General features: G+C 63.0%; 92 protein-coding genes, 1 tRNA gene and 1 riboswitch (1 of these 94 running past the window's edge). Of the genes, 46 read left to right on the top strand and 47 right to left on the bottom strand.

Going from position 1 to position 115,343, the window contains the following annotated elements:
- A protein-coding gene (gene uca, locus EV700_RS13790; RefSeq protein ID WP_130414800.1) for an urea carboxylase crosses the window boundary here: on the bottom strand, positions 1-700 show its 5' end (the start). The gene continues 2,951 nt to the left of window position 1, outside the view; the window shows 700 of its 3,651 coding nt (coding positions 1-700); the start codon lies at positions 698-700; the stop codon falls past the left edge of the window.
- A 13-nt stretch (positions 701-713) separates the two neighbouring features.
- Entirely contained in the window at positions 714-2,522 is a 1,809-nt protein-coding gene (gene atzF, locus EV700_RS13785) for an allophanate hydrolase (RefSeq protein ID WP_130414798.1), read from the bottom strand.
- Between the two features lie 300 nt (positions 2,523-2,822).
- Here atzF and EV700_RS13780 point away from each other — a divergent pair, with 300 nt between their 5' ends.
- On the top strand, positions 2,823-3,347 hold the full coding sequence (locus EV700_RS13780) for a chalcone isomerase family protein (RefSeq protein WP_130414796.1): 525 nt from the start codon (positions 2,823-2,825) through the stop codon (positions 3,345-3,347).
- Between the two features lie 40 nt (positions 3,348-3,387).
- Here the strand turns inward: EV700_RS13780 and EV700_RS13775 are convergent, their stop codons facing one another.
- The 5 genes from EV700_RS13775 to EV700_RS13755 all read right to left on the bottom strand — a co-directional run bounded on the left by EV700_RS13775 (position 3,388) and on the right by EV700_RS13755 (position 11,478).
- On the bottom strand, positions 3,388-6,453 hold the full coding sequence (locus tag EV700_RS13775) for an efflux RND transporter permease subunit (RefSeq protein ID WP_130414794.1): 3,066 nt from the start codon (positions 6,451-6,453) through the stop codon (positions 3,388-3,390).
- 12 nt (positions 6,454-6,465) lie between these two features.
- On the bottom strand, positions 6,466-7,551 hold the full coding sequence (locus tag EV700_RS13770) for an efflux RND transporter periplasmic adaptor subunit (protein ID WP_207224686.1): 1,086 nt from the start codon (positions 7,549-7,551) through the stop codon (positions 6,466-6,468).
- Between the two features lie 53 nt (positions 7,552-7,604).
- Complete coding sequence (locus EV700_RS13765) at positions 7,605-8,288, bottom strand: CerR family C-terminal domain-containing protein (protein WP_130414790.1); 684 nt, start codon at positions 8,286-8,288, stop codon at positions 7,605-7,607.
- A gap of 69 nt (positions 8,289-8,357) precedes the next feature.
- Positions 8,358-9,173 carry a hypothetical protein gene (locus tag EV700_RS13760; protein WP_130414787.1) on the bottom strand — a complete coding sequence of 272 codons (816 nt, stop codon included), beginning with the start codon at positions 9,171-9,173 and terminating at the stop codon, positions 8,358-8,360.
- Between the two features lie 49 nt (positions 9,174-9,222).
- Positions 9,223-11,478: a TonB-dependent receptor plug domain-containing protein gene (locus EV700_RS13755; RefSeq protein ID WP_165391485.1), complete on the bottom strand. Its 2,256-nt coding sequence runs from the start codon at positions 11,476-11,478 to the stop codon at positions 9,223-9,225.
- Between the two features lie 180 nt (positions 11,479-11,658).
- Between EV700_RS13755 and EV700_RS13750 the strand changes: the two genes are divergently transcribed.
- On the top strand, positions 11,659-12,366 hold the full coding sequence (locus tag EV700_RS13750) for a YebC/PmpR family DNA-binding transcriptional regulator (RefSeq protein ID WP_130414783.1): 708 nt from the start codon (positions 11,659-11,661) through the stop codon (positions 12,364-12,366).
- A gap of 52 nt (positions 12,367-12,418) precedes the next feature.
- On the opposite strand, the gene EV700_RS13745 is transcribed toward EV700_RS13750, so the two are convergent.
- From EV700_RS13745 to EV700_RS17100, 6 genes are all read right to left on the bottom strand, one after another.
- Positions 12,419-14,509 (bottom strand): ATP-binding protein, encoded by a 2,091-nt coding sequence (locus EV700_RS13745; protein ID WP_130414781.1) that lies wholly within the window; start codon positions 14,507-14,509, stop codon positions 12,419-12,421.
- Positions 14,506-15,642: an FIST signal transduction protein gene (locus EV700_RS13740; RefSeq protein WP_130414779.1), complete on the bottom strand. Its 1,137-nt coding sequence runs from the start codon at positions 15,640-15,642 to the stop codon at positions 14,506-14,508. The genes EV700_RS13745 and EV700_RS13740 overlap by 4 nt, the downstream gene beginning before the upstream one ends.
- Positions 15,643-15,776: 134 nt before the next feature.
- Positions 15,777-16,502: a 16S rRNA (uracil(1498)-N(3))-methyltransferase gene (locus tag EV700_RS13735; protein ID WP_130414777.1), complete on the bottom strand. Its 726-nt coding sequence runs from the start codon at positions 16,500-16,502 to the stop codon at positions 15,777-15,779.
- Entirely contained in the window at positions 16,499-17,878 is a 1,380-nt protein-coding gene (gene bioA, locus EV700_RS13730; RefSeq protein ID WP_130414775.1) for an adenosylmethionine--8-amino-7-oxononanoate transaminase, read from the bottom strand. The genes EV700_RS13735 and bioA overlap by 4 nt, the downstream gene beginning before the upstream one ends.
- A gap of 54 nt (positions 17,879-17,932) precedes the next feature.
- On the bottom strand, positions 17,933-19,042 hold the full coding sequence (locus EV700_RS13725; protein ID WP_130414773.1) for a 2OG-Fe(II) oxygenase: 1,110 nt from the start codon (positions 19,040-19,042) through the stop codon (positions 17,933-17,935).
- Complete coding sequence (locus tag EV700_RS17100) at positions 19,039-19,731, bottom strand: OmpA family protein (RefSeq protein ID WP_242610273.1); 693 nt, start codon at positions 19,729-19,731, stop codon at positions 19,039-19,041. The genes EV700_RS13725 and EV700_RS17100 overlap by 4 nt, the downstream gene beginning before the upstream one ends.
- A gap of 175 nt (positions 19,732-19,906) precedes the next feature.
- On the opposite strand from EV700_RS17100, the gene EV700_RS13715 reads away from it, so the two are divergent.
- Positions 19,907-21,319 carry an ATP-binding protein gene (locus EV700_RS13715; protein WP_130414771.1) on the top strand — a complete coding sequence of 471 codons (1,413 nt, stop codon included), beginning with the start codon at positions 19,907-19,909 and terminating at the stop codon, positions 21,317-21,319.
- Positions 21,316-22,017 carry a response regulator gene (locus EV700_RS13710; RefSeq protein WP_130414769.1) on the top strand — a complete coding sequence of 234 codons (702 nt, stop codon included), beginning with the start codon at positions 21,316-21,318 and terminating at the stop codon, positions 22,015-22,017. The genes EV700_RS13715 and EV700_RS13710 overlap by 4 nt, the downstream gene beginning before the upstream one ends.
- Here the strand turns inward: EV700_RS13710 and EV700_RS13705 are convergent.
- Positions 22,014-22,715 carry a hypothetical protein gene (locus EV700_RS13705; protein WP_130414767.1) on the bottom strand — a complete coding sequence of 234 codons (702 nt, stop codon included), beginning with the start codon at positions 22,713-22,715 and terminating at the stop codon, positions 22,014-22,016. The two genes, EV700_RS13710 and EV700_RS13705, sit on opposite strands and share 4 nt — an antisense overlap.
- A 12-nt stretch (positions 22,716-22,727) precedes the next feature.
- Positions 22,728-23,213 carry a YbjN domain-containing protein gene (locus EV700_RS13700; RefSeq protein WP_130414765.1) on the bottom strand — a complete coding sequence of 162 codons (486 nt, stop codon included), beginning with the start codon at positions 23,211-23,213 and terminating at the stop codon, positions 22,728-22,730.
- 123 nt (positions 23,214-23,336) lie between these two features.
- Between EV700_RS13700 and EV700_RS13695 the strand changes: the two genes are divergently transcribed.
- Positions 23,337-24,206, top strand: a complete 870-nt coding sequence (locus EV700_RS13695; RefSeq protein WP_130414763.1) for an energy transducer TonB — start codon at positions 23,337-23,339, stop codon at positions 24,204-24,206.
- Positions 24,207-24,257: 51 nt separating this feature from the next.
- On the opposite strand, the gene EV700_RS13690 is transcribed toward EV700_RS13695, so the two are convergent.
- The 5 genes from EV700_RS13690 to EV700_RS13670 all read right to left on the bottom strand — a co-directional run bounded on the left by EV700_RS13690 (position 24,258) and on the right by EV700_RS13670 (position 30,027).
- Complete coding sequence (locus EV700_RS13690; RefSeq protein WP_130414761.1) at positions 24,258-24,875, bottom strand: hypothetical protein; 618 nt, start codon at positions 24,873-24,875, stop codon at positions 24,258-24,260.
- A 36-nt stretch (positions 24,876-24,911) separates the two neighbouring features.
- Entirely contained in the window at positions 24,912-26,342 is a 1,431-nt protein-coding gene (locus tag EV700_RS13685) for a peptidylprolyl isomerase (RefSeq protein WP_130414759.1), read from the bottom strand.
- A 172-nt stretch (positions 26,343-26,514) separates the two neighbouring features.
- The gene (locus EV700_RS13680) at positions 26,515-27,537 is read right to left on the bottom strand and encodes a phospholipase C/P1 nuclease family protein (RefSeq protein WP_130414758.1); all 1,023 of its coding nucleotides are present in this window, start codon (positions 27,535-27,537) and stop codon (positions 26,515-26,517) included.
- A gap of 359 nt (positions 27,538-27,896) precedes the next feature.
- Positions 27,897-28,916: a phospholipase C/P1 nuclease family protein gene (locus EV700_RS13675; protein WP_130414756.1), complete on the bottom strand. Its 1,020-nt coding sequence runs from the start codon at positions 28,914-28,916 to the stop codon at positions 27,897-27,899.
- 337 nt (positions 28,917-29,253) lie between these two features.
- Positions 29,254-30,027 carry an SDR family NAD(P)-dependent oxidoreductase gene (locus EV700_RS13670; RefSeq protein WP_130414754.1) on the bottom strand — a complete coding sequence of 258 codons (774 nt, stop codon included), beginning with the start codon at positions 30,025-30,027 and terminating at the stop codon, positions 29,254-29,256.
- Positions 30,028-30,194: 167 nt separating this feature from the next.
- On the opposite strand from EV700_RS13670, the gene EV700_RS13665 reads away from it, so the two are divergent.
- On the top strand, positions 30,195-30,758 hold the full coding sequence (locus EV700_RS13665; protein ID WP_423201219.1) for a YqgE/AlgH family protein: 564 nt from the start codon (positions 30,195-30,197) through the stop codon (positions 30,756-30,758).
- On the top strand, positions 30,751-31,197 hold the full coding sequence (gene ruvX, locus EV700_RS13660; protein WP_130414750.1) for a Holliday junction resolvase RuvX: 447 nt from the start codon (positions 30,751-30,753) through the stop codon (positions 31,195-31,197). The genes EV700_RS13665 and ruvX overlap by 8 nt, the downstream gene beginning before the upstream one ends.
- 12 nt (positions 31,198-31,209) lie before the next feature.
- On the opposite strand, the gene EV700_RS13655 is transcribed toward ruvX, so the two are convergent.
- Positions 31,210-31,575: a hypothetical protein gene (locus EV700_RS13655; RefSeq protein ID WP_130414748.1), complete on the bottom strand. Its 366-nt coding sequence runs from the start codon at positions 31,573-31,575 to the stop codon at positions 31,210-31,212.
- 16 nt (positions 31,576-31,591) lie between these two features.
- Positions 31,592-32,086 carry a YajG family lipoprotein gene (locus EV700_RS13650; protein WP_130414746.1) on the bottom strand — a complete coding sequence of 165 codons (495 nt, stop codon included), beginning with the start codon at positions 32,084-32,086 and terminating at the stop codon, positions 31,592-31,594.
- Between the two features lie 167 nt (positions 32,087-32,253).
- On the opposite strand from EV700_RS13650, the gene EV700_RS13645 reads away from it, so the two are divergent.
- The 3 genes from EV700_RS13645 to EV700_RS13635 all read left to right on the top strand — a co-directional run bounded on the left by EV700_RS13645 (position 32,254) and on the right by EV700_RS13635 (position 34,888).
- Positions 32,254-33,246, top strand: coding sequence for an aspartate carbamoyltransferase catalytic subunit (locus EV700_RS13645; RefSeq protein WP_130414744.1), 993 nt, complete (start codon positions 32,254-32,256; stop codon positions 33,244-33,246).
- Positions 33,246-34,508 (top strand): dihydroorotase, encoded by a 1,263-nt coding sequence (locus EV700_RS13640; RefSeq protein WP_130414743.1) that lies wholly within the window; start codon positions 33,246-33,248, stop codon positions 34,506-34,508. The genes EV700_RS13645 and EV700_RS13640 overlap by 1 nt, the downstream gene beginning before the upstream one ends.
- A gap of 65 nt (positions 34,509-34,573) precedes the next feature.
- Entirely contained in the window at positions 34,574-34,888 is a 315-nt protein-coding gene (locus EV700_RS13635) for an HNH endonuclease family protein (RefSeq protein WP_130414741.1), read from the top strand.
- Between the two features lie 33 nt (positions 34,889-34,921).
- Here the strand turns inward: EV700_RS13635 and EV700_RS13630 are convergent, their stop codons facing one another.
- Together EV700_RS13630 and EV700_RS13625 are read right to left on the bottom strand one after the other, a co-directional pair.
- Positions 34,922-35,731, bottom strand: coding sequence for a BPSS1780 family membrane protein (locus EV700_RS13630; protein ID WP_130414739.1), 810 nt, complete (start codon positions 35,729-35,731; stop codon positions 34,922-34,924).
- Positions 35,732-35,811: 80 nt separating this feature from the next.
- Entirely contained in the window at positions 35,812-36,498 is a 687-nt protein-coding gene (locus EV700_RS13625; RefSeq protein ID WP_207224685.1) for a TetR/AcrR family transcriptional regulator, read from the bottom strand.
- 214 nt (positions 36,499-36,712) lie between these two features.
- On the opposite strand from EV700_RS13625, the gene EV700_RS13620 reads away from it, so the two are divergent.
- The 6 genes from EV700_RS13620 (at position 36,713) to EV700_RS13595 (ending at position 46,999) form a co-directional block, all read left to right on the top strand.
- A complete protein-coding gene (locus tag EV700_RS13620; RefSeq protein ID WP_130414737.1) occupies positions 36,713-37,888 on the top strand; it encodes an acyl-CoA dehydrogenase family protein in 1,176 nt (391 codons plus the stop codon).
- 255 nt (positions 37,889-38,143) lie between these two features.
- On the top strand, positions 38,144-41,137 hold the full coding sequence (locus EV700_RS13615; protein WP_130414735.1) for an SDR family NAD(P)-dependent oxidoreductase: 2,994 nt from the start codon (positions 38,144-38,146) through the stop codon (positions 41,135-41,137).
- Between the two features lie 222 nt (positions 41,138-41,359).
- Positions 41,360-42,541, top strand: coding sequence for a lipid-transfer protein (locus tag EV700_RS13610; RefSeq protein WP_130414733.1), 1,182 nt, complete (start codon positions 41,360-41,362; stop codon positions 42,539-42,541).
- Between the two features lie 339 nt (positions 42,542-42,880).
- Positions 42,881-44,056, top strand: coding sequence for an alpha/beta fold hydrolase (locus EV700_RS13605; RefSeq protein WP_130414731.1), 1,176 nt, complete (start codon positions 42,881-42,883; stop codon positions 44,054-44,056).
- 20 nt (positions 44,057-44,076) lie between these two features.
- Positions 44,077-45,768, top strand: coding sequence for an AMP-binding protein (locus EV700_RS13600; RefSeq protein WP_130414729.1), 1,692 nt, complete (start codon positions 44,077-44,079; stop codon positions 45,766-45,768).
- A gap of 76 nt (positions 45,769-45,844) precedes the next feature.
- Positions 45,845-46,999, top strand: a complete 1,155-nt coding sequence (locus EV700_RS13595; RefSeq protein ID WP_130414727.1) for an MFS transporter — start codon at positions 45,845-45,847, stop codon at positions 46,997-46,999.
- A gap of 39 nt (positions 47,000-47,038) precedes the next feature.
- On the opposite strand, the gene metF is transcribed toward EV700_RS13595, so the two are convergent.
- The 3 genes from metF to EV700_RS13580 all read right to left on the bottom strand — a co-directional run bounded on the left by metF (position 47,039) and on the right by EV700_RS13580 (position 50,071).
- Positions 47,039-47,878, bottom strand: a complete 840-nt coding sequence (gene metF, locus EV700_RS13590) for a methylenetetrahydrofolate reductase [NAD(P)H] (RefSeq protein WP_130414725.1) — start codon at positions 47,876-47,878, stop codon at positions 47,039-47,041.
- A gap of 56 nt (positions 47,879-47,934) precedes the next feature.
- Positions 47,935-49,335, bottom strand: a complete 1,401-nt coding sequence (gene ahcY, locus EV700_RS13585; RefSeq protein WP_242610272.1) for an adenosylhomocysteinase — start codon at positions 49,333-49,335, stop codon at positions 47,935-47,937.
- 18 nt (positions 49,336-49,353) lie between these two features.
- Positions 49,354-49,440, bottom strand: a riboswitch (S-adenosyl-L-homocysteine riboswitch).
- A gap of 91 nt (positions 49,441-49,531) precedes the next feature.
- On the bottom strand, positions 49,532-50,071 hold the full coding sequence (locus EV700_RS13580; RefSeq protein ID WP_165391484.1) for a YfaZ family outer membrane protein: 540 nt from the start codon (positions 50,069-50,071) through the stop codon (positions 49,532-49,534).
- A gap of 195 nt (positions 50,072-50,266) precedes the next feature.
- Here EV700_RS13580 and EV700_RS13575 point away from each other — a divergent pair, with 195 nt between their 5' ends.
- The 6 genes from EV700_RS13575 to EV700_RS13550 all read left to right on the top strand — a co-directional run bounded on the left by EV700_RS13575 (position 50,267) and on the right by EV700_RS13550 (position 57,470).
- Positions 50,267-50,809, top strand: a complete 543-nt coding sequence (locus tag EV700_RS13575; protein ID WP_130414721.1) for a TOL_0243 family YfiR-like periplasmic protein — start codon at positions 50,267-50,269, stop codon at positions 50,807-50,809.
- Positions 50,810-50,819: 10 nt separating this feature from the next.
- Positions 50,820-52,784: an ATP-binding protein gene (locus tag EV700_RS13570; RefSeq protein WP_130414719.1), complete on the top strand. Its 1,965-nt coding sequence runs from the start codon at positions 50,820-50,822 to the stop codon at positions 52,782-52,784.
- Complete coding sequence (locus tag EV700_RS13565; protein WP_130414717.1) at positions 52,781-54,934, top strand: TonB-dependent receptor plug domain-containing protein; 2,154 nt, start codon at positions 52,781-52,783, stop codon at positions 54,932-54,934. The genes EV700_RS13570 and EV700_RS13565 overlap by 4 nt, the downstream gene beginning before the upstream one ends.
- 56 nt (positions 54,935-54,990) lie before the next feature.
- The gene (locus EV700_RS13560; protein WP_130414715.1) at positions 54,991-55,644 is read left to right on the top strand and encodes a class I SAM-dependent methyltransferase; all 654 of its coding nucleotides are present in this window, start codon (positions 54,991-54,993) and stop codon (positions 55,642-55,644) included.
- A 161-nt stretch (positions 55,645-55,805) separates the two neighbouring features.
- Positions 55,806-56,144 carry a P-II family nitrogen regulator gene (gene glnK / locus EV700_RS13555; protein ID WP_130414713.1) on the top strand — a complete coding sequence of 113 codons (339 nt, stop codon included), beginning with the start codon at positions 55,806-55,808 and terminating at the stop codon, positions 56,142-56,144.
- Positions 56,145-56,159: 15 nt separating this feature from the next.
- Positions 56,160-57,470 carry an ammonium transporter gene (locus EV700_RS13550; protein WP_130414711.1) on the top strand — a complete coding sequence of 437 codons (1,311 nt, stop codon included), beginning with the start codon at positions 56,160-56,162 and terminating at the stop codon, positions 57,468-57,470.
- Between the two features lie 58 nt (positions 57,471-57,528).
- On the opposite strand, the gene EV700_RS13545 is transcribed toward EV700_RS13550, so the two are convergent.
- From EV700_RS13545 to EV700_RS13510, 8 genes are all read right to left on the bottom strand, one after another.
- Positions 57,529-60,048, bottom strand: coding sequence for an ATP-binding protein (locus EV700_RS13545; protein WP_130414709.1), 2,520 nt, complete (start codon positions 60,046-60,048; stop codon positions 57,529-57,531).
- Positions 60,049-60,138: 90 nt separating this feature from the next.
- A complete protein-coding gene (locus EV700_RS13540; protein ID WP_130414707.1) occupies positions 60,139-61,377 on the bottom strand; it encodes a hypothetical protein in 1,239 nt (412 codons plus the stop codon).
- A 110-nt stretch (positions 61,378-61,487) separates the two neighbouring features.
- Entirely contained in the window at positions 61,488-62,315 is an 828-nt protein-coding gene (locus EV700_RS13535; RefSeq protein ID WP_130414705.1) for a DUF2059 domain-containing protein, read from the bottom strand.
- 30 nt (positions 62,316-62,345) lie between these two features.
- Complete coding sequence (locus tag EV700_RS13530; protein ID WP_130414703.1) at positions 62,346-63,335, bottom strand: hypothetical protein; 990 nt, start codon at positions 63,333-63,335, stop codon at positions 62,346-62,348.
- A 12-nt stretch (positions 63,336-63,347) separates the two neighbouring features.
- Positions 63,348-64,337: an alpha/beta fold hydrolase gene (locus tag EV700_RS13525; RefSeq protein WP_130414701.1), complete on the bottom strand. Its 990-nt coding sequence runs from the start codon at positions 64,335-64,337 to the stop codon at positions 63,348-63,350.
- Between the two features lie 94 nt (positions 64,338-64,431).
- Positions 64,432-66,498 (bottom strand): putative bifunctional diguanylate cyclase/phosphodiesterase, encoded by a 2,067-nt coding sequence (locus EV700_RS13520; protein ID WP_130414699.1) that lies wholly within the window; start codon positions 66,496-66,498, stop codon positions 64,432-64,434.
- Positions 66,495-67,034, bottom strand: a complete 540-nt coding sequence (locus EV700_RS13515; RefSeq protein ID WP_165391483.1) for a YfiR family protein — start codon at positions 67,032-67,034, stop codon at positions 66,495-66,497. The genes EV700_RS13520 and EV700_RS13515 overlap by 4 nt, the downstream gene beginning before the upstream one ends.
- A complete protein-coding gene (locus EV700_RS13510) occupies positions 67,024-69,060 on the bottom strand; it encodes a TonB-dependent receptor plug domain-containing protein (RefSeq protein WP_130414695.1) in 2,037 nt (678 codons plus the stop codon). Before EV700_RS13510 ends, EV700_RS13515 begins: the two co-directional genes overlap by 11 nt.
- Before the next feature lie 189 nt (positions 69,061-69,249).
- On the opposite strand from EV700_RS13510, the gene tfpB reads away from it, so the two are divergent.
- From tfpB to EV700_RS13470, 8 genes are all read left to right on the top strand, one after another.
- On the top strand, positions 69,250-71,022 hold the full coding sequence (gene tfpB, locus EV700_RS13505) for a type IV pilus assembly ATPase TfpB (protein WP_130414693.1): 1,773 nt from the start codon (positions 69,250-69,252) through the stop codon (positions 71,020-71,022).
- A gap of 206 nt (positions 71,023-71,228) precedes the next feature.
- Positions 71,229-71,933, top strand: a complete 705-nt coding sequence (locus EV700_RS13500) for an START domain-containing protein (protein ID WP_130414691.1) — start codon at positions 71,229-71,231, stop codon at positions 71,931-71,933.
- Between the two features lie 235 nt (positions 71,934-72,168).
- Positions 72,169-72,870 (top strand): START domain-containing protein, encoded by a 702-nt coding sequence (locus tag EV700_RS13495; protein WP_130414689.1) that lies wholly within the window; start codon positions 72,169-72,171, stop codon positions 72,868-72,870.
- A gap of 177 nt (positions 72,871-73,047) precedes the next feature.
- Positions 73,048-73,755: an START domain-containing protein gene (locus EV700_RS13490; protein ID WP_130414687.1), complete on the top strand. Its 708-nt coding sequence runs from the start codon at positions 73,048-73,050 to the stop codon at positions 73,753-73,755.
- Positions 73,756-73,839: 84 nt separating this feature from the next.
- Positions 73,840-74,829, top strand: a complete 990-nt coding sequence (locus EV700_RS13485; RefSeq protein ID WP_242610271.1) for an SPFH domain-containing protein — start codon at positions 73,840-73,842, stop codon at positions 74,827-74,829.
- A gap of 4 nt (positions 74,830-74,833) precedes the next feature.
- Positions 74,834-75,274 carry an NfeD family protein gene (locus EV700_RS13480; RefSeq protein WP_130414685.1) on the top strand — a complete coding sequence of 147 codons (441 nt, stop codon included), beginning with the start codon at positions 74,834-74,836 and terminating at the stop codon, positions 75,272-75,274.
- 10 nt (positions 75,275-75,284) lie between these two features.
- Positions 75,285-75,719 carry an SRPBCC family protein gene (locus EV700_RS13475; protein WP_130414683.1) on the top strand — a complete coding sequence of 145 codons (435 nt, stop codon included), beginning with the start codon at positions 75,285-75,287 and terminating at the stop codon, positions 75,717-75,719.
- Positions 75,719-76,585, top strand: coding sequence for an alpha/beta fold hydrolase (locus EV700_RS13470; RefSeq protein ID WP_130414681.1), 867 nt, complete (start codon positions 75,719-75,721; stop codon positions 76,583-76,585). Before EV700_RS13475 ends, EV700_RS13470 begins: the two co-directional genes overlap by 1 nt.
- Here EV700_RS13470 and EV700_RS13465 read toward each other — a convergent pair.
- Positions 76,565-78,103, bottom strand: a complete 1,539-nt coding sequence (locus tag EV700_RS13465; protein ID WP_130414679.1) for a sigma 54-interacting transcriptional regulator — start codon at positions 78,101-78,103, stop codon at positions 76,565-76,567. The two genes, EV700_RS13470 and EV700_RS13465, sit on opposite strands and share 21 nt — an antisense overlap.
- 216 nt (positions 78,104-78,319) lie before the next feature.
- Between EV700_RS13465 and EV700_RS13460 the strand changes: the two genes are divergently transcribed.
- Entirely contained in the window at positions 78,320-78,607 is a 288-nt protein-coding gene (locus EV700_RS13460; protein ID WP_130414677.1) for a YiaA/YiaB family inner membrane protein, read from the top strand.
- Positions 78,608-78,646: 39 nt separating this feature from the next.
- Here the strand turns inward: EV700_RS13460 and rpoD are convergent, their stop codons facing one another.
- The 4 genes from rpoD to rpsU form a co-directional block, all read right to left on the bottom strand.
- Positions 78,647-80,527, bottom strand: a complete 1,881-nt coding sequence (gene rpoD / locus EV700_RS13455; RefSeq protein ID WP_130414675.1) for an RNA polymerase sigma factor RpoD — start codon at positions 80,525-80,527, stop codon at positions 78,647-78,649.
- 122 nt (positions 80,528-80,649) lie between these two features.
- Entirely contained in the window at positions 80,650-82,497 is a 1,848-nt protein-coding gene (gene dnaG, locus EV700_RS13450; RefSeq protein ID WP_130414673.1) for a DNA primase, read from the bottom strand.
- A 68-nt stretch (positions 82,498-82,565) separates the two neighbouring features.
- Positions 82,566-83,012: a GatB/YqeY domain-containing protein gene (locus EV700_RS13445; protein ID WP_130414671.1), complete on the bottom strand. Its 447-nt coding sequence runs from the start codon at positions 83,010-83,012 to the stop codon at positions 82,566-82,568.
- Positions 83,013-83,070: 58 nt separating this feature from the next.
- The gene (rpsU, locus tag EV700_RS13440; protein ID WP_130414669.1) at positions 83,071-83,286 is read right to left on the bottom strand and encodes a 30S ribosomal protein S21; all 216 of its coding nucleotides are present in this window, start codon (positions 83,284-83,286) and stop codon (positions 83,071-83,073) included.
- 133 nt (positions 83,287-83,419) lie between these two features.
- Here rpsU and tsaD point away from each other — a divergent pair, with 133 nt between their 5' ends.
- Positions 83,420-84,433 carry a tRNA (adenosine(37)-N6)-threonylcarbamoyltransferase complex transferase subunit TsaD gene (gene tsaD / locus EV700_RS13435; RefSeq protein ID WP_130414667.1) on the top strand — a complete coding sequence of 338 codons (1,014 nt, stop codon included), beginning with the start codon at positions 83,420-83,422 and terminating at the stop codon, positions 84,431-84,433.
- A 237-nt stretch (positions 84,434-84,670) separates the two neighbouring features.
- Here tsaD and plsY read toward each other — a convergent pair whose 3' ends face one another.
- A complete protein-coding gene (plsY, locus tag EV700_RS13425; RefSeq protein ID WP_130414663.1) occupies positions 84,671-85,294 on the bottom strand; it encodes a glycerol-3-phosphate 1-O-acyltransferase PlsY in 624 nt (207 codons plus the stop codon).
- 81 nt (positions 85,295-85,375) lie between these two features.
- On the opposite strand from plsY, the gene folB reads away from it, so the two are divergent.
- The 7 genes from folB to EV700_RS13390 all read left to right on the top strand — a co-directional run bounded on the left by folB (position 85,376) and on the right by EV700_RS13390 (position 90,936).
- Positions 85,376-85,759: a dihydroneopterin aldolase gene (gene folB, locus EV700_RS13420; protein ID WP_130414661.1), complete on the top strand. Its 384-nt coding sequence runs from the start codon at positions 85,376-85,378 to the stop codon at positions 85,757-85,759.
- Entirely contained in the window at positions 85,728-86,216 is a 489-nt protein-coding gene (folK, locus tag EV700_RS13415) for a 2-amino-4-hydroxy-6-hydroxymethyldihydropteridine diphosphokinase (protein WP_130414659.1), read from the top strand. Before folB ends, folK begins: the two co-directional genes overlap by 32 nt.
- Positions 86,209-87,372: a sensor histidine kinase gene (locus EV700_RS13410; RefSeq protein WP_130414657.1), complete on the top strand. Its 1,164-nt coding sequence runs from the start codon at positions 86,209-86,211 to the stop codon at positions 87,370-87,372. The genes folK and EV700_RS13410 overlap by 8 nt, the downstream gene beginning before the upstream one ends.
- Positions 87,369-87,956, top strand: coding sequence for a response regulator transcription factor (locus EV700_RS13405; RefSeq protein WP_130414655.1), 588 nt, complete (start codon positions 87,369-87,371; stop codon positions 87,954-87,956). The genes EV700_RS13410 and EV700_RS13405 overlap by 4 nt, the downstream gene beginning before the upstream one ends.
- A 125-nt stretch (positions 87,957-88,081) precedes the next feature.
- Complete coding sequence (locus EV700_RS13400; RefSeq protein ID WP_165391482.1) at positions 88,082-88,750, top strand: SRPBCC family protein; 669 nt, start codon at positions 88,082-88,084, stop codon at positions 88,748-88,750.
- Between the two features lie 127 nt (positions 88,751-88,877).
- Positions 88,878-90,080 carry a putative solute-binding protein gene (locus EV700_RS13395; RefSeq protein ID WP_130414651.1) on the top strand — a complete coding sequence of 401 codons (1,203 nt, stop codon included), beginning with the start codon at positions 88,878-88,880 and terminating at the stop codon, positions 90,078-90,080.
- 70 nt (positions 90,081-90,150) lie between these two features.
- A complete protein-coding gene (locus EV700_RS13390) occupies positions 90,151-90,936 on the top strand; it encodes a dienelactone hydrolase family protein (protein WP_130414649.1) in 786 nt (261 codons plus the stop codon).
- 37 nt (positions 90,937-90,973) lie between these two features.
- On the opposite strand, the gene pap is transcribed toward EV700_RS13390, so the two are convergent.
- The 5 genes from pap to EV700_RS13365 form a co-directional block, all read right to left on the bottom strand.
- Positions 90,974-92,488, bottom strand: coding sequence for a polyphosphate:AMP phosphotransferase (gene pap / locus EV700_RS13385; RefSeq protein WP_130414647.1), 1,515 nt, complete (start codon positions 92,486-92,488; stop codon positions 90,974-90,976).
- Positions 92,489-92,594: 106 nt separating this feature from the next.
- Complete coding sequence (locus EV700_RS13380; RefSeq protein WP_130414645.1) at positions 92,595-93,380, bottom strand: pteridine reductase; 786 nt, start codon at positions 93,378-93,380, stop codon at positions 92,595-92,597.
- Positions 93,349-94,605, bottom strand: a complete 1,257-nt coding sequence (locus EV700_RS13375) for a multifunctional CCA addition/repair protein (protein ID WP_130414643.1) — start codon at positions 94,603-94,605, stop codon at positions 93,349-93,351. Before EV700_RS13375 ends, EV700_RS13380 begins: the two co-directional genes overlap by 32 nt.
- 171 nt (positions 94,606-94,776) lie before the next feature.
- Positions 94,777-96,006: a patatin-like phospholipase family protein gene (locus tag EV700_RS13370; RefSeq protein ID WP_207224684.1), complete on the bottom strand. Its 1,230-nt coding sequence runs from the start codon at positions 96,004-96,006 to the stop codon at positions 94,777-94,779.
- Between the two features lie 152 nt (positions 96,007-96,158).
- Entirely contained in the window at positions 96,159-96,599 is a 441-nt protein-coding gene (locus tag EV700_RS13365) for a hypothetical protein (RefSeq protein WP_130414639.1), read from the bottom strand.
- Between the two features lie 308 nt (positions 96,600-96,907).
- Here EV700_RS13365 and EV700_RS13360 point away from each other — a divergent pair, with 308 nt between their 5' ends.
- The 4 genes from EV700_RS13360 to EV700_RS13345 all read left to right on the top strand — a co-directional run bounded on the left by EV700_RS13360 (position 96,908) and on the right by EV700_RS13345 (position 102,938).
- Positions 96,908-98,692 carry an acyl-CoA dehydrogenase C-terminal domain-containing protein gene (locus tag EV700_RS13360; protein WP_130414637.1) on the top strand — a complete coding sequence of 595 codons (1,785 nt, stop codon included), beginning with the start codon at positions 96,908-96,910 and terminating at the stop codon, positions 98,690-98,692.
- A 160-nt stretch (positions 98,693-98,852) separates the two neighbouring features.
- Entirely contained in the window at positions 98,853-100,631 is a 1,779-nt protein-coding gene (locus tag EV700_RS13355; RefSeq protein ID WP_130414635.1) for an acyl-CoA dehydrogenase C-terminal domain-containing protein, read from the top strand.
- A gap of 117 nt (positions 100,632-100,748) precedes the next feature.
- Positions 100,749-101,864, top strand: a complete 1,116-nt coding sequence (locus tag EV700_RS13350; RefSeq protein ID WP_130414633.1) for a hypothetical protein — start codon at positions 100,749-100,751, stop codon at positions 101,862-101,864.
- A gap of 39 nt (positions 101,865-101,903) precedes the next feature.
- Complete coding sequence (locus EV700_RS13345; protein ID WP_130414631.1) at positions 101,904-102,938, top strand: hypothetical protein; 1,035 nt, start codon at positions 101,904-101,906, stop codon at positions 102,936-102,938.
- Between the two features lie 3 nt (positions 102,939-102,941).
- Here EV700_RS13345 and EV700_RS13340 read toward each other — a convergent pair whose 3' ends face one another.
- Positions 102,942-105,122 (bottom strand): response regulator, encoded by a 2,181-nt coding sequence (locus tag EV700_RS13340; protein WP_130414629.1) that lies wholly within the window; start codon positions 105,120-105,122, stop codon positions 102,942-102,944.
- Between the two features lie 196 nt (positions 105,123-105,318).
- Here EV700_RS13340 and EV700_RS13335 point away from each other — a divergent pair, with 196 nt between their 5' ends.
- From EV700_RS13335 to EV700_RS13325, 3 genes are all read left to right on the top strand, one after another.
- Positions 105,319-107,550 carry a CHASE2 domain-containing protein gene (locus tag EV700_RS13335; protein ID WP_130414627.1) on the top strand — a complete coding sequence of 744 codons (2,232 nt, stop codon included), beginning with the start codon at positions 105,319-105,321 and terminating at the stop codon, positions 107,548-107,550.
- A 70-nt stretch (positions 107,551-107,620) separates the two neighbouring features.
- Positions 107,621-107,696, top strand: a tRNA-Ala gene (locus tag EV700_RS13330).
- Between the two features lie 253 nt (positions 107,697-107,949).
- Positions 107,950-115,343 (top strand): YDG domain-containing protein (locus EV700_RS13325; RefSeq protein WP_130414625.1); only part of this gene is annotated, 7,394 nt, incomplete at its 3' end.

Raw genomic sequence — 115,343 nt, 5'->3', positions numbered from 1 at the left:
TGCGGCGCTGCACCGAGCAGTCACGTTCGCCCAGCGCCACCACCTTGCCCAGCCCGTTGCCGAAAATCTGCACTTCGACATGGCGGGCTTCATCGACAAAACGCTCCAGGAACACCCCGGCGTCGTTGAAGAAGTTCTGGCCCAGACGCTGCACCGACTCATAGGCCGCAATCAGCTCGGCTTCGCTGTTGCAGCGCGACAGGCCGATGCCGCCGCCGCCCGCCGTGCTTTTCAGCATCACCGGATAGCCCAGTTTCGCGGCTTCGGTCTTGGCTTCCGCCAGGCTGCTCAGCAGGCCGGTGCCGGGTGTCAGCGGCACGCCCGCCTGTTCGGCCAGTTCGCGCGAGGTGTGCTTCAGGCCGAAACGGCGCAGCTGGTCGGGGCTGGGGCCGACAAAGACGATCCCGGCGGCGGCGCAGGCTTCGGCAAAGGCGGCGTTTTCCGAGAGGAAGCCGTAACCGGGAATGATCGCTTCCGCGCCGGTGGCCTTGGCCACTTCGATGATGGTGTCGCCGCGCAGGTAACTGTCGGACGGCGAAGGCCCGCCGATCAGCACCGCTTCATCGGCGGCGGTGACATGGGCGCTGTAGCGGTCGGCTTCGGAATAGACGGCGACGCTGCGCACGCCCATCTTCTTCAGCGTCTTGGCGATGCGGACGGCGATCTCGCCCCGGTTCGCGATCAGTACGGTCTTGAACATGGCGCTCTGCTCCTTAAACCCGGCTGGCCATGTAGGCGCGCCAGCCGCCGAAGGACGTGATGTCCACGGCGTCGTCCAGCGCCCACGGTTCGCAAATGAAGCCCTTCACCAGGCGGCCGTCCGCCAGTTCCAGCGTGCCGATGCCCAGCGGCGACGGAATCAGCGCCACAAAGGAGCCGAAGTGTTCCACCGGCATCGACCACAGCTCGACGATGATCGACGCGCCGCCCTCCGTGACCCGCTTCAGGCCGGGCTTGGGCGGGGTGGTGTTGGCCAGGGCATAGAGCTGGTAGGCCGGGGCGGTGACGGTGCTTTCCAGCAGGGTGGCGCCGCGTTCGGTCAGCTGGCTGTTCAGCGGCATGCCGGTCAGGTGCGCGCCAACCACGGCGACGGTGAGGGTTTCAGTCATGGGAGCGGTTTCAGTCCGGTTGGAAGGAAGGGGGAGGGCGCGGCCGGTGGCCCCGGCGGTCCAGGGACGGGCCAGCTGCCAGCGACGGCCGAGATCGGCGAGCAGGCCGTCCTGCCAGGCGCGGCCGATCAGGGTGATGCCGGCGGGCAGGCCGTCGGCGCGGAACCCGGCGGGCAGCGCCAGCGCGCACATATCCAGCAGGTTGACGAAATTGGTGTAGCGGCCGAGGCGGCTGTTCAGCGTCACCGGGTCGGCCAGCACGGCCTCGGTGCGGTAGATGGTGGGGGTGGTCGGCACCAGCAGGCCGTCCAGCCCGTTCAGCAAGGCTTGCGCCGCGCGCGCCAGCGCGGCGCGGCGGTATTCGCCCTTGAAGGCGTCGGCGGCGGTTTGGCCTTGCGCGCGCAGCACGATCTCGCGCACCACCGGATGCAGGTCCACCGGCGGTTGGTCCATCAGCGCTTCCAGCGCCACATAGCGTTCGGCCACCCACGGGCCGTCATACAGCAGCGCGGCGACGGCGAACAGCGGGCCGAAGTCGATGGCGCGCAGTTCCACGCCCAGGTTCTGCCAGTCGGCCAGCGCGCCTTCCCAGACGGCGGCGGCCAAGGCATCGCCATGCCATTCCGGGTCAGCGGGAATGCCCAGCACGATCCGCTCGGGCAGGGTGTCCGGAGTCGCCGGTTCCGGGCGGGAATAAGGATCGTCGGCATCGAAGCCACCGGCAATGCGCGCCACGGTCTCGGCGTCGTCAATGTCCAGCGCGAACACCGACACGCAGTCCAGCGTGCGGCAGGCGGGCACCAGGCCGGTGGTGCTCAGCCAGCCCTTGGTGGGTTTCAGGCCGACAATGTTATTGAACCCGGCGGGCACGCGGCCGGAACCGGCGGTATCCGTGCCCAGCGCGAACGGCACCAGCCCGCGCGCCACGACGCTGGCGGAGCCGGAACTGGAACCGCCGCTGATGTAGGCGGGATCAAAGGCGTTCGGCACCTCGCCATAGGGTGAGCGCGTGCCCACCAGACCGGTGGCGAACTGGTCGAGGTTGGTTTTGCCCACCACGACCGCGCCTGCTGCAACCAACTTTTCAACAACGACCGCGCTGTATTCCGGGATGTAGGCGAAAGAAGGACAGGCGCAGGTGGTGGGCAAAGGGGTAGCGTCAAGGTTGTCCTTGACCGCAAAGGGAATTCCGTAAAGCGGCAGACGGTCGAGGTTGCCGTCGACGGCGGCCAGACGCTCGGCCAGCGCCGTCAGAGCCCGTTCCAGTCCGGCGGGGTCCGGCAGGCTGATCCAGGCGGGATCGGCGGCGGACAGTCGCGCCAGCAGGGCCGTCAGCAGGGCATGGGGCGTCTGGCCTTGGCGGTAGGCCGCCTGCCAGTCTGCCAGTGTCCATGCGGTGGTGTTGACGGTCATCAGGGAGTCCTCGGTTGCCATAACTTGTATACAAGAATGTATTTGCAAGCGGCATGCCAATGACGCGGATTTCGTAAGAGCGACTGATTGACAAGGAATTTTTGCCGGAATGGCGGTCTTTAAGCGATGAAAGCAGGGCTTTTGCTCCGTTGCGGAGCGGTGACAGCACCACGGCGAGGCCTGCCGGGCGCGCCGGTGGTGCATGCTGCCGACTGGCGCAACCCGTCAAAAGGGTAGGCTCGCATTTGCGCGCGGCCGGGGTATCATGGCCCACTTCCCCAATCCCCGGAGCTTGTCCTCATGTCCACGCCGCAAACCACGGAAATCGCCGGTGTCCGTTTCAACCGCACCCTGGAGATGGATGGGCAAAGCCTGACCCTGAACGGCGCGGGCCTGCGTTCGCTGTTGATGGTGAAGGTCTATGTCGCGGCGCTTTACCTGCCGCAGCCCTCGCGTGATGCCGCCAATATCCTGAAGGCGGGCGGCCCGCTGGCGATTGAACTGGTGATGAAGCGGTCGGTCGGGGTGGACACCATCCTCGACAATTTCCACGGCACGCTTCGCGACAATGTCCCGGCGACGGAATGGACAGCCCTGGCTCCGGCCATTGCCGGGCTGGACGCCGCCATCCATGAGGTGAAGCAAACCCGCGAGGGCGACCGGCTGCGGCTGGAATTCACGGCTGGCGGCGACACCCGGATTGTCTTTAACGGGAATTTGTTGAAAACGGTGACGGGCGGCGGACTGGCGGCGGCGATGCCGCAGATCTGGCTGGGCCGGAAACCGGCGCAGGAAAGCGTAAAGAAGGGAATGCTGGGGGGGTGAAAAAAAGCCGGGGCGTTTTTATCCGCCCCGGCCCGTTGCTTCAGTGCGCCCGTTTCCGGAACACTTTCCCCAACTTCTGCACCCCGTCATCCACGAACGTGAACAACACCGGAATCACCAGCAGGCTGAGGAAGGTGGAGGTAATCAGGCCGCCGATCACCACGATCGCCATCGGCGCGCGGAAGCTGGGGTCGGTGCCCAGTCCCAGCGCGATCGGCATCATGCCCGCGCCCATCGCGATCGTCGTCATGATGATCGGCCGCGCCCGCTTGCGGCAGGCGTCCAGCAGCGCATCCCAACGGTTCAGGCCATGCTCGCGCTGCGCCAGGATCACGTAGTCGATCAGCAGGATCGAGTTCTTGGTCGCAATCCCCATCAGCATGATCAGGCCGATCATCGACGGCATCGAGAACGCCGTGTGCGTCAGGAACAGGGCCAGGAAGGCGCCCGGAATCGACAGCACCAGCGCGCCCAGAATCGTTACCGGCTGCATGAAGCTGCGGAACAGCAGCACCAGCACCACGTAGATACACATGACGCCGGTCAGCATCGCCAGGCCGAAACTGGCGAACAATTCGCCCATCGCCTCGGCGTCGCCGACGGTGGTCTGCCTGACTCCGGGCGGCAGGGCGTGCAGGCTGGGCAGCGCCAACGCCGCCTTTTCCACATCACCCAGCGGTTGCTGGTTCAGTTCGATCTCGATGTTGATGTTGCGCTGGCGGTCGTAGCGGTCAATCTGCGCCGGGCCGCTTTCCAGCGACAGGCTGGCGACATTGCCCAGCGGCACCGGGCCGTGCGCGCCGGGCACCGGCAGCCGTGACAGCAGCTCCAGGTCGGTGCGGGCCTCGGCGGGCAGGCGCACCACGATCGGCACCTGCCGCTGGCTGAGGTTCAGCTTGGCCAGTGACTGGTCATAGTCGCCCGCTGTCGCAATGCGCAGCGTGTCCGCAATCGCCGCCGAGGTGACGCCCAGATCGGCGGCGCGGGCGGAGTCCGGCCTCACCACCAGTTCCGGCCGCACCAGACTGGCGGTGGAGGTGACGTTGCCGATACCGGGAATGGTGCGCAGTTCGCGCTCCACCACCCGCGCATGGTCAGACAGCGCCTGACCATCTTCCCCCGCCAGCACCAGGATGTATTTCTCGGCCGAGCCGCCGAAGCCGACTTTCACCCGTGCGCCCGGCACGGCGACCAGCAATTCACGCAATTGCCGTTCAATGTCCTGCTTGGTGACGCCGGGGCGGTCCTGGCGCTTGGTCAGGTTCAGCGTCAGCGTTGCCTTGGTGACATCATTGCCGCCGTTGCCCATGAAGGGGTCGCTGCCGGTTGCGCCCGCGCCGACGGCAGTGTAGACCAGCTTCACATGCTTGTTCTGGTTGACAATCTTGCGAGCCTGTTCGGCCACGTCCAGCGTCTGCGTCAGCGTGCTGCCGGGCGGCAGCGTCAGCATCACCTGGGTGGTGTTGAGGTCGTCCGGTGGCACGAAACCGGTGGGCAGGTACTTGGCCAGCGAGAAGGAGCCGAAGAAGAAAACGGCCGTCACCAGCAAGGTCAGCAACCGGTGCTTGAGGCACCAGGCCGCCCATTGGCCATAGAGGGTCAGCCAACGCGGTTCATGATGTTCCTGCTTCGGCGCCTTGAGGATGTAGGCGGCCATCATCGGCGTCAGCATCCGCGCCACCACCAGCGAAATGAAGACGGCGATGGCGGCGGTCCAGCCGAATTGCACGAAGAACTTGCCCGGTACGCCCGCCATGAAGGCGGTGGGCAGGAAGACGGCGACCAGCGTAAAGGTGGTGGCGATCACCGCCATGCCGATTTCATCGGCGGCCTCCATGGCCGCCTGATAGGGCGTCTTGCCCATGCGCAGGTGGCGGATGATGTTCTCGATTTCGACAATGGCGTCGTCCACCAGCACCCCGACCACCAGCGACAGGCTGAGCAGGGTGACGATATTGATCGAGAAGTCAAAGACATAGTGCATCACCGCAAAGGCGGGAATCACCGACATCGGCAGCGCCGTGGCGGCCACCAGCGTTGCCCGCCAGTCGCGCAGGAACAGCAGCACCACCAGCACCGCCAGCGCCGCGCCTTCGTACAGCAGCGTCATCGAGCCGTGGTAGTTCTGCTCCACCGGCTCCACGAAATTGAAGGCTTCGGTAATGGTCAGGTCGGGGTTGGCGGCGCGGATGCGGTCCAGTTCGGCGCGGACGCCGTTCTGCACATCCACTTCGCCGGAACGCAGCGAGCGCACGATTTCGAAACCCACCACCGGCTTGCCGTCCAACAGCGCGGCGCTGCGTTTTTCGGTCACGGTGTCGCTGACGTTCGCTACCTGGTCCAGGCGGATGCGGCGGCCGTCGGCCAGCGGAATTTCCATGGCCGCCAGTTCTTCCGCCGACTGCACGGTGGCCAGCGTGCGGACGGATTGCTCCAGCCCGCCGATATCGGTCTTGCCGCCGGAGGCCTCCTGCTGCACCTGTCGCAACTGCCGGGAGACCTCGGCGGCGGTGGCGTTCAGCGCCAGCAGCCGCGCCGGGTCCAGCTCCACGCGCACTTCGCGGGTGACGCCGCCGACGCGCGACACCGAGCCGACGCCGCGCACGCTGAGCAGCGCCTTGCTGATGTCGTGGTCGACGTACCAGGACAGGGCTTCCTCGTCCATGCGGCTGGAGCCGATGGTGTAGGTCAGCACCGGCGTCCCGGCCAGGTTCATCTTGCTGATCACCGGGTCGCGCAGGTCGCCCGGCAGGTCGGCGCGGACGCGGGAGACGGCGTCGCGCACGTCATCCACGGCTTCCTGGGTCGGTTTCTCCAGCCGGAATTCGACGGTGACGGTGGCGGTGCCGCTCTGGGTCTTGGTGTAGATGTGCTTCACCCCTTGCAGGGTGGCGACGGAATTCTCGATCTTGCGCGCCACCTCGGTTTCCAGCTGTGAGGGCGAAGCCCCCGGCAGCGAGGCGGTGACGATGACGGTAGGGAGATCGATATCCGGGAAGTTCTGGATCTTCATGCGCTGGAAACCCATCACGCCGATGACGGTCAGCATCATGAACATCAGGATCGACGGGATGGGATTGCGGATGGACCACGCGGAAACGTTCATGCCGGGCTCCTGTCAGCGCGCCGGGGCAGGCATGACCCGCACCAGATCGCCGTCGCTGAGAAACCCGGCGCCGGCCGTCACGAAGCGGGCATTGGCGTCAAGCGGCGTGGTGATCTCGATGCGGTCGCCCAGACGGCGGCCGACGCTGACTTTCAGTTGCCGTACCTTGTTGTCCGGCTGCACCTGGAACACATAACTGTAGCCGTCGCGCAGCAGCACGGCGGTTTGCGGCAACGTCAGGCCGGTCTTGCCGCCCAACGCGAATTCACCGCGGGCGAACATGCCCGCTTTGGCCGCGCCGGGCTTGGGCAGGTCCACATAGACCAGTCCGTTGCGGGTGGCGGTATCGACCGTCGGGGCCACCATGCGCACCTTGCCGTCGATGGCGCTGCCGCCCGCCGGGGTCACGCGCACGGACTGGCCCGGGCGGATGGCGGCCAGATCGGCGGCGGCGACTTCGCCGCGCCATTCCAGACGTCCCTGCCGGATCAGCCGGAACAGCTCCTGACCGGCGGGCGTTACCGCGCCGACAGTGGCGTTGCGGGCGGAAATGATGCCGTCATCCGGGGCTTTCACCTGCGTCTGGTTCAGCCGGATCTGCAGGGCGTTGACGGCGGCCTTCTGCACATCCAGCCGGGCCTTGGCGGTCTTTTCGGCGGTCAGGTACTGGGTAATCTTCTGGGCGCTGAGCGCGCCGTTGCTTTGCAGGTCGCGGGCGCGCTGGGCGTCGGCGGAAGCCGCGGCGAGATTGGCCTCGGCCTCGGCAACGGCGGCCTTGCCCTGCAGCAGTTCGGCCTGCGCCATGTCGGCGGCGAATACGGCCAGCACCTGGCCTTTCTTCACCGGGTCGCCGACATTGACCCTGACCTCGGCCAGCCGGTAACCCTGCGCCTCGTTGCCGACGCTGGCTTCCTGCCAGGCGGCGATACTGCCGTTGGCGGCGGCCGACAGCGGGATATCCATGCGCTGCGGCTGGATCACGGTGACCGTCAGCGACGGTTTGGGGGCCAAAGCGGCGGCGGGCTTGTCGGCGGCGTTCGCGGCCGGGACCAGCAACGAAGCGGCCAGCAGCGGCAGGGCGGCGAGACGGGTCTTCATGGTCGGGGTTTTCCGGGTAAGTTGAACAAGGATTCGGGAGGTGATCGGGGAATTCATGACGCGGCCTCCGCGCGGCGGGCCTTTTCAGCGGCAATCATCGCCATGCCGTACATCACCAGGCGTTCGGACCAGCGGTCGACGGCATCGGGGGCGGCGTTCAGGCCGGGACTCAGGCGGTCGATCAGCTCATGGCCCACATGCAGGTGCACCGCCAGCCCGGCCAGACTGAAGGCCAGGCGGCTGATATCCTCGTCGGCGTCGGACAGCCCGAAATGGCGGCGGAGCACGGCGACCAGCGCTTCGTGCATCGGGCGGATGCCTTGGTCGATTTCTTCTTCCCACAGGCCAGTCGGCTCCAGCATCTCGCGGAAATGCAGCTTCATGCACAGCCGCACCAGATCGCCCTGACGCAAGGGCTCCAGAAACCCGGCATAGAAACCGCGCAGCGCATCGGCCAGTGGCAGGGCGGGGTCGGCGAAGCGGGCGATGTCGTCGCTGACCGGTCCCTTGGGCTCGAAAAAGACCGCGCGATACAGACCGGCCTTGTCACCGAAGTAATAACTGATGGCGGCGACATTGACGTTGGCGGCTTCGGCCAGTTCGCGTGTCGAGGTCTTGCTGAAGCCCTGATGGGCGAACAGCCGCAGTCCGGCCTGCAGCAGGCGTTCGCGGGATTCCTCGCCGTCCGAGCGGGTCGGCCGGTGCGGAGCGTGGCTGTCGGGAGGAGCGGTGGTCATGGATTGTCCGGCAAGTTAAACAAACGATTGTTTATCATGCCGGACGAAAACTGTAAATCAAACAAATGTTCAATTTGCGGAGGCGGCACCCAGGGGCATGCGCAGGCCAAGGCGTAGGCCGCAGCGGTGGAAGTGGATTTCGGGCTGGTAAATGATGTAGCCGATCGGCGCGCCGTTAACGGTCATCTGGGCGGCGGGGCTGGGATCGAATTCCTGATTCCGGCAGGCGGCGCTCAGCAGCCATTGACGGTCGGCGGCGGTTTTCCAGACATAGTCCGCCGAGGCTTCCCACCCCGAACCGTTGTCCAGCCGCAGGGTCAGGTCGTCGGTTCCGGTGCGGGAATAAACATTGACCACCGAGTATAACGGCTCCAGTCGTCCGGCCCGGACGGTCAGGCCGGTCCGCTCGCCGCGCCAGGCGTCCAGCGCCAGGCCCAGACCGCCGTTCAGGCGCTGGTAGAACTCCGTTGCTCCCGCCACGGCGCCCTTGTCATCCAGATAGCGGAAGTCCGCCTCGAATTCCATGCGGCCATAGGCGCGCAGGCGTGTTCGCGCCGGCCACTCCAGACCGACGCCGACCTCGGGCAGCAGATGCCAGCCGCGGGTAGTGTGGGGCAGACCGCTCTGCGTCTGCCCGTCGTAATGGACCGGTCCGCCGGCCAGCGCGGCGTCCAGGGTCATGATCAGGTGTTCACGCTGCTCGCGCCACGCCAGGCGCGCCCCCGGCAGGATCGCTTCCTCGCGCACCAGCCGGGCGCCGCCGGTGCCGAACTCCTTGAGCGTGTAATAGTCGGCGCCTGCTGTCAGGTCATACTGTTGGGTATCCGCCAGGGCGGGATGGCAAACGAGCGGCAGGCAGCATAGCGGCGGCAGGCGGAGACGCATGGGGTCCTTTCCGTTGGCGGGTAGAGGCCGTGATGGTAGCAGTATCGGCTCAGTAGGTCATGCCGAGGCTGAGATAGACGCTGCGCCCCGTTTGCGGCAGCAGCGAGTTGTAGTAACCGGTTGCGCGCTGCGAGGTGTCGGTTCCGGCGTCGGCGGAGGCAATGCCGGGGGTTTCATAGGCGGCGTCGCCCAGGTTGTTGATGGTCAACGCCAGGCGGTAAGCCGCCTGCCGGTACTCCAGGTTCAGGTCGGCGGTGACATACGGATCCAGCGTGTCGCCCAGCGCGCGCAAGGGATTGCCGGAGTAAAGCTCGCGGCGGCCGACATAGCGTCCGCGCAGGTTCAGGTTCCAGTGATCGGCCAGCGGTACGTCGATGCCAAGCTGCAGCTTGTGGCGGGCAATGTCGCCGATGGCGGCTTCGCCATCGGTCCAGACGCCGGTAGCGGCATCATAGTGCTGATCGTCGCGGGCCAGCGTCCAGGTGTAGTAGAGGTAACCGGACCAGGTGCGCGCCAGCCATTCCCGCTCGAATCGTCCCCGATACTCCGCGCCTTGCACATGGCGGCCGGAAGCGTTGACGGCGACTTCGCGGATGGCGTTGCTGTAACGGGCGTCGAACAACGACAACTCGTGCAGCCAGCCGCGTCGCGCGTGCATCAGCACCAATTCGGTATTGGCGGCCTTTTCCGGCTGCAAGCCGGGATTGGCGTTGCGGCCGTTCCAGCCGCCGTAAACCTGAATGGTCGGCGGCTCCTGCCAGGCCCGGCCATACAGCAGCTTCACCGTGGTGTCGGCCGAGAAGTCCCGGCCCAGCGACAGTCGGGGCGTCGTATGCGTCCCGTAGACCCCGTGATGGTCCAGCAACAGCCCCAGGCTGGCGCGCCAGCCGTTACGGCTCCACGCGCCTTGCAAGTGGGCGTTCCGGTTGGTGACGTAAACCCGGTTGTCCGGCGACATCACCGCCGGAACATCAGGCGCGTCGGGAATGGCGTTGGCGGTGCTGTGCACCACCCAGGGGCCGAAGCCTTCCGGTCCGACCGGGCTGACGTCCGGATCGGCCGGGCAGTATGCCTGCGGCTCCCAGTAGCCGCAGATGGAGTAAGCCTTGGCCAGCGTTCGCCGTTCCACTTTCCAGCCGCCCAGCCAGCGCCAGTCGCCGTCGGTCGGCAGATCCAGCTTCTGTTCCAGCGACCAGGCGTGGCTCTGGCTGTTCCAGTGCGAATTGGAAACATAGGAAAAGGCGGATTGGCCGGCATGCCAGTCCGGTTCCGCTTCGGCCCAGTCGCCCCATTCCCGGCTTTGACGCAATGTCAGGCGCGTGGTCAGGGCGCCGTCCTGCCGCACCGGATCGCGGTGTTCCAGATAGATATGGCTGCGCTCGCGGCTCCACGGCACGTTCACTTGGGCGTGATCGGTCGCGTACTCCTGGCCGTATCCTTCGGTGGCACGCCACCAGAACAACCCGGCCTTCCAGTCGCGCCAGTCCAGGTTGACCAGCCAGCTGCTGTCGGCGGCCGGATCATAATAGCCGCCGAGATTGCGGCCGTTATGGCTGAGCGCCAGCACCGGCCCCCAGGCGTCGGTATTGGCCAGCCAGTCGGCCGAGACAAAGCCGCGTCGGCCCTTCAGGTCGTCCAGGCCGGGATCATCGCTGCGGAAGAGACGGGCTCCCGCCGCAATTTTCAGGTCGCCGAACGCCTGCCGGTAGGCGCCTTCGGCGGTGCGGGTGTTGAAACTGCCGCCGCGCAGCTGCCATTGACCTTCCGCCTTGGCGGAGGCGGCGGAAGCGGGGCGGGTAATCAGGTTGACGACGCCGGCGAAGGCGTTGGCGCCATAGACGGCGCTGGCGGGACCATAGAGGATTTCAATGCGGTCCAGCATCTGCAAGGGATACTGCCGCGACAGGTCGGGCGCCTGGCTCCACAATTCGTTGTTGACCACCCCGTCCACCAGCAGCAGCGTGCGCTGGCCGAAAGGACTGCGGTAGCCGCGCTGCCAGGCGGTAGCGTAATTGGTGCCGCCCGCGATGGTGACGTCAAAACCGGGGACATCCTGCAACACCTCGACCAGGGAATCATAACCGCGACGACGGATGTCGTCGGCGGTGATGACAATCATGGCCGCCGGGGCATGGCGCAGCGACTCCGGGACTCCGGAGGCCGAGGAAACGGTCAGGTTCTGCAACTGGTCCAGGTCCATGGACAGCAACCGGTCGAAACGGCTTTCAGCGGCGGTTTCGGCGGCAGCGGCATTCATCACTAAAGCGGTCAGCAGCAGGAGCAGGGACTGGCGTGTTGCAGGCATGCCATGCATCCATCGAGTGGTTGTTGTTATGTGGCTAAGCATAGACGCTTTGCCGGAGATGGGTATTGATCAATGACGAACAGGCGCTGTCGTGCAATCTCCTGTCTTTCGTCTTTGCCTGACCGGCGCTCTCAGGCAGAATACGCCGCACATCCTGATTGCATATCCCGGAGAGACGCCATGGGCGCACAGTGGAAAGCCAAGCACAAAGAAGCCGCCGCCAATGCCAAGGGCCGCATTTTCGGCAAGCTGTCGAAGGAAATCATGGTCGCCGCGCGCGGCGGCGCCGACCCCGCCATGAACGCCAAGCTGCGCATGGTGGTGGAACAGGCCAAGAAGGCCTCGATGCCGCGTGACACGCTGGAGCGCGCCATCAAGAAGGGCGCGGGCCTCACCGGGGAAACCGTGCATTTCGAGCGTCTGACCTATGAAGGCTTCACCCCGCACCGCGTGCCGGTGATCGTCGAATGCCTGACCGACAACATCAACCGCACCGTCTCGGAAATCCGGGTGCTGTTCCGCAAGGGCCAGTTGGGCGTGTCCGGTTCGGTGGCCTGGGATTTTGACCATGTCGGCATGATTGAAGCCGTGCCGAAGTCGCCGGACGCCGATCCGGAACTGGCCGCCATTGAGGCCGGTGCGCAGGAATTCGAGCCGGGCGAGGAAGACGGAGAAACCCTGTTCATCACCGACATCGCCGATCTGGATGCCGTCAGCCACGCGCTGCCGGAGTTCGGCTTCACCGTGCACTCCGCCAAGCTGGGTTACCGGCCGAAGAATCCGGTCACCAGCCTCAGCGACGCCGAGCGCGAGGAAGTCGAAGCCTTCCTTGACGCCATCGACGGCCATGACGACGTGCAGAACGTCTACGTCGGCCTGGGCGGCTGACCCCTGAAAACCCGCCCGGACGGAATCTCATCCGTCCGGGCGTATCCCCCGGTCACGACAGCCGTTTCGGCATCCACTTGTGCAGCACCCGCTGCAACTCCTGCAACTCCACCGGCTTCGCCAGATAATCGTCCATGCCCGCCAGCAGGCAACGCTCGCTTTCGCCGCGCAAGGCGTTGGCGGTGAAGGCGATAATCGGCACCCGCTGTCCCTGTTCGCGCTCTTCGCTGCGGATGGCGGCGGTCAGGGCGAAGCCGTCCATTTCCGGCATGTGGCAGTCGCTCAGCACCAGGGCGATATCATGCGCTTTCCACTGCGCGAAAGCTTCCCGGCCATTGGCGGTCAGCAGGCTGGTGTAGCCCAGATGCGACAGCTGCCGCGAGATCACCATCTGGTTGACCGGATTGTCCTCGGCCACCAGGATCAGTTGTCCGGCGGCCTCCGCCTCCGCCGGACTCAGCGCCTGGCGCGGAGCGGGCAGGGCCGCCTTGCCTGACAAGCCCAGGGGCTGCGGGCTTTCCCGGCCGCAGGCCATTAGCAACGCCAGCCGCAGATCTTCGCGCCGCAACGGGGAAATCCACAACCGGATCATGTGCGCGGGCAGGCTGGAGGCGGTGCTGGCCTTGTCATGGCGGCGGGTCAGCAGCACCGTCGGCAGATGCGCCAGCCCCGCAGAAGGCTGCGGCCAGGCGGGGCCGAGCAACAGCACCGGCTGGCAGCCCTTCGCCAGGCTTTCCGCCTCCTCCAGCGAGGCGGCCAGTTTCAGGTCGGCGCGCCAGAATTCCAGATAGCGGATGATGGTGGCGCGCAGTTCGTCATTGGCAATGACGGCGATGATGGGCACGTCTTGCAGGGAAGGCTGGTCCAGCTCGGGTTGGCGGTCCGCCGGCGGCAGGCCCAGACGCACCCGGAAACGGCTGCCCTCGCCGGGGCGGCTGGTCACCTGGATGCGGCCGCCCATCAGGTCAACCAGACGCTTGCAGATCGACAGCCCCAGCCCGGTGCCGCCGTAATGGCGCGAAGTCGAGCTGTCGGCCTGGGTGAAGGGCGTGAACAACCGCTCCACCGCGTCCGGCGGCATGCCGATGCCGTCATCCTCAATGCAGAGATCGAGGGTGACGCGGTTCTTTTCCACCATGAAGGCTTCGGCGTGCAGCTTGACCAGTCCGCGCTTGCGGCCGGTGGACTCGGTGAACTTGATGGCGTTGCCGCACAGGTTGAACAACACTTGCCGCAGCCGCACCGGATCGCCGATCAGCCGGTCGGGAATGGACGGATCAACCCGGCAACTGAAAGCCAGATGCTTGCGCACGGCGTTCGGCATCAGGGTTTCGGCCACGCCTTCCACCAGATCCATCAGCGAGAAGGACACGCGCTCCAGTTCCAGCCGCCCGGCCTCGATCTTGGAAAAGTCGAGGATGTCGTCGATCAGGTTCAGCAGCACAAAGGACGAGTCGCGCACCGTGTCCAGCATCTTGTGCTGGTCGCTGTCGAGCGGGGTTTCCTTCAGCAGGTCCAGCATGCCGATGACGCCATTCATCGGCGTGCGGATTTCGTGGCTCATCATCGCCAGGAACAGGCTTTTCGCCTCGTTGGCGGCCTCGGCCATATCCTTGGCCTGACGCAGTTCGGTATTGAGGATTTCCAGCGCCACGGTGCGCTCGTTGACCCGTTCTTCCAGCACCTGGTTCAGGTGGCGGATCGAGGCCTCGGCCTCGGACAGGTGACGCACCTTGTCGAGCAGGGCGGAGGTGGCGCGCTGGTAGTCGTCCTGCAAGCGTTCCAGATCGCGCTCGCGCCGGTTCAGGCTGCGTTCCAGATCGCCGGTGCGGTCCTGGACATCGCACAGCCGGGTCAGGGTGGTCAGCAGCGGCGTGACGATATGGGTGAGTTGCGGCCAGGCCAGCGCCGGGACATGCATGATCCAGAATGACTCGCCCACCGCCGACAATTCACAGCCTTCGCCGGGAACCACCAGGATGCCCTTGACCTGGTCCAGCCGGTCCTCCAGCCGTTGCAGATAGGTTTGCGGCGCGTCGGTCACCAGCGCAAAGACACTGGTCAGCAACAGCTTGCGGCCGGGATCGCCGGGGGTGAAGCCGGGCGGCGGCGGGTCGAAGGTGCTGAGGAAGAGGGTATTCATGAGCCGATCAGCAACAGCACATAGGTCATGTTGTGGAACAGGTTGGGGCTGTAACCGCCGCTCCGGCGCAAGGGCGCGATTTCTCCCAGCGACGGAAAGCCCGCCAGCGGCAATCCCGGCAGGCAGCGCTTGACCGCCTCGACCTCCCGTTGCACCGCCGAGCCCAGCAACGACTTGCGTCCGGCGCAGCTGATGATCAGCGCGGCGACCGGTTGCAGTTCCCCGGCGGCCGCGGCTTCGGCGGCGACACGGTCCACCTCGCGCACGATCTGTTCGGGATTGGCCATGCAGACCTGCACCTGTTGCCCCTCGCGGATGCCGCCATACAGTTGCAGGCTCTGTTTGGACTGGCCGATGTCCTGGGCAATGGCGCGCAAGCGTTTCAACGGTTCCGGGCCGTGGTCGGTCAGCGTCAGCGAGGTAATGCCGCGATCGCTGCGCAGCACCGGCTTGCCGGTCTCGCGCTCGATGAACTGCATGGCGGGAATGCCGCTGATGGTGTCGATGCGGGTGCCGGACGCCGCCTCGACAATACCGGGTTGGCCGACCGGGCTGATGGTGTTTTCGACATGGATGCCAAAGCGGATCGGGCCATGCGCGCCCAGCGCCACCACGCAGTCGCTCAGCACCTCGCTGTTGGCGTAGAGCGCGCACTGGTGCCATTGCTGGTCGTCGGCGGCGAATCCGCCGATCACCGGGAAGTCCACCTCGTGCTCCAGCACCGACTCCACCAGCGAGGCGTCGGCATGAAAATCGGAGATCAGGAAAGCGAGGGAGGCTCCCTGCTGTGCGCGCATCGCTTCACGGGTGGCGGCCACCGGGTCGGTCGTGACGCGTCGGCCGACGGACAGTTGCCAGCGCACCGCGCCGCCGCTGTTCAGGCCCAGCGCCACCGCGCCGAATTCGCTGCAACCCTCAGGAGAATAGAGACCGTCGCCGCTGTTGCCGATGATCAGGCAATCGGGCAGTTCCAGCGCATCGCGCAGGCCTTCCAGCAGCAGCGGGCCGTTGGCCAGGTCAATGGTTGAAAACAGGAAAACCACTTCCGGCCGCAAGGCTTTCAGGGCGTCGCCCAAGTCCGCCCCGGCCCGGTAGGGGTCGGGAATCTGGGTGGCGGCGGACAAGGCTTTCATCGGTTCATACTCCGTCATGAGACCGGCAGCTGGCTGCGTGGGAATCGTCTCAGCTTACTCTGTAGCATGGGTCCGGGCAACTTGCCACCCGCTGCGGAATTGTGTCCCGCCGAATGTGACCGGGTTGCCGAATTTCAGTCCTGGAAATCGCCGTAAGTCCACTGCAGCACCGCCAGCGCCGCCACCGGCGCGGTCTCGGTGCGGAACACGCGCGGCCCCAGCCGCCAGTTGCGGAAACCGGCGCGGTTGGCGGCGGCGATCTCGGCGGCGGACAGTCCGCCCTCCGGCCCCACCAGCAACGCCACCGAGGCCGGACGTTCCGCCGCCAGCACGACCGGTTCCACGCCCGGCGCCAGTACAAAGCGCGCGGCGGCATCGGCGGCGGCCAGCCAGTCGGCCAGCGCCTGCGGGGGATGCACCAGCGGGACACGGTTCAGGCCGCACTGTTCGCAGGCGCTGATCACCACCCGTTGCCAGTGGCCCAGCTTCTTGTCCTGGCGCTCCTCGCCCAGCCGGACTTCGCAGCGTTCGCTGAAAAGCGGGGTTACGGCGGTCACCCCCAGCTCGGCGGCCTTTTGCAAGGCCCAGTCGAAGCGGTCGCCCTTGGAGATCACCAGCCCCAGATGCACCGGCAGCGGCGAAGCGCGGTCATCCGGCTCGAAGCGTTCCAGCGTCACCCCGGCCGACTTCTTGTCGACCCGGCTGAGCACGCCGTGATACTCGCCGCCTTCGCCGTTGAACAGGCGCACGCGGTCGCCGGTACGGGCGCGCAGCACCTTGATGAAATGGTGGGCGGCGTCTTCGGGCAGGTCGATCTCGACGCCCAGCGTCAGGGGAATCGGCGTATAGAGACGGGTCATGGCAGGCTGACTCCGTTGTCGTGGCCGTGGGCGGGCGCGGCGCAGGCCTCATCCACCGCCTCGGCGGCTGTGCGGATGACATGCCGCAGTTCGTCGGCGCTCATCACATAAGGCGGCATGAAATAAACGGTATTGCCGATCGGGCGCAACAGCACGCCGTTGCGCAGCGCGGCCTCGAAGACCCTCAGGCCGCGCCGCTCGCGCCAGTCAAAGGGCAGGCCGCCGGTCTGCACCATGTCGAACGCACCCATCAAACCGGTCTGGCGGACATGCCGGATATGGTCATGGCCTTGCAGCCCGGCCAGTTCATCCGTCATGACCTGCGCCAGCGCCGCCTGCTGCCGCCGTTGCGGATCCAGTGCGAACAGTTCCAGCGAGGCCAGAGCGGCGCGCGCCGCCAGCGGGTTGCCGGTGAAGCTGTGCGAGTGCAGGAAACCCTTCAGGCTTTCGTAGCGATGGTAGAACGTCTGGTAGATGTCCTCGGTGGTCAGCACCACCGACATCGGCAGATAGCCCGCCGTCAGCGCCTTCGACAGGCACAGGAAGTCCGGGGTGATGGCCGCCTGTTCGCAGGCGAAGAAGCTGCCGGTGCGTCCGAAACCGACGGCAATCTCGTCGGCAATCAGGTGCACACCGTAGCGGGTACAGGCCTCGCGCAGCAATTGCAGGTAGACCGGATGATACATCTTCATGCCGGCCGCCCCCTGCACCAGCGGCTCGACAATCACGGCGCTGATTTCGGCATGGCGGGCCTTCAGCAAATCTTCCAGCACGGCGAACTGTTGCCGGGCGAACTGTTCCGGCGTCACGCCTTCCGGGGCCTGCGTCCAGTCCGGGGAAGGCACGCGCAGCTGTGGCGTCAGCAGCGGCGCATAGGTATCCGAAAACAGCGGGATATCGGTGACCGACAGCGCGCCCAGCGTCTCGCCGTGATAGCTGCCCGACAGCGCCACGAAACGGGTCTTGGCGGTTTCGCCGCGATTGCGCCAGGCATGCATCGACATCTTCAGTGCCACCTCGATGGCGGCGGAGCCGTTGTCGGCGTAGAAGCAGCGGCTGAGGCCGGGCGGGGCCAGCGCCACCAGTTTTTCCGAGAGGCTGACAATCGGCTCGTGCGTGAAACCGGCCAGGATCACGTGCTCCAGCGTGTCCAGTTGCGCTTTGAGCGCAGTGTTGATGTGCGGATGGGCATGGCCCCAGATGTTCACCCACCAGGAACTGATGGCGTCGATGTAACGCTTGCCGTCATGGTCGGTCAGCCAGACGCCGGAAGCGCGGGCCACCGGAATCACCGGCAGGGTTTCGTGATCGTGCATCTGCGTGCAGGGATGCCAAAGCACGGCCAGGTCGCGCTGCATCAACCCGTGGTTGGACATGGGGAATTCGCCGTTTGTCAAAAAACGACACCATGCCTCCGCGGGCGGTAAAGGTCAAGACGGGGTAGGCGGCGCGATCGGGTCGGCAACGGCATCACGTCGCCGGGCGTCTTCTTCGTCATAGAAGAAGCAGAGCAGCACATAGCGTTGTCCCTGCGTGACCGGGGTGACTTCGTGCAGCAGGGCGCAGGAAAAGACCGTGGCCTCCCCGGTGGCGCCGCGATAGGCCTGACGTCCGAATTCAGGGAAATGCAGATCACCGCCCTCATATTCGCCCACGTTCAGGTGCAACGACATGGCGAAGCGGCGATGCGCGGTTCCGGGCGTGTTGTTGTCGCGGTGGGGCAGGAATCCGCCGTGGTCGCCGCTGTCATAACAGGCGATCAGATAGCGCTCAAACCGGGTGGGGCGGAAGCGGAAAGCGCGTTCGACATAGGGCAGCAACCGTTTTTCCAGACGGCGGTTGACCGGGGCCAGCAAATCGGGATGGTCTTCCAGGTTGATGTCGCGGCGGCGCTTGAAGTAATTGTCGAAAGCGCCGATGGTTTGCCCCTCGCGGGTCAGCATGATGCCGGAAGGGCCGCCGCCGGTTTGCCGGTAACGGTTGATCAGCACCCGGCATTCTTCCGGCGATAACACGTTGGGAATGCGCAGCACCGGCGCTTGCGGCAGCGCCACGATGTTCCGGGGGATGGGCGGCAACCGCGTACACCACGCCAGGACTTCGGCCGCGTGGGTCGCCGGGCGCGTCCAGGGGAAAATTCCCGCGATCTGCATCAAGGGGTTCAGGACAATCGTGGTGGGGAAAAACCGCTCTGTCCCGTCTTCGATGCTCAGGAGGCCGTACAACTTCGACACTTCACGGTCAAAGTCCCAAATGAATTTGACGTATTTGGGATGGCTGACGCGGTGAACCAGCGCTTGATCGGCGGGGGAGAGGCTGATGCCCAGGAAAACCAGGTCGTGCCTGGCCAGTTCGGGTTGCAGGCTCAGGAAGTGATCCAGAACCTTCTGTGACGCCGGCTCTCCGCTGTTCCCGAAAAAATTCAGGATGACATGGTAGCCGCCCAGCGAATCCAGATGGAACGCCGGGTTGACCGAGGAGGGGGCGACAAACCACTGGGCAGGTTCGCCGACCTTGAGCGGCTGTGGCTGATCATTCATGGCGTCTGTAAATGAATTTCTACCCGACGGTTATGAGCCCAGGCGCTTTCATCATGGCCGTCGGCTGCGGGCTTGGTTTCGCCATAGCTGATGACCTCCATGCGGTCAGCCTTGATGCCCAGCGCGCGCAGATAGGCTTCGACCGTCTGGCCGCGCCGTTCGCCCAGCGCCAGGTTGTAGTTCACCGTGCCGCGTTCATCGGTATGCCCCAGCAACTCGACGGAAATACCGGTGTTGCTTTTCATCCGGTCGGCGACGGCCTGCAACGCGCCTTGGTCGTCCTGGCTCAGGCTGAAGTCGTCAAAGGCGAAATAGATGGTGTCAGGCGTGCTGGTCAGTTGGCCGCCGGTGGCGGACCTGCCGGGACGTTGACTGCCGGACGCGGGGGAGTCCCCGGTGCCGTTGGAGGCCGTGCGGCCGCCAGTCATGCTGTTGCCTTTACTGCTGTTCTTGACGTTGGCGATAGTCTTGCCGCTGGTCGCTGCGCCGGAGGTTCCGGCGGCAGCTGCACTTGCACTGGCGGTGTCGTTAGCGTTAACCGGCGCAGCCACGGCAGTGGCGGAAGCGGTCGGCGGAGTGATTGCGCCGGGCTGCCCTGAAACAGGAGTATTCACCGTCTTGTGGGAACTGCAACCCGGGAGAGAGAAGGCCGCAATGGCGAGAAACAGCAGACCGTGCTTGAACGACATGAACCACTCCGAATCGGGAAAAACCGCCGTGGCGACAGCCGGCGCAATGCCCGCTATTGTTCAGGCTGCCGCCCGGACGCCTCAAGTAAACATCCCGTAAAATTATGCTGGCCGGAGTGTAAAGAGACTGTTCGTTTTGCTAGGCTCGCGCCAATTCGCAAGGCAGGAAAGGCACATGATCCGGTGGCGGCAATACCTGGCGGTTCCCCCCGTGCTGGCGGCGACGGTGCTGGTGTCATTGGGGCTGCAGACTTTCCAGGATGATGTCAGCGCCGTCATGGTCTACATGCTGGCCGTGGTGCTGTCGTCCTTTTTCCTCGGACAGGGGCCGTCGGTGCTGATCTGCCTGTTCAGCGTCGTGCTGTTTGATGTCTTCAATCTCCAGCCCTTCCTGGAATTTTCCCGCAGTCCGATGGAATACCTGTTCACCTTCGGAGTGATGCTGGCGACCGCAATGACCATCAGCATGCTGGCCGACCGGCTGCGTCGGCAGGTGCATGAAGCCGAGGAACGCGAAGCCCGGGCCGCGGCGCTTTACGCGCTGTCGGCCGATATGGCCTCGGCATCGGATAACCACGAGATCGCCGCGAAGGCGCTGCGCCATGTGGCGCAGGCGTTTGCCTGTCAGGTCACGGTGTTGGCGGAGCCGGTTGCGGCCGATGCCGGCGTGCCGCCCGCTGGATTGGACGGCCGGTTGCGGACCGGAGACGGCGACACCCTTCCCGTGCGGGTCACGCTTCCGGAGGGTGTGGGGGCGACCGCCTCGCGCCGGCTGCACCTGCAAGCCATGCTGGAGCAGGCCTCACTGGCGATGGAACGCGACGCCCTGCGGCGCAAGGTTCGGGCGGCTGAGCTGAAGTATCAGGAACAGGCGCTTCGCGGCCAGATTCTTAATGCGCTCTCGCACGACATGCGCACGCCGCTGGCCGCGATTATCGGCGCGGCCTCCAGCCTGCTGGACCGGGGCGACAGCTACAGCGTCGAAAGCCGCCAGACACTGCGCAAGATCATTCTGGAAGAGGCGCGGCACATGCAGGGCATGGTGGAAAACCTGCTGGACATGGTGCGTTTGCAGGATGGCAACTTCCGCCCGGGCCAGGACTGGCAGGCGATCGAGGAAATTGTCGCCGGCGCGGTGGCGATCTCCCGCCGCCGGTTTGTCCGCCATGACTTCCGGGTCTCCGTCCCCGACGACTTGCCGCTGCTGCGTTGCGACCCTTTCCTGCTGGAGCGGGTGCTGGTCAACCTGCTGGAGAACGCCGCCAAATATTCCCCTGACGGTTCTGAGATCCGGATCGAGGCTGGTCAGGAGGATCGCTGGCTGGTGTTGCAGGTCAGCGATCAGGGGCCCGGAATTCCGGAATCTGCCCTGCCGCAGGTGTTTGATCCCTTTTTTCGCGCCGACCCGGAAGGCTTGTCCGGCATGGGGCTGGGCCTGACGTTATGCCGCCTGATCGTGACGGCGCACGGCGGTGAAATTACGCTGGAGACGCTTGCGGAAGGCGGTTTGGGCGCCCGCGTCCGGCTGCCGCTGCCGCTGCCGGCATCCGGCGACGGTCCGGCCGCCTTGGCGGAGGAGGAAGGATGAGCGATAACATGGCACGCAAGCAGGTGCTGCTGATTGAGGATGACCCGCACATCCGCATCATGCTGACGACGACGCTGGCCGCGCATCATTACCTGGTAACAGCAGCAACGGATGGCGACAGCGGTTATCGCATTGCGGCCGAGTCGAGTGTGGATCTGGTGCTGCTGGATCTGGGCTTGCCGGACATGGACGGGCAGCAGTTGATCCCGCTGCTGCGGTCGGTCAGCGCCGCTCCGGTGCTGGTCATTTCCGCCCGCGATCAGGAGCAGCAGAAAGTCGCGGCGCTGGATGCCGGCGCGGATGATTACATCCAGAAGCCGTTCGGGGTGGGCGAATTGATGGCGCGGATGAACTTGGTGTTGCGGCGCAGCCGGGAACGCCCCGCCGAGCCGCCCGCGCGGTATCGGCGCGGTGAGCTTTCCATCGACTTGATGACGCATCGGGTGGAGTTGTCGGGGCAGGCGGTACACCTGACGCCCGTGGAGTACCGGCTGCTGGCGGCGCTGGCGCGCCACCCCGGCCGGGTGATTACCCACCGGCAGTTGCTGCGCGAGGTCTGGGGGCCGCTGCACGAGGAGGACGCGCACTACCTGCGCATCTACATGCGGCAGCTGCGCCGCAAGCTGGAGGCCAATCCGGCCGAGCCGCGCTACCTGCTCAACGAGCCGGGCGTCGGCTACCGCCTGGCGCAGGATTAATCGGGGTTGACCGACCGCAACGGCCGGGAATCAGACCGCGACAAGCCGTCGCGCACCTGGCTGACCGTGCCTGCCGCCACCTGGTACAGCCCGCGCAGGGTTTCCAGCGACTTCACGTTCGCCGCGCCGCGCACCAGCAAGCCGCCTTCGCGCAGCGTCGCCTGCCGGATATCCACCGCATACAGCGCGGCGATCAGCGCCGCCTTCTGCCGCACCCACAGCGACAGGTCGATGCGGTAGACGCCGTTGCTGATTTCCACGCCGTCGGTCTTGCGCAGCACATGGTGCAGCGGATGCTGGCGCAGGATGTTGCGGCAGGCCCAGACCTGCAGCAGCAGCCAGACCTTGTGCCAGGCGGACGGGAAATAGCGGAAGCTCAGCTCCGGCGGCTGCCGCTCGCGCAGCGCCACCGCCTGCTTGTGGCGGTTGATGGTCAGGCTTTGCAGCTCGAAGGTCAGCAGGATGTTGACTTCCGTGCCGTCGTGGTTGGCCAGGATATCCAGATCGGCAAAGCCGTCATGGCACTCCACCAGCACCGATTTCACCACACTGTCCTTGGGCAGCAGGGCGGTCACGGCGGTATTGATCATGCCGTCGGGAATGAAAATTTCCCGTTCCTGCGACAGGCTGTCCGTCCAGTCGCGAACGGCGTTGATCGCTTTTCCGGCCATGCCGGCCAGCTGTATCCAGTCAACCATGAGGCATCTCCGTTATTGCATCAGCGAACCCTGGCGGTCCAGGGCGGCGATGGCGGCTTCGGGGGCAACCGCGCTGAAGCAAACCTGCATGATGGCGGGCAGGTAATGATCCAGCGTGTGCGCGTTCAACAGGAAGGTGCCGTCAAACATCTCCGGGGTCAGCTCGGCGTCGACCAGATCGAAACCGCTCTTGCAGACGATTTCGCCGTCGCTCATGTCCATGGCGAAAAAGGCCATGGCCTTGCTGAAGTTGATGCGGTTGAGCAGTTCGGCGACTGCGCCGCGACGGGGGGCGGGCACATTGACCGGCACGAAGGAGACAATGATGATGCCGCGTTCGGTATCGCGCTCCACGACTTCAACCAGAAAGCGCCAGGTGCCGTTGTCGCCGCGCAGGCTGCCGGAGAGCATGCCGTTGTCATCGTCGAGGTGATAGTGCAGTTCGTGCTGGTCAAGTACGCCGGTGACGGTGTCAAGCAGGCTGTTGGGGGAGGTCATCAAGGGTCCTTTGCATTTTCTTACGATTGAACGGGGTTTGCCGCCCGGTCGTCAAGTCCCGGCTGCGGAACGGCTGTGCTATGCTGCGCCTCCAGAAGAACCTGATCAAGCCCGTTCCGGCCCATGTCCACACTTGCTTTTGATGCTGACACCCGTCGGCTGGGGATGTCCCTGGTCATCGCCTCGCTGTTGCATGCGCTGGTGATCTTCGGCATTACCTTTGTGGCCCCTCCATCCAATCCCGGGTCCATGATTGAAGTTACCCTGGCCTTGCACCGTGACGCCAAAGCGGACGAGCATGCCGATTTTCTGGCCGCCGCCAACCAGAAGGGCGGCGGGCAAAGCGCCAAGGCGCAGGAAATGACCTCGCCGCAGTCCGCCGACTTTACCGACGCCCGTATCGCCGAGGTCCGCCCCGAGGACAAGGCCTCGTTCACTCCCCCCCCCGAGCAGACCCGCCGCCAGTTGCTGATGACGCAGGGCGCCTCGCGCCGCCTGCCGCCGGAACAGCCGCAAAAGGAAATTCCGCTGCGCACGCCGGATGACGGCGTACTGGCAGCTTCCGCCCAGACGGCTGCGATCGCCAGCCTGGAGGCCCGGCTGGCCGAACAGCGCCAGGCGCTGGCGCGCAAGCAGCGCATCCACACCGTTTCCACCCTGTCCGCGCGCAGCGACATCTCGGCGGCGTGGATTGATGACTTCCGCCAGAAGGTGGAGCGCACCGGCAACCGTCATTATCCCGAGCAAGCCCGCGCCCGCCGGTTGCAAGGCGAGGTCCGGCTGCTGGTGGCGATCTCGGCGGGCGGGGAAATCCGGGAAATCCGCACCCTGAAGTCATCCGGCCAGGTCTTGCTGGATGAGGCGGCGCGGCGCTCGGTGCAGCTTTCCGCACCGTTCCGGCCCTTCAGCCGGGAGATGCGCAAGGAAATGGATGTCTTGCAGATTATCCGCACCTGGCGCTTCGCCGAGCGCATGACCAACCAGAACGGTTGAGTCGCTGTCGCCATGAAAAAGGCCGTCATCCGACGGCCTTTTTTATGGGGTTTATTGACGGGATATTTCCGGGTGATCACTCAGCAGCTGGTCGCGCATGGCCTGGATACGCCGCACCTTTTCCTCCCCTTTGGCGATTTCCTCAGCGGTCATCCCCATCTGTTTGGCTTTGGCCGGGTCGGATTGCAGCAGCGCCTTGGCTTTGGCCACATCCTGCTGCAGTTTCGGAATCTCGGTCTCGGCGGCATTGACGTAGCCCTTGTAGAGCCGCATGTTCTGGCGGGCTTCAAACTGGGCGTAAAGCTTCGGGTCGGCAATTTCTTCGGGTGTCGCCTGCTCCTGCGGCGTGGTGTCGTGCACGATCTTCGGCGCGTTGGGGTCGCCATGCAGGAAGGACTCGCGCATCGACGTGGCGGCATCCACATTCGACGGTTCGATCGGCAGCAGCGGGCTGTCTCCCCGGGGCGCATCCGCCGAGGGCGGGGCGTTCAGGTTTTGCGGTCGTTGCTCGCCGCTAAGCATGGTGCCCGGCTCGTGCGACGCTGGGCCGTTGGCGGGTGAGAACAGGGTCTGGCCGGGCTTGTCGTTGCCCATCCACATACCCAGCACAATGGCGGCTCCAGCCAGGATGGCAACAGCGACAACAAAGATGATCACGGGCTTTTTCATGAGTTTGGCTCCCGGTTTGTTGTTATGTAGCGGCGATCAGTGGCCGTGATCGTCGTGGTCATGCGCATGAGGCTTCGCCACGGGCACATCGCCGTTGCGCAGGTCCCAACTGGTATCGCCTTGCAGATCCGGCCGCAGGTGGATATCAGCTTTTTCCAGCAGACGGCTGCGGACAGCGCGATATTCATCAATGGCCTTCTGGCGGGCGATGATCTGGGAGGCCTCATAATGCACGGTCGAGCTCTTGGCGGGATGACGGCCTTCCTTTTTCTCGTCAATCATCACCAGTTCCCAGGAGGCCTTGCCGTTGATGACCGGCGTCCGGATCGGCCGGGAGACGACCCCGGGTGTTTGCAGGAACGCAAAGTCATTGATCCACATGCCGTTATTCTTCTTGTCGGCCTGAACCCAGCCCAGGTCGCCACCGTTCTTGCCGTCAGCGGCCAGTGAATATTTCGCCGCGAGGTCGATGAATTTTTCACCCTTCTGGATACGGTCATACAGGGCCTGGGCCGTTTTTTCGTCAGCCACGGCGATGTGGCGGGCGCGCACGCCTTCCACCCGCTTGAAATCGTTGGGATGCGAGTTGTAGTAATCCAGGACTTCCTTCTCGGTGACGGCCTTGGCCAGTGCTTTCAGGTGCTGGTTATCGTCGTGGATATCGGCGGCGATGCCGATCCAGGTGACATAGCCGTCCAGATAGCTCTTGTTGAGGATGGCCTGCTTCAACCCGGCGATTTCGGCGGCGCTGAGCCCCGAAGCGGTGGCGGCCCAGTACTCGACAAAGCGCGCGACGACCATCGATCGCGCCTGCTGCATCACGAAGTCGGTGTTTTTCCCCAGGATCTCGTTGCGACCCTGCACGTTCTGGATGTCGTAGACATCTTTCAGGGTGATGACGCCCTGTGCCTTGTCGTCAAAGCGATAGCGCAGGATGGGGCGCTTGGCGGCCAGCGCCACGCCCTGCTCGGTCATGCGGATTTCCAGCTGCATTTTGCCCGGTGGCGGCAGGTACTGCGCCCATTCGGTCGGCTTGATCGGATCGACGGCGGAGACGGTGGAGTCCAGCGAACCGCCCAGCTTTTGCAGCGCGGCCTTCAACTCGTCCTTGTAGGCGACCTGGATCATGTTGACGAATTCATTCCGCGCCACGTCAGCCGGGCGGAAGCCAACCTTGTTGTCTTCCACGAGCGCCTTCTTGCCGTATTTGGCGATGGCGTAGCTGCCCAGCAGGTGGCTTTCGATCACGGCCCGCATCACATCGGCCCGCGTCAGCTTTACCTTGCCTTGCGACGAGGACTTGTACATCACATCCAGCATTTTCTGGGTGAAGGGGGTCTTGTCCACCGTCGCCGCCAGCGCCGGATCCTTGAGATCATATTGCGGGGCCGCCTGAGCGGTGGCGGCAGCCAGCGTCAGGACCAGCGCCAGGGGAAGCAGGGAAGTGCGGAGCGAATGACGGAGCATGAATGCGGAGCCTCGGATTATTGGAAAAATTATGAGGTACTGGATCAAAAGAGTGGTACGACCACCGGATTCTGGCAAGAAAGCATTTGTAGTGTTGCGTAAAAGCCGCTCCAGCGCCTGAAAGGCGAACCCCCTCGCGGGGAGGGGGTCGGCCTTGCAGGAGCGCGGAGGATTACATCCGTTCGGCGGCGCGGTTCAACACGTTGACGATCATGGCGATGGCGTGCGGGATGACCTTGTTGGCCACCACGGTGCGGTCGCTGTCAGCAGTGCTGGAGAGCACGATGCCACCGTTGTTGTAGGCGTACATGGCACCCTGGGTCAGCAGCGGACGGATGTCGGTGGCGGTGGCGCTGAGCGGCGTGAAGTCATTCAGGGCGGTCGTCACCTTGGCGCTGTCGTTCAGGGCGAGGGTGTAGTAGTTGTCATTCACCCAGGTTTCCCAGCCGGCGTGGTTCAGGGCGGACGTGGTCCAGACGTGGTGCGGTTGCAGCAGGTCGGTGGTGTGCATCACGAAGCCCAGGTTCTGCACGGTCGGGGTGGCCAGGAACTTGGAGAACCAGTATTGGCCCAGGTTGTCGATCGGCTGGAACGGCATGGTTTCGAAGTCGGCGTACATGCTGTTGGTGGAATAGCCGCCCAGACGGTAGTTCTTTTCGGTGATGCCGTAGGTGTTGTACTTGGTGCTGTCGGAGGACCACCAGCCGGTCAGGCCGCCCTTGCCGTCATCGAGATAGTCGCCATACAGCCAGCTGGCGGCCATGTTGTCGATGTCGCCCCAGACGGTCAGCAGGTTGTAGTTGTAGCCGCCGTAGTCGTTACCGTGCACGTCCGGACCGCGGGTGGCGTTCATGAAGTGGAAGTAGGAAGTGTACTTGACGATGCCGGAGCCCGCGCCCCAGACCGGAGCGGTCTGGCAGTCGCCGGTGGTGGCGCCGCAAATGTAGGTATCCATGAAGTCATCAACGTCGTAAGCGCCCTGACCCATGGCGGCGGCGAACTGATCCATGGTCAGACCGGCGCGGGCCACACCGGCGGCCAACTTGGTGTAGTTGGTGGTGCCGGGGTTGTTCTTCATGTAATTGACGGCGTCCATGGCGATGCGCTTATGGGTTTCCTGGGAAAAGGCGCTGGCTTCCGTTGCCAAACCTGCGGTCACAGCAGCAATCAGGGCAAGTTTGGTGAAGTTGATCATGGTGTACCTCTGTGAGTTTTAGTCATTTTCAGGGGAGCAAGCAGGCCCCCCAAGTTGAATAAATACTAGCCGATCAACCGCTTGGTCGCGTTGCGAAAAGCCGTCATGTTTTGGCGGATTCCGTCCGGGCGATGAACGGTGGAAATTCGGCAATGAACGGCATTCAAATGGCGATGAACGGTGGTCAGTGGCGTGATTTCTCGGTCTGCTTGTGAATCGCGGCCAGGCAGGTGGCGTTTCAGGTCAAGTTTCGGCAGCGCTAGCGGGCGTTGCCATGCTGGCGGGTCCGCCCGCGCTGAAAAGCACCCAAAAAAAAAGCCCGCGCAAGGGTGCGCGGGCTGTAAAAGGGATGCGGCGGTTTACATGCGTTCAGCGGCGCGGTTCAGCACGTTGACGATCATGGCGATGGCGTGCGGGACAACCTTGTTGGCCACCACGGTGCGGTCGCTGTCAGCGGTGCTGGAGAGCACGATGCCGCCGTTGTTGTAGGCGTACATGGCGCCTTGGGTCAGCAGCGGACGGATGTCGGTGGCGGTGGCGCTGAGCGGCGTGAAATCGTTCAGGGCGGTTGTCACCTTGGCGCTGTCGTTCAGGCTCAGGGTGTAGTAGTGGTCGTTAACCCAGGTTTCCCAGCCGGAGTGGTTCAGGGCGGAAGTGGTCCAGACATGGTGCGGTTGCAGCAGGTCGGTGGTGTGCATCACGAAGCCCAGGTTCTGCACGGTCGGGGTGGACAGGAACTTGGAGAACCAGTACTGGCCCAGGTTGTCCACGGGCTGGAACGGCATCTTTTCAAAGTCGGCGTACATGCTGTTGGTGGAGTAGCCGCCCAGACGGTAGTTCTTCTCGGTGATGCCGTAGGTGTTGTACTTGGAGTTGTCGCTCCAGAACCAGCCGGTCAGGCCGCCCTTGCCGTCATCGAGGTAGTCGCCGTACAGCCAGGTGGCGGCCATGTTGTCGATGTCGCCCCAGACGGTCAGCAGGTTGTAGTTGTAACCGCCGTAGTCGTTACCGTGCACGTCCGGACCGCGGGTGGCGTTCATGAAGTGGAAGTACGAGGTGTACTTGACGATGCCCGCGCCCAAGCCCCAGACCGGAGCCAGCTGGCAGTCGCCGGTGGTGGCGCCGCAGATATAGGTGTCGGCGAAATCGTCCACATCATAGGCGCCCTGGCCCATGGCGGCAGCGAACTGGTCCATGGTCAGGCCGGCGCGGGCCACGCCGGCGGCCAGCTTGGTGTAATTGGTGGTGCCCGGATTGGCCTTCATGTAGTTGACGGCGTCGATGGCGATGCGCTTGTGGGTTTCCTGCGAGAACGCGCTGGCGTTCAGGGAAACAGTGGCGGCCAGGGCGGCGACAGCGAAAGTGGTCAGACGATTCATGATGTACCTCGGGACTGGTTTTTTCTGGTTTTTGGGAGCAGAAAACGTGCTCCTTGCGATGTACAAATATTAGTCGAGCATTGTTTAGCTTTCCTTGCGAAAAACTGACAGTTTTATGCTTTTGTAACCGTGGCGACGAGCGGTAAAAATTCAGGAATGAACGGTAGAAAATCGGGGATGAGCGGTAGGGATGGCGTATAAAGACGGGAGTTATGCGGGGCAATTCACAATGGCGTGGCGCGTAGGATCAAGTTTTCGGGAAATGGCTGCCGTTCGTCGGTGAAACCGGCTGTCCGGGACGGTTTTCACACGCCGGACAGCCGGGGGAGAGCCGTTTTCAGCGCCCCAGCACTTTCCCCACCGCCCAGGTCATGGCGCGGCGCGGCACCAGCCGGTTCAGCATCGGCACCGGCTTGTTCAGCCAGCCGGTCACCACCACGCGCTGACCGTTATTCAGGCCTTTATAGGCTTCCTCGGCCACCATCTTCGGCGAGTCGGCAATCTGTTCCAGCACGCTGCCCTTGGTGGCGGCGACGTCGTGGAAGCCGGTGTCGGTGGAGCCGGGGCACAGGCAGCTGACCAGCACGCCGCGCGAGCCGACTTCTTCCGCCAGCGCCTCCGAGAATGACAGCACGAAGGACTTGGTGGCGGCGTAGACAGCGAAGTAGGGGCAGGCCTGGAAGCCGACCAGCGAGGCGACATTGAGGATGCGGCCCTGGCCGCGCTCCAGCATGCCGGGCAGGGCGCGCTGGGTCAGTTCGGTCAGGGTGATCATGTTCAGCTGCATCATGGCCGAGGTCTTGACCGGGTCGGCATGGGCGAAGTTGCCGGCAAGGCCGAAACCGGCGTTGTTGACCAGCGTATCCACCTGCAGGTGGTGGGCGGCCAGATCGTCCATCAGGCCTTGCGCCGCGCCTGGCTCCTGCAGGTCGCGGCTGATGACGGTAACGCGCACGCCGTACTTGTGCTTCAGCGTTTCGGCCAGCGCCTCCATCGGCTCGCGGCGGCGGGCCACCAGCACCAGATGCTGGTGCTCGGGGGCGAAGAGGTGGGCCAGTTCGGCGCCGATGCCGCTGGAAGCGCCGGTAATGACAGTCGCGAGTTGGGTCATGATGCGTGGTCCGGGATTCGGTGGTTATCAGGGTGGGAACCGACAGTAATTCACTCGCCGATAGGCGTCAATCGCCGCAGGAGCAGGCTTTGTCCGGGCAAAAACACTTGCCTTCTCCGGAACCGGCCCCAATACTGCCTTTAATGAAGACAGGTGACGCCATGACCTTGCCCAACGCCAATTTTACCCATCAATGCCTGATCGCCATGCCGGAGATGCAGGACAGCCGCTTTGCGCATTCGGTGACCTATATCGTTCGCCATGACGAAGACGGCGCGGTGGGGCTGGTGGTGAACCGGCCGCTGGAGCTGACGGTCAGCGAACTGTTGTCGGAAGTGCGCCTGCCGGTCATCAACGGCCTGCCGCACCCGGAACAGCCGGTGCTGTATGGCGGCCCGGTCAGCACCGAGGCCGGATTCGTGTTGCACGAGGACAAGGGCCACTGGAACTCCTCGATGGAAGTGGATGACAACCTGTGCGTCACCAGTTCCCGCGATATTCTGGATGCCATATCACACGGCAAGGGGCCCGGCCGTTACCAGATCATGCTGGGGTATGCCGGGTGGGGCGCTGGCCAGCTGGAAAAGGAAATTGCCGAGAACGCCTGGCTGGTCTGTCCTGCCGATGTCTCGCTGCTGTTCGACCTGCCTTATGAAATGCGCTGGGAGGCGGCAGCCCGCCGCATCGGAGTGGATGTGCACCTGCTGTCGGCGCAGGTGGGGCATGCCTGAACTGAATGAAATCCGTACGGTGCTGGGCTTTGATTTCGGCACCCGCAAATTCGGCGTCGCCACGGGCCAGCGCATCACCGCCACCGCCAGTCCCTTGCCGCCCATGCCTTCCCGTGACGGCATTCCCGACTGGACCATCGTCGACAAGCTGATCGCCGAGTGGCAGCCGCAGGCGCTGCTGGTCGGCCTGCCGCTGAACATGGATGATACGGAATCAGAACTGTCACGCCTGTCCCGGAAGTTCGGACGCCGGCTGGAGGCGCGCTACCGTCTGCCGGTATGGATGGTGGACGAACGCCTGTCCAGTCGCGCCGCCCGCGAACTGCTGGGCGAGGCCGGAACCCGTCATAAGGGCAAGCTGGCGTCGGTGGATTCCACGGCGGCGGTGCTGATGACGGAAAGCTGGCTGGAAGCGCCGGAGATCGGCCTGAAGCCCTGAAAGTCCGTGAGCCTAAAGCGGTTCGGGATTGCGCCGGAAACGCCACAGCATCACGGCTGTTTGCACGGCCACCATCACCAGCACCTCATAGAGAATGGCGAAGCCTTCCGGGCGGTTGCCGATCCATTCGGCATAACTGATCAGTCCACCGGTCACGCCCAAGGTCAATACCGCGTAGCCCCAGACATATTTCGGTCGTAACCGTGCGCCAAACATCACTCCCAGCAAGGCGGGAAAGAGCAGGTTGATCCAGACCATGCCATCGTCAACGCCGTCGGCGGTCTGGTTGGCCAGCCACGATCCTGACGACGCCAGCAACGCCCAGGCGGCCAGACCAAGGGATATCTGGGGTAACCACGGCATTCGTTGTTGGGGCATGCGGATTTCCGGCAAATCAATGGGTGGTGGCGGGCGAAGGCTCGGGAATGGTTTCCATCAGCGCCTGCAGGGCTTCATGAATCAGCCGCCAGCGGGCGGCGTCACCCGTGGCCTCGGGCGGAGCCAACGTGCGGCTGATCCGGTGCATGGTAGCGGTGTCGCCCTGGTTCAGGATCAGGCTGATGCGGGCGGTCAGGGCACCGTCCGCTTTCTGGAACAAATCGAAGGCGTTGAGATCGACCGCCACCGCCGGGCTTTGCGCGGTCAATTGCAGTCGTTGCGCCAGCGCCTGCTGCACCAGCACCGTTTCCGGCGGTTGCAGCTTCAGTGTCAGGGGTGTTCCCAGCGCCGGATCCACCGCCGCCAGCCGCCGATTGCCGGCTCGCAGGTCGCGGATGCTGACCCGGTCGCTGAACACCGCCGCGGTTTTCTCGGCCATCAGTACCTGCGCGTGGTCAGGCGCGCAGCCCGAGAGGCAGACGGTGACGGTGAGGGCGGCCAGCGGGCGCATGGGGGAGGACCGGGTATAATTCTTGTTCATCTATCATAGGGAAACGCAGCGGGCTTGTCAGGCGATCTTACGCACCCGATCGTTAATCCGGCGTGCATTCGCGCGCGCTCAGCCGCGCGGCCTTTTCTGCTAGAATCGCCGCCAATTTCCACCAGCGAACCGCCATCATGCACGTGTCCCATGCGCATACGCCCAGCCGCCTGCAACTCAACCCGCAGGGCCGGTTGCGCCACTTCCTGACCACCGAAGGCCTCAGCCGCGAACAGCTCACCGAAATCCTCGATTTCGCCGAATCCTTCCTTGGTCCCGACGGCAGCATCCATAACCAGCCGCTGCTGGCCGGACGCACGGTGATGAACCTGTTCTTCGAGGCTTCCACCCGCACGCTGACCACCTTCGCCGTGGCCGCCAAGCGCCTGGGCGCTGACGTGCTCAACATCGACATCGCCAAGTCGTCCAACAGCAAGGGTGAAACCCTGCGCGACATGCTGTGGAACCTGGAAGCGATGACCGCCGACATCTTCGTGGTGCGTCATCCGCATTCCGGCGCGCCGCACTTCATTGCCAGCCAGGTGACGCCGAAGGTGGCGATCATCAACGCCGGTGACGGCCGTCATGCCCACCCGACCCAGGGCATGCTGGACATGCTGACCATCCGCCGCCATGCCGGGGATTTCACCAAGTTGACCGTCGCCATCATCGGCGACATCAAGCACTCGCGCGTTGCCCGTTCGGAAATCCACGCGCTGCAAACGCTGGGCGCGAAGGAAATCCGCATCATTGCCCCACGCACGTTGCAACCCCGTGATTATCAGGAGCTGGGCGTGAAGGTTTACGAACGTCTGGAAGAAGGTCTGGACGGTGCGGATGTGGTAATCGCGCTGCGCGTCCAGAACGAGCGGATGGAGTCGCCGCTGCTGGCCAGCCCGGAAGAGTTCTACGCCTTGTATGGCCTGACGCCGGAGAAACTGCGCCGCGCCGCACCGAACGCGCTGGTGATGCATCCCGGCCCCATCAACCGCGGCGTGGAAATCGCCTCGGAAGTGGCCGACGGACCGCAGTCGCTGATCCTGAAACAAGTGAATTACGGCATTGCCGTGCGCATGGCGGTGCTGACGCTGGCCATGCAGGGCCAACTGACCACGCGGGGAGATGCCTGATGAATGCTGTCACCAAGAATGCCCGCATTTTGCTGACCGGCGGCCGTGTGCTGGACGTAGCCGAAGACATGGATCGCCAGACCGATGTGCTGCTGGAAAACGGCCGCATGATCGCCTTTGGCGCGGAAGCGCGTAACCTGCCGTATGACCGGGTGGACGCCATTGACGGCTGCCTGGTGCTGCCCGCCTTTGTCGACCTGTGCGCCAACCTGCGCGAACCGGGCGAGAAACATCACGCCACCATCGCCAGCGAAACCCGCGCCGCCCTGGCTGGCGGCTTCGCCCACGTGGTCACGCCGCCGGACACGCTGCCGGTGGTGGACAGCGCCGCGATCGTCGCGCTGATCCAGGAAAAGGCGGAAGCCGCCGGAGCGGCGAAGGTCTACACCATCGGCGCGCTGACCAAGGGGCTGGAAGGCAAGCGTCCGGCGAACATGGCCGCCTTGCAGCAGGCCGGTTGCATCGCCATCAGCAATGCCCGCGCCGGTTTCGCCAACGATGAAACGCTGCTGCGTTGCCTGGAATACGCCGCCACGCTGGGGCTGACGGTCTTCTTCTATCCGGAAGAGCCCAGCCTGGCCAACGGCTGCGCCCACGACGGCTTCATGGCCGCGCGTCTGGGCTTGCCCGCCATTCCGGCGCTGGCAGAAACGGTGGCGCTGGCCAAGCAGTTGCTGATGGTGGAAGAAACCGGCGTGCGCGCGCACTTCAGCCAGCTGTCTTGCAAGAGCTCGGTGGAGCTGATCCGCATCGCCAAGGGCAAGGGCTTGCCGGTGACCGCCGACGTGGCCATGCACCAGCTGCACCTGACCGATGCTGCGATTGACGGCTTCAACAGCCTGGCGCACGTGCGGCCGCCGCTGCGCAGCGAGGCCGACCGGCTGGCGCTGTGCGCGGCGCTGCAGGACGGCACCATCGACGCCATCTGCTCGCATCACCAGCCGCTGAACGCGGCGGCCAAGCTGGCCCCGTTCCCGGCGACCGAGCCGGGCATTTCCGCGCTGGAAACGGTGCTACCGCTGGGCCTGAAGCTGGTGCGCGATGGCCTGCTGAACGAGCATCGCCTCTGGCAGGCGCTGACGGTGACGCCGGCAGCGATTGCCGGGATTGCGGCGGGCAGCCTGACCACCGGCGGCGGGGTGGTGGTGGTGGACCCGGAGGCGAACTGGTGCGTGGCGCCGGAGACGCTGAGCTCGGCGGGCTTGAATACGCCTTTCCTGGGGATGGCGGTGCAGGGCAGGGTGAAGGGGGTTTATCTCTGAGGGCCGGGCTTTCCATCGTCCGATCCATCCTGTAAAAACGGGGACATGCCTTCAGGTTGAACGCCATGTCTCCGTCCTGTCCTTTCTGTACGATTCCCTCCGACCGCACGTTTTCAGCAAGTGCGGATGATGATCCCCGTAATGACCTGGCCCTGACGCCGGATATGCATTGGGCGATGGACAAGCATCTGATCGCGCCGGGGCCGGACTTCAAGTGGCACGTTTCGAAAATGCTGGATGAGCGGATTCCCGACTTCCGGATACTGACCGGGTTGAAAGGCAGGAAGCTGTTCTTGCCGGATGAGCCGCGCTTTTATCCCAAGCAGGAGGTGCTGGCATGGCGTTTGGAAAACATGCAAAAGCGACAATCGGATGAATGAGGGTCAAGGGCGGCGACTGCCGCCCGATAGGCGCTATTCCACCCCGAACAAATCCTCAAACATCGGATACATTGACGCCATCAACACCGGGATCACTACCAGCAGCCCCAGACCGAAGGGGATTATCCCGGCGATAAAGATGAGCAGGGCGACCAGCGAGTACATGGTCAACGGCAGCCAATTGGTCAGGCAGGCGCTGCAGCTGGCCTTCATGGCATCCACCGGCGACAGGTTGGCGTAGTAAATCAGCCCGGGAGCGAACCAGTAGGCGCTGACAATCAGGAACATCACCAGCAGGAAAGCCAGAATACCCGCCAGGGCAATCAGGCCGCCCGTATTTTCCAGTGCGGACATGCCGTGGCCCGACGCCAGTTGGCCGATCGCGCCGACGCCGCCCAACGCGATGGCCAGCGCGACTAACAGCACGATAACCGAGACGACGATCGCCGCCGCATACAACAGCGCCATGATGACCAGCGAGCCGACCTTTTCGCCCTGAAAACCCGCAAACATGCGCCCGAGATCGGTGACGCCTTCGCGGGCATGTCCGCGTCCGAAGGCGAGGATGCCGACCGACAGCGACGGCGCGATCAGCATGCCGATAATGGTTCCCAGGCCGGGCACCAGGTTGGTGACCATGGACACGGCAAAGTACAGCAGCATCACGCAGATCCACATCAGCGGCGCATCCTTGAACATCTCCCAGCCGGCGCTGATCCAGCCGGAGCCGTTCCCCGCCGGCACCTTGTGGCCCGGGACTTCATATTCGATCTCTCCGCTCGGCGCGGCAAAGTCCACCACCGGGACGCCCGACGGGCGATACGGGTTTTCGTTGTCTGTCATGAAGGTCTTCCCTGCGGGTGTCCAGTAAGAGGAATGCCAGCGTATCCCGCTGCGGGCGGCAGCGTCAACGTGAGGTACGGTCACCCCGCAAACGTCATATCCCAAAACTCCGGACGCGGGGGCGGTGTCGTCACATCGCCCTTCGCCCGCAAATGCCCCGCCAGCAACTGGCACCACAACTTCAGGTAATGCTCCAGCACCTGCTCGTTGAACACCAGATGCTTGTCCGCCGCCATGCCGCGCAACAGCCACTGCGACAACACCATCAGGTGCCGCACATTATCCTTCTCGGTCTTGCCCACCAGATAATGATCCGCCGCTGTCCCCAGCGTATCAAACGCGGCTATCCACAAATGCTGCAACATGGATGACAGTTCCGAGTCCCGACGACTGGCCACCAGCAGCTCCAGCAAGATGGTGAACTCCGCCGCGCCGAACACTTCCTTCCAGGAGGTAAAGATCAAATCACTCAGCCGGTCATCCGAGGCATCCAGCTGGCTCACCGCCCGCCCCAGTTGCACATAGATGCGGCGCATCAGGTGTTCCGCCGCCGCCGCAATCAGCGCCGCCTTCGACGGGAAGTGATGCACCGGCGCGCCGCGCGAGACTTCGGCGGTCTCGACAATGCGGGTCACCGTGGTTCCGGCGTAGCCGTCGGTCTCCAGGCATTTCAACGTGGCTTCTATCAGGCGCACGCGCATGGCTTCGCTGCGCTCGGCCTGGGTGCGCCGCAGGGGTTTGGAGGTTGCTGGGGTTTCTGTGGTCATGGTGCCGGTGTCCGCAATTCAGGGTTGTAATTGTAATTATTCCCGCGTCATTTCCCCAGCGATTCCGGACGATTGTCCAGCAAAATCAGCCGTTTCCCGCCGGAATTATGCCGCTCGGGCCAGAAGCAACTGCTTGCTTGGGGCTTGACGCACGCGTTGTGACGCGGTATCAATAACATATTGTACGTCCGTATTGTAAGTGAAGGAGACCCCGATGAGCAACCTGCATATCCCCCAACCCGTCGCCCCGATGATCCCGCGCACCCTGTTCAACAGCGATCATGAGGCTTTCCGCACCACCGCCCGTCGCTTCTTCGAAGAGAAGATCGCGCCCTTCCATGAAAAGTGGGAAGAGCAGCAGCACCTCGACCGCAGCCTGTGGAACGAAGCCGGTGCGCTGGGACTGCTGTGCCCGACCATGCCGGAAGAGTACGGCGGATCGGGCGTGGATCGTCTGTACAGCGTGATCATGATGGAAGAGCAGGCCCGCGCCGGTGACTCCGCTTCCGGGTTCTCGCTGCACTCCGACATCGTCGCCAACTACGTCAACAACTTTGGTAACGAAGCCCAAAAGCAACAATGGCTGCCGAAGATGGCGTCCGGGGAAGTGGTCAGCGCCATCGCCATGACCGAACCGGGCACCGGTTCCGACCTGCAGGCCATCAAGACCCGCGCGGTGCTGGACGGCGACCACTACGTGCTGAACGGTTCCAAGATCTTCATCACCAACGGCTACCTGTGCGACATGGCCGTGGTCGTGGCCAAGACCGGCGACGTGTCTGCCGGCGCCGGTGCGGTGTCGCTGCTGATCGTCGACGCCAAGAGCGAAGGCTTCACCAAGGGCAAGCCGCTGAAGAAGGTGGGCATGCGCGGTCAGGATACCTGCGAGCTGTTCTTCGACAACGTGCGCGTGCCGAAGGAAAACCTGCTGGGCATGGAAGGCATGGGCTTCATCATGCTGATGAAGGAACTGGCCTGGGAACGCATGATGATCGCCATCATGTGCGCCGCCGGGGCGGAAGGCGCGCTGGCGACGACGGTGGAATACGTCAAGCAGCGCAAGGCTTTCGGCAAGCCGGTGTCCTCCTTCCAGAACACCCGTTTCAAGCTGGCGGAAATGCGTTCGGAAATCCAGATTGCCCGCGTCTTCACCGACCGCTGCATCGAGCAGGTGCTGAAGGGCGAGCTGAGCGTGGAAGCGGCCTGCGCCGCCAAGTACTGGGTGTCCGACCTGCTGAGCAAGGTGGTGGACGAGTGCGTGCAGCTGCACGGCGGCTACGGCTACATGCTGGAGTACCCGATCGCCCGCGCCTACATCGACACCCGCGCCAACCGGATCTACGGCGGCACCAACGAGATCATGAAGGAACTGATCTCACGATCGATCTGATGCGGTGACAATCAGGGCGACTTCGGTCGCCCTGATGCTATGTGGTGATTTTAGATAGCGGTTACTCCCTCCTGCAAGGCAGGGGGGACGGCCCGCCAGGGCCAGGGGGGTAACGGCGGTGCGTTGAACAGGATTTTTCTAACAGAGCTTTCTGTTTGGGCCGCTGTCCGCAACCCCCCACCCCTGCGGGGAGCCCCCCTGTTCCACAGGAGGGCGTAAAGCGGTTCTTCTCCCATTTACTACAGGAGTTTTCCCATGTCCCAGGAACTTCGATTTGATGGCCGCGTCGCCATTGTCACCGGCGCGGGTAACGGCCTTGGCCGCCAGCATGCCTTGCTGTTGGCGTCACGCGGTGCAAAAGTAGTGGTCAATGACCTCGGCGGCGGTCGTCACGGCGACGGCAAGTCCTCGGCGGCGGCGGATGCCGTGGTGGAAGAAATCCGGGCGGCGGGGGGCGAGGCAGTCGCGAATTATGATTCCGTGGAAAACGGCGCGGCGATTGTGCAGACGGCGCTGGACGCCTTCGGCACGGTTGATATCGTCATCAATAACGCCGGCATCCTGCGCGATGTCAGCTTCCAGAAGATGACACAGGACGACTGGGACCTGGTGTACCGCGTGCACCTGAAGGGATCAATGTCCGTCTCGCACGCCGCCTGGCCGATCATGCGCGAGAAGGGTTACGGCCGCATCATCATGACCACCTCGGCGGCGGGCATCTACGGCAACTTCGGGCAGGCCAACTACTGCGCGGCCAAGCTGGGCATCCTCGGGCTGGCGCATTGTCTGGCGGAAGAGGGCCGTAGCAAGAACATCCTCGTGAACACGATCGCCCCGCTGGCGGCGTCGCGCTTGACTGAAACCATCCTGCCGCCGGAAATGCTGGCGTTGCTGAAGCCTGAATACGTCAGTCCGCTGGTTGCATGGCTATGCCATGAGGATTGCGAAGACACCAAGGGCCTGTTTGAAGTCGGCGCGGGTTACATCGGCAAGCTGCGCTGGGAGCGCACGCAGGGCCACAGCTTCAACACCAGCCGCGCCATGACGATGGATGAAATCGCCGGCAAGTGGTCGAAGATCACCGACTTCACTGACAGCGAACACCCCAGCACCACGAACGAGTCCTTCGGCACCATCCTAGCCAACCTGAACAAGAAGAGTCTGGGCGGCAACGAATTCATCGACCTCGACGCGGCCAGCAAGGACCAGATTGTCACCACCAACGCCTACGATGAACGCGACCTCGCCCTGTACGCGCTGGGCGTGGGCGCGGCGGCCAATCCGCTGGACGAATCCGAACTGCATTTCACCTACGAACTGGGCGATGGCTTCCAGGCGCTGCCGACCTATGGCGTCATGCCCGCGCTCAACGCCTACCTGAACCTGGCGAAAGACGGCAAGAGCCTGCAAGGCCTGAATTACGGCCTTGACCGCGTGCTGCACGGCGAGCAGTTCACCGAAATCCTGCGGCCGCTGCCGCCGCACGCCAAGCTCACCCACACCTTCCGCTTCAAGGAAGCCTATGACAAGGCGCCGCACGCGGTGGTGGTGATGGCGGTGGATACCGTCGATGAAACCGGCGAGAAGCTGGCCTACAACGAAATCAGCACCTTCGTGCGCGGCGCGGGCGGCTGGGGCGGGGATCGCGGGCCGTCCGGCGATGTCAACGTCCCTCCCGCGCGCGAACCGGACGCGGTGATCGAGGAAAAGACCGCCGACAACCAGACGTTGCTGTACCGGCTGTCCGGCGACTGGAATCCGCTGCATGCCGACCCGAATTTCGCCCGCGCCTTTGGCTTCGAAAAGCCGATCCTGCACGGGCTGTGCACCTTCGGTTATGTCGGCCGCCACGTCATCAAGAGCTTCTGCGGCAACGACGGCCGCCGTTTCAAGAGCATCAAGGTGCGTTTCGCCGACAGCGTCTTCCCCGGTGAAACCCTGATCACCCGCATGTGGAAGGAAAGCGACACGCGCGTCATCGTCGAGACCAAGGTCAAGGAACGCGACTCGGTGGTGATCCGCAATGCTGCCGTCGAGCTCTACGCCGAGATCCCGCAGGTGAAGGCGAAGCCTGCTGCCGTGGCTGCGGCCGGGGCACCCGCGCCCGCCGCGACCGGAGCTTCCGCCGCACTGTTGCCGGAAGACGTGTTCAACGTGCTGGCCGCCCATGTCGCCGCGCATCCGGAACTGGTGGACAAGGTGAAGACCGTCTTCCAGTTCAACCTGAAGAACCCCGCCAGTAGCTGGACGCTGGACCTGAAGAACGGGCAGGGCGTCTGCCAGCCCGGTGTCGCCGACAAGGCCGACGTGACGCTGGACATGGACAGCGAGCATATCCAGACCGTGGTCACCAGTTCGCTCGCCGATGTGCAGAAGCTGTTCTTCAGCGGCAAGCTGAAGATCGGCGGCAATGTCATGGCTTCCAACAAGCTGATCGTGCTGCAGGAGATTCCGTCCACCGCCTATGAAGCAGAGCGCGCCAAGCGCGTGGCGGCGGGCGGCGGGGCGGCCGCTCCGGTCGCGGCGGCGGATGCACCGCTGGAACCGTCCGACGTATTCAGCGCCATCACCGATTATCTCGGCGGTCACCCCGAGCTGGTGGAAAAGACCAAGACCGTCTTCCAGTTCAACCTGAAGAACCCGGATTCGCAATGGTTCCTCGACCTGAAGAATGGCGGCGGCGCCTGCGGCCAGGGCGCGGCGGACAAGGCCGATGTGACGCTGGAAATCGACGCGGAACTGATGCCCGCCATCGTCACCAGCTCGCTGGCCGATGTGCAGAAGCTGTTCTTCAGCGGCAAGCTCAAGGTCACCGGCAACATCATGGCGTCCAACAAGCTGATCGCCTTGCAGGCGATTGATCGCAAGGCTTACGAGGCCGCGAAAGTGAAGCGGTTGGCCAGCGGTACAGCGTCCGGCGGCAATGCTCCGGCGGCTGTAGCGGCGAAGGCGGCGCATGCCCCGGCAATCCTGGAAGCCCTGGGCAAGAGGCTGGCCGGTCAGCCCATCAACGGCAGCCTGCTGATCAAGGTGCCGGAGGTCGGGTGCTGGTTGCTGGACGGCTCCAGCGTCGGTTCGGTGGCGGACAGCGTGCCCGCCCAGACGACCGTCACGCTGGCCGACGACGACCTGCTGCGGCTGGCGCAAGGCAAGGTTGACCTGCGCGACCTGTACCAGCATGGGCAGGTGCGCGTGGACGGGGAGGTGGCGCTGGCGCGGCAACTCAGCGTACTGGGTGGTTTGGTTTAAGAGAGTCCCCTCTCCCCTTGTGGGAGAGGGTTAGGGAGAGGGGTAGGGCGGTCGCGCTTGAGCTGACGGTGTGCTCAGGCCGCTTTCCGCACCCCTCTCCAGCCAGCGCGCTGCATCGCGCGGGCGCTTCGGCGGCAAGCAGCGGTGCTGCTTGAAACCCCGCCTACGCCCCCGGCCTTCTCCCACAAGGGGAGAGGGAGAAATGCCTCAGGAGAAAACATCATGAAACGTCGCGTCAATGTCATCGGTGTCGGGATGACCAAATTCGCCAAGCCCGGCTCCAGCCCGGAATACTTCGAGATGGCCCGCGAGGCCGGTCTCAACGCCCTCAAGGACGCCGGCATTGCCTATGCCGAAGTCCAGCAGGCCTACGCCGGTTATGTCTACGGCGACAGCACCTGCGGCCAGCGGGCCGTCTATGAACTGGGGCTCACCGGCATCCCGGTGGTCAACGTCAACAACAACTGCTCCACCGGCTCCAGCGCGCTGTACCTGGCGCGTCAGGCCATCGAAGGCGGGCTGGCCGAATGCGTGCTCGCCATCGGCTTCGAGAAGATGGAACGCGGCGCGCTGGGCAGCAAGTTCAACGACCGTATCCCGCCCATGGACCAGCATGTGCAGGTGATGATGGATGCCCAAGGCTTCAACTCCGCGCCGCCCGCCGCCCAGATGTTCGGCGGGGCAGGGCGCGAATACCGCTGGCAGTACGGCACCCGCCGCGAAACCTTCGCCAAGATCGCCGCCAAGGCCCGCGTCCACGCCAGCAACAACCCCTTCGCCCTGTTCAACCAGATACTCTCGGTGGAAGAAGTGCTGGCCTCGGAAGACGTCTTCGACCCGCTGACCCGCTTCCAGTGCTGCCCGCCGACTTGCGGCGCGGCCGCCGCCATCCTGTGTTCTGACGAATTCGCCGCCAAGCATGGCATCAAGAATGCGGTCTACATCGCCGCGCAAGCCATGACCACCGACTTCGCCAGCAGCTTCGAACCGCGCAGCATGATCAAGATGATCGGCTACGACATGACCAAGGATGCCGCCCGCCAGGTCTATGAAGCGGCGGGCATCGGCCCGGAAGATATTGATGTCGTCGAACTGCACGACTGCTTCACCGCCAACGAACTGCTGACCTATGAAGGTTTGGGCCTGTGCCCCGAAGGCGGCGCCGAACAATTCATCTGGGACGGCGACAACACCTACGGCGGCAAATACGTCACCAACCCCTCCGGCGGCCTGCTGTCCAAGGGCCACCCGCTGGGCGCCACCGGTCTTGCCCAATGCACCGAACTGGTCTGGCAACTGCGCGGCACCGCGGACAGGCGGCAGGTGGAAGGCGCGCGCATTGCCCTGCAACACAACCTGGGGCTGGGCGGCGCCTGCGTCATCACGATGTACCGCAAGGACTGACTGTCTGCATCTGCTGCGTAGGGTGGGTCGCGACCCGCCGGATGTCTCTGAAAAGAGGCCGGATGGTGGGTCCAGACCCACCCTACACATAGCTACACCCCCAAAAGGCGGTCCGCAGCCAACTGTCCGAGCCACATGTCCGCAAACGAAGGGATGGAAGCAAAGCCTCCAGACAACGAACCGCCCGTCCGCGAGTTGTTGGCGTAGGACGCGGTTTTGCCTCCTTTTGCCAAGACAAAAGGAGGGCCCGCGGCAGGCGGACACCCTGTAAACAAACATCATCGGTGGGTTTCGTACCTCAACCCACCCTACAACCCAAACGTGCAGCAGACCCTCAACATGCAACAATCAACCCATTGGTGGAACACCCTCCCCGACGACTACTACCGCCACACCGTCCCCACCCACCTCGACGCCAAATTCCCCCTCAAGGTCCACGGCTCCGCCGCCATGGACCGCGTCCTGCGCACCGGCCTCGCCGCCATGGTCAGCAGCGCCCTGACCCCGCTGCTGGCCTTCCCGGAAATCCGGCAGCGCGAACTGGACGCCGTCGCCTTCTACGGCGACCTCGCAGCCCTCGGCGACCCGTCCCGCGTATTCCTTGCGCCCCCCGACCATCCGGTCGTGCGCCAGGTCAGCGCCCCGTGGACGGGTTACCGCCCGGCCACCCCGCACCACCACGGCGTCTTCACCAGCGCCTACGAACCCCTGAACCCCGCCGTCCGCGACAGCTACCTTGGCCATGCCGCCAACCGCGAGGTCAGTTTCCAGCACTGGACGCATCCCGGCGGCCCGCGTCCGACCATGATCTTCATCCACGGCTATTTCGCTTCGCCGTACTGGCTGAACAGCCTGATGTTCTCGCTGAAATGGTTCTACGACCAGGGCTTGGATATCGTGCTGGTCACCCAGCCCTTCCACGGCGCGCGCCAGCCGTCGCCCTCGCCGTGGAGCGGCTTCCACTTCCTGGCGCACGGCCTCTGCCACGCCAACGAAGCCATGTTGCAAAGCGTCTTCGATGTCCGCACCCTGATGAATCACCTCTACCGCACCGGCGTGCCCGCCATCGGCGTCTCCGGCCTCAGCCTGGGCGGCTACATTACCGCGCTGTTGGCCAACGCCGACGAGCGGCTGGCCTTCGCCATCCCCAACTCGCCGATGGTGTCGCCGGTGGACATGCTGCTGGAATGGACGCCCAGCGGCGCGCTGCTGCGGAAGATGATTCCCGCCAGCGGTCTGGGCGTCGCCGACTTCCGCCGCCTGCTGGCCATCCACTCGCCGCTGACCTGGCAACCGGTCATTGACCCGCATCGCCTCCTGGTGATCGGCGGGGCAGGGGACCGTTTCACCGCTCCGCGCTATGTGCAGCTCCTGCACAAGCATTGGACAAGGAGCCGCATGCACTGGTTCCCGGGTAACCATGTGTTACATCTGCAGCAAAGACGCTATCTGCGCCTGATGCGGGACTTTATCGGGCAGTCGCTCGGTGATATGGTTGCCCAAAACCCAGAATAACCTGAACAGGATCACAATAAATGAGCAACGCCAACGAACGCGCGACGCAGGTCCATTGCCTGCTGCACTGGGAAAAGCATACCCCCGACAATGTTTACCTGACCCAGCCTTGCGGTAACGGGGTCGTCAAGACATACACGTGGAAGCAGGTTGGCGATGAAGTCCGCCGCATGGCCGCGTATCTGCAATCGCTGAACCTGCCGCCGAAAAGCAACATCGGCCTGCTGGGCCGTAATTCCGCGCACTGGATCATGGCCGACCTCGCCATCTGGATGGCGGGGCATGTCACCGTGCCGCTGTACCCGACCCTGAACGGCGAGACCTTCAGCTACATTCTGGAGCACAGCGACACCGCGCTACTGATGCTCGGCAAGATGGACGGCAAGGCCGACGGCTGGAAGGAGATCGCGCCGGTGCTGCCGGAAGGCTTGCCCATCATCGGCATGCCGCTGTCGCCGAAGCTGAACGTGCCGCAGTGGGATGACATCATCGCCCAGACCGCGCCGCTGACCAATCCCGAGCTGCCCGATCCCGACAGCCTGGCCACCATCGTCTACACGTCCGGCAGCACCGGCCGTCCCAAGGGCGTCATGCACAGCTTCCGCACCATGATCGTCATCATCAACGGCATGGAGTCGATCTGGGGCTTCAGCAACAAGGAACGCATGCTCTCTTACCTGCCGCTGGCGCATGTTGCCGAGCGCGCGGCGGTGGAAACCACCTCGCTCTATTTCGGCTTCCAGGTCTTCTTCTCCGAAGGACTGGATACCTTCCAGCAGGACTTGCAGCGCGCCCAGCCCACCATCTTCTTCTCGGTGCCGCGCCTGTGGACCAAGTTCTACCTGGGCGTGCATGAAAAGCTGCCCGCCAAGAAGCAGAAGATCCTTTTCAATATCCCCATCCTTGGCAGCCTGGTGAAAAAGAAAGTGCTGAAGCAGCTGGGCATGGACCAGGTTCGCGCGGCGCTGACCGGTTCCGCGCCGCTGCCGCCGAACATCATCGCCTGGTACCGCGATCTCGGCCTGGAACTGCTGGATGTCTACGGCATGTCCGAAAACTTCGCCTATTCCCATGCCAGCAAGCCGGGGGAAATGCGTGTCGGCTATGTCGGTTCGGTGAATCCCGGCGTTGAGCACCGTATTGCCGAGAACGGCGAGGTGCAGGTGAAGAGCCCCGGCCAGATGCTGGGCTACTACAAGATGCCGGGCAAGATGGACGAGGAAATGACCGCGGACGGCTACTTCATGACCGGAGATCGCGGCGAGATCGACGAGCGCGGCCGCCTGCGCATCACCGGCCGGGTGAAGGAACTGTTCAAGACCAGCAAGGGCAAGTACGTGGCGCCGGTGCCGATCGAGAACAAGCTCAACAACCATCCCAAGGTGGAAGTGGTGTGCGTCACCGGCCCCAGCGAACCGCAACCCTTCGGCCTGCTGATGCTGTCGCTGGACGCCATCAAGGAGCTGGAGCGTGGCGAAATCGACAAGGAAACCCTGACCCGCGAATTTCACAGCCTGCTGGAAGAAGTGAATCAGTCACTGGAAGATCATGAGGCCATGGATTACGTGGTGGTGGTGAAGGACCAGTGGACCATGGAGAACGGCTTCCTGACGCCGACCATGAAGATCAAGCGCAATGTCATCGAAGAGCGGTACATGCCCAATGCCGGTCACTGGGTGACACGCAAGCAAAAGGTGATCTGGGAGGATTGATACTCCGCCTCAAAAGGGACGACAGGGGTCCGGCATCTGCCATAATCCTGTCGTCCCCGTCCTTCCGAGACTGTCCTTGATTTCCCGCGATACGCGCGCCGCCCTCTGGGCCATTCCCTTCATCTACTTCCTGCTGGTTGCCGCCGAATTCGTGGCGATGACCCATGTCGCCTTCGTGCTCACCCGTCAGGGATTCAGCGCCACCGCCGTCGGTTTTGTCGCCACGCTGATGTGGCTGGGCATTTTCTGCGGCTCGCTGCTCGCCTCCCATGTCACGCCGCGCTTTGGCCGCGAGCGGGTATTCAGGCGGTCGGTGCAGGCGCTGGTGCTGTGCTTCGGGCTGATTGCGCTGGCGCAAGGGTACTGGCCGTGGGCCTTGCTGGGCTGGCTGCTGGGCGTGGTGGTGGGGGTCATCTGGGTGACGGGGGAGGCCTGGCTGGCCGAGATCGCACCGCCGGACCGGCGCGGTTTCTACGTCGGCCTGTTCGAGACTTGTGTCGGCATCGGCATGATGACCGGGCCGGTGCTGCTGGCGCTGATCGACCGTGTTGGCGGACCGCCATTCTGGGTAGCTTTCGGCATGGGCCTGGCGACGTTGGCCGCCGGTCGCTGGCTGCCGCACGTCGCCCCGGCGGGTGAGTGTTTGGAAACGACATCCGAAAACGCCTCCGACACCCCTTGGAAAGGCCTGGTGGCCGGCATCGCCGGGGTGTCGCTGATCAGCGGCCTGCTGGAAAGCGGCAGCGCCTCGATGCTGCCCGGCCTCAGCCTGCGCTTGGGTTTCTCCGTGCAGGAAGCCGCCTGGCTCGGAGCCGTGATCGGGGCGGGCAGCGCCTTGCTGCAAACCCCGGCGGGACATCTCAGCGACCGCTGGGGCCTGTTCCGCATCGAAACCGCCTGCTGGAGCCTGCTGACACTGGTATCGGCCGGGTTATGGGCCTGGGGCGCGCAGCTGTGGTGGATGCTGTGGCTGACCGGCTTTGTCTTTGGCGGCATGGGCGGGGTGATCTACACGCTGGCGATGGTCGAACTGGGGCACAAGCTGCAGGGCAAGGCGCTGGTGCGCGCGACCTCGGTGCTGGTGGTCTGCTATACGGCGGGCAGTGCGTCGGGGCCGGTCATGGGCGGCTGGTTGTTCGACCGGGGCGGTCTGGCCTGGCTGGCGGTTGGCTTGGGAACAACGGCCGTCATGGGGTTGGGCGTGAACGTGTGGCGCGGAGTCCGGGAGTAGGGGCGCAAGGCATGCACCCCTCCGGACAGCCGCTGCTTGTCAGGCCAAGCCGCTCAGTTTCACCAGGCGCGTCGTCGCCTCGCTCTGGTTCATGGTGTAGAAGTGGAAAGCCGGGGCGCCGCCCTGGATCAGCTCCTCGATCAGCCGCGCCACCACGGTTTCGCCCAATGCCTTGATGCTGGCGCTGTCGTCGCCGTAGGCCAGCAGCTGCTTGCGCAGCCAGCGCGGAATGTCCGCGCCGCAGCTGTCCGAGAACCGGATCAGGTTGGAGGCGTTGGTGATGGGCATGATGCCGGGAATGACCGGAATGGTCACCCCTGCACGCGCCAGCCGGTCCATGAAGTGCCAGTAGGCGTCGGCGTTGAAGAAGAACTGGGTGATGGCGCTGTCCGCCCCGGCCTGCGCCTTGGCGATGAAGTTGCGCAGGTCTGCTTCGTAACTGTCAGCCTGGGGATGCATCTCCGGATAGGCCGCCACTTCAATGTGGAAATGGTCGCCGCTGTGCTCGCGCACAAAGGCCACCAGATCGCGGGCATAGGGCAGTTCGCCCAGCGTCATCTGCCCGGAGGGCAGGTCGCCGCGCAAGGCCACCAGGCGGTTGATGCCCTTGGCCTTGTAACCGTCCAGCAGGCCGGCCAGTGCGGCCTTGGAGTCGCCGATGCAGGAGAGGTGGGGGGCGATCGGCGCGGGACCGATGGCCTGCAGGTCGAACACCGTGCTCAGCGTGCGTTCGCGGGTGGAGCCGCCCGCACCGTAGGTCACGGAAAAATACTGGGGGTTCAGCGCCGACAGTTGCTGGTGCACGGTCAGCAGTTTCTCCGCTCCTTCGGGCGTCTTCGGCGGGAAGAACTCGAAGGAAATGGGAATGTTTCTGGACATGATGGAATCCTGGGCAAGCGGGCCGCCGCGCTTGGCGGCCCGCTTCCGTCTGTAGCTTAGTACTTGTACGTATCCGGCTTGTACGGTCCGTCCACATTCACGCCGATGTACTCGGCCTGGGTCGGGGTCAGGCGCGTCAGCACGCCGCCGAAACCGGCGACCATGGCGGCGGCCACTTCCTCGTCCAGTTTCTTCGGCAGCACTTCCACCTTCAGCATCCCGGCCTTGACGGCGTCGGAGTGGTTGGCGAACTTCTGCTCGTAAAGGTACATCTGCGCCAGCACCTGGTTGGCGAAGGAGCCGTCCATGATGCGCGACGGGTGGCCGGTGGCGTTGCCCAGGTTGACCAGGCGGCCTTCGGACAGCAGCAGCAGGTAATTCGGGCTGGACGGGTCCAGCTTCGAATTCGGCGAAGTGCGGTAAACCTTGTGCACCTGCGGCTTCACTTCTTCCCACAGCCAGTTTTCACGCATGTAGGCGGTGTCGATTTCGGTGTCGAAGTGGCCGATGTTGCAGACCACCGCGCCGTTCTTCAACGCGCCCAGCATGGCGGCGTCGCAGACATTGGTGTTGCCGGTGGTGGTCACCAGCAGGTCGGTTTCACCCAGCAGGCGGGTGTCGATGTCGGCGGCCTTGCCGGTGTTGATGCCGTTCAGGTACGGCGACACCACTTCATAGCCGTCCATGCAGGCCTGCATGGCGCAGATCGGGTCGACTTCGGTAACGCGCACGATCATGCCTTCCTGACGCAACGACTGCGCGGAGCCCTTGCCCACGTCGCCATAGCCGATCACCAGCGCGCGGCGTCCGGCCATCAGCATGTCGGTGCCGCGCTTGATGGCGTCGTTCAGCGAGTGGCGGCAGCCGTACTTGTTGTCGTTCTTCGATTTGGTGACCGAGTCGTTGACGTTGATGGCCGGGACCTTCAGCGTGCCTTTCTTCCACATTTCGATCAGGCGGTGCACGCCGGTGGTGGTTTCCTCGGTGATGCCGTGGATGCGGTCCAGCATCTGCGGATACTTTTCGTGGACGATCCAGGTCACGTCGCCGCCGTCATCCAGGATCATGTTGGCGTCCCAAGGCTGGCCATCTTTCAGCACAGTCTGCTCGATGCACCACCAGAATTCTTCCTCGGTTTCCCCCTTCCAGGCGAACACGGGAATACCGGCGGCGGCAATGGCGGCGGCGGCCTGGTCCTGCGTGGAGAAGATGTTGCACGAAGACCAGCGCACTTCCGCGCCCAGTTCCACCAGCGTCTCGATCAGCACGGCGGTCTGGATGGTCATGTGGATGCAGCCGATGATCTTGGCGCCGGCCAGCGGCTTGGCGGCAGCATACTTGCGGCGCAAGCCCATCAGGGCGGGCATTTCGGCTTCGGCGAGGATGATTTCCTTGCGGCCCCAGTCGGCCAGGGCAATATCGGCAACCTTGTAGTCGCCAACGGTTGTCATAGTCATGACAAGACTCCATTGAGGTAGAGGCGGGTGTCGTTGGCAACTGTATGAAGTGATTCGCCGAGCCTGGCAGCCTTTGCAGCGGCTGTTGCAGCACCCCTCGGGAACGGTGGAGAGTTTAGCGTAGGGGGAAGGGGTGACGCAATGGCGGAAGGGTGGAAGCCCTCCCCGGGCGGGGAGGGCCGGATGCGGCCTGGGCTTAGAAGTGGAACTCGCCGCCGACCATCAATCCATCATACAGGTCGACATTCTTGCGCTTGTCATAGTCGGCCTGGTTGTTGCGGTAACCGGCATAACCGGTCAGCTGGTCGCTGAAGGCGTATTCGCCGCGCAGTTCGAATTCCTGGTAGTTCTTCATGTCACCGAAGGACAGGACATTCGGTGCAAAGTACAGCGACCCGGCGATGCTGACCTTGCGGTTGGCGGGCGGGGTGAAACGCAGTCCGCCGCCGACAGCGACGGCGGTGCCGTCTTCCAGAACGTCATGCTGCTGGAACACGGCCTTGCCGCCGATGATGGCGTCCAAATCGTTGCTCAGTTTTTGCGTCAGGTTGATGCCGCCGGTAAAGGTGTTGCCCAGATCCTTGACATGCACCCAGGCGAAATCCGCAGTGTAGTTCTTGGCAAAACCGTGGCTATAGTTCAGGCGCAGGGCGTCATTGTTCAAGTCGAGCGACAGCGAATCCGCAAAAACGGGGCTGGCGATCAGGGTGACGAGGGCAAGAAGCTTGGCTTTCATGCGGTTCTCCAGAAGTTTCAGAAAAGTTACCCTGCCTTTATAGCGGCTTCGGGGTCTCATGGCTGTAATGTTTGGTTACAGGTTTGTGCCTGCCGTGCAATAGTTCACGGAGCCGGGACGAGCGTTTGACAAGCCCGGAGGCTCCCGCCTAGTATGGCTTGCAAGAACTAGAAAAAGTCTCCTGAGAATCCCGATATGGAATATCGCCGCCCGCCGGTGATCAAGTCGTACCTGCTGGGCATCTGCCTGGCTTTCGGCGTTTCCGCATCGACGCTGGCCGGGCCGGACGAGTCCGAGATCAAGGCCGCCTTCATTTACAATTTCGCCAAATTTGTGGAGTGGCCCGCCGAGTCCTTCGAGCGGGCCGACTCTCCCATTGACCTTTGCCTGAGCGGCCATGACAGCGTCGAAGCGGAACTGCGGCAGCTGGAAGGCCGCGAGGCCCAGGGTCGCAAGCTGCATGTCCGGACACTGGCGGGCGGTGAGGACCGCAGCGGTTGCAAGATCCTGTATCTGGCCGGGCCCGATAATCCGCAGCAAAGCGCGCTGTTGCAGGCGCTGGGCAACGATGCCGTGCTGACCGTGGCTGACCGGCGCGATTTCGGGCGGCAAGGCGGCATCATCAGCCTTTTTGTCGAGGGCAGCCGGGTCCAGTTTGCCGTGAACCTGGCGCCGGCGCAGTCGCGGGGGCTGAAATTCAGCGCCCGTCTCCTTCAACTGGCCCGCGTGCCGCGATGAGGGAGGCTGCATGAACCGTCTGACCCAGCTCCCCCTTCACCAGAAGCTCCGTCGCATCCTGCTGTGGAGCGCCGGCTCGTCCTTGCTGCTGGCCTGGCTGGCCTTCGCCGTCATTTCCGTGGTCAAGCTGCACGGCGACACTCATCTGCGCCTGTCGACGCTGGCGCATATCACGACCTACAACACGCAGGCGGCGCTCACTTTCAACGACACCCAGGAAACCGCCAATGTGCTGGGCTCGCTGCAGAGCGACGCCAGCCTGGTCTATGCCTGTGTCCTGAAAACCGGCGGCATTCCCTTCGCCGAATGGTCGCGTCAGCCGGTCAAGACGCCCTTGTCCCGCTGTACCGACCGGCCGGACAACCGTAATGACTGGCTGGCCGGGCAGGTGCATCTGCGCGAGCCGATCCTGCTGGAAAACGAACAGATCGGCTACCTGCACCTGGATGCCGATATCCGGCCCGTCTGGCGCGAATTGGGCGTCTACATGACCATCCTGGCGCTGCTGGCCTTGCTGGCGCTGGTGTTGGCGGCGCTGCTGGGGTTGCGGCTGGGAGCGGTGGTGACGGGGCCGATCCTGGACCTGGCGCGCACGGCCGAGGAAGTGTCCAGTCAGAAGAATTACGCCCTGCGGGCCGTATTCAGCGGCAATGATGAGGTTGGCCATCTGGTCGATTGCTTCAACGAAATGCTGGAGCAGATCGAGGCGCGCGACCATGAACTGAAGTTGCACCGCGAGGGGCTGGAACAGCTGGTGGCGCAACGGACCGACGAATTGAAGCACGCCAAGGAAGCGGCCGAAACGGCCAGTCGCGCCAAATCGCAGTTCCTGGCGACCATGAGCCACGAAATCCGCACGCCGATGAACGGCATGCTGGGGATGTCCGAGTTGTTGCTGGGCACCCGGCTGGACAGCACCCAGCGCCGCTATGTCGAAACCATTTACGGCTGCGGCGAGGCGTTGCTGGCCATTCTCAACGACATTCTGGACTTCTCGAAGATCGAGGCCGGACATCTGGTGCTGGAGTCGCTGGATTTCGATCCGGTGCAGGTGGTGGACGATGTCGTCAGCCTGCTGGGCGAACCTGCGCACCGCAAGGGACTGGTGCTGGTGCGTGAAGTCATGCCCGACGTGCCGCACCGGTTGGCGGGAGATCCCAACCGTTTGCGGCAGATCCTGATCAACCTGGTCAGCAATGCCCTGAAGTTCACCGAGCACGGGCAGATCACCCTGTCGCTGACAGCTCCGGAAGGACGCCTGCCAACCCTGGAATTCCAGGTGCGCGATACCGGCATCGGGATCAACGAGAAAATGCAGGCGCAACTGTTCCAGCCCTTCGTTCAGGCCGACAGCTCGCACGCCCGCCGTTACGGCGGCACCGGTCTGGGGCTGGCGATCGTGCGGCAACTGGTGGAAATGATGGACGGCACCATCCGCCTCACCAGTCATGAAGGCGAGGGCAGCGTGTTCACCATCCGCGTCAGGCTGGCGCCGCCGCAATCGGATGCGCCGCTGATTGATCCGCACTCCAGCAGCGGCCGCTTCATTGCCTACGAGCCGGCGGAACAGTTCAAGGGCTACAAGCTGCTGCTGGCCGAGGATACGCCGACGAACCAGGAAGTGATGCGGGCCATGCTGGGCGGCATGGGTTGCGAGGTGGACGTGGTGTCCAACGGTCGCGAAGCGCTGCAGGCCATGCAGCGTCATCGCTACGATCTGGTGCTGATGGATTGCCAGATGCCGGAAATGGATGGTTTTGAAGCCACGCGCCTGTATCGCGCCTTCGAGCAGGATCGCGGCATGGCCCCGTTGCCCATTCTGGCGGTTACCGCCAGCGTCCTGGCTGAAGAGCGCATGGCCTGCCTGGAATCCGGCATGAATGACATCCTGGCCAAACCGTTCAAGCGCCATGAACTGCGCACGTTGCTGGATCAGTGGCTGCGTCCGCCTGCTGCCCGGAAGCTGCGGAAATGAAACGGTTAAAGGCGAGACGCGGGGTCTGCCGGGCCTCCGTCCTGTTGCTGGCCTTGTCAGCCGGTTCCGTGCGGGCTGAGGAGGTCTCCTCGCTATTCGATTTGTCACTGGAGTCCCTGATGGAACTTCAGGTGTCGGTGGCTTCCCCCTTTGAAAGCAATGTCGCCACGACGGCCGCCTCGGTCTCGGTCCTGCGTCCCGCCGATTGGGAGCGCCGGGGCGCCCGCACGGTTGAAGAGGCGCTGGAGCAGATTCCCTCCGTAGCGACGTACGCCTCGCTGAATTCCGCACGGATGGTGGCGGTGCGCGGCTACGCCAACGAGATATCCGTCCGCGGGCTGGCCACGCAGCTGGACGGTGTGCCGCTCAACAACTACAGCTACGCCACCAGCGCCTATGACCTGCCGTTCCTGTCGCCAGCCCTGTTGGGCGGCATCGAAATGATTCGCGGTCCGGGCAGTACGCTTTATGGTACTGATGCCTTTCACGGCGTTCTGGCGCTGACTACCGGACCGGATACCGGCCCCGGCGGTTTGGCGCGCCTCGCGGCCGGCAGTTATGGCGACGGCGTGGCGGCGGTGAATGGCTTTCACGCGGCGGGCGGAGCCACGCTTCGGGGCGGGGCGGCGCTGACCCGGCATGGCGATCGTTCACTGGACTACACCTACCACGACCCGGCCTCGGGGCAGCCCGCCACGGGTGAACGCCGGGATGCCGAAAACGATCATGCCGCCTATCTTCATGCGGATTTCGGCGATCGCGAGGAGAAGGGCGGTCTCCTGAAAATCAACCTGTTCGCCGATGACTATCAAAGCAGCCGCTTCCCGGGCGTGGGCAGGCAGTTTTATCCGCCGCTGCAGCAGAAGATGGCCTTGCAGAGCCTGAGCCTGGCGGCGGATCGCGATACCGGCGACCAGAAATCCTCGTTCGGCATGCTGGGCCTGTCCTGGCAGCGGCGGCTGGGTGAGTCCCTGGCGCTGGAGCTGGATGCCTGGCACTGGCAAGCCGAGCAGACCTGGCATTTTGATTTCACGGCCTACCCCACCAGCTTCATGACCACCGGCGGTACGGTCCAGGCGTGTCGCACCAGCCTGACCCAGGCGAATGTGCTGCCCACATTCTGTCCGCACGATATTTATCAGGGCACCCGCGACCAACGCACCGGGGTCAAGGTCATGCTGACCGAGGAGGACCGCCGGGCGATGACGGTATGGGCCGTCGGGGTCGGTAAGGACTGGCAGCGGGTGGACGATGCCTTCGTGCAACGCATCGGTGTCGGCGGTCAGCCCTATGTGGATATCCATACCCCGTTCAGCGGCACCGGACGTCAGATCAACTACCTGTTTGTCCATGCCCGCAGTGCGCTTGGCGAGCGCTTGAGCGCGGTTTACGGGGCCCGCGTCGATCAGTACTCCGATGCCGGTACAGCGACCTCGCCGCGGCTGGGGCTGGTTTGGCAGGGCGGCATCCATTGGGCGGGCAAGCTGCTCTACAACGAGGCGTTCCGGGCGCCCAGCGCGGCGGAGCGTTACGGCTCCGGTCCCGGTTCGCAGCAGATGGCGAATCTGGACATCCAGCCGGAGACCATCCGTACGCTGGAGTGGATCTGGCAGTATTACCGCACCGGCCAGGATACCGAACTGACGCTGTATCGCAGCCGCTGGGAAGACGGCATCGTCCTGAATCCGGTCACGCAGACGGTCAGCCAGTACCAGAATACCGGCGTGAATCAGGCCTGGGGCATCGAGCTGAGCCACAGCCGTCACTGGCGCGACTGGAACTTCGGCGGCAACGTGTCGTACACCCGCAGCCGGAACAACAATACCGGCCTGGAATACGCCGCCTTTCCCCGCTACCTGTTGAACCTGACCGCCGGCCGTGATTGGGAGCGCTGGCAATGCCAGCTGGTGCAGCGTATCCAGCTGGACCGGACGATGACGGACAGCCTGGCGAACCTGCCGGTACAGGATGCACCGGACTACTGGCGCACCGACCTGCATCTGGAGCGCCGTTTTGACCGCCACCGCGTTTGGCTGGATATTCGCAACCTGTTTGACCGCCAGAATATCGTGCCGTCGCTTTATAACGCCGAAGGCGGCATTCCCGATGAGGGGCTGAGCGCCCGTCTGGGCAGCGAATGGCAGTGGTAACGCCGCGCCGTTTCCGGTTTAGAATCCGCGCCTTTCCGCGTTGACGAGTCCGTCCGATGAATCACCCCCTGGAACTGGAACAAAGCCTGCGCCGGACCCTGATGTCCGCCCGGCTGGAAGCCCTGGATCTGCCCGGCCTGCCGGAAATCCGGTTATGGCTGCTGAATCCGGATTATCCCCGCACCCCGATGTCGCCGGAGGAAATGCAGGCGATCTGGCAAGAGCCCGCGTACTGGATATTCTGCTGGGCCTCGGGGCTGGCGATGGCGCGCTGGATTCTGGATCACCCGGAAACGGTGCGCGGCAAGCGCGTGCTGGATTTCGGCGCGGGTTCGGGCGTGGTTGGCGTGGCGGCGGCCATGGCCGGTGCGGCGGAAGTGATTGCCTGTGATATTGATCCGCTGGCGTTGTCGGCCTGTCAGGCGAATGCCGCGTTGAACGGCGTTTCCTTCACGCTGCTGGATGACTTCTTTGCCCTCGCCGAGCCTGTCGACGTGCTGTTGGCGGCGGATGTGCTCTACGACTTGTCCAACCGCTTTTTCCTGGATGAGTTTCTCGCCCGGGCCAGACAGGTGCTGGTCGCGGATTCGCGCGTGAAAAACTTCGACCATCCGGCCTATGAACCGCGGGGCGAAATAAGCGCCACCACGTGGCCGGACCTGGACGAATTCGATGAATTCCGTACCGTGCGCTTCTATGCCAGTCGCTAGTCTCCCAATGCTTCGCACCATACTGGTGCAAATTGGGATTTCCGGGTGCATTCTGTCACGAATGGCGCGACAGCCGCGCCGACTCGGTGTATAAATTCGCCTTTTGGCAAACCCCTCGCCATTTTGTCCCCCGATTCAAGCAACCATAGAGGTCTGGAACCATGAAAATGGTCACTGCGGTAATTAAGCCCTTCAAGCTGGATGATGTCCGTGAAGCCCTGTCCGAAATCGGCGTCACCGGCCTGACCGTCACCGAGGTCAAGGGTTTCGGCCGCCAGAAGGGTCACACCGAACTGTATCGCGGTGCGGAATACGTCGTTGATTTCGTGCCCAAAGTCCGTCTGGACCTGGCGGTGAAGGATGCGGATCTGGATCAGGTGATTGACGTGATCTGCCGCGTCGCCGGCACCGGCAAGATTGGCGATGGCAAGATTTTCGTGACCGCGCTGGAGCAGGTCGTCCGCATCCGGACGGGCGAAACCAACGAATCCGCGATCTGACCGGGAGAGTTGCCGATGCTTTCCCGTCGCTCGCTGGCCGCGACCCTGCTGATGCTGTCGCCGGCCGCCTTTGCGGATACCGCGCCCGCGCTTAACGGCGGCAATACCGCCTGGATTCTCACCGCGACCGCGCTGGTGCTGTTCATGACCCTGCCGGGTCTGGCGCTGTTCTATGGCGGCCTGGTGCGCACCAAGAACGTGCTCTCGATCCTGATGTCCTGTTTCGCCATTGCCTCGTCGGTCAGCCTGCTGTGGCTGATCGCCCTGTATTCCCTGACCTTCACCAGCGGCGGCGACGCCAATGACTGGATCGGCGGCGCTACCCGGCTGATGATGGCGGGCATGGGCAAGGAGTCGATGACCGGCGATATTCCGGAAGTGGTGTTCGCCGCCTTCCAGATGACCTTTGCGATCATTACTCCCGCCCTGATCATCGGTGCCTTCGCCGAGCGCATGAAGTTCTCGGCGATGCTGATCTTCAGCGTGCTGTGGACCATTGCGGTGTATGTGCCGGTGGCCCACTGGGTGTGGGGCGGGGGATATTTCTTCCGCAACGGCCTGATTGATTTTGCGGGCGGTACGGTGGTGCACATCACGGCGGGCGTCAGCGCGCTGGTAGCGGCGCTGGTGCTGGGTACGCGCAAGGGCTTCGGCAAGGTCGGCATGCCGCCGCACAACCTGACCATGACCGTCACTGGCGCGGGCATGCTCTGGGTGGGCTGGTACGGCTTCAACGCCGGCTCCGCGCTGGCAGCCAACGGTGCGGCGGGCATGGCGCTGATGGTGACGCATATCGCCGCCTCCGCCGGAGCGCTGACCTGGATGACCTGTGAGTGGGTGAAGTTCGGCAAGCCCTCAGTGCTGGGGATTGTGACCGGCATGGTGGCGGGTCTGGGCACCATCACCGGTGCGGCCGGAGTGACCGGTCCCGGCGGCGCGCTGGTGATCGGCGTGCTGGCGGGCGTCATCTGCTTCCTGATGACCAACCTGATCAAGAAGACGCTGAAGATCGACGATTCGCTGGATGTATTCCCGGTGCACGGCGTCGGCGGCATTCTCGGGACTTTCCTGGCGGGCATTTTTTGCAGCCCGAACCTGGGCGTGTTCTCCGGGCTCGGCTTCGCGGCCGGTCATGCCAGCATCGGCAGCCAGCTTGGCATCCAGGTGCTGGGTATTGTCGTGATCGGCGGTTATTCCGCCGTGCTGACCTGGGTGTTGCTGAAAGTGACCGGCGCCATGACCGGCGGCCTGCGCGTGACCTCGGATGAGGAACGGGAAGGTCTGGATCTGGTGTTGCACGAAGAGCGGGGTTACGACCTCAACTGAGGTCAGGCCCGGTTCAGGAAAACGCCGTCCTTGTGACGGCGTTTTTTATGGGCTGCGTTCAGACCGCCAGCCACCGGCTGAGCGCGGCGGTCAGCGCCGAGATGGTGATGGGCTTGCTGAGGTAGGCGTCCATGCCCGCGCTGAGGCAACGGTCGGCGTCGCCGCGCATGGCGTTGGCGGTCAGCGCCACGATCGGCAGCGGCGTCATGCCCCGCTCCCGTTCAATTTCCCGCCAACGCTTCGTGGCCTCGAAGCCATCCAGCACCGGCATCTGGCAATCCATCAGGATCAGATCCCAGCGGCTGTCCTCTTCCAGCCGGGCCAACGCCTCTTCCCCGTTGCGGCAGGTCCGGGCCTTGATACCCAGTTTTTTCAACATCGCCACCACCACCTGCTGGTTCACGGGATTGTCTTCCACCACCAGCACGCGGGCATCGGGGCGCAGGGCTTTGGCGCCCGCAGCGGCAGACTCTTCGGCGGAGGAGTTATGGCTTTGCGGCAGCGGGAAGTCCAGGTCGAACCAGAAGTGTGCGCCTTGCTCGGGCTCACTGTAGCAATGGATTTCCCCGCCCATCAGCGAAATCAGGTGACGGCAGATGGTCAGGCCGAGGCCGGTGCCCCCGTAGCGCCGGGTGGTGGAGTTGTCGGCCTGCATGAACGGCTTGAAGATGTTGGACTGCTGGTCGAGTGAAAGCCCGATGCCGGTATCAATGACGTGGAAATGCAGGCGAACGGATTCGGCGCACAGGTCGCTGACGGTAATGCTGAGGGTGACGCTGCCGATATCGGTGAACTTGATGGCGTTGCTGATCAGGTTCAGCAGTACCTGTTTGACCCGGTCCGCGTCACCGATAATGACCTCGGGCAGGTCGCTGGGCAGGCCGGAGTCCAGATCAATATCCTTCTGCGCCGCAATCGGTTGCAGCAATGACAGAATTTCGCCAATCAGGTCGCGGATGCGGAAGGGATGGTGCTCGATCGGGAATTTCCCGGCTTCAATCCGCGACAGGTCCAGGATGTCATTGAGGATTTTCAGCAGCGTCCCGGCTGAACTTTGCAGGGTGCGGGCGTATTCGGCCTGCTCGGGGTTAAGCGGGGTTTCCTGCAGCAGGTTGGCCATGCCCACCACGCCGTTCATCGGCGTGCGGATCTCGTGGCTCATCGTGGCGAGGAAGTCGCTCTTGGCGCGGCTGGCTTTTTCGGCTTCATCCTTGGCCAGTCGCAGCGCTTCTTCGGCGTTACGGCGGTCGGTGATGTCATCAATGGTGCCCGCCATGCCCGAGCCATGAGAGGCGTCCTCATGCACGCGGACCAACCGGATCTGCACCCAGCTGTCGCTGTCTTCGGCCAGCCGGAACTCGCCGCTGGCCGGGTTTTCATTGCGCAGCGCTTCTTGCCACAGTTTTTCCAGCGCTGGCCGGTCGGTTTCGGTCAGGATGGCCGACAGCCGGATGTCGAGTTTGCTGATGCCGGCAATATGCTGGAATGTCGGATTGGCCCAGACGATTTCGGCATTCTCGTCGCACAGGAATACGCCGGAGGGCACGGCGTCGCTGAGGGCGTTGCGCAGCGACAGGTTCCGGTTGAGCGCGGTGCGGATATTCCGGGTGCTGAACAGCCAGATGGCGTCGACCAGCGCGCCGGTCAGCCAGATCAGGACCAGCCAGAAGGCGATACGCTTGTTGAGGTCATGGGTTTCCCGGTAGAGCCAGGACTTGCGGCTGAGGATATGCACCTGCCAGCCGTAATCGAGCGGGGTCTGGTAGTCGGACCAGTTTTCAGCCGCGGGAAGCCGCTGGATCGGCGTGTTGGCGCTCAGGTCGAGCAGGCTTTTGACACCGTGCCGCCGCTCCTGTTCCGCCTGGACCAGCGATGCCGCGTCGGGGTGGGCCAGCATATGCGAGCCATAAGTCAGGTAAACGGTTTCCTGCTGGGGAGTGCTCAGGGACCGGACCAGGCTGTCGAGCTGCGGCAGCACCATGTCCACCGAAACCACGCCCAGCACCGGGTGGGGAGCGGGAGGGAAGGATTTGCCGCAGGACAGATAGACCAGGCCATTGTCCCAGTACGGCGGCGTACAGCGCAGCCGGCCGTTGCCGGTCATGAACAGCCGGTACCATTCCTGGTCGGTATATTGGTAGAGCGGCGTCATCCACTCCCGCGTAATCCGGGGAACGCCGGTTTCATCGTAATGGACATAAGGGCCGTAGCCGTCAGGAAATCCCGGCACCACACCGGGCCGATGCCACAGGCCCATGCCATAAACCTGTTGCGGCGGCGAGGCGCTCAGCAGCTTGACCAGCAAGCTTTCGGTTTGCGCCGGATCGCCCGGTTTTTCACCGGCCAGGGCCGCCAGGCTGTGCACCTGCTGGTGGACCAGCGCAAAGCGCACCGCCAGTTCGCCTTCAACTTGCCGGGCGATATCCTGGCGGTGACGGGCCACTTGCTGTTTCTGGCGTTCAATTTCAGGCTGGTAAGCGAGAATGACCGCGATGGTCGCCGAAAGGCAAAGACCCGCCAGCACCAGTCCGGTCGTACTTCGGGGGTATTGGTGCAGCAGGCGGGTGGTTAGCCTCACAATTGCATCCGGCAGTTAGGCGTAGATATGCGCATGCTAAGCGTAAATCCGCCGGCTGTCACTTGCAGGCCTGACAAAGTCAGTATTCGGTCAGCCAATCAGGCCCAGTTCCGCCAGGAACAGATAGATCGCGATCAGGGCCGCCTTGCGGGGGAAACGGTGATCCAGATTGGGTGAAGTCAGGCGTATGCCGCGCGGGAAGGGCGGATACGCGATATCCCAGTGGTGACCGTGCAGCATGGCCAGCTGGGTCGCCATCGGTATGTTCAGCCGCGCCTGTTCCTGCGTCACCTGCATGTCATTGTTGCCATCATAGCGGGACAGGTTGATGCAGTCGGCCATTTGGAACGTCGGCACCTCCAGCGGTGTGGTGGCGCCGGTGAATGAAATGACCGGGATATTCATGTCGTCGAGATGACGGCCCCAGGCCTTGAGGAACTCGCTGCGGACGGCGGTGGTCAGGCTGCCGATGCCGCCCTTGACGTCGTATTCGCCCAACCGCCGCAACGAGCCCTTGCGGGTGACGCCGGGCGCCAGCAATTGCAGCAGGTCATGCAGACGCTCGGTGACGGCGTCGGTGTCGAGGTTGCGGATCAGTTCGTGGAAGTTGTCGGCCATGTAGGAACCGCCGATGGCTCCCGCCCAGGTAACGACACAGCGCACCCGCGACCCCAGGATATCAGGCTTGTGTGCCAGCGCGGTCAGGATATCGGGGGCGCCCTTGCTGTACCCCATCAGGAAGACATCCTCGGGCGCGGGCCCGTGGCGCAGCCGGTCGCTGGCCGGGCCGGGATCGGACTGGAAGCCGCGACCCTCGGTAACCGCCCGCAGGATATCCGCGACATTGTCTTCACAGCTGCGCATCGGGTGGGCGTCGGCCTGCAGGATGTTCCAGCCGTATTCCGCCTCCAGCGCCGGAAACTCCTGGGCGAAGGCGTGGGCGGGCAGCATGCCGTTGATAAAGCCGGGACAGAAGACCAGGGTGGTGTCGATGCGGGTGTCGCATTGCGCCGGCGGCATCTCCAACGTCCATTCCTGGCCGAGGTCGCCCTTGAGGAATCGTTCGGCGATACGGCGCGCCGGCGGCCGCCGGTCCTTGCCCAGCCCGAGGGTGCGCGAGGCGGCCTTCAGCGCCTGCCGGTCCTTGACCGCTTCCTGCAGGAACAGATTGCGCCAGCGCCGCCCCATCCAGGCTTTTACCCACGGGTCGGTGACGGTGCGCGCATCCTCGCCGATGCGCTGGCGCAGGGCGGCAATGACGGTGGAATATTCGCCACGGTTTTCCAGGGATTGCAGTTCGCGGGCCAGGTCGCTCAGGGTGTGCGGCATCAGGGGAGTCTCGACGGGGAGGGGATGCCGGACAGCATAGACGCCGCCGCCGGACGCATCTTCAGAATAGGCGACAAGGCTTTGCGGGTTGATGACGACCTGCGTCCGGATCAGGGGGAGCCGAGCAGCAGCTGCCCGAAGGTGTCGCCGGATTCAGTCAGGGCCGATTGCAGCGACTTGACGACGGCGCGGTTGAATTTGCGACCCAGCGGGGATTCCAGGAAGACGACATATTGCTTCAGGTCGGCATCGCTGAGCGGAGCGTAGGTGGTCCGGAGTTCATCCATGGTTTCGGGCTTGACCTGCGCCAGCAATTCGGCGCGGCGATCCGACATTTCCTTGAGGATGGGCGCGATATCGACGTTGTTGCCGGACATGGCGGCGGTCGAAGCCATGCCCCGGAACATGGCGGTCATGACCTGGATCTGGACATCGACCAGCATCTCGGCGGCGTTGGTCGCCTTCATGACGCGGTCGAGCAGTTTCTGCCGGGCCGCGGAGACGACCGGCGGCGCGGCCGGGGGCAGGATGACCGTGGAAAGCCGGTCGCTGCTGGTGATTTCCAGCGCGGTGACGCGCGCACCCAGGGCGGTGTCATGCCAGGCGAGCAGGCGTCGGACATCGTCAGCCGACAGCCGGGCGGCCAGGTCATCCTTCACCGCCTGATCCAGGAATCCGGGGGCGAAGGCGATATCCACCTTGGCGGCCATGCGCCGGGCCAGTTCCGGGGATACTCCGGGCTGGTCGGGGTTGCGCAGTGACTGGCCGACATAGGCGGAAAAATTACGCAGCGCGGCGCGCAGTCCGGACTTGTCCATGAGCTGCGACACCTGCTCCTGTCCGGCGACGGTTGTCACCGGTGCGGCCGCCGCCTGCACCGGGGAGGGCAGGGGCGTCAGGCAGGCAAACAGCACGGTCAGGGCGAAAAGGCGGCGCATGGCGGGACTCCGGATCTTCGCCCTACGATATCAGCCCAGCAGGCCGCTGACTACGTCCGAGCCGTAGAAGGCGGCCAGTTGCTCGCACACCCGGGCTTCGAGGAAGCCGGAGGCGATCATCTCGCCGACGATGACGCGCGCGTGGACCTTGATTTCGGCCATCAGGATCTCGCGGCTGATGCCGATATCGGCCAGGACGGCGCCGGCGTTGCGGCTGCCGTTGCGGGCGAACCAGCCGTCAATGCCGGTCTTGACCTGGGCGCGCACGTAGTCGGTGCGGCGCACATGGTTCCAGGCTTCTTCAACGACATAGGCCATCTGGTCGATATCCTTGTCGCCGAAGTACTGGCGGACCGTCGACAGCGGCAGGACGCGCGCCTTGTGCCACAGCTGCTCGGCGACGCTGTGGATCTGCTTGCCGTCCAGGATGTTCTGGATGGTGCGCTCGCTGCGGCCGACGATGGCCTGGATGTTCTTCTGCAGGTAGCCCTTGACCGCCGAGCCGCCTGCGCCTTCCACCAGCCCCTTGCCCATCTTCATCAGCGAGGACATGCCGGGTACGTTCTTGGTCAGCGGGTTGTGCTGCATGTAGTCGCTGATGGCGTCATAGATCACGTCGGAGAGCAGGCGGCCGTAGACCGGGTTGCCGACGATGGTGTGGATGATGTCGTTGCGCAGCTTGTCGCGGCTGGCGATGTTTTCGACGATGGCGGTGTAGTGCTTGTGCTCGATGATCTGGTGAACGTAGGTGTTTTCGTTGACCGGGCTGTTCCAGATGTCCTTGATGATGGCAACGATTTCCGCGACCAGCGCTGGTGTCGGTTCGCTGTCGAGGACACGTTCCCGCGCCACGGTGAAGACGCGTTCCGCGTCAGTCAGGCTGTTCAGGGGGCGGGCGTCCAGCCAGTCGAGGAAGGCGGCGGCTTCGCGGTCGATGGTGACGTCTAGCGCGTCGCCGGAGAGCTGGGCAAGGATGTGGGCGGCGTGGGCGTCAAGCAGTTTGGCGGCGGTAGCGTGCATGGAGTTCTCCGATCAGGGCTTGGGAGCAAAGGGGTTGGGAGTGGCTTCGGCCTTCTCCAGGAATTTCAGGTACGCCGCCGAGACGATCTGGTCGGCTTCCAGGATCGGCGTGTGACCGATATTGGGCAGGATCAGCGATTCGGAGCGCTTCAGGTTTTTCTTCAGTTCATCGGCGGCGGCGACATCAATGATGGCGTCCTTGTCGCCCCAGACCACCAGGGTGGGGGCTTCAATGCTGCGCACGGCCAGCTGGAAGGTGTCCGGAGTGTACCACTTCATCTGTTCCAGCAAGGTGGCCATCAGCTTCTCGTGCCACTTGATGTGATCCATCTGCACCTTTTCCTGGGCCTCCAGCACTTCTTCCGGAATCAGGGGCGGATCGTACATGGCGTACTTGGTCAGCAGCACCTTCAGGTCGCCGGGCTTGCGCACCAGCAGGTTGGTCAGCTGCTTCGGGTCGCTCATCAACGATTTGCCGTTGTTGGCGTAGACCCCGGCGGAGTCCACCAGCAGCAGGCTGCGCACTTCCAGGAAGTACATGGCGGCATAGAGCGCGGCAATGGCGCCGCCCATGGAGTGTCCGGCCACATGCAGGTTCTTCTCGATGCCCAGGGTGGTGACGAACTTGCGGGTGAATTCCATCTGGTTGGCCAGCTGGAAGTCGAAGGTATCCGGCGCGGCGGTGTCGCCGTGGCCGGGCAGATCCAGCGCATAGACATGGTATTTGCGGGTCAGCTGGTGGGCGACGCGGTTCCAGTTGTCGCGTGAACCGGAGAAGCCGTGAATCAGCAATACCTTCGGTCCGTTGGCCGGACCGCCTTCGCTGTAGGCGGCATTGATGCCGTCCACCATGACCGTGCGGGTTTGCAGGCCCGCCCACGCGCGTTCCTGGGTCAGGATGGAATTGAGCAGGGGCAGGTTCGGGGCGGCCGTGGCGATAGCGGGAGTCGCCATCAGGGCCAGGGGCAGCAGGCAGGCTGCCAGGGTTTTTGTGATTCGCATCGTTGTTGTCTTCCGGGCCGGGTTGTCGCGCGATTGTAGTATCCCGGCGGCCGCGCTGCCTTGACTTTTCCGGCCGGGATTGAGGTCGTTTGGGTCAGGTGTGGCGGCGGGAGGACTCCTGACGGCTTTCCAGCAGCAGTCGGGCGCGGGTTTCGGCCAGATAGGCGGGAAAGCGGCTGGCGGGCAGCGGCCGGCTGAAATAATAACCCTGGCCGTAGCGGCATTGTCGGTCGGCGAGATAGGCCGCCTGTTCCAGGGTTTCAATGCCTTCCGCCACCACCTGCATGCCCAGGGTGTGCGCCAGACCGGCGATGGCTTCGGCGATGGCGGCGCTTTCCGCATCATCGGGCAGGTCGCTGACGAAGCTGCGGTCGATCTTCAGTTTGTTCAGCGGGAAGCGCTTCAGGTACGACAACGAGGAATAGCCGGTGCCGAAGTCGTCCAGCGACAGCTTGAAGCCGCAATCGACCAGCTCGTGCATGATGCGCACGGCTTCGGCAGTGTGGCCCATCACCATGGATTCGGTCAGTTCCAGTTCGATCTGGTCGCGGTTGAGGCCGCTGTCGCGGGCAATCTGGTCGGCGCGGGCGGTGAAGTTGGGGCTGCGGAACTGCCGCGCCGAAACGTTGACGGCAATGGACAACGGGCCGAAGTCGGCGCTCCAGGCGGCGACTTGCCGAAAGGCTTCCATCATCACCCATTCGCCGATTTGCAGGATCAGCCCGCTTTCCTCGGCGACCGGGATGAACACCATGGGCGAGACATAGCCTTGTATCGGATGCTTCCAGCGCAGCAGCGCTTCCATGCCCACCGGTTTCTGGCTGGCCAGATCGACGATCGGCTGGTAATGGATTTCCAGTTCGTTGCGGTCAATGGCGTGGCGCAGGTCAGCCTCCATCGAGAAACGCGCGGTGGACTGGTCGGACATGGTGGTTTCCCACAACCGCACGCCGTCCTTGCCGCCGGACTTGGCGTGATACATGGCGGCGTCGGCATTCTGCAGCAGCTCCTCTGCGCTGCGGCCGTGCAGCGGCGCTACCGCCACGCCGATGGAGCAGGTCACCACGAATTCCTGGTTGTTCAGCCGCAGCGGCCGGGTCAGTATTTCGCGCAGTTTTTCGGCCAGTTGCAGGGCCAGCGCCGTTTCGCGAACGTTCTGCAGCAGCACCACGAATTCGTCACCGCCGAACCGCACCACAATATCGTTGGAGCGCACGGCGCCTTGCAGCCGCATAGCCACTTCCGTCAACAACTGGTCGCCGCAGTCATGACCGAAGGTGTCGTTGACGTACTTGAAGTTGTCGAGGTCGATGAACAGCAGCGCCATGCCGTGGTCGGTCGAACCTTGCAGTTTCTCCAGGTCCTGGGTGCATTTGCGGAAAAAATGGCGGTTGGGCAGACCGGTGACCGGGTCGTGATGGGCGAGGTGCGCCAGTTGCTCTTCCGCGCGCAGCCGTTCGGAGAGCTCATGCCCCAGCGCGGTATCGCGCTGCTGGATCTGCTCGATCATGTGGTTGAAGCTGAGCCCGAGATCGCCCAGTTCATCCCGGGACGTCACCTCGGTGCGGTGGGTGTAGTCGTTGCGTTCGGAAACCTGCTTCATCAGTCGCGTCAGGTTGGCCAGCGGTACGGTGATGGAGCGTTGCAGGCGCAGGATCAGCAGGCTGCCCACCAGCAGCGACACCAGCATCGCCACGCCGATGGCCATGGTGTAGATGGTGGTTTCGCGGTAGACGCTGTTCATGTCGCGCACCAGCTCCACCGTGCCCAGCCGGTCCTTGCCGTCCATGATCGGAATGCTGGCCCGGATCAGGTCCTTGCTGCGCAAGCGCTTGGCCAGCCCCGGGCGCTCCGGCAGGTATTCGGCGAAGGTCTCGCCGTTGGCTTCGATGACTTTGGCGCGGAGGATGTCACGGTCGCGGCCCAGACCGGCAAGGATGTCGTGGGCGACGGCGTTATCGCGAAACTGCAGCGAAGGCAGGATGTTGTCGGCCATGATGGAGGCCTTGATCTGGACATCGGTATTGGCGTTGCCGCGAGCGATGGTCCACACCGTCAGGATCATGATCACACCGGCGACAATGCCTGAGGTGAGGGCGGTGACCAGATGGAACAGCCACAGTTTCTTGGGAATACCCAGGGATTCCAGCCAGCGTTTCATTGCGGATCACTCCCGGCGCCGATGGTCTGGTGCGCCAGCCGCAGCATCTTGGCGCTGAAAGTCAGTCCCGCCTTGCGCGCCAGTGCGGCATTGGCGTCAAACACGAGGATGCCGTTTTCCATACGCATGCGCAGCATGACCTGCCCGTTGGGATAGCTCCCGGCTTCGGCCACGGTCAGCACCGGGCTGGCGGCGAGGATGCCGGTGATTTCCGGGAGGTGTTCGTGTTCGGTGGCGGTGATATAGAGCAGGTTGCACTCGGCGGGCAGTCCCTTGCGCTCGACGCGCTGGATGACGATGGGACGGCCGGCGATGTCCTTGTGGGTCAGCGGCTCCAGCGCCTTGCCCAGCGTGTCCGGTCCCAGAATGCACAGGTGGAAGGTGTTTCCCAGCACGGGCCATTCGGTATAACGCGAGAAGTAATAGAGAAAGGCGGCCTTGAAGGCGGGTTCGGTCGCCTCGCCCGCCTGCAACGGCAGGGATGTCGTCATCAGCAGGGTCAACAGCGCCAGCGCGCGCGGCGGTTTACAGGGCATAACGAACCCCGATTTCAACCGAGCGCCGTTCACCGGGGACGGACGGCACCGGAATTTCTTCCGAAGCCGGTTGTTCATTACGACGGTTGAGCAGATTCCGCACGCCCAGGCTCCAGGACAGGCCGGGGGTGGCTTGCGCTGGGCTGAGGGTCAGGTTGACCTGCACCTGGGTTGGCAGGTGATAGCGCGTCCCTTGCCATAGATAGTCGCTGTCAGCCAGCAGCCGGGATTCAACGGCGGCCTGCCAGCGACCGTCGGCCAGGGGGTGGCTGCCGCGCAGCTTGAAAACCCAGGACGGGCTGAAACTGGCGAGGGCTCCGGCGTCGTCGATGCGGCTTTGCGCCAGGCTGGCGTTCAGCCGGAGGCCGCAATCCAGCCGTGTTTGCCAGGACACCTCCGCACCGGCGGTGCGGACAGGATTCTGGTTGCGATACTGGAGACTGCCGCCGGGCAGCGCCTCCTGCGTTATCAGGTTATCCAGCCGGTAGCGGAATAACGAAACCGTCAATCGGGAGCGGGAGGCCAGATCCCGCTCATAAATGGCCTCCAGCGTGCGGATGGTTTCCGGCTGCAACAGCGGATTACCCAGATAGTTGATACCGTTGCCGTAGTCCCGTTCATAGGCGTTCGCCGGGCGGTAAGCCTTGCCGGCCAGCAGCTTGACCGTGGTGTCGCTGTCGGCCAGCCAGATCAGGCCCAGACGCGGGCTGCTCTGGCTGCCGGAGCCGTCCAGATGATCCAGCCGCAACCCGGCGTTCAGCCGCCAGTCCGCAGCGAAGGTCCATTCATCCTGCAGGTATAGCCCGCGACGATCCGTGGGAGCCGAAATATCCACCGGCGGATTGATGGCGGCGTTGACATCATGGTTGCGCTGGCGGTTATCGCGGTCGTGCTGCAGATCGAACCCGGCAATCAGCTTGTGACCTTCATAAGCGGTGTAAAGCAGTCGCAGGTCGCCGGAAAGCCAGGTCCCGCGCGATTCGTCATGGTTCAGGTAGAGACTGCCGCCGCCATCGGGAAACGGCGTGTCCGATGAATAGGCGCTGCCGGACAAACCCAGCCGCCCCTCCAGATGCAGGCTGTCCGACATGGCGCTCTGGTAATGCGAGGTGAGGCTCCAGTTGGCGTCGACCACGTTTTGCAGTCGCGTATCGAACAGGCCGAGATAGAGCGCACTGGAGGGCTCGACGCGCCGGTCGCCATACAGACCGGTCAGGGTCAGGCCGCCGTCTTCGTAGCGCAGCATCACCCGCCGGGTTTCCAGGCGGTCCAGATCATGGGCGACGCCGTCGGGGGAGGGTTGCCCGTTGCCCAGTTGCAGGCCGCCGACCGGGTCGCGGTAGGTCGTATCACGGCCCGACCGGATACTGCCGCCGACCGCCGCCATCAAGGAGGCGCCGGTCGGCAGGCGGCGGCTGCCGGAAATCTGCACGGTCCCTGCCTCGGGGGCGCTCAGCCGGGCCGAGATTTCCAGCGGCGACTGTTCGCCGGGCCTGCGGGTAGTGACATTGATCACCCCGAAAATGGCGTTCCCGCCATATACGGAGGAGCCGGGCCCTGGCACATATTCGACCCGCTCGATCAGCGAGGTATCCAGCGGGAATTCTTCTCCCAGCAGGGCCTGCTGGTAGATATTGTCGTTGAGGCGCTGGCCGTCCACCAGCAACAGGAACCGGGTGTTGTAATCGCCGGGAATGAGGAAGCCGCGCGTCCCGGCGAAGTCATAAGCGCCGTCATGCGTGGAATAGAGTCCGGGCAGGCTGTTGAGGATATCCGCCAGTGTCCGCCAGCCGAAGCGACGGATGTCCTCGCGGGAGACCACTTCGACCGCCGAAGGCGCTTCTCGCGCGGATTGCACGAAACGGGAAGCCGTGCTGACCTGCATCCCGGTCAGGGATTCAAAGGGAATGTCGGTCAGGTCTGCCGTACCGGCCCCGGCCGCGCCGGCGGCCAGCATCAGGCCCATCGCCGTCCAGCATCGCGCGGACAGTGTGGCGGGGGGCTCCGGTAAGTGGGGTTTGTCCATAACGGGACATCCTCGGCGGCGGTCAGGTTGTTGTTGTTCTGGTTCCCGGATCGATGCGGCGGAGCAGCGGGGCGGGTTATTCTTTTTAGCGTAAAAACAAGAAAAACACAAAAAAGCCCGTGCGTATTCCGGCGGCTGTTCCGGGCGGCGGGTTATAGTCCTTGAAGAGTCATACGAGCTGCCATCATCATGAAAAAAAACGCATTCTCTTTCCGGATCGATACCCGCTGGTGTCTGGATGAATTGCTCAAGGACGGCCGTATCAGCCAGCGTGACGCAAACCTCGTCGCCACCACGCCGCGCAGCCGCGACAAACTGCACTGGCATCCGCTGGAAATGATCGCCCAGTTCGAGTTTGCCGATCCCAAGAGGAAGGACGGCAAGCTCGATCTGGACACGCTGACGGCGTGGCTGGCGGAGAAGGCGGGGCAACCGTTGTTCCATATCGATCCGTTGAAGATCAACGCCGCCGAAGTCACGGACGTCATGAGTTATGCCTTTGCCGAGCGGCATGGCATCCTGGCCGTGCAGGTTTACCGCGAGGAGGTCGTGATCGCCAGCGCCCAGCCGTTCCATAACGAATGGGAAGAAAACCTGCAGCATACCCTCAAGGGCAAGACCCTGAAGCGCGTGGTCGCCAACCCGGCCCAACTGCATCGCTATACCATCGAGTTCTACCGCCTGGCGCGCGCCATCGAGGGTGCAGGCAGCAGTGACGCCCCGGCCGCCGGCGCCGCCATCGGCAACTTCGAACAGTTGCTGGAACTGGGGAACATGCAGTCCCCCGACGCCAACGACCAGCATATCGTCAATATCGTGGACTGGCTGCTGCAATATGCCTTTGAGCAGCGCGCCAGCGATATTCACCTGGAGCCGCGTCGCGAGCGCGGTCGCGTCCGCTTCCGTATCGACGGGGTCTTGCACAATATTTATGAATTCCCCTCGCAAGTCATGAATGCGGTCGTGTCCCGAATCAAGATCCTGGGGCGGATGAATGTGGCGGAGAAGCGCAAGCCGCAGGACGGTCGCCTGAAAACCCGCAATCCCCGGGGCATGGAAATCGAACTGCGTCTGTCCACGTTGCCGACGGCTTTCGGTGAAAAGCTGGTCATGCGGATCTTCGACCCGGATGTGCTGGTGCGCGGGTTCAAGGAATTGGGGCTCACCGGCGGCGACTACGACAAGTGGCAGAAAATGGTCCAGGAACCCAACGGCATCATCCTGGTGACCGGGCCGACGGGTTCCGGCAAAACCACCACGCTGTATTCCACCCTGAAACAGCTCGCCACCGATGAGGTCAATGTCTGCACGATTGAAGACCCGATTGAAATGGTTGAACCCAGCTTCAACCAGATGCAGGTTCTGCATGGAATTGACCTGGGTTTTGCCGAAGGCATCCGCGCCCTGATGCGTCAGGACCCCGATATCATCATGGTCGGGGAAGTCCGTGACTTCGAGACGGCGGACATGGCCATCCAGGCGGCCCTGACCGGGCACCTGGTGTTGTCCACCCTGCACACCAATGACGCCCCCTCATCCATCACCCGCCTGATTGATCTTGGCGTGCCGCCGTTCCTGATTTCCGCGACCGTGCTGGGCGTCATGGCGCAGCGGCTGGTGCGGACGCTGTGTCCTCACTGCAAGGTGGAAACTGATTGCGATCCGGTGGTTTGGCAGGAGCTGACCGCTCCCTGGAAAGCGCCGATGCCGGCAAAGGTTTTCATACCCAAGGGGTGTCTGGAGTGTCGGGATACCGGCTATCTGGGGCGGCTCGGCCTCTATGAAATCATGCTGCTTTCCAACGATCTCAAGAAGAAGATCAGTGAAAATGTCCCGCTCAATGATCTGAAAAACCAGGCCTGGCGCGAAGGTTTGCTGCCGTTGCGGATCGCCGGTGCGCAAAAGGTCGCCGCCGGCCTGACGACGGTGGAAGAGGTGATGCGAGTGGCCCCCTTGAGCTGATTCTGGCGGCCACTTGCGCCGCTTGTCGCCAAATGAAGCACGCTGGTCATCACACGCGAAGAGTGTGATCGTGATCGCAGTTTACAGAACATCAACAGTTATGATGTCAACATCTGGCCAGTCCTCATTTTTCTGGCCGCTTTGCCGGTTGTCCGGCTTTTGGGGTGTTCTGTTTTGGACTGGCGCAATGTGCGCAGGGGGTTGTGATGAAGTTTTTGACTGGCTTGTGCCTGGTAATGGCGACAGCGGTAACCGCGCCGACAGTTTGGGCGGTGGATAATGATCTCAAGGAAATTCGTCCTGAGGCCACCCGCAACGAGTGGCAACTGGTGAAGAACGACGCGACCCGGAACATCAAAACCTACATCAAGCAGAATGAAGACGGCAAGCGCATCCATTTCAAGATTGATGCGGTGATCGAAGGCTCCATGGAAAAAGTGGCGCGCGTCCATTTCGACATTGACAATATCAAGCGCTGGTACTGGGAAACCACGGACTCGCGTCTGTTGAAGAAGGTTTCCGACCGCGAATACTACTACTACATGTCCTACAACGCCCCGGTGTCCACGCCGGACCGTGACGCCATCCTGCACGCCGTGGTCGAACCGTATTCCCCCAAGAAGGGATACATGGAAATCAAGGTCAACGCCGTGCCGGAGTTCATGCCGCCCAAGCCCAACCTGGTGCGCGTGCAGGCTCAGGACATCAATATTCGCTTCACGCCGGTGACGCGCGACAAGACGCATCTGGAAGCCGAGGGCTTTGTTGATCCGGGCGGCATGGTGCCGACCTGGGCCATGAATTTCATTCAGCGCAATGCGCCGTACACCACCATGCTCGGTTTGCAGCGCATGGTGGCGACCACGTCGTTCCGCGACGGTGATCCTTCACCCTTTGCGATTTCCGAATAATCCGCAGACGTGTTTCCACAAACAAAGCCGGGGCCCGAGGGTCCCGGCTTTGTTTTTCCGGCGGAATGACAATCGGGCTTGCTTTTAGCGAATATCCACATTAAATATCAGGCAACAACAGGGATTGGCTTTGGCGCGGCGAGACGCGTCAAAAGAGTCATGGACGGCAGCACGGGTTGCGTTGAATGTAGCGCCACCTGACTAATCCCAATCCTGACGAGAGGAATTCAATTTCATGAAAAAAATACTGGCGATGGCGGGCATTGCCGTGGCGCTGATCCAACCGGCCCTGGCGTCCGATGATGACCTCCGCGAGCTTCGCGCTTCCCGCGACAAAGGCGATTGGGAACTGATCCGGAACGACGCGATCCGCAATATCAAGACCTACGGCAAGCAGGAAGACGGCAAGCGTATCCGTTCCTTCAAGGGTGAGGCACAGTTTGACGCTTCGCTGGAAACCATGGCGCGTATCCACTTCGATGTCGAAAACTACAAGAAGTGGTTCTACGAAGCCAAGGACATGAAGCTGCTGAAAAAAGTCTCAAATACGGAATACTATTACTACGCGGTTTACAATGCGCCCGCGACCCTGCCGGATCGCGATGCGGTCTTGCACGCGGTTGTCGAGCCGTACACGGCGAAAAAGGGCTATATGCTGATTCGCGTCAATGCCGTCCCCGATTATCTGCCGCAAACCCCCGGTCTGGTGCGCATGACCGCACAGGAAATGACCGTGAAGCTGATTCCTCAGGGGCCGAACCGCACCCAGCTGGAGTTTGAAGGATATGTGGATCCGGGCGGGCTGGCCCCGGTCTGGGCGATCAACTTCGTGCAGCGCCGCGCGCCTTACGTGTCCATGCTGGGCTTGACCCGCATGGCGAATTCGCCAACCTACACCAATCCTTCCGGACCGTCGCCGTTCACCATCTCGCAGTAATCTCCGGGGCAGTCGCAAGACTGCCCTTTTTCTTTACTGGAACCGCTGTTTTCACCTGATACGCCTTCGACTTTTATTCGGGGCTTATGCTAGCCTTGGGAGATCGCGGCCTGAAAAGCCGGGTGGCCAATAACAAAGATTAAGGTGTGGCGTCCCAGTCGCACCGGTGGAGTTCCCATGCGAAAAAAGATACCGTTCATCATGCTGGCGCTGCTAAGCGTCGCCGGCCCGGTCGCGTACGCGGCCGATGACGACCTGAAGGACATGCGGGTCGAGAAATCCTACAAGGACTGGTATCTGGTCAGAAGCGACAACATCCGTAATATCAAGACCTGGGCCAAGCAGGAAGACGGCAAGCGTATCCGCTCGTTCAAGGTTGAAGCGCTTATTGACGGCTCCCTGGACGCCGTGGCGCGCGTCCATTACGACGTTGACAACATCAAGCGCTGGTTCTGGGAAACCAAGGAATCCCGGTTGCTGAAGAAGGTGTCATCCACCGAGTATTATTATTACCAGGTCTATAACGCGCCCCTGACAGTGCCGGATCGTGACTCGATCATTCATGTCAACATCGAGCCGTATACCGCCAAGAAGGGCTACATGATCCACCGTCTGCGTGCCGCGCCGGACTTCATGCCGCCGCAGCGCGGCCTGACGCGTGTGATGGCGCAGGACATGATCATCAAGTTCACGCCGGTCGGTAAGGAAAAGACCAAGCTGGAAGCCGAAGGCTACATTGATCCGGGCGGAACGATCCCGGCCTGGACCATCAACTTCGTGCAGCGCAGCGCGCCGTATGTGTCGATGGTCGGGCTGCAGCGCATGGTGCAGCTGCCGTACTACACCGAAGCTACCGACCCGGCGCCCTTCGCCATCTCCGAGTAAGTTCGTCATCTCCGGCAGGCCTCCGCGGTCTGCCGCATTCCCCCAAAAATCACTTGACCCTGTCCCGTATCCCGATTATTCAGGATGTGGTCTATTTCATTGCCGGTCACGGTATTCAGGGAGCAGCATATGGGCGGTATCGCGGTAATGATGTTGGTCGGCTTTGTTGTCGTGCTGGCCTGGAAGTCGGTGCAACAGGTGCCGCAAGGCTATGAATGTACCGTGGAATATTTCGGGCGCTATACCAAGACCTTGCCGCCCGGCCTGCATTTTCTGCTGCCGTTCTTCGAACAGGTCGGCCACAAGCTGAACATGATGGAGCAGGTGCTGGACGTGCCGCCGCAGCAGGTGATTTCGCGCGACAACGCCATGGTCACCATTGATGCCGTCTGTTTTTACCAGGTGATCAGCGCCGCCAAGGCGGCTTATGAAGTCAGCAATCTGGAATACGCCATCCGCAACCTGACCATGACCAACATCCGGACCGTGATCGGCTCGATGGAGCTGGACAGCATGCTGTCGCAGCGCGACCAGATCAACGCCCAACTGCTGACCACTATTGACCAGGCCACCAACCCCTGGGGCATCAAGATCACCCGCGTTGAAATCAAGGACATTACGCCGCCGCATGACCTGATCGAGGCCATGGCTTCGCAAATGAAGGCCGAGCGCACCAAGCGCGCCCAGATTCTGGAAGCGGAAGGTCGTCGCCAAGCGGAAATTCTCACTGCCGAGGGCGAGAAGCAGGCGCAGATCCTGAAGGCGGAAGGGCGGAAGGAAGCGGTATTCCTGGAGTCGCAGGCCCGTGAGCGTCAGGCGCAGGCGGAAGCCGAAGCCACCCGCGTGGTGTCCGAGGCGATTGCGCGCGGCGACCTGAATGCCGTGAACTATTTTGTGGCGCAGAAATATATCGACGCGCTCGGCGTCATCGGCGCCGCACCGAACAACAAGCTGGTGATGATGCCGCTGGAAGCCTCCGGCGTGATTGGCGCGCTGGGCGGCATCAACGACCTGCTGAAAGACCTGCAGACCCACAAGACGCAGGCAGCCTCCCGTCAGCCGGTCCGGGAGTAAGGTCATGTGGAATGAGCCCTGGGTGTGGTGGCTGGCGTTCGGCTTCGGCTTGCTGATGGTGGAAATGCTGACCGGCACCCTGTTTTTCCTGTGCCTGGCGCCGGCGGCGCTGGCGACCGCCGTAGTCGCCTGGCTGGTGGCCGATCCCTATGTGCAATGGGTGTGCTTCGCCAGCGGCGGCGCGGTTGCGCTGGCGGTGTGGAAACACATGCGCCGCAAGGTCAAGCCTTCGCCCAATGACGCCGCCAGCAGCCTGAACAACCGCACCCGGCATCTGGTTGGTCGCCAGTCGGTGCTGGTCGAGCCGGTCACCAACGGTCAGGGCCGGGTCAATATTGATGACAGCTGGTGGCAGGTGAACTGCGCCGAGGACCTGCCTGCCGGCACCCATGTCCGCGTCACCGGCGTCCATGAAATGATACTCACCATAGAAAAAATAGCCTGAGGAGGGCGCGATGAAATTACAGCACATTTCCATTGTCCAGGACTTCCCGCAACCGGTCGCGAAGATTTTCAACTGGCTGGGCGACCACAACAATCTCGGCGCGATTTTCTTCCCGTTCAAGGTCGAGCGCATCCGCGACGGCCAGGATTACCTGAACGGTGTCGGCTCGGTGCGCCGCCTGTCCTCGTTTCCGCTGCCGCCGGTGGAAGAGATGGTAACAGTCTATATTCCCGACGAGCACATCGAATACACCATCACCAGCGCCATGTCGCCGATCAGCGACCATCTGGGCGTGATGCGTTTCGAGCCGCATGAGGGCGGCACCCGCCTGCATTACACCATCGTCTTCCGGGGTGCGCTGCCGCTGATCGGGCCGGTGCTGAAGGTGGGTCTGGCGCAGGGTATCCGCCGCGGGTTGAAGAAGCTGGCGCGGATGTCGATCTGATGGCGCAGCCGGTCGAGCGCACGTTCGAGGTGCAGGGGCGGCGCATGGCGGCCCGTTGCTGGCATGATCCGTCGCTGCCGCCATTGCTGGCCCTGCATGGCTGGCTGGACAATGCCGCCACCTTTGACCGGCTGGCGCCGCTGCTGGACCGCTATCACATTGTCGCCCTCGATTTCGCCGGTCACGGCCTCAGCGATCACCGTCCGCCCGGCATCCGCTACCATTTCGTGGATCATGTCGATGACGTGCTGGCGGTGGCGGACCAACTGGGTTGGGAACAATTCACACTGATGGGGCACTCGATGGGAGCAGGGGTGTCGACGCTGTTCGCCGCCGCCCTGCCGGAACGCCTGCGCAAGCTGGTGCTGATCGAAGGCTTCGGACCGTTCACCGGTACGCCGGAAGCGGCTCCGGCCATCCTGCGCGGGGCGTTGTTGCAGAAAAAGACCTTTGACCAGCCGCCGCGCGTGATCGCCGACATGGCGCTAGCCGTGCGGGCGCGTATGCAGGGGCTGGTGCCGGTCAGCGAGGCGGCGGCGCGGGCGCTGTGCGAGCGCGGTGTCGAAGCCGTGCCCGGCGGCTATGTCTGGCGTACCGATCGCCGCCTGCGGCTGGACTCGCCGATCCGGCTGACCGAAGCGCAGGTGCGGCAGTACCTGGCGGCGATCGAGGCTCCGACCCTGCTGGTGGCGGCAGAGCAGGGGATTCCCTTCAATCAGGACGATTACGCCGCCCGTATCCGCGCGCATCGCCATTTGCAGGTGGTACGCCTGTCGGGCGGGCACCATTTGCATCTGGACGGCGATGTGGACGCCGTGGCGTCTGCCATTCTCTCCTTTCTGGACTCAGCCGCCGTCGCCCAGTGAATCCAGAAAGGCTTTGTCCAGCCGCGTCTTGACCGTGCGCCAGTCGGTGCCCAGTTTCCGGGCGGCGGCTTCGTAGCTGCCGCAACCGGCGTAGACCAGGGCATAGTAGCGGCCGGTCATGGTTTCATGATCCAGCGCGCCGGTCCGAACCTCTTCCAGCCATTGTTCCATCACCGTCGTCGTCCGTCTTGGCGAGGCCGGGGGCGAATAGCGTCCCCGTACCAGGATGCTGCGCACGCATTGTTCCAGCTCGCGCATGTTACCCGGCCAGCCATGCTCGGGCAGATGCCGGCGGATCCACGCCGAGGCTTCCGCGGCCAGCCCGGAGGCAGCTTCCGGCTCCAGCAAGCGCAAGCTCACCGATTGCAGCAGGTGTTCCAGTTCCTCGGGTTTTTCCTGCAACTGCATCGCCAGCGACGGCGTACGGATCTGGTCGGAACACAGCCGGTAATAGAGATCCTCACGGAAGGTGCCCTGACGCATCGCTTCGCCCAGGTCGCGGTGGGTGGCGGAAACGATCTTGCCGTGGAATTCCCGGGTTTCGTTGTCGCCCAGTCGTTGGAAGGTACGGCTTTGCAGCACGCGCAGCAGCTTGACCTGGATTTCCGGCGGCAACTCACCGACTTCATCGAGAAACACGGTCTGCGCCGCATGTCGCGTTTCCAGATAGCCAAGGCGGTCACTGATCGCGCCGGTATAGGCCCCCTTGCGATGGCCGAACAGCTCGCTTTCCAGCAAGGTGGCGGGCAGCGCGGCCAGATGCACCGGCTGGTGGCAGTGGCGGTAATCGGCTTCAAAGCGGCCATTGGAGGCGTTGAAGGGGATATAGCGAGACAGTCCGATCGCCTGCGCCACCAGCTCCTTACCGGTACCCGACGGCCCCAGCACCAGAGTCGAGATCTCGTACATGCGCCGGAACAGCCCCTGCCGGTAGCGCCGCAGGTCGTGGGTGAAGATGGAATCCCAGATATCCGCGCGCAGTTGTGCCGAGAGCCGGGTGGTGCCGAAAATGGCGCGATAGGTGAAATGGAAGGCGCGCCGGATCTGGAAGCAGAGGGCAAACAAGTGTTCGGGCGCGAATTGCGGATCATCCGCCAGCGGCGTGGCGCCGATCAGTTGCCGCCAGTCATCCCGGAAGCCGCTCCAGAACGGCATGCGCTGACTGCTGCTGTCAGGATGGATCAGTATCTTGAAGAAGGGGTTTTCCACCCGGTAATACAGCACGTACATCGCGACATCGCCATAGAGGCGCCAGGAATCGGCGTCAATGTCCGTCAGCGTGGCGCGGCGCGCCAGGGCGGCGGCGATGCAGTCCTCGCCAGCGCGGGTCAGCGCCGCCAGATGCGGACTGGCGTCGCGTTGGCCCGGTTCCATGATCCAGACGTCATGCGCCGGGGCCTGGTCGCCCAGGATCAGCCGCTCCAGCCGGATGCGTTCTTCGCTGAACGGGTTGGCATAGCCCAGATCGCCAATGGCGCGCGCCCGCGCCAGCGCGGCGGCGGGAAACAATGATCCCATGTGCTTGCTCCGTGTTATGACAGGCCGACATTTCCTGAAGCCTTACCGGCACATTATGTAGACCATTCCGGAGCGGTTGTCATCAGGCTTGGTGCAAGTATTTGATAGGGTAAGCTTTTTTTCGGCTGTTTATTTGGCACGGAAGCCGCATTTCATGGGGTAGCAATGACCGTCGGGCGTACCGGCGGCGTCAAACCCGAAGGCAGGAACCGTATCATGATCAGCGAACAAAACATCCAGCAGGACTCGGCATCGTGGATTTTCTTCGTGAAAGTCTGTTTTGCGATTTCGGTGGGGGCATTGGGCTTCGGCATCTTCATGCTGCCGGTGGATATCTGGATGAAAGGCTACCTGATGATGGGCTCGCTGTTCACCGTCGGCTCGACCATCACCATGTCGAAAACCCTGCGTGACCAGCACGAGGCGCAAAAGCTGATCCACAAGATTTCGAATGCGAAGACGGAGAAGATCCTCAAGGAATTCGAGATGAACGGGGCGCAATAAGCATCATGAAAAAGGGCGCCTTGCGGCGCCCTTTTGGCTTCAGTCGTTGTCGAGGAACGACCGCAGGTGTTCCGACCGCGACGGATGCCGCAGCTTGCGCAACGCCTTGGCTTCGATCTGGCGGATACGCTCACGGGTGACGTCGAACTGCTTGCCCACTTCTTCCAGGGTGTGGTCGGTATTCATGTCGATCCCGAAGCGCATGCGCAGCACCTTGGCTTCCCTCGGCGTCAGGTTGGCCAGCACCTCGCGGGTGGCCTCGCGCAGGCCTTCCGCCGTGGCGGCTTCCACCGGAGAAATCATGGTGGTGTCTTCGATGAAGTCGCCCAAGTGGGAGTCTTCATCGTCGCCGATCGGGGTTTCCATCGAGATGGGTTCCTTGGCGATCTTCAGCACCTTGCGCACCTTGTCTTCCGGCATGTCCAGGCGTTCGCCCAGTTCTTCCGGCGACGGCTCGCGCCCCATTTCCTGTAACATCTGCCGTGACACGCGATTGATCTTGTTGATCGTCTCGATCATGTGCACCGGGATGCGGATGGTGCGCGCCTGGTCGGCGATGGAGCGGGTGATGGCCTGACGGATCCACCAGGTGGCGTAGGTCGAGAACTTGTAGCCGCGACGGTATTCGAACTTGTCCACCGCCTTCATCAGGCCGATGTTGCCTTCCTGGATCAGGTCGAGGAATTGCAGGCCGCGGTTGGTGTACTTCTTGGCGATCGAGATCACCAGACGCAGGTTGGCCTCCACCATTTCCTTCTTGGCGCGGCGGGCCTTGGCCTCGCCGATGGACATGCGGCGGTTGATGTCCTTGATCTCGGCGACGCGCATGTCGAACTGTTCTTCAATGGCGATCAGCTCGCGCTGGGCCTTGAGGATGTTCTCGCGCTGCGCTTCCAGCGCGGCCGCCCACGGCTTGCCGCTGGCGATCTGGCTGTCGACCCAGGCCAGGTTGGTCTCGTGGCCGGGGAAGGTGGTGATGAAGGTCTTGCGGTCCATCTTGGAGCGACGGATGCAGGCAATCATGATCGCCTTTTCCTGAGCGCGCACCTGATCCTGGTAGTTGCGGATTTCCTGGCCCAGCGCATCGAATACGCGCGGGGTCAGCTTGAACATCATGAACACTTCGGCCAGCTGCGCCAGGGCCTGCTGGCCCTCGACGCTGGCGCGGCCGCTGCTTTTCAGGACGGCCAGCGTGGCTTCCAGCTGGTTGCGCAGGGCGGTAAAGCGTTCGCGGGCAATTTCGGGATCCGGACCGGATTCGGCTTCTTCCTCGTCGTCGCTGGCGCCTTCGGCTTCCTCGGCGTCAATGTCGATGTCGGCGGCCTTGGCGGGTTCGGCCTCGGCTTCTTCGGGCAGCTCGGCTTCCACTACTTCTTCGGGAATGGCGTCGCTTTCCGGGTCCAGGTAACCCACCAGGATGTCGGCCAGGCGGCGCTCACCGGCGCCGACTCGATCGTAGTCGGCAATGACGCCGGCGACACAGGTCGGCCAGTGCGCCATGGCGTGCAGCACATCGCGGATGCCTTCCTCGATACGCTTGGCGATGGCGATTTCGCCTTCGCGCGTCAGCAGTTCCACGGTGCCCATTTCGCGCATGTACATGCGCACGGGGTCGGTGGTGCGGCCGGGTTCGGTTTCCACCGAAGTCAGGACGGCAACAGCTTCTTCGGCGGCGACTTCATCGTCACTGGCGTCCGGGGTTTCTTCCAGCAGCAGATCGTCGGCTTCCGGCGCGCGTTCGTGCACGGGAATGCCCAGATCATTCAGCATCTGGATAATGTCTTCTATCTGTTCCGTTTCGGTGATAGATTCCGGAAGGTGGTCATTGAGTTCGGCGTAAGTCAGGTAGCCTTGCTCTTTGCCGCGTGCAATGAGGGCAGCTACCTGCGAAGTGGTCTGCGTCTCTTTGTCGTTGCTCATTGATGATTCTCGGTGGTGCAGGCAAGAGTGGAATTATAGCACGCCGCCGGAAAATGGGGATAATCCGCACGATTTTCGGGCTCTTTGCGGCTGTCTGAAAGGGAATGCATGTCCCGTGCCGGTCAATCCGTTCGTTTGTTGTCCAATTCCCGCATTTCTTCTTCCAGTTCCTTCAGTTGCGCCTTCAATGACAGGATGGCCGCCAGTCCGTGCGTGTCCGCCAGTTTTTCGCGCAGGGTGTGGATTCCCAGCTGGGTGATGATGCTGGCCAGCTCCCCGTCCACGTCCAGCGACGGGATGAAATTGGTATCCTCGGCGATGCGCCGCAGGCGCTCGCCTTCCTCGCTGCCTTGCCACGCACCCAGCAGCGTCATGCTGGTGCTGCCCGGGCTTTGTTGCAGGAAACGCACCACGGATAACAACAACGCACCTTCCAGCGGCAGCTGCTGTTCCAGACGGTCGGCGTTGATGGGCAGCGCCGCCTCCGGCTTTTGCAGCAGCAGCTGGATGGCGCGGTCGCCCAGCGACAGGCTGTTGCGGCCGCGCGGCACCAGTTGCGGCCGCGACTGATAGACGGCGCGCACCGGCTGCGTGGTCATCGGCGGGCGGTATCCGTCGTCATCATCATCCCCGTCTTCCGGAGTAGGAGGGCGAAAGACTGGTGACGGAGCGGCGGCGGGCGGAACCTTGCCGGAATCCGGATTATGGATGCCGGTCAGCGTCGAAAGCCGCTGCCACAGCAGTTGCCGGAACAGCCCGGCCGGAACTTTTTCCAGCAGCGGCGTCGCCAGGTTGGCCAGACGGCTGCGGCCTTCCAACGACTCCAGGCGCAAGCCCTCCGACAGATGCCGGAACAGGAAGTCGGCCAGCGGTTCGGCATTGTCCAGACGCCGGCGGAAGGCATCGAGGCCTTCTTCGCGCACCAGCGAGTCGGGGTCATGGCCGTCGGGCAGGAACAGGAAGGCGGCGCTGACGCCGTCCTTGAGCGCGGGCAGGGCGGATTCCAGCGCCTTCCAGGCGGCGCGCCGCCCGGCTTCGTCGCCGTCAAAGCAGAAAATCACATCCGGGACGCTGCGGAACAGGCGCTCGACATGCACGGTGCTGGTGGCGGTGCCCAGCGTAGCCACCGCGAACGGCAGACCGGCCTGATGCATGGCGATCACGTCCATGTAGCCTTCCACGACGACGACCCATTTCAGGTCCTGCCGCGCCTGCCGGGTTTCGTACAGGCCGTACAGTTCCTCGCCCTTGTGGAAGACCGGGGTTTCCGGGGAATTCAGGTACTTGGGCTTGCTGTCGTCCAGCACCCGGCCGCCGAAGGCCATGATCCGGCCGCGAAAATCGCGGATCGGGAACATCACGCGTTCGCGCATGGCGTCATAGTGCGAGTTGCGCTGCTCATTGAAGATGACCAGCCCGGCCTGCTTCAGCAGCGCCACTTGTTCCGGCGAGTCGCCGAGGGCGCGCAGCAGGTTGTCCCAGCCAGCGGGTGCATAACCCAGTCGCCACTCCTTGGCGACCTGGCCGGTCAGCCCGCGCTGGCGCAGGTATTGGGTGGCGCGCTCGCGCTGCGGGTGCTGGCGCAACTGCTCTTCATAGAAACGGGCGGCGGCATCCAGGATGTCATACAGCGGTTGCCGCGAGGCGCGTTCCTCGCCGTGGCCCTGACTGGTCTCGGGCAACGTCATCCCGGCTTTTTGCGCCAGGTATTCCAGGCTGTCCATGAACTCGCGGCGTTCGTACTGCATCAAGAAGCTGAGTGCATTGCCGGAGACACCGCAACCGAAGCAATGGTAGAACTGCTTTTCGCGGTTGACGGAGAAGGAGGGCGTCTTTTCGTTGTGGAACGGGCAGCAGGCGGCGTAGTTCTTGCCGGATTTCTTCAGGCGGACGTGCGCCCCGATCAGATCGACGATATCGGTGCGGTGCAGCACTTCATCAATGAAGGATTGGGGAATGCGGCCAGCCATGAGGGAATGCCGTCAGCCATAATAAAGAGAGTAAGGTAGCAAAAATGACAGCGGGGGTGTAACCGGGATCAGCCGAGTTTGGCCTTGACCTTCTTGGAAACCTCGGCCCCGTCGGCGCGACCGGCAATCTGCGGGCGCAACAGGTTCATCACCTTGCCCATGTCGCGGGCGGAGGCGGCGCCGGTTTCGGCAATGGCGGCGGCGATCAGGCTGTCGACTTCCTCGTCCGAGAGCCGGGCGGGCAGGAAGACTTCCAACACGTCAATTTCGGCCTGTTCCTGGGCGACCAGGTCGGCGCGATTGGCGGACTGATAAGCAGCGACGGATTCCCGGCGCTGCTTGATCAGCTTTTCCAGGACGGCCAGCACGCGGGCATCGTCCAGTTCGACACGTTCATCAACTTCGATTTGCTTGAGGGCCGCCAGCGCCATGCGAATGACACCAAGGCGCGCCGACTCTTTGGCGCGCATCGCGTCTTTCATTGCTTCGGTCAGCCGGGCCTTCAAGGCAGACATATCACCGTCCTGAAAAATTTATTCGTTCATCAAAGGGTGCTGCAACCGCCGGGTCTGCTTAGTACAGACGGGTGGTCTTCACCGATTCGCGAGCCAGTTTCTTGGCATAACGCTTGACGGCGGCAGCTTTCTTGCGCTTACGTTCCTGGGTCGGCTTTTCGTAGAATTCGCGCTTGCGAACATCGGCCAGGACACCTGCTTTTTCGCAGGAACGCTTGAAACGGCGCAGAGCTACGTCAAACGGCTCGCCTTCTTTGACTTTGACTTGGGGCATTACAATCTCACCTTTGAGTTGGAAAATCCTGCAATCACAGTTACAGGAAGGCGGCAATTCTACGCAAAGAAAGACATACCGGCAAGCGCGCCGTTCCGCTAAAATCCGTGCCCCCGATGGAGACCCCTATCCCATGCGCGTACTCGGCATTGAAACTTCCTGCGATGAAACCGGCGTCGCCGTCTATGACAGCGAGCGCGGACTGCTGGCGCACCGTCTTTACAGCCAGATCGAACTGCATGCCGATTACGGCGGCGTGGTGCCGGAACTGGCCTCGCGCGACCACGTGCGCAAGCTGGCGCCGCTGCTGCGCGAAGTGATGGAAGCGTCGGGGACGGCGCCCGGCGATATCGACGGCATTGCCTATACCAGCGGTCCCGGTCTGGCCGGGGCGCTGATGGTGGGGGCGGTGATGGGGCGGACGCTGGCCTATGCCTGGAATGTGCCGTCGATCGGCGTTCACCATATGGAAGGGCATCTGCTGGCGCCGCTGCTGGAGGAAAACCGGCCGGAGTTTCCGTTCGTGGCGTTGCTGGTGTCGGGCGGGCATACGCAGTTGCTGCAGGTGGACGGCATCGGTCGTTACACCCTGCTGGGCGAAAGCGTGGATGATGCCGCCGGGGAGGCCTTTGACAAGGTCGCGAAGATGCTGGGGCTGGATTATCCCGGCGGGCCGCACGTGGCGCGGCTGGCCTTGCAGGGTAATCCGGAGGCTTTTGCGCTGCCGCGACCGATGATTGACCGGCCGGGGCTGGATTTCTCCTTCAGCGGCCTGAAGACGGCGGTGCGGTTGGTGATCGAGAATACGCCGGACTATCCGGAGAAAACGGTGGATATCTGCGCCAGTTTCGAGGCGGCCATTGTCGATACGCTGGTGCGCAAGTGCGAGCGGGCGCTGAAGCAGACCGGCATGAAGCGGCTGGTGATGGCGGGCGGCGTCAGCGCCAATGTCCGTTTGCGGGCGATGTTGCAGGATCTGGCGAAGCGGCGGCGGGCGCAGGTGTTTTATCCGTCGGCGGCGTTTTGTACGGATAACGGGGCGATGATTGCCTTTGCCGGGTGTCAGCGCTTGCTGGCGGGGCAGGGGGAGAATCTGGCGGTGTCGGTGCGGCCGAGATGGCCGATGGTGGAGTTGCCGGCGGTTTGATGTCGTTTGTGGGTCGGGCTTCAGCCCGACAATTCCCTTGTTTATGGATTATTGGGTTTGGCTTGAGTCATCCGCCTGCCGCGGGCCTTCCTTTTTGTCTTGGCAAAAAGGAAGCAAAAACCGTGTCCTTCGCCAAAACTCGCGCACCTTCTTTTATGTTCAGCACCGCCATGTCCGGCGGTGTTTTCGTTTCTGACTGAGGCATGTGGCTCGGACAGTTGGCTACGGACGGTGGGGTTAGGTTGGGGTGTCGGTTTCGGATGCCTCTGGTTTCTTGGTTCCGAATTTCTTTTCTTCGCCCTTCAGCAAGGCTTGGATGTTTGTCTTGTGTCTGGCAATCAGCAACACGCTCATTCCCACCACACCCAGCATGTAGCCGGGGTCGAGGTACCAGGCGAGGATCGGGGCGGCGGTGAAGGCGGTGAGGGAGCCGAGGGAGGAGATGCGGGTCGGGGCGAAGGTGAGGAGCCAGATGGCGATGACGGCGAGGCCGAGTTGCCAGTCGAGCGCGAGCAGGACGCCAAGGGCGGTGGCGACGCCCTTGCCGCCTTCAAAACGGAAGAAGACGGGGTAAAGGTGGCCGAGGAAGGCGGCGAGGCCGATGGCGCTGATCAGGTCGGACGATAGCCCCCAGTGCCTGGCCAGTAACACCAGCGGGACGCCCTTGAGCATGTCGCCGGCCAGGGTCAGCAGCGCCGGACCTTTGCCGCCGATGCGCATGACGTTGGTGGCGCCGGGGTTTTGGGAGCCTTGGGAGCGCGGGTCAGGCAGGCCGAGGGCGCGGCAGACCAGGATGGCGGAGCAGACGGAACCCAGCAGGTAAGCGACGGCAAGCAGGACAAAGGGAAGGACATCGGACATTTTGCACTATCGCTGATGGAATCGGGGTGTGGCAATCTATAATGCCGGTTTACGGTGATTGCAAGGCTGACGTGGTCGACGATGGATATTCTGTATATTCGCAACCTACGGGTTGAGGCGGTGATCGGTATTTTCTCGTGGGAGAAGCGCATCCGCCAGCCGATCCATGTGGATCTGGAGATGGCGGTGGATATCCGCCAGGCGGCCGCGACCGACGATATCAAGCATGCCCTGGATTACAAGACGGTTTCCCATCGCCTGACCGAGTTCATCGCGCACAATGAATGGCATCTGGTGGAGACGCTGGCGGAGCGCATCGCCGAGCTGCTGATGAAGGAGTTCGGGGTGTCGTGGCTGCGGCTGACCCTGTCCAAGCCCGCCGCGCTGCCCGCCGCCGACAGCGTCGGCCTGATTATTGAACGAGGCGACAGGCATGCCCCGCGTCTATTTGAGCCTGGGCAGTAACTGCCGCCGCGAGGCCTCGCTGGCCTCGGCCCTGGCCCGGCTGGAACAGGCCTTCGGCCCGCTGTCCGTATCCCCGGTCTATGAAAGCGAGGCGGCGGACGCTCCCGGGAACCCTTACCTGAATCTGGTGGTGTCGCTGGAGACCGCGTTGCCGGTGCTGTCGTTGAAAGCGCGGCTGCGCGAGATCGAGGCGGCGATCGGCCGTGTGCGTGGCCGCGCGGATGTGGTGATTGATATCGATATCTTGCTGTACGGCGATGCCTGCGGCGATTTCGAGGGCCTGCGCCTGCCGCGTCCGGAGTTGCTGGAGCGCGCCTATGTGCTGAAGCCGCTGGCCGATCTGGCCGGCGAGGAGCGGCATCCGCTGACCGGCCGCCGCTATGCCGATCACTGGCAATGCTTCACCGGCAGCAATGTGCTGCGCCCCGCTGACTGGCAGGGTGCGCGCCATGCATGACGCCATGCATTTCCTGCGGCGCCAGCCGGTCATCATCATGCTGGGGGTGCTGGGCTGGCTGCTGGCGGTCTGGCAGCTGGGTTCGGCGGCGATGCATCAGGATGCGGTGCTGTCCTTCCTGCTGATCGCGCTCAACGGCGTCGGAGCGGCGATGGCGCTGGTGCGTCTGTTCTGGATCATCGTTTCCACCCGCCGCTGGCAGCGCGACAACCGCGACCCCATTGTCTGGCTGGCGGTATTCATTACCTACGGTACGGCCAGCCTGCTGGCGATGCGCCTGCAACTCAATCCTTCCGGCGGTTTCTTCCTGGCCTTCCTGCTGGTGAACATGGCGCCGTTAATGAACCGTTTCGCCGCGCCGGTGGCGATCAGCGTTATTGTCCTGTCCTCGCTGGCGGTAGCGCTATTGCAGCAAGCCCTGCCGCCCGTGCCCTTCGGCCTGTTCCTGCTGCTGGCGCAAAGCGCCTTGTGGTACATGGCATCCAGCAATATTGACGAATGGCAGGCGCATCAGGAAACCGCGACCGCGCATGCCCAATTGCACGCCACGCAACAGTTGCTGACCGAGGCGGTGGCGCGCAATGAGCGCACCCGCATCGCCCGCGATCTGCACGACCAGATGGGGCATCATCTGGTGGCACTGAACATGCAATTACAGGTGCTGGAAAAAAAGCTGCCCGAAACCGCCTTGCCGGAGCTGGGCCATGCCCGTGATCTGGCCCGCGACCTGTTCGAGGATGTGCGCGCCACCCTGCAACAGCTGCGGCAGGACCAGTCCAGTTTCGGCGAGTTGCTGGAGAAAATGCTGGCCAGCATTCCCTACCTGAAATTCGAGGTGTCGATCGACAGTGAGCTGTTGATGATGGACGCCCAGTTGGCGTCCTGCCTGCTGCGGGTGGTGCAGGAAGGGATTACCAATGCCCTGAAGCACAGTGACGCCAGCCGCATGGTGATCTGCCTGACCCGCGAGGACAACGGCCTGCGCATGCTGGTGCAGGACAATGGCCGGCAGGCGGTCGCGGCGGAATTCGGGTCCGGCATCGGGCTGGAAGGCATGGCCGAGCGCATCCGCGAGTTGGGCGGGCAGTTACAGAGCGGTTCGACGGAACAAGGGTTCCGGCTGCTGGTGGAGTTTCCGGAGGAGTGTCTGTCGTGATCCGCATTCTGGTGGTGGATGATCAGGAACTGGTGCGGCGGGGGATTGTCGCGCTGCTGGGTTTTGAGGCCGATCTGACGGTGGTGGCCCAGGCCGCCGATGGCGAGGAATGCCTGGCCCTGCTGGCGCAGCATGAGGTGGACGTGGTGCTGATGGATATCCGCATGCCGAAGCTGAACGGGCTGGAGACGGTGCGGCGCATGCGCGTGGCCGGGATTGCCACGCCGGTGCTGCTGCTGACCACTTTTGACGAGCCGGTGACGCTGGCGCAGGGGCGTTCGGCCGGAGCCCAGGCCTGCCTGCTGAAGGATATCGACCAGGCAGGGCTGGTGGCGGCCATCCGCACCGTGGCGGCGGGCGGCACCGTGGAACCGGCGGGCGGGGCGCGGCCGGCGCTGTTTACCCGCCGGGAACTGGCGGTCATCCGTGAGTTGTGCGCGGGCAAGCAGAACAAGGAAATCGCCCAAGCCCTGCAACTCAGTGCCGGTACGGTGCGCAACTACCTGTCGATGATTCTTGAAAAACTGGAGGTGCGCGACCGCACCCAGGCCATTCTCAAACTGCGCGAGCTGGGGCTGGCCTGACACAATTCATATACATTGATGGCGCTTGGTGTGTCATTTGTCACTATTTTTCCCCGAATACTCCCCCTATGATCGGGCCAGCCCCGATAACCGGTCATAACAAGCGCATGCGCGGGAGCCCATTCATGAAGCTGTATTCCCTGATCACGCTGCTGCTGGCATCCTTGCTCGGCAGCATGGCCATGGCGGCCTCACAACCTTCCGATATGAAGCTGGTGCTGGACAAGCAGGGCATCCGCATCTGGTCCTATGCCGTGCCGGGCAGTCCGCTGCACGGATTCAAGGCGGTCACGACCGTTCGCAGCAATCTCAACAGCATCGTCGGTCTGATCGCCGATACCGAAGCCGCCAGCCGCTGGCTGTACCGTACCAGCGAAGTGGAAACCCTGAAGCGCAACGATGAAGACATGTCTTTCGTGATCCGCGTGGTGACCGATTTCCCCTGGCCGTTCAAGGATCGTGAGGCGGTGGTTGCCGGGCGTATCACCCAGGACCCGAAGACCATGATCGTACGTATCGACAGCAATACGGTGTCCGGTTTCGCCACCCGTCCGGGGAACCTCAACATGCCGCTGGTTCAGGGCAGCTGGCAGTTCCGGCCGGTGGGCCACGGTCTGGTGGAAATCACCATGACCGGCCATGCCGATCCGGGCGGCAACCTGCCCGCCAGCCTGGTCAACATGTTCATTCAGGAACATCCCTACAATTCGTTGCTGGCGCTGAAGAACGTGATTGCGGAGCCGAATTTCCAGACCGCGCGTCTGGCGTCCATCCGCGAGCCGGTATATCAGTAACGTCCTGCCTGTCATGTCCCGGCCGCTGGTCCGGACATGACACATGTCATCTTATCCCCCGCCTTTTCCCTGACTAGCATGCCGGTATTGCGGGCCTTTCCGGCCCGGTTCCCCGGAGCGCCAGTCCATGAAAATCCGCCGTCTGCTTGCCAGCACTCTGGCTTTGTTCGCGCTGAACGCCGTGCAGGCCGCCGAACCGGCCGTCACGGTTGACCCGAAGATCGTCAACAAGCTCAGTCAGTCCGATGCCTGGAACAGCAACAAACCGCTGGACCAGCAGATCAGCCAGCGCGCCAACGAGGCGATGTCGGTGCTGATGACCCTGAAGCCGGGCCAGGACGGCTTGCCGCCGCCGTTGGAAAAACCGTTCAATGTGTCGGTCTGTCTCTTTGACATTCTTGGCAAGAACGGCGAGCTGTACAGCCGGGCGAAGGACATGGTGCTGATCGCCCGGCGCTGGAATGTCTTCATCGAATTGCAGGTCTATACCGATGAACGCATCACCGCCGAAAACTTCAAGGCCGGACAATGCGATGCCGCCACTATTTCCACGCTGCGCGCTCGTCAGTTCAACAAATTCATCGGCAGCATCGACTCGGTGGGCGGCGTGCCGACTTACGCGCACATGCGGCTGTTGCTGAAGACGCTGCTGGATCCGAAGGTGGTGCCGCTGTCGATTACCGAGCCCTACCAGATTGTTGGCGTAATGCCGATCGGGGCGCTGTACGTGATGGTGCGCGACCGCCAGATCAATTCGATCGAAAAGGCGGCGGGCAAGAAGGTGGCGGTGCTGGACTGGGACAAATCGCAGGCCGAGATGGTGCAGAAGCTGGGCGCGCAGCCGGTCGCTTCCGACATCACCAATTTCGCGGGCAAGTTCAACAACGGCCAGGTCGACATCATTGCCGCGCCGGCCATCGCCTACCGGCCGCTGGAGCTGTACAAGGGGCTGGGCAAGGACGGCGCCGTCTACAAGTTCTCGCTGGCGCAGGCCACCGGCAGCCTGGTGATCAACCGCGAGCGTTTGAAGAAGAAGCTGCCGGATCTGGACAAGCATCTGGAAACCCTGCGCAGTGTCGCCTTGCAGTACATGGATCGCGCGATGGATGAGCTGTTCATCGTCCTGAATAAAATGGAAGCGGATATCCCGGCCAAGTACTGGATGGCGCTGACGCCGAGTGATGAAAAGCGCTATGTGGAAATGATGCGTCAAGCGCGCATCCAGATGACCCGCGATGGCTATTACGATCCGCGCATGATGAAGGTGCAGAAGAAGATTCGCTGCAAGATCGACCCTGCCGCTGCGGAATGCGTGCTCAACGACGAATGAGTCGCCTTTCCGCAACGCCCGACCGCGTTTTCGCGGTAATCTAGTGCAGGTTTGGCAGGGGGATACCAAGATGGCGTTGCCGGGTTTTGAGGAAGAAAGTTTCAATTATCTGGGGCAGGAATGGCCGCTCTACGTCAAGGGCGCCGGTCCGGCGGTGGTGATCATGCACGAAGTGCCCGGCATCTACCCGGAGGTCGCGGAGTTTGCCAAAAAGGTGGCGGAGGCCGGGTTTACCGTGTTCATGCCCAGCCTGTTCGGTACGCCCGGCAAGCCGTTCAGCGCCACCTACGCGGCTACCCAGATTGCCCGCGCCTGCATCCGCCGCGAGTTTGCCGCGTTCGAGGCCAACAGTTCCGGTCCCATCGCCGACATGCTGCGCAGCCTGTGCCGCCATGCCCATGAGCGTTGCGGCGGACCGGGAGTCGGGGCGCTGGGCATGTGCTTCACCGGCAATTTCGCGCTGGCGCTGGCGGTGGAACCGTGCGTGCTGGCGCCGGTGCTGAGCCAGCCGTCACTGCCGATCGGAGCGACCGCCGAGGCGCGCGCCGGGCTGCATGTTTCTCCCGCCGAACTGGAAACGGTGAAGATCCGGGTGCAGCAGGAAGATCTGAAGGTGCTGGGGCTGCGTTTCACCCACGACATGATGTGCCCGAAGGCCAAGTTCGAGCGTTTGCACGAAGAGCTGGGCGAAGGCTTTCAGGGGATCGAGATCAACTCCGAGCCCTTCAATCCGCACGGGCTGCCGCTCAGCGCCCACTCGGTGCTGACACGGCATCTGGTCGACCGTGAGGGGCATCCGACCCGTCAGGCGCTGGATACGGTGCTGGCCTTCTTCCGGGAAAGGCTGAAAGCCTGAAGGGGGCAGGGGCGCGGGCATGCCCCCCTTGTGGTGATTACTTTTTCTTGTCCTTCTCTTTTTCCCGGTCCTTGCCCAGCCGGGCCTCGATGGCGTCGCACAGGGTTTTCATGATCTTGATGCGGGCGAAGTACTTGTTGTTGGCCTCGACCAGCGTCCACGGGGAAACGGCGGTGCTGGTGCGGTCAACCATGTCGCTGACAGCGTGCACGTACTGTCCCCATTTGTCGCGGTTGCGCCAGTCCTCGTCGGTGATCTTGAAGCGCTTGAAGCCGACCTGTTCGCGTTCCTTGAAACGCTTCAGTTGTTCCTCGCTGCTGATAGCCAGCCAGAACTTCACCATGATGACGCCGTTCTCGCTGAGCTGCTCCTCGAAGTCATTGATTTCACTGTAGGCGCGCATCCAGTCCGCTTCCGAGCAGAAACCTTCCACCCGCTCCACCAGCACCCGGCCGTACCACGAGCGATCGAAAATGGTGATGCGGCCCTTGCGCGGCACATGCCGCCAGAAACGCCACAGGTAGGGTTGGGCGCGTTCTTCCTCGGTGGGGGCGGCGACGGGAATGATGCTGTAATGCCGGGCGTCGACGGCGGCAGTGATGCGGCGGATGCTGCCGCCCTTGCCGGCGGCGTCATTGCCCTCGAAGACGGCGATGACGCTGTGCTTGCAGAAGTCCGGATGCCGGGTCAGCAGGTTGAGGCGGCCTTGCAGCGCCTCCAGCTGTTCCTCGTAATCGCCCTTGGACAACTCCTGGTCCAGTTTCAGCGTGTCGAGGATTTGCAGGTTGTCGATCGGCGGCAGTAGCGGCGCGACATCGGGCGGGGTTACGGACGGCTTGTCACGGTCCAGCCGGGCGCGGATGTCGGTGAGGATCTGTTTGCCGACGGTCAGGCTGCGGTAATAGGAGTCTTCGCCCTCGACTACAATCCACGGCGCTTCGCCGGTACTGGTTTCCAGCAGTACGTGCTCGGAAATTTCCCGGAAGCGGTCGTAGTGCTTGAAGTTTTCCCAGTCCTGGTCACTCACGCGCCACCGTGTTTTCGGGTCCTTTTCCAGCTGCTTCAGCCGTTTTTCCTGTTTGTTCTTCGACAGGTGGAACCAGAACTTCAGCACGATCACGCCTTCGTGCGCCAGCATCTTCTCGAAATGGACAATGTCCTCGATCTGCTGGTCCAGTTGCGAGGCCTTGATCTCGCCGCTGACGCGCCGCACGATCGGCTCGGTGTACCAGGAACCGAACAGGATGCCGATGTGTCCCTTGGGCGGCAAGGCCCGCCAGTAACGCCACATGCGCGGCCGTTCACTTTCCTCGTCGGACGGAACACCGAAGGCGTGGGTGGAAATCAGCCGGGGATCCATCCATTCGTTGAGCAGGTTGACGGTTTCGCCCTTGCCAGCGCCGTCGACGCCGTTGATCAGGATCACTACCGGGAATTCCCCGCGTTCCTTCATCTCGAACTGGGCATCGAGCAAGGCTTCGCGCAGGGCGGGCTCTTCACTCTTGTAGACGGCCTTGTCAATCTTGTGGCCGATTTCTGCGGACTCAAACATGGGCGGACTCCGGATTTATAAGCGTTGTTATCTTCCGAGTATAGGCCTGCCGCCCGAAAGGCCATAGACCTTATAAGGGATTTGCCGGGAACTTTTTTACAGCGTTTTATTCTTCACCCAGGGTCTGGCTGCGGCCGCCATCGACAGCGATGATCTGGCCGGTGATGTACGGCGCGTCTTCCACCAGGAAGGCCACCGTGCGGGCGATATCCGCGGGTGCGCCCAGACGTCCCAGCGGCACGCCGGAGAGGATTTTCGCCTGCACGGCCGGATCAATCACCGATTCGCTGTGCTCCTCCGGCCACAGGATCGCCCCCGGCGCCACGCCGTTGACGCGGACGCGCGGCGCCAGGTCCTTGGCTAGGGCGCGGGTCATCATCGCCAGCGCGGCCTTGGCCATGCAATACACCGGGTAGTCGCGGAACGGGCGGCTGGCGTGGATGTCGACAATGTTGACGATGCTGCCCTGGCAAGCTGCCAGCGCCGGGGTCAGCGTCTGACTGAGGAAGAAGGGCGCCCGCGCATTGCTGGCGAACAGGTCGTCCCACTGTTCCAGCGTGGCGCTACCCGCCGGGGTGGGATAGAAGCTGGAGGCGTTGTTGATGAGCGCATCCAGACGGCCGCCGGTCAGCGCCAGCACGCGCTCGGCCAATTGCTGCGGCGCGGCGGGCTGGTTGAGGTCGGCTTGCAGGATGCGGGCGCTGTCCGGCCGCCGGGCGTTCAGCCGGGCGGCGAGGGCGGCAGCATCGGTTTCACTCTGGCGGTAGTGGATGAACACCGTCCAGCCGCGATCGTGCAGGGTTTCGGCGATGACCGCGCCGACGCGCCGGGCGCTGCCGGTAATCAGCGCCAGCCGGGGTTCAGTCCTCACAGAGTCGGGTGCTGTTTTCATGGTGTTCCTGGCGAAAACGGTTGAGGGCATGGATGCGGGCCTGCTCCAGGGCATCGCCCAGCGCCTTGCCGTGCAGGGTTTCCCGGTGCGGCAGGTCTTGCGGGCCGACGGCAGCGGCCACCGCCAGCGCCTGCGTGAAATAGGCGCGCTGAGGATAGTCGCGGTCTTCGAAGCCGAGGCGTCCGCGCGCGTCCGCTTCACAGGCCTGCAGGAATTCGGCAAAGCGCTCCGGGCGGCGCAAGGCATCCAGGTCACGCAGTTTCAGCCACAAGGTGCGGCCTTGCAACTGCACAGCGCGATGCGCCTCCAGATGATGCTTGCAGACGATTTCCGCCAGTTGCTGGTAATCCTTCGGCACCTTGTAACGGTGGCACAGCGCCTGCACCAGCGGCACGCCGTGATGTTCGTGGCCGATATGGCGGGGCAGCATGTCGGGCGGGGTGATGCCCTTGCCGAGGTCGTGCAGCAGCACCGCGAAACGGGTGCGCGGATTCGCGCCGAGGCGCACCGCCTGTTCCAGACACATCATCACATGCCGGCCGGTATCGATTTCCGGGTGGAATTCGGCGCGTTGCGGCACGCCGAACAGGGCGTTCAGTTCCGGGAACAGTACGGCCAGCGCGCCGCAGGCGCGCAACGCTTCAAAGTAGACGGCGGGGGTGTCCTCGGCCAGCGCCTTGCGGGTTTCCTGCCAGACGCGTTCCGGAGTCAGGTGGCTGATTTCGCCGTCGCGGGTCATTTGCTGCATCAGCGCCAGGGTTTCCGGCGCGATGGTAAAGCCCAGCGGCGCATAGCGGGCGGCGAAACGGGCGACGCGCAACACCCGCAGCGGATCTTCGCCGAAGGCCGCCGAGACATGGCGCAATACCCGGTTTTCCAGGTCGGCCAGACCGCCATAGGGATCGACGATGGACCCGTCAGGCCGTTGCGCCATGGCGTTTATGGTCAGGTCGCGGCGCAGCAGGTCTTCTTCCAGGGTAATGGCGGGCGTGGCGTCGCAGATGAAGCCGTGGTAGCCGTGTCCGGACTTGCGCTCGGTGCGGGCGAGGGCGTATTCCTCGGCGGTGTCGGGGTGCAGGAAGACGGGGAAGTCCTGTCCCACCGGCTTGTAACCTTGTGACAGCAGCGTTTCCGGGGTGGCGCCGACCACCACCCAGTCCCGTTCCGTCACCGGGCGTCCCAGCAAGGCGTCACGTACCGCGCCGCCGACCAGATAGACTTCCACGTTTGCTGCCGCTCCTGAATTTCCCATCCGCCGATCATATCCGGCAGCGGGGGGTAAAAGCGGGCGAATTTATACCGGATTTGTCGCGGTATGCCATGGGGCGGGCATGATCGCCTGCGGCAAGTGGTAGGAATGGCGCGGGGAAGCCCGGAGTCCGGCTCCGGGCGGTGGTCAGGCGACCTGCGTCTCCGTCACGCGTACCGGGGCGGGGTCGCGCAGGAAGGCCTCGATTTCATCAATGCGCTGGGCGGCGTCGCGATAGCCCAGTTGCACCAGTTCGCGGGTGAAGGCCGAGTCGAACAGCAGGAAGCTGGTCAGGTCGGCGCTTTGCGCGTCGGGCGTGCCCAACCCGTCCATCAGGTAGCGCACGCTGCGCGGCATTCGGTGCTCCAGCGTCTTGGCGATGATGGCGATATCGGCGGACGGGGAGATCACCAGCGGACTGACGGTACGCATCGGCTCGTGGTCCGGTTCCGAGGGCATGACCGGCACCGAGGCGGCCAGTTTCTGGTAGGCGGCAACGAAGGCGTTCATCCGCTTGAGATGATCCAGGTCGGCATCAAGGTGATCGAGGAAAATCGCGTTCATCAGCGTGCCGCAAATTTGCGACAGCGGCGGGCGTTTCAGCTCGCTGACAAAGTCCTCGCCGGCCGAGAGTTCCGAGCGCAGCAGGCTGTCCGCCGACTCCTGGCAGCGCACGCCGATCGCCAGCAAGCGTTCCGCGCCCAGACGGATGGCCGGACTGAGCGGCGTGATCAGCCGCATCGCACCGTCGCCAAAATAGGCGGTGGACCCGCCCAGCGGCAGTTCCACCGGCGGAAAGACGATCGGGATTGCCGCCGAAGCGAGGATATGCGGCAGGGTCAGTTCGGCGCGCAGGGCGACGCGGCGGCTCTTGTTCCACAAGGGATGGCCGTCCTTGCCCTCGATGAAGGTGAAGGCGCGACCGGAGTGATAACCGGTGGCGGTGACGGCAAAGGCGTAAAGTCCGCCGTCGCGCACCGACCGTCGGATCCCTTCCAGTTGCAAATGCTTGCCGAGGAAGCCGAACAACGGTGTCGAGTCTACCAGCGACTGCACCCGTCCGGCGCCGATCAGACCGCCCAGCGTAAAATCCATCGCCAGCCGTCCGGCGTTTTGCGCCAGCGACGCTGAATCAGTGCGATAGACATCCGGCGCCTTCAGGTTGGACCACAATTTGACCAACAATTGGGCGGCATGGCGGAAGTTGTCATGATGGGCGGCGACGGCCGCGCCATTGATCGCGCCCGCCGATGCCCCCGTAATGATCGGAAACGGAGCGGGGCGGTCCGCCAGCGCGGGCAGTTCACTGATGCGCTTGAGGACGCCGGCCTGATAGGCGCCGCGCGCGCCGCCGGCAGTCAGGACCAGTGCGGTCATGGGGTGTCGCGGGAAAACGGATGTCGGCGACATGAAAGATTACCCTCGGTTCCGGAGTGGACGGTCGGCCTGGGGGCCGTGCTGCCTGAGATGAGGCAAGTCCTGTGCCAGCTTGCGCCGGGATGGAAATCCGAGGGGAATTCAGACGGGCGTTACTGACCGGCCTTCATCTGCGCCTGGGTGGTCATCAGCACCTGGCCCAGCGTGCTGAGCATATTGATGATGTCGGTGTGTTCCGGCAGCTTGCTCTTGGCCAGATCGCTGCTGGCGTTGACCAGCGAGATACGGTCGCCCAGCGACAGCGTGCCGGAAGAGTAGCTGACCATGTTGCCCTTGATGGCGTCCAGCGCGGTCAGGCGCGCCTGGTACTTGGCGATGCTGTCAGAAGTGCGTTGCTGCTTCAGGGTGTCCTGGGTCTTCTGGCGTTGCAGTTCCAGCACCACCAGCAGCGAGCTGACGGTGGCCATGCCCGCCACCGTGTCCTTGAAGGCCGGGCGCGGCGCGCCACCGGCAGCGGGGGCGGTGTTCATCATCTGGCAGGCGCTCAGCAGGCCGACGGATACGGTCAGGGCAATAACAGCTTTCATCTTCATGACGGGTTCTCCGGAAAATTCGCCGGACTTTACCACAAAGCGTCACGGCGGACTGTCGATGGAGTTTTGCATTTGAACGGCATTTGTCTTGGACAAAACAGGAATTGTTCAGGCGCGCGCAGTCCTGATTGCAGGCAAGAATAAGGACGTAAACGCGGCAGGGACAAGGCGTGACCGTGCGGTCATGAAATTTGCTAGGTTGAGCACCGAGCAATTTCTACACTACGTCACCGCTTTTCCGTCCGTAGACGATTCGTTAGCCGCTTCCCGGTCAGGGAGGCGACCCAAGCACCAGAGAGGTCATCACCATGGCACAATATAAGGCTCCCCTCCGTGACATGCAATTCGTCATGCACGAAGTCCTGAACGTGGAAAACCACTACAAGTCCCTTCCTCACTTTGCCGAAGTGGACCGTGACCTGGTCAACAGCGTTCTTGAAACCGGCGCCCAGTTCGCCGAGAACGAACTGTCCCCGATCAACCGCTCCGGCGACGAAGAAGGTTGCGGTTTTGATGATGGCGTCGTCACCACGCCGAAGGGCTTCAAGGAAGCCTACGCCAAGTTCGTCGAGCTGGGCCTGGGTTCGCTGGCCGCGCCGGTGGAACAAGGCGGTCAGGGTCTGCCGCCTTCGCTGGGCATCGCCATGAGCGAAATGACCGGCACCGCCAACTGGTCTTGGTCCATGTACCCCGGCCTGTCGCACGGCGCGATCAACACCATCGCCGCCCACGGCACCCCGGAACAGAAGGAAACCTACCTGACCAAGCTGGTGTCGGGCGAGTGGACCGGCACCATGTGCCTGACTGAATCGCACGCCGGTTCCGACTTGGGCATCATCCGCACCAAGGCCGAACCGCAGGCTGACGGTTCCTACAAGATTTCCGGCACCAAGATCTTCATCTCCGCCGGTGAGCATGACATGGCCGAGAACATCGTCCACGTCGTGCTGGCCCGCCTGCCGGACGCCCCGAAGGGCACCAAGGGCATTTCCCTGTTCCTGGTTCCGAAGTTCATGCCGGGTTCCGGCGAGCGCAACGGCGTCAAGTGCGGCTCCATCGAACACAAGATGGGCATCAAGGCTTCCGCCACTTGCGTGATGAACTTTGACGGCGCCACCGGCTTCCTGATCGGCCCCCCCAACAAGGGCCTGAACTGCATGTTCACCTTCATGAACACCGCCCGCGTCGGCACCGCGCTGCAAGGCGTCTGTGCCGCCGAAGGTTCCTTCCAGGGCGCGCTGACCTACGCCAAGGATCGTCTGGCGATGCGTTCGCTGACCGGCCCGAAGGCTCCCGAGAAGGAAGCCGACCCGATCATCGTCCATCCGGCCGTGCGCCAGCTGCTGCTGACCCAGAAGGCCTTCGCTGAAGGCGGCCGCCTGATGGTCTACTGGCTGTCCACCTTCACCGACGTGCTGGAAGGCTCGGAATCGGCGGAAGAGAAGAAAACCGCTGATGACATGATGTCGATGCTGACGCCGATCGCCAAGGCCTTCCTGACCGAAGTCGGTTACGAAGCCGCCAACCACGGCGTGCAGGTTTACGGCGGTCATGGCTTCATCCGCGAATGGGGCATGGAACAGATCGTCCGCGATACCCGTATCGCCCTGCTGTACGAAGGCACCACCCAGATCCAGGCGCTGGACCTGCTGGGCCGCAAGGTCCTGCAAACCCAGGGCGCGCTGCTGCGCAACTTCACCAAGGTCGTGCACAAGTTCTGCGCCGCCAACGAAGGTGACGCGCAGATGGGCGAGTTCGTGCGTCCGCTGGCCGCGCTGAACAAGGAATGGGGCGACATCACCATGCGTATCGGCATGAAGGCGATGAGCAACCCGGACGAAGCCGGCGCCGCCGCTGTCGACTACATGATGTACTCCGGCTACGTCACCATGGCCTACCTGTGGGCCTGGATGGCCAAGGTCGCCCAGGACAAGCTGGCCGCCGGTGAAGGCGACGCCGCCTTCTACAAGGCCAAGGTGCAGACCGCGCAGTTCTACTTCAAGAAGATCCTGCCGCGCACCAAGGCTCATGTCGAAATCATCGACGCCGGTCTGGAGTCGCTGAACATGGCTCCGGAAGCCTTCGCGTTCTGATTCGTGCGATAATTGCCGGATCGAGAAGAGCCCGCCGTCATAAGCGGGCTTTTTTCTGAAAGAATTTCTGTAGGTCGGGCTTCAGCCCGACATGCCCCTTGACGAAGGCCGGTGTCGGGCTGAAACCCGACCTACGGCCGAAGTAACTAGAGGAACCATCATGCCCCTGTACAAAGCCCCCCTCCGCGACATGCGTTTCGTGCTGGACGAAGTTTTCAACGCCAATGAATTCTGGCAGTCCAACCCCGCCATGAGCCATGTCGATCTGGACACCGTCAGCGCCATTCTCGAAGAAATGGCCAAGTTCAGCGAAAACGTGCTGCTGCCGATCAACCGTTCCGGCGACGAAGAGGGCTGCACCTTCAACAACGGCGTCGTTACCACCCCGAAGGGCTTCAAGGAAGCCTTCAAGCAATACGCCGAAGGTGGCTGGATCGGTTTGGGCGCGGACGAAGAGTTCGGCGGTCAGGCCATGCCGAAGATGGTCACCGTGCTGACCGATGAAATGCTGTTCGCCACCAACCCGTCCTTCACCCTGTACCCGCTGCTGACCATCGGCGCCGGCATGGCCATGAAGGAACACGCCGGGGAAGAGCTGAACAACCGTTACCTGCCGAAGATGTATTCCGGCGAATGGGCGGGCACCATGTGCCTGACCGAACCGCATTCCGGCACCGACCTGGGCATCATCCGCACCAAGGCCGAGCCGCAGGCTGACGGTTCCTACCTGATTTCCGGCACCAAGATCTTCATTACCGGCGGCGAGCACGACCTGTGCGAAAACCACGTGCACCTAGTGCTGGCTAAGCTGCCCGACGCTCCGGCCGGTTCGCGGGGCATCTCGCTGTTCCTGGTGCCGAAGTTCCTGGTCAACGAAGACGGCTCGCTGGGCGCGCGCAACCCCGTGGCCGCCGGTTCCATCGAGCACAAGATGGGCATCAAGGGTTCCGCCACCTGCGTCATGAACTTCGACGCTGCCAAGGGCTACCTGGTCGGCAAGGTCAATGAAGGCCTGGCCGCCATGTTCGTGATGATGAACTACGAGCGCCTGTCGATGGGTATTCAAGGTCTGGGCGCTTCCGAAGCCGCCTACCAGAATGCCGCCGCCTATGCCCGTGACCGCCTGCAGGGCCGTTCCGCCACCGGCGTGAAGATGCCGGAAAAGAACGCCGACAGCATCCTGGTCCATCCGGATGTCCGCCGCATGCTGCTGAAGATCCGCGCCAACAATGAAGCCGGTCGCGCCTTCGCCATCTATGCCGCGCAGCAGCTGGACCTGAACAAGTACAGTGAAGATCCCGCCGTGCGCAAGGCCGCTGCCGACCGCGTCGCGCTGCTGACGCCGGTGGTGAAGGCCTACCTGACCGACAAGGGTCTGGAAAACTGCATCGAAGGTCAGCAGGTGCTGGGCGGCCACGGCTTCATCCGCGAATGGGGTCTGGAGCAGTGGGTGCGCGATACCCGTATCTCGCAAATCTACGAAGGCACCAACGGCGTGCAGGCGCACGACCTGATGGGCCGCAAGGTGGCCAAGAACGACGGCGTCTTCGTCGCTTCCTACCTGGCGGAAATCCGCGCCTTCAACGCCACGTTGGCCGGTGACGCTTCCCTCGACTTCATGCGCGTGGCGCTGGCCCAGGCCGCCGATGAAATCGAAGCCGCCACGAAGTGGGTGGTTGAGCAGGCCCGGATCAATCCGGACGAAATCAACGCCGCCGCGGTCGACTACATGCACGCCTTCGGTCTGCTGAGCTTTGCCTACATGTGGGCCAAGCTGGCCAAGGCCGCTGCCGGCAAGAACGAAGCCTTCTACAGCGACAAGCTGAAGCTGGCCAAGTTCTTCGTCACCCGTCAGCTGCCCGAACTGACCAGCCGTCTGGCCAGCATCAAGGCCGGTGCGGACAGCGTGATGCAGTTCGACATGGATTACTTTGCCTGATACGTGCTTGACTGAAAAAAGCCCCCAATTTCTGGGGGCTTTTTTTTGGGGATGTGGCCGGCTGGCTTGTTGGGCAGTGCCGATCGCCGTTATGCTGGCGGCCGGAGTTTTCAGGGGATGCGTGTGAGTGTTGTCGCGGGGTGGCCCGGTCTTTGCCGGTGGCTGGCATTGTGCGGGTGGCTGTCAGCCGGTCTGGCCCAGGCGGAGGAGGTCGCTCCAGAGCCACTGGTGGCTGCTCCGTCGGAAAGCGCGATAGCTCCGGCGTCAGCGGCGGAGTCCGCCACAGGGGCCGCCGGGATGGATCCGTCAGCCGCTCCGGTGCCGGATCAGGGCATCAACGCCATCAGCATTCCGGTGCGGGACTGTTTGCAGCGCGATGCCGAAGGCCGTTTCCTGGGCTGGCTGGATGAACAGCATTGCCGGATATCCACCGGCACGGCGACGACTGCGCAATGGCTGGATGGGCTGTTCGGCACCTGGTACGGTCCGGAGGATGCCAAGGTCAGGCTGCGTATCATTGTGTCGGAGCGCTGGGAAGAGGGCGGCGGCCTGGATGCCGGCAACTCCATCCGCGCCTCGGCGATCCTGCCGAATGCCAAACGCCGCTTGAAGCTGGTGGTGGGGGACGACGAGGATGTGTTGCACCGAGGGCAGGATATCAATACCGTGCCGCCCGTTCCCGCCAGCACCAGCGCCGCCATCCGCTGGTTTCCGGAATATTTCGGTCAGGTTAAATACACCTTTGATGTCGGCCTGCGTTCCACCCCGGACATTTTTACCCGGGTGCGCGCGCAGCGCCTGTGGCATCTGGGCGAGGATTCGGTCCTGCATTTCACCGAAACCCTCAAATATGGCGTCAAGGATCGTGGACGCAGCATTACCCAGCTGGATGCCGAGCGGGCGTTGGACAGCAAGACGGCGTTCCTGTTGAGCAACAGCCTGTATTACTGGGAGCTTGAGCCGGACCCCGTGGGCTTGCGCTGGGGGCAGGACTGGGTGATTCTGCACAACCTGGGCCATCAGCGCAGTGTTTCCTATGGCGTGATGTTCGAGGGAGCGCAGCAGCCGGAATGGCATTTGCTGGGCAAGAGCATTTTCTTCCTGTATCGCGAATCCATCTGGCGGCCCTGGCTGTTTGTCGAGCTGGAGCCGCACCTGACGCGCCGGGAGGAAACCCACTGGGAAACCACCCCCTCCGTCATCCTGCGTTTTGAAGCACAATTCGGCCTGTAACCATCGGGGTTGCCCCCCGTCATCTGTTTTGGGTGTTTTATGATCCTGCCTGCGGAACTGCATGCGCCTTCGTCAAGGCGCGGCCTGTATGAGGTATTCGAGTTTAACGGCGTCAGCGCCGATGGCCGCTATGCCTTTCTGGTGCGCCATGCCTGCACCATGCCGCGCTGGCGCAATCCGGGGGTGATGGAAGTTGCGTTGATGTGCTTTGACCGCAAGCTGAACCGCACGGCCTGCGTGGTGGAGCGCGAGGAAATGACGGCCTTGCACCTGAAACAGTTGCAGCGCGGAGGCGGCTGGGAGGGGTTGGGCTTCAGTTTCGGTTCCGGCGCATTTTTTGAGGTGGGGCGGCAGAACTTGCGGGGGAAACTCTACGGCGAAAGCGGCGGCGGGCACTGGAAGCTGGAGCTGCAGCGTCGGGATGAATTGTTGCTGCCGTTGCCGGGGGAAAAGCTGTATCGCTGGAGCTGGCCGCGTCACAAGGTATTGATTCGGGACTGCGCGCTGGAATTCCAGGGTGTCTTGCAGGTGGGTGATATGCGCATGGAAGGCGTTTTTGCCGGTGCGAACCTGCATTACTGGGGTGAAGGCTATCCGCATGAATTCGCCTCCGCCCAATGCGCGGCGTTCAGTGAGGATGCCGGGGCGTATTTCTACGGTTTCAGCACCAAGCTGACGCTCGGACGCCTGAGCAGTCCTTACCTGGGAATGGCCGTGCTGAAAGTGCGCGGTCGCCGCTATGCCTTCAATGAACTGGCCGGCTGTTTCCGGCATCATCTGGAGGCGCTCGACAACTATCGCTGGCGAATTTCATTCTTGGGGCCGGAATTCGGCCTGAATGTGGAGATTGACGGCAGCAACCCGCGCATGACGCCCTGGCAGGCCTGGCATGCCGATCACCCCAAAGGCGGCCGGTCGGTGCTGAAGATGACGCCGTTTGCGCGGGGGGATTTCACCTTGTACCGGCGGCGCAATGCCGAGCAGGTGGCCGTGTTGAGCTCATCGTCGGTGGAATTGAAAACCTTGTTGCCCGAGAACCTGCCGGAGAGCGGCGGCTTCCGCGCCAACGCCTGATCCTCAGTCCTTCGACCAGCGGATCAGGGCGTTCTGCAAGTCGCACAGTTCGATCGGCTTGCTCAGGTGTTCGTTCATCCCCGCCCGGAAGGCCTTCTGTTTCTGTTCTTCCAGGATATGCGCGGTCAGCGCCAGGATCGGCAACGGCTTGCGTTGTTGCTGCCGTTCCCAGTTACGGATTTCCTGCGTGGCGGCATAGCCGTCCACATAGGGCATGTCGCAATCCATCAGCACCAGATCGTAGTGGTCGCGCATCACGGCCTGCACCGCCTCGCGGCCGTTGCTGACCAGGGTGCTGTCCACGCCCAGCTTCTGCATCATGCCGCGGATGACCTTCTGGCTGAGCTGGTTGTCTTCCGCGATCAGGACCTTCAGGCGCCCCAGACGCATGGCTACGTCGCCGTTGGACTCGGGCTGCTGGATGCCGTCCATGCGCCGCAGTTCCTGGCTGATCACCTGCCGCAACTGCCGGCTGGTGACGGGCTTGCTGATGACCCGATGGATGCCGGCGTTGCGCGCCAGCGTGTGGATGTTGTTGTGCCGCAGCCCGGTCAGCATGATCAGTATGACGTCGTTGGTAATCAGCGGGTCTTCCTTGAGGCGCGCGCCCAGTTGCAGCCCGCTCATGCCGGGCATCTGGTAATCCATGATGATGACGTCGAACGGTTGGCCCAGATTGGCGGCGTTGCGCGCCACGGCCAGCGCTTCGGTGCCGCTTTCGGCGGTATTGACGCGCATGCCCCATTGCGTGGCCTGTTCGGCCAGCACGCGGCTGACAGTGCGGTTGTCATCCACCACCAGCAGCCGTTTACCGGAGAAGGTGGCGATGAACTCGGTCGTGGTTTCGGACCCGGCGCCGGAAGCGGACTTCAGCGGCAAGGTGAAACCAAGGAGAGTGCCCTGATGCGGCTTGCTTTCCACGGTCAGTTCACCGCCCATGGCGGCGATCAGCTGGCGGCAGGTGGCCAGGTCCGGTCCGATATGCCAGACATTGCTGGTGCGGATGGCGTTGCCGGGCTCGAACAGGCCGGCCTGATGTTCCTCGTCCATCCCCATGCCCGTGTCCTGCACGCTGAACTGCAGGCCTAGGTCGCCGTTGAGGATGGCGCTCTTGATGCTGACCACCACTTCCCCGATATCGGTGAAGCGCAGGGCGTTGTGGATAAGGCGGGAGAGGATCTGGCGCAGGTGCACCACGTCGCCCATGACCTGGCGGGGCAGGGCGGTGTCCAGGTAGCCGATCAGTTCAAGCTGCTTTTCATCGGCGTGGGTCTTGAACAGATCCAGGCAGTAACTGAGAAGCTCGGAGAGATCGAAGACCTCTTCCAGAATGGTCGGGGACTGCAGCGACTGGTTGGCGACCTCCAGCCGGTCGTTCAGTACATGCAACAGGGCGTTACCCGAGGATTGCACTGTCTGGGCGTATTCCCGTTGCACCGGCGTCAGCGGCGTTTCCAGCAGCAGTTCGGTCATGCCCAGGATGCCGCTGAGCGGGGTGCGCATGTCGTGACTGATGGACATGAACAGCTGTTGCTGTTCGGAGGATTCGCTGCCGTTGTCCGGGCTGTTGCCCGACATCGCCGGCAACAGCTCGCGGAAGTCCTCCATCTCGATGGCCCAAAGAATGGTCAGCGCCGAGAGGCAACCCAGCGCCAGTCCGGAAAAAAACACCAGTCCCCAGTCCGAGCGGTTTCCGGAAAGGATGGCCAGCGCGGATATCATCACCAGGAAAAGGCCCAGGACGTAGAACCGGGCGTTGATTCGCTTCAAGGCGCCCTTGGCGTGCAGCCAGGCGGTCAGGAGGAAGAAGCCGGAAACATGCAGCAGCGCCGCCAGCAGATAAGCGCGGCGTACGTCCAGGAAAAGGGTGGCCACAGTCAGGGTCAGCAGGACGGTAATGCCGGTTTGCCAGGCGCGATTGTTCTCGCTGACCAGCGGCTGACAGCGGAAGCTGAGCAGTTCCGCGGCTGCCAGCAGCGGCAGCAGCGAGATAAAAGAGAGTGTAGCCGAGGGGGAGTCGCGGAAAAGCAGGCTGACGCCGATGACCACAACCATGGACAAGGGCATGCCGGTGGCGCGCAAGCGCAAACCGGTCGGTATCCGGCGTGGAAACCAGGGCCACAGGCACAGGGCCATGCTGAATCCAAGCGAGAGGGTCGCCCAGAAAGTGAGTTGCCAAGACATGCCTGAAGGATTCCGTCCTTTTAATGATCAAGCGGTGATTTCCTGAGACCCGGACGTCGGGCGGCCCGGAAATCTTCGTTGGGGAAACCGGTCATTATTTGGCTCACAGGCTACCATATTCAGCAGGCCAAATGCAGACGCTAGGCGATAATTACCCGGCAGGATACTATTGGCTTAAAAGCAGGGGGCTGGCGACATGATGAACTGGATAAAACAACAACTCAGGATTTTCCCGGTATGGATGGGCCTGGTCATATTGGGGCTGTTCGTCGTGAGCGAACTGGTGGTGCTCAATCGCCCCGGTAGTCTGGCCGAGCGGGCTTTCCAGCGCATGGACACGATGGTTTATGACTGGCGCTTCCACCTGCTGACGCCGCAGCGGCCCAAGGGACCGCCGATCGTTATTGTGGATATCGATGAAGCCAGCCTGAAAAGTGAAGGCCGCTGGCCCTGGCCGCGCGCCCGGATCGGCGACCTGGTGTCGGCCTTGCATGCCCAAGGGGTCGCCCTCATCGGCTTCGACGTGGTTTTCTCCGAGCCGGAGATCAATCCGGCCACCCGCCTGCTGGAATCCGGGCGCCTGACGCCCGGCGCGGCGTCGGAGCTGAAGTCGCTGGAAGATACCTTGGATGGTGATAAGGCTTTCGCCGCAGTGATGAAGGACCGCACTGTCGTGGGTTATTTCCTGCATAACGAAGGTATTCATTCCGGGGTGCTGCCCGCACCTTTCTTTCCGGTGGACGGCAAGGAGGGTGATCGCCTTACGGTTGTCCGCATGAAGGACTATACCGGCATGCTGCCCCTGTTCGCTTCCTCGGCCTCGGGCGCCGGTTTCATCAGTACGCTGCCGGATGCTGACGGCATCATGCGCCGCTCGCCGCTGGTGCTGCGTTACGAAAACGGCCTCTACAGTTCGCTGGCGCTGGAAATGGCGCGCCAATACACCAAATCACCGTTCATCCGCATGCAGACAATCTCTACGGGCGGACAATTGCGCATCGAATCCCTGTCGGTCGGCAAAAGCGTCGTTTACACCGATGAGTCCGGTCTGGCGCTGATCCCGTACAAGGGCAAGGGCTTCAGTTACCCCTACGTGTCCGCCGCCAAGGTGCTGCACGCCAGCGCGCCCATGCCCGAGCTCAAGGGGGCGATTGTCCTGGTGGGGACCTCCGCGCTTGGTCTGACCGACTTGCGCACCACGCCCCTGGAAACCGGATATCCCGGCGTGGAGGTGCACGCGAACCTGCTTGACGCCATCCTGCAAAGCACGGCGGGCGCAAACTATTCGTTCTATCGTCCGGACTGGGAGCCGGGCATGACCTTTACCCTGCTGCTGACGGTCGGGCTGGTTTTCGTGCTGATTCTGCCGCGTCTGGAGCCGGGCTACATGCTGGTGGTGTCCGCAGGCTGGCTGGCGGTGCTGACGCTGGTCAACCTGGCGTTCTGGAAGTCGGCGCATTATGACCTGCCGCTGTCGATCCTGGTGATGTCGACGCTGGTGATCGCCATCTTCAACATCAGTTACGGTTTCATGCGCGCCAATACCCAGAAACGGGAAATGAAGACGCTGTTCGGCCAGTATGTGCCGCCGGCGCACGTGGAACAGATCCTGATGGACAGCCAGATGGTGAACATGGAAGGCGAGTCGCGGCACATGACGGTGCTGTTCTCGGATATCCGCAGTTTCACCACCATTTCGGAAGGCCTGAAGGCGAACCGCCTGAAGCAGATGCTGAACGATTTCTTTACCCCGATTACCCGCGTCATTTTTGACAACAACGGCACCATCGACAAATACGTCGGCGACATGGTGATGGCCTTCTGGAATGCGCCGCTGTTTGATGAAAACCATGCTGAACATGCCGTCGACGCCGCCATGGCGATGCAGCGCATGGCGGACGAGCTGATCCCGCAGTTTGCGGCGCGCAACCTGCCGGAAATCCATATCGGCATCGGGGTCAATACCGGCTTCATGAACGTGGGCGACATGGGCTCGGAATACCGACGCACCTACACGGTGATCGGCGATTCGGTGAATCTGGGGTCTCGGCTGGAAGGGCTGACCAAGTTCTACGGAGTGAAAGTGCTGGTGGGCGAGGGCACCTATGACTTGACGCCGATGTACCTGTACCGTTTGGTCGACAAGATCGTGGTGAAGGGCAAGCGTGAGCCGGTTTGTGTGTACGAGCCGGTTTGCCGCCTGGAGGATGCCAGTGAAAGCCGGATCAACCGGGTGAAGGCCTACAATACCGCCCTGGATCATTACTATAGCCGGGAGTGGGATGAAGCCGAGCAGGTCTTGCGTGAACTGCACAAGGGCGACCCGGACCGGGTGCTGTACAAGATGTACCTGGAGCGGATTCCGCAACTGCGCAACGCCGTCCTTCCGGAAGACTGGATGGGCGTGTTCGAGCATCACAGCAAGTAATTCCGGACAAGGGGCTTGGCAAGCCCCTTTTTTTGGCTAAAATCAGCCCTCCGGAATCACCTGATTCCACGGGCCGATAGCTCAGCTGGGAGAGCGCCGCGTTCGCAATGCGGAGGTCGAGGGTTCGATCCCCTTTCGGTCCACCAATTCCCCGACGCCGGAGGGCAAAAGCCCTCCGGCGTTTTCATATTTGGTATCTTCCGCCCCTTCCTGTCGTTTCACCGCAAACCGTCTGAATCCGGTACCGGAATCGGCAAGGCTCCATTACAATCATCCAGATATATCTGTAGCGTCCTGTGCGGATCAGGACGGCTGCGGGTGCACGCAATTCAAAAATGCCGCTCCGGGAAAAGGAACCCCATCGCCATCCTGCCCGGCGCCAGAACAGGGAGTTAGTCCATGAGCCGTCATGCCAGCCTCAATCGCGCCTACCGTCTGGTTTGGGACGCCGCCCGAAATCTCTGGATTCCTGTTGCCGAAACCGCGCGTCGTCGCGGCAAGAGCGGTCGCGTCATCACGTTGACAGCCGGTCTGCTGACGGCAGCCGCCTCGGCCTGGGCGCTGCCTACCGGTGGGGAGGTCTCGGCGGGCAGCGGGGCAATCAGCCAGTCCGGTGCGCAGATGACCATCACCCAGCAAAGCCAGCATATGGCCATTGACTGGCAGGGCTTCGGCATCGGCAGCCAGGAAAGCGTTCATTTTGTCCAGCCGGGGGCCTCCTCCATCGCATTGAACCGGGTGCTGGGCCAGGATCCCACCCGGATTCTCGGCAATCTCGACGCCAACGGTCAGGTCTTCATCCTGAACCCGAACGGGGTGCTGTTTGCCCAAGGCGCGCAGGTGTCCGTGGGTGGGCTGGTCGCTTCGACGCTGGGCATGTCCAACACCGACTTCCTGAGCGGCAATTTCCGTTTTGACGGCGCCTCTGCGGCCTCGGTCAGCAATGCGGGCAAGATCACGGCATCTCAGGGCGGTTATGTGGCCCTGCTGGGCGCGGAGGTCAGTAACAGCGGTGAGCTGGTCGCGGATGGCGGCGCGGTCAATCTGGCGGCCGGACAGACGGTGACGTTGCAGCTGGATAACGGCTCGTTGGCCGGGCTGACGGTGGATAAGGGCGTGGTCGATGCCCTGGTCGAGAACCACGGGTTGATCCGCGCGAACGGCGGCCAAGTATTGCTGACGGCGGAAGGCGCGGATGCGCTGTCGAAGGCGGTCATCAATCATGATGGCGTCATTGAGGCCCGTACGCTGGAAAACCGCAACGGCGAGATCGTGTTGCTGGGTGATGAAAGCACCGGCACGGTCAACGTTAGCGGCGTGCTGGACGCCTCCGCCCCGGATGGCGGCAACGGCGGCTTTATCGAGACCTCGGCGGCGCAGGTCAAGGTGACGGCATCGGCGCAGGTGACGACCCACGCCGCCAACGGCAAAACCGGTCGCTGGTTGATTGACCCGCAGGATTATGTGGTGGGAACGGGCGGCGATATTGACGGCGTCACCCTGGGCAAGGCGCTGGATCAGACGGATGTGATCATCCAGAGCGTGGATGGCAAGAATGCAGGCAACGGCGACATTTTCGTCAATGATGCGGTCAGTTGGACGGCGGGAACCGCACTGACGCTGAATGCCGAGCGCAACATCAATATCAATGCCAGCCTGACAACCTCCGGCGATACCGCGGCGCTCAATCTCAACCCCGGTGCGGGCGGAGCCTATTTTCTGGCGAGCGGCGTCAATGTGTACCTGCCGGGGCTTAATGCCTCGTTCAGTGTCGGCGGCAAAGCGTATACCCTGATCCACGATATCGACACGCTGCAGACGGTCAGTGCCAGCGGCGGAAATTACGCCTTGGGCAACAATATTGACGCCAGCGTTACCCGTGACTGGAATTCCGGCACGGGCTTCAATCCCATCGGCAATACCGACCAGGCCTTCGGGGGGATCTTCGAAGGTTTGGGCAATACGGTTTCCGCCTTGAACATCAACCGGGTCGGCAGCAGCCATGTCGGCCTGTTCGGCGTCTCCAGCGGCACCATCCAGAACCTTAACCTGTCCAAAGTCACCATCAACGGCCTGTCGGTGGTGGGGGCGCTGGCTGCGGAAAACCGCGGCGATATTCATAACGTCAATGTGGATGGCCAAATCGGTTCGACCAGCACCGACACCATTACCAACCTGAGCGATATCGGCGGTCTGGTCGGGGTGAATACCGGCATTATCGCGGGCAGCGCCTCTTCGGCGAATGTCACGGCTTCCGGTCCCGCCGCCCTCACCGCTTTCAGTAATGTCGGCGGTCTGGTCGGCCGCAATGACGGCCAAGTGGCCTACAGCACCGCTACCGGCATGGTGAAGGTTGATCTGGCGGATGGCGGCAGCGCCACGGCGATCGGCGGGCTGGCCGGCTCCAACTCCAATATCATCAATGAGGCCGGGCTGCCGGCGACGGATGTCACGGGCGGAGCGGTTTCCGTATCGGCGTCAAACGGCCGCAACCTGAACAAGGCCTCGCTGTCCGACATTGGCGGTCTGGTGGGTCTGAACAGTGCGGAAATGACCTTTGCCGATGCCAAGACCACCTATAGCGGTGGGGCGGTAACGGTCAGCAACAGCAGTGCTTCCGGGGATATCGGCCGTGTCGGCGGGGTTGCCGGTGAAAATCAGGGCAAGATTTCATTCGGGGTTAACCGCTCGACGCTCGATGTGACCGGCGGGCTTATCCAGAATGTGGGCGGGATAACCGGTGACAATACGGGGTTCATTGATAATGCCTTGTCCAGCGGCGCGGTAACCGTTAACACTAGCCAATCGTCGGCGAGCAATATCGGCGGCATCGCCGGCTGGAATGAGCAGGAAATCACCAACAGCACGGCGACAGGCCTGGTTCATGTGGTGGGCAGCGCCAGCAGTGTCTATGGCGTGGGCGGTGTGGCCGGTTTCAGCGGCAGTTATGACACCATGTCCGGAGGCGCGGGGATTGTGGTGCAGGACAGCCTGGCGTTCGGGGATGTTCTGGTCGAGACCGTGGATGCTTCCGGCGTCAGCGAAGTCGGGGGCCTGATCGGTCATAACGGCGGCACGCTGTCACTGGGGGGCGTGCTGTCTGAGCAGTTCGGCGGTGATGTGACGATCAAAGCCACGGCCTCGGAAGGGGTCTCTACCTATGTCAGCAATGTTGGCGGGGTAGTGGGCAATGATGCCGGCACGACCTCCCTGTTGGGCGGCAATCAGGTCTATAACGCCGGCGCGGTAAGTGTCGACAACCTCTCGGGCGGCGGCAGCGTCAGCAGTGTCGGCGGCGTTGTGGGCTCGGGGACATCTGACCTGTCTTATGTCGTCGGGGACGTGACGGTGACGATCGATAGCGGCGGGGGAGCTTACGTGTCCTCCATCGGCGGCGTCATCGGCAGCAATAGCGGCACCGTGAACCATGCGTCCGGCTGGATCAGTCTTTTGGATTTCTATGGCGGCGATATCGCCAATGCCTCCTATGTCGGAGGCGTGGCCGGATTCAATAACGGCACTATCCAGGACAGCTATTCGACCAGCTATGTTCGCGGTTCCGGCTATGTGGGCGGCCTGGCGGGGTATAACAGTTCGGTTGGGACCATCAAGGACAGTTATTCGTCCGGCTCGGTCTCCAATTCGTCTTATTATGGTTCTCCCGCCAACTTTGGCGGTCTGGTTGGCGAGAACGACGGGGTTATCCAGACCAGCTATTTCGCCGGGACTGTCGATGGCACATCCGGCATCGCCAGCGGAGCCAATGCTGGTGGGCTGGTGGGCTATAACAGCGCAACGGGGACGATCAGCGACAGTTATGCCACGGGCAGCGTGACGGGTAACGCGGTCGTCGGGGGGCTGATCGGTAAAAATTCCGGCGCGGTGATCAACACATACGCTTCCAACGTGGTCAGTGGCGGAAGCTCGGTTGGCGGATTGATTGGCGCCAACAACAGTGACGGCGTTCAATCCAGCTTTTACGATCTGGGGCAGACCCCGGACGACGGGTTCGGTTACGGGGTCGCCACGAACGTTCTTATGCAGGCATCGAACTTCTCGTCGGCGGGCTGGGATATTGCCAGTCAGGGCGGTAGCAGCTCGGTCTGGCGGATTTACGAGGGTCAAACCGCACCGCTGTTGCGCCATTTCCTGACCAGCCTGACCGTCACTGCCAACGATGCTTCCAAAACCTATGACGGCGTCACCTACAGCGGTGGTAACGGAGTCAGCTACTCCATCACCAATCCAAGCCCGGATCTGTTGTACGGCTCGGTTTCCTACAACGGCTCCGCGCAAGGCGCGCGTAATGCCGGGAAATATGCGATCTCCGTCAGCGGTCTCTATTCCGGTCAGAGCGGCTTCGATATTTCGGTGGTGGACGGCCAACTGGTGATTGATCCGAAGACCCTGAATGTGACGGGTGTTTCGGCAGCGGATAAAACCTACGACGGGACAGTGACAGCCAGTGTCACCGGCAGTCTCCTCGGGATTATATCGGGAGATGTGGTTGACCTGGCGGCTACCGGGGTGTTTGCGGATAAAAACGCCGGGACGAACAAGGAGGTAACCGCATCTTACGCGCTAAGCGGCGCGGACATGGCGAACTATGTTGTTGATATCAACTCGGACATTCTTTCCGCCACCATCAACCGCCTGAAAACCGAGGTGGTTGGCAGCATCGCGGACAGCAAGGTCTATGACGGCACCACCACGGCGACGGTCCATGCCGGATCGCTTGGCATGCTGATTTCCGGCGATGATGTTTCCGTGACGGGGGTTGGAACCTTTGCAGACAAGAATGCAGCGACCGCGAAGTCCGTAGCGACAACCTATGCCCTGTCTGGCGCGGATGGGGGTAACTATGAGGTTCCGGATGAATATTTGTCCGCGGATATCTCTCCACTGGCGATCACCGGGATTGTGAAAGCCGATAACAAGACCTATGACGGTACGACAGCGGCGACAGCCTCGGGCACGTTGTCCGGGGTTATCAGCGGCGACGATTTGACGTTGTCGGCTTCGGGCAGTTTTGCTGACAAGAATGCGGGGATTGGAAAGACAGTCACCCTGGATTGGTCGCTGGGCGGTGCGGATGCCGGGAACTATACGGCTTTCGTGAGTGATGGAACCACGTTGCTGACAGATGCCATTCCGACGCAGGGTTTTACGGCTGGAAAGCAGGTTATTACGACGGCGAATATTGACCAGTTGGCGTTGACAACCACGATCAGCGCCCAGGACAAGGTCTACGACGGCACGACGTCGGCGACCACCTCCGGTTCGCTGAGCGGCATCATTTCCGGTGATGATGTGACCTTCTCCACCACAGGCAGTTTCTCTGACAAGAGCGCTGGTTATGGCAAGACGGTGAGCGTCGGCTTCAGCACTAGCGGCGTGGATGCGGGCAACTATGCAGTGACTGCCAACACAACCACCACCGCCGCGATCATTCAACGGCTCTTGAGCACGACAATCAGCGCTCAGGACAAGGTCTACGATGGCACGACCTCGGCAACCACCGCGGGTTCGTTGAACGGAATCCTGTCGGGTGACGACGTTACGTTCACGACCAATGGCAGCTTCTCGGACAAGAATGCTGGCGTCGGCAAGACAGTGAACGTCGGTTTCACCACTGGCGGTGCGGATGCCGGAAACTATGTGGTAGCGGCGAACACCACAACGACAGCGAACATTGACCAACTGGCGCTGACGACCACGATCAGCGCCCAGGACAAGGTCTACGACGGCACGACGGCGGCAACGACCTCTGGTTCGTTGAGCGGCATCCTATCGGGAGATAACGTCACGTTCACGACCAATGGCAGCTTCTCGGACAAGAACGCTGGAATCGGCAAGACGGTGAATGTCGGCTTCAGCACCGGCGGCACGGACGCGGGCAATTACGCGGTGACGGCGAATACGACGACCACGGCGAACATCGATCAACTGGCCTTGGCCACGACGATTACGGCGGCGAACAAGACGTATGACGGCACAACCGCTGCAACGACCTCTGGTTCGCTGAGCGGCATCCTGTCCGGTGACAACGTCACCTTCTCAACGAACGGCAGCTTCAGCGACAAGAACGCTGGAGTTGGCAAGACAGTGAATGTCGGCTTCAGCACCGGCGGTACGGATGCCGGAAACTACGCGGTGACGGCCAATACGACCACCACGGCGAACATCGATCAACTGGCGTTGACCACGACGATCAGCGCCCAGGACAAGGTCTACGACGGCACGACGGCCGCGACCACCAGCGGCAGCCTGAGCGGCATCCTGTCGGGCGACAACGTCACGTTCACGACCAATGGCAGCTTCTCGGACAAGAACGCTGGAATCGGCAAGACGGTGAATGTCGGCTTCAGCACTGGCGGTGCGGATGCCGGTAACTACGCGGTGACGGCGAATACGACGACCACGGCGAACATTGACCAGCTGGCCTTGACCACGACGATCAGTACTCAAAACAAGGTTTACGACGGCACAACATCGGCTACCACCTCCGGCTCATTGAGCGGAGTCTTGTCGGGTGACAACGTCACATTCGCGACGAACGGTAGCTTCAGTGACAAGAACGCTGGAATCGGCAAGACGGTGAACGTCGGTTTCACCACCGGCGGTGCGGATGCCGGTAACTATGCAGTGACGGCCAACACGACCACCACGGCGAACATCGACCAACTGGCGTTGACGACCACGATCAGCGCCAAGAATAAGGTCTACGACGGCACAACATCGGCTACCACCTCCGGCTCATTGAGCGGAGTCTTGTCGGGTGACAACGTCACATTCGCGACGAACGGCAGCTTCAGCGACAAGAATGCCGGAGTTGGCAAGACGGTGAATGTCGGCTTCAGCACCGGTGGTGCGGATGCGGGCAACTACGCTGTGACGGCGAATACGACGACGACGGCGAATATCGACCAACTGGCCTTGGCCACGACGATTACAGCGGCGAACAAGACGTATGACGGCACAACCGCTGCGACCACCTCCGGCTCGCTGAGCGGTGTGCTGTCGGGCGATAACGTCACCTTCTCAACGAACGGCAGCTTCTCGGACAAGAACGCTGGAGTTGGCAAGACAGTGAATGTCGGCTTCAGCACCGGCGGTGCGGATGCCGGTAACTATGCGGTGACGGCCAACACGACCACCACGGCGAATATCGACCAACTGGCCTTGGCCACGACGATTACGGCGGCGAACAAGACGTATGACGGCACAACCGCTGCGACCACCTCTGGTTCACTGAGCGGCATCCTGTCCGGCGATAACGTCACCTTCTCTACGAACGGCAGCTTCAGCGACAAGAATGCCGGGGTTGGCAAGACGGTGAATGTCGGCTTCAGCACCGGCGGTGCGGACGCGGGCAATTACGCGGTGACGGCGAATACGACGACCACAGCGAACATTGACCAGTTGGCGCTGACGACGACGATCAGTGCTCAAAACAAGGTTTACGACGGCACGACGGTGGCGACGACCTCTGGTTCGCTGAGCGGCATTCTGTCTGGTGACAATGTCACGTTCACGACCAATGGCAGCTTCAGCGACAAGAACGCCGGCGTCGGCAAGACGGTGAACGTCGGCTTCAGCACCGGTGGTGCGGATGCCGGTAACTACGCCGTGACGGCGAATACGACGACGACGGCGAACATCGACCAGCTGGCGTTGACGACGGCGATCAGTGCGCAAGACAAGGTCTACGACGGCACGACGTCGGCGACTACCTCCGGCTCGCTGAGCGGTGTGCTGTCGGGCGATAACGTCACCTTCTCAACGAACGGCAG

Source organism: Fluviicoccus keumensis (assembly GCF_004217445.1).
GTDB lineage: Bacteria > Pseudomonadota > Gammaproteobacteria > Pseudomonadales > Moraxellaceae > Fluviicoccus > Fluviicoccus keumensis.
The sequence above is the reverse complement of the archived record's forward strand: the minus strand, read 5'-3'. Positions and strand labels throughout refer to the sequence as shown.

Bases quoted from the DNA above. Each gene is read 5' to 3' on its own strand.
- atzF (WP_130414798.1), bottom strand. From the start codon at position 2,522: ATGACCGTCAACACCACCGCATGGACACTGGCAGACTGGCAGGCGGCC.
- EV700_RS13780 (WP_130414796.1), top strand. From the start codon at position 2,823: ATGTCCACGCCGCAAACCACGGAAATCGCCGGTGTCCGTTTCAACCGC.
- EV700_RS13775 (WP_130414794.1), bottom strand. From the start codon at position 6,453: ATGAACGTTTCCGCGTGGTCCATCCGCAATCCCATCCCGTCGATCCTG.
- EV700_RS13770 (WP_207224686.1), bottom strand. From the start codon at position 7,551: ATGAAGACCCGTCTCGCCGCCCTGCCGCTGCTGGCCGCTTCGTTGCTG.
- EV700_RS13765 (WP_130414790.1), bottom strand. From the start codon at position 8,288: ATGACCACCGCTCCTCCCGACAGCCACGCTCCGCACCGGCCGACCCGC.
- EV700_RS13760 (WP_130414787.1), bottom strand. From the start codon at position 9,173: ATGCGTCTCCGCCTGCCGCCGCTATGCTGCCTGCCGCTCGTTTGCCAT.
- EV700_RS13755 (WP_165391485.1), bottom strand. From the start codon at position 11,478: ATGCCTGCAACACGCCAGTCCCTGCTCCTGCTGCTGACCGCTTTAGTG.
- EV700_RS13750 (WP_130414783.1), top strand. From the start codon at position 11,659: ATGGGCGCACAGTGGAAAGCCAAGCACAAAGAAGCCGCCGCCAATGCC.
- EV700_RS13745 (WP_130414781.1), bottom strand. From the start codon at position 14,509: ATGAATACCCTCTTCCTCAGCACCTTCGACCCGCCGCCGCCCGGCTTC.
- EV700_RS13740 (WP_130414779.1), bottom strand. From the start codon at position 15,642: ATGAAAGCCTTGTCCGCCGCCACCCAGATTCCCGACCCCTACCGGGCC.
- EV700_RS13735 (WP_130414777.1), bottom strand. From the start codon at position 16,502: ATGACCCGTCTCTATACGCCGATTCCCCTGACGCTGGGCGTCGAGATC.
- bioA (WP_130414775.1), bottom strand. From the start codon at position 17,878: ATGTCCAACCACGGGTTGATGCAGCGCGACCTGGCCGTGCTTTGGCAT.
- EV700_RS13725 (WP_130414773.1), bottom strand. From the start codon at position 19,042: ATGAATGATCAGCCACAGCCGCTCAAGGTCGGCGAACCTGCCCAGTGG.
- EV700_RS17100 (WP_242610273.1), bottom strand. From the start codon at position 19,731: ATGTCGTTCAAGCACGGTCTGCTGTTTCTCGCCATTGCGGCCTTCTCT.
- EV700_RS13715 (WP_130414771.1), top strand. From the start codon at position 19,907: ATGATCCGGTGGCGGCAATACCTGGCGGTTCCCCCCGTGCTGGCGGCG.
- EV700_RS13710 (WP_130414769.1), top strand. From the start codon at position 21,316: ATGAGCGATAACATGGCACGCAAGCAGGTGCTGCTGATTGAGGATGAC.
- EV700_RS13705 (WP_130414767.1), bottom strand. From the start codon at position 22,715: ATGGTTGACTGGATACAGCTGGCCGGCATGGCCGGAAAAGCGATCAAC.
- EV700_RS13700 (WP_130414765.1), bottom strand. From the start codon at position 23,213: ATGACCTCCCCCAACAGCCTGCTTGACACCGTCACCGGCGTACTTGAC.
- EV700_RS13695 (WP_130414763.1), top strand. From the start codon at position 23,337: ATGTCCACACTTGCTTTTGATGCTGACACCCGTCGGCTGGGGATGTCC.
- EV700_RS13690 (WP_130414761.1), bottom strand. From the start codon at position 24,875: ATGAAAAAGCCCGTGATCATCTTTGTTGTCGCTGTTGCCATCCTGGCT.
- EV700_RS13685 (WP_130414759.1), bottom strand. From the start codon at position 26,342: ATGCTCCGTCATTCGCTCCGCACTTCCCTGCTTCCCCTGGCGCTGGTC.
- EV700_RS13680 (WP_130414758.1), bottom strand. From the start codon at position 27,537: ATGATCAACTTCACCAAACTTGCCCTGATTGCTGCTGTGACCGCAGGT.
- EV700_RS13675 (WP_130414756.1), bottom strand. From the start codon at position 28,916: ATGAATCGTCTGACCACTTTCGCTGTCGCCGCCCTGGCCGCCACTGTT.
- EV700_RS13670 (WP_130414754.1), bottom strand. From the start codon at position 30,027: ATGACCCAACTCGCGACTGTCATTACCGGCGCTTCCAGCGGCATCGGC.
- ruvX (WP_130414750.1), top strand. From the start codon at position 30,751: ATGCCTGAACTGAATGAAATCCGTACGGTGCTGGGCTTTGATTTCGGC.
- EV700_RS13655 (WP_130414748.1), bottom strand. From the start codon at position 31,575: ATGCCCCAACAACGAATGCCGTGGTTACCCCAGATATCCCTTGGTCTG.
- EV700_RS13650 (WP_130414746.1), bottom strand. From the start codon at position 32,086: ATGCGCCCGCTGGCCGCCCTCACCGTCACCGTCTGCCTCTCGGGCTGC.
- EV700_RS13645 (WP_130414744.1), top strand. From the start codon at position 32,254: ATGCACGTGTCCCATGCGCATACGCCCAGCCGCCTGCAACTCAACCCG.
- EV700_RS13640 (WP_130414743.1), top strand. From the start codon at position 33,246: ATGAATGCTGTCACCAAGAATGCCCGCATTTTGCTGACCGGCGGCCGT.
- EV700_RS13635 (WP_130414741.1), top strand. From the start codon at position 34,574: ATGTCTCCGTCCTGTCCTTTCTGTACGATTCCCTCCGACCGCACGTTT.
- EV700_RS13630 (WP_130414739.1), bottom strand. From the start codon at position 35,731: ATGACAGACAACGAAAACCCGTATCGCCCGTCGGGCGTCCCGGTGGTG.
- EV700_RS13625 (WP_207224685.1), bottom strand. From the start codon at position 36,498: ATGACCACAGAAACCCCAGCAACCTCCAAACCCCTGCGGCGCACCCAG.
- EV700_RS13620 (WP_130414737.1), top strand. From the start codon at position 36,713: ATGAGCAACCTGCATATCCCCCAACCCGTCGCCCCGATGATCCCGCGC.
- EV700_RS13615 (WP_130414735.1), top strand. From the start codon at position 38,144: ATGTCCCAGGAACTTCGATTTGATGGCCGCGTCGCCATTGTCACCGGC.
- EV700_RS13610 (WP_130414733.1), top strand. From the start codon at position 41,360: ATGAAACGTCGCGTCAATGTCATCGGTGTCGGGATGACCAAATTCGCC.
- EV700_RS13605 (WP_130414731.1), top strand. From the start codon at position 42,881: ATGCAACAATCAACCCATTGGTGGAACACCCTCCCCGACGACTACTAC.
- EV700_RS13600 (WP_130414729.1), top strand. From the start codon at position 44,077: ATGAGCAACGCCAACGAACGCGCGACGCAGGTCCATTGCCTGCTGCAC.
- metF (WP_130414725.1), bottom strand. From the start codon at position 47,878: ATGTCCAGAAACATTCCCATTTCCTTCGAGTTCTTCCCGCCGAAGACG.
- ahcY (WP_242610272.1), bottom strand. From the start codon at position 49,335: ATGACTATGACAACCGTTGGCGACTACAAGGTTGCCGATATTGCCCTG.
- EV700_RS13580 (WP_165391484.1), bottom strand. From the start codon at position 50,071: ATGAAAGCCAAGCTTCTTGCCCTCGTCACCCTGATCGCCAGCCCCGTT.
- EV700_RS13575 (WP_130414721.1), top strand. From the start codon at position 50,267: ATGGAATATCGCCGCCCGCCGGTGATCAAGTCGTACCTGCTGGGCATC.
- EV700_RS13570 (WP_130414719.1), top strand. From the start codon at position 50,820: ATGAACCGTCTGACCCAGCTCCCCCTTCACCAGAAGCTCCGTCGCATC.
- EV700_RS13565 (WP_130414717.1), top strand. From the start codon at position 52,781: ATGAAACGGTTAAAGGCGAGACGCGGGGTCTGCCGGGCCTCCGTCCTG.
- EV700_RS13560 (WP_130414715.1), top strand. From the start codon at position 54,991: ATGAATCACCCCCTGGAACTGGAACAAAGCCTGCGCCGGACCCTGATG.
- glnK (WP_130414713.1), top strand. From the start codon at position 55,806: ATGAAAATGGTCACTGCGGTAATTAAGCCCTTCAAGCTGGATGATGTC.
- EV700_RS13550 (WP_130414711.1), top strand. From the start codon at position 56,160: ATGCTTTCCCGTCGCTCGCTGGCCGCGACCCTGCTGATGCTGTCGCCG.
- EV700_RS13540 (WP_130414707.1), bottom strand. From the start codon at position 61,377: ATGCCGCACACCCTGAGCGACCTGGCCCGCGAACTGCAATCCCTGGAA.
- EV700_RS13535 (WP_130414705.1), bottom strand. From the start codon at position 62,315: ATGCGCCGCCTTTTCGCCCTGACCGTGCTGTTTGCCTGCCTGACGCCC.
- EV700_RS13530 (WP_130414703.1), bottom strand. From the start codon at position 63,335: ATGCACGCTACCGCCGCCAAACTGCTTGACGCCCACGCCGCCCACATC.
- EV700_RS13525 (WP_130414701.1), bottom strand. From the start codon at position 64,337: ATGCGAATCACAAAAACCCTGGCAGCCTGCCTGCTGCCCCTGGCCCTG.
- EV700_RS13520 (WP_130414699.1), bottom strand. From the start codon at position 66,498: ATGAAACGCTGGCTGGAATCCCTGGGTATTCCCAAGAAACTGTGGCTG.
- EV700_RS13515 (WP_165391483.1), bottom strand. From the start codon at position 67,034: ATGCCCTGTAAACCGCCGCGCGCGCTGGCGCTGTTGACCCTGCTGATG.
- EV700_RS13510 (WP_130414695.1), bottom strand. From the start codon at position 69,060: ATGGACAAACCCCACTTACCGGAGCCCCCCGCCACACTGTCCGCGCGA.
- tfpB (WP_130414693.1), top strand. From the start codon at position 69,250: ATGAAAAAAAACGCATTCTCTTTCCGGATCGATACCCGCTGGTGTCTG.
- EV700_RS13500 (WP_130414691.1), top strand. From the start codon at position 71,229: ATGAAGTTTTTGACTGGCTTGTGCCTGGTAATGGCGACAGCGGTAACC.
- EV700_RS13495 (WP_130414689.1), top strand. From the start codon at position 72,169: ATGAAAAAAATACTGGCGATGGCGGGCATTGCCGTGGCGCTGATCCAA.
- EV700_RS13490 (WP_130414687.1), top strand. From the start codon at position 73,048: ATGCGAAAAAAGATACCGTTCATCATGCTGGCGCTGCTAAGCGTCGCC.
- EV700_RS13485 (WP_242610271.1), top strand. From the start codon at position 73,840: ATGTGGTCTATTTCATTGCCGGTCACGGTATTCAGGGAGCAGCATATG.
- EV700_RS13480 (WP_130414685.1), top strand. From the start codon at position 74,834: ATGTGGAATGAGCCCTGGGTGTGGTGGCTGGCGTTCGGCTTCGGCTTG.
- EV700_RS13475 (WP_130414683.1), top strand. From the start codon at position 75,285: ATGAAATTACAGCACATTTCCATTGTCCAGGACTTCCCGCAACCGGTC.
- EV700_RS13470 (WP_130414681.1), top strand. From the start codon at position 75,719: ATGGCGCAGCCGGTCGAGCGCACGTTCGAGGTGCAGGGGCGGCGCATG.
- EV700_RS13465 (WP_130414679.1), bottom strand. From the start codon at position 78,103: ATGGGATCATTGTTTCCCGCCGCCGCGCTGGCGCGGGCGCGCGCCATT.
- EV700_RS13460 (WP_130414677.1), top strand. From the start codon at position 78,320: ATGATCAGCGAACAAAACATCCAGCAGGACTCGGCATCGTGGATTTTC.
- rpoD (WP_130414675.1), bottom strand. From the start codon at position 80,527: ATGAGCAACGACAAAGAGACGCAGACCACTTCGCAGGTAGCTGCCCTC.
- dnaG (WP_130414673.1), bottom strand. From the start codon at position 82,497: ATGGCTGGCCGCATTCCCCAATCCTTCATTGATGAAGTGCTGCACCGC.
- EV700_RS13445 (WP_130414671.1), bottom strand. From the start codon at position 83,012: ATGTCTGCCTTGAAGGCCCGGCTGACCGAAGCAATGAAAGACGCGATG.
- rpsU (WP_130414669.1), bottom strand. From the start codon at position 83,286: ATGCCCCAAGTCAAAGTCAAAGAAGGCGAGCCGTTTGACGTAGCTCTG.
- tsaD (WP_130414667.1), top strand. From the start codon at position 83,420: ATGCGCGTACTCGGCATTGAAACTTCCTGCGATGAAACCGGCGTCGCC.
- plsY (WP_130414663.1), bottom strand. From the start codon at position 85,294: ATGTCCGATGTCCTTCCCTTTGTCCTGCTTGCCGTCGCTTACCTGCTG.
- folB (WP_130414661.1), top strand. From the start codon at position 85,376: ATGGATATTCTGTATATTCGCAACCTACGGGTTGAGGCGGTGATCGGT.
- folK (WP_130414659.1), top strand. From the start codon at position 85,728: ATGCCCCGCGTCTATTTGAGCCTGGGCAGTAACTGCCGCCGCGAGGCC.
- EV700_RS13410 (WP_130414657.1), top strand. From the start codon at position 86,209: ATGCATGACGCCATGCATTTCCTGCGGCGCCAGCCGGTCATCATCATG.
- EV700_RS13400 (WP_165391482.1), top strand. From the start codon at position 88,082: ATGAAGCTGTATTCCCTGATCACGCTGCTGCTGGCATCCTTGCTCGGC.
- EV700_RS13395 (WP_130414651.1), top strand. From the start codon at position 88,878: ATGAAAATCCGCCGTCTGCTTGCCAGCACTCTGGCTTTGTTCGCGCTG.
- EV700_RS13390 (WP_130414649.1), top strand. From the start codon at position 90,151: ATGGCGTTGCCGGGTTTTGAGGAAGAAAGTTTCAATTATCTGGGGCAG.
- pap (WP_130414647.1), bottom strand. From the start codon at position 92,488: ATGTTTGAGTCCGCAGAAATCGGCCACAAGATTGACAAGGCCGTCTAC.
- EV700_RS13380 (WP_130414645.1), bottom strand. From the start codon at position 93,380: ATGAAAACAGCACCCGACTCTGTGAGGACTGAACCCCGGCTGGCGCTG.
- EV700_RS13370 (WP_207224684.1), bottom strand. From the start codon at position 96,006: ATGACCGCACTGGTCCTGACTGCCGGCGGCGCGCGCGGCGCCTATCAG.
- EV700_RS13365 (WP_130414639.1), bottom strand. From the start codon at position 96,599: ATGAAGATGAAAGCTGTTATTGCCCTGACCGTATCCGTCGGCCTGCTG.
- EV700_RS13360 (WP_130414637.1), top strand. From the start codon at position 96,908: ATGGCACAATATAAGGCTCCCCTCCGTGACATGCAATTCGTCATGCAC.
- EV700_RS13355 (WP_130414635.1), top strand. From the start codon at position 98,853: ATGCCCCTGTACAAAGCCCCCCTCCGCGACATGCGTTTCGTGCTGGAC.
- EV700_RS13350 (WP_130414633.1), top strand. From the start codon at position 100,749: ATGCGTGTGAGTGTTGTCGCGGGGTGGCCCGGTCTTTGCCGGTGGCTG.
- EV700_RS13345 (WP_130414631.1), top strand. From the start codon at position 101,904: ATGATCCTGCCTGCGGAACTGCATGCGCCTTCGTCAAGGCGCGGCCTG.
- EV700_RS13340 (WP_130414629.1), bottom strand. From the start codon at position 105,122: ATGTCTTGGCAACTCACTTTCTGGGCGACCCTCTCGCTTGGATTCAGC.
- EV700_RS13335 (WP_130414627.1), top strand. From the start codon at position 105,319: ATGATGAACTGGATAAAACAACAACTCAGGATTTTCCCGGTATGGATG.